The sequence below is a fragment of the Lutimaribacter saemankumensis genome (genome assembly GCF_900100005.1).
In the GTDB taxonomy this organism is placed as follows: domain Bacteria; phylum Pseudomonadota; class Alphaproteobacteria; order Rhodobacterales; family Rhodobacteraceae; genus Lutimaribacter; species Lutimaribacter saemankumensis.
Map to the genome: position 1 here is coordinate 114,883 of NZ_FNEB01000002.1, position 113,146 is coordinate 228,028.

General features: G+C 64.3%; 111 protein-coding genes (1 of these 111 cut by a window edge). 44 read left to right on the top strand and 67 right to left on the bottom strand.

The annotated features are described in order from the left end of the window. Position 1 precedes the first annotated feature (1 nt). Complete coding sequence (locus tag BLT50_RS05200; RefSeq protein ID WP_090027269.1) at positions 2-781, bottom strand: ChaN family lipoprotein; 780 nt, start codon at positions 779-781, stop codon at positions 2-4. Continuing rightward, complete coding sequence (locus BLT50_RS05205) at positions 778-1,656, bottom strand: RNA polymerase factor sigma-32 (protein WP_090027271.1); 879 nt, start codon at positions 1,654-1,656, stop codon at positions 778-780. The genes BLT50_RS05200 and BLT50_RS05205 overlap by 4 nt, the downstream gene beginning before the upstream one ends. A gap of 114 nt (positions 1,657-1,770) precedes the next feature. On the opposite strand from BLT50_RS05205, the gene cobU reads away from it, so the two are divergent. From cobU to BLT50_RS05225, 4 genes are all read left to right on the top strand, one after another. Beyond that, complete coding sequence (gene cobU, locus BLT50_RS05210) at positions 1,771-2,289, top strand: bifunctional adenosylcobinamide kinase/adenosylcobinamide-phosphate guanylyltransferase (protein WP_090027273.1); 519 nt, start codon at positions 1,771-1,773, stop codon at positions 2,287-2,289. Then, positions 2,286-2,858, top strand: coding sequence for a histidine phosphatase family protein (locus tag BLT50_RS05215; RefSeq protein ID WP_090027275.1), 573 nt, complete (start codon positions 2,286-2,288; stop codon positions 2,856-2,858). The genes cobU and BLT50_RS05215 overlap by 4 nt, the downstream gene beginning before the upstream one ends. A gap of 77 nt (positions 2,859-2,935) precedes the next feature. Then, on the top strand, positions 2,936-3,811 hold the full coding sequence (locus BLT50_RS05220) for a glutathione S-transferase (protein WP_090027277.1): 876 nt from the start codon (positions 2,936-2,938) through the stop codon (positions 3,809-3,811). 142 nt (positions 3,812-3,953) lie between these two features. After that, positions 3,954-5,453 (top strand): YifB family Mg chelatase-like AAA ATPase, encoded by a 1,500-nt coding sequence (locus BLT50_RS05225; RefSeq protein ID WP_090027279.1) that lies wholly within the window; start codon positions 3,954-3,956, stop codon positions 5,451-5,453. Here BLT50_RS05225 and BLT50_RS05230 read toward each other — a convergent pair. Genes BLT50_RS05230 through rsmI form a run of 4 tightly spaced genes read right to left on the bottom strand, consistent with a single transcriptional unit; the run spans position 5,416 to position 8,620 of the window. Further along, entirely contained in the window at positions 5,416-6,345 is a 930-nt protein-coding gene (locus tag BLT50_RS05230) for an alpha/beta hydrolase (protein ID WP_090027281.1), read from the bottom strand. The genes BLT50_RS05225 and BLT50_RS05230 overlap by 38 nt on opposite strands. After that, entirely contained in the window at positions 6,342-7,277 is a 936-nt protein-coding gene (gshB, locus tag BLT50_RS05235; protein WP_090027283.1) for a glutathione synthase, read from the bottom strand. The genes BLT50_RS05230 and gshB overlap by 4 nt, the downstream gene beginning before the upstream one ends. 57 nt (positions 7,278-7,334) lie before the next feature. Beyond that, on the bottom strand, positions 7,335-7,748 hold the full coding sequence (locus BLT50_RS05240; protein ID WP_090027284.1) for a YraN family protein: 414 nt from the start codon (positions 7,746-7,748) through the stop codon (positions 7,335-7,337). Then, entirely contained in the window at positions 7,745-8,620 is an 876-nt protein-coding gene (rsmI, locus tag BLT50_RS05245; RefSeq protein WP_090027286.1) for a 16S rRNA (cytidine(1402)-2'-O)-methyltransferase, read from the bottom strand. Before rsmI ends, BLT50_RS05240 begins: the two co-directional genes overlap by 4 nt. Before the next feature lie 75 nt (positions 8,621-8,695). Between rsmI and BLT50_RS05250 the strand changes: the two genes are divergently transcribed. From BLT50_RS05250 to BLT50_RS05265, 4 genes are all read left to right on the top strand, one after another. Continuing rightward, on the top strand, positions 8,696-9,871 hold the full coding sequence (locus BLT50_RS05250; protein ID WP_090027288.1) for a penicillin-binding protein activator: 1,176 nt from the start codon (positions 8,696-8,698) through the stop codon (positions 9,869-9,871). Continuing rightward, positions 9,831-12,656, top strand: coding sequence for a [protein-PII] uridylyltransferase (locus BLT50_RS05255; protein WP_090027290.1), 2,826 nt, complete (start codon positions 9,831-9,833; stop codon positions 12,654-12,656). Before BLT50_RS05250 ends, BLT50_RS05255 begins: the two co-directional genes overlap by 41 nt. Before the next feature lie 143 nt (positions 12,657-12,799). After that, the gene (gene murJ / locus BLT50_RS05260; RefSeq protein ID WP_090027291.1) at positions 12,800-14,344 is read left to right on the top strand and encodes a murein biosynthesis integral membrane protein MurJ; all 1,545 of its coding nucleotides are present in this window, start codon (positions 12,800-12,802) and stop codon (positions 14,342-14,344) included. 57 nt (positions 14,345-14,401) lie between these two features. Beyond that, a complete protein-coding gene (locus BLT50_RS05265; protein WP_245723300.1) occupies positions 14,402-15,913 on the top strand; it encodes a phospholipase D family protein in 1,512 nt (503 codons plus the stop codon). Positions 15,914-15,923: 10 nt separating this feature from the next. Here BLT50_RS05265 and BLT50_RS05270 read toward each other — a convergent pair whose 3' ends face one another. Further along, positions 15,924-16,628: a rhomboid family intramembrane serine protease gene (locus tag BLT50_RS05270; protein ID WP_245723301.1), complete on the bottom strand. Its 705-nt coding sequence runs from the start codon at positions 16,626-16,628 to the stop codon at positions 15,924-15,926. A 54-nt stretch (positions 16,629-16,682) separates the two neighbouring features. Here BLT50_RS05270 and trpS point away from each other — a divergent pair, with 54 nt between their 5' ends. From trpS to BLT50_RS05345, 15 genes are all read left to right on the top strand, one after another. Continuing rightward, entirely contained in the window at positions 16,683-17,729 is a 1,047-nt protein-coding gene (trpS, locus tag BLT50_RS05275) for a tryptophan--tRNA ligase (RefSeq protein ID WP_090027293.1), read from the top strand. Between the two features lie 286 nt (positions 17,730-18,015). Continuing rightward, entirely contained in the window at positions 18,016-19,272 is a 1,257-nt protein-coding gene (locus tag BLT50_RS05280; RefSeq protein WP_175491399.1) for a DUF2157 domain-containing protein, read from the top strand. Further along, complete coding sequence (locus tag BLT50_RS19220) at positions 19,269-19,826, top strand: GDYXXLXY domain-containing protein (RefSeq protein WP_175491400.1); 558 nt, start codon at positions 19,269-19,271, stop codon at positions 19,824-19,826. The genes BLT50_RS05280 and BLT50_RS19220 overlap by 4 nt, the downstream gene beginning before the upstream one ends. 51 nt (positions 19,827-19,877) lie before the next feature. After that, positions 19,878-20,741 carry a branched-chain amino acid aminotransferase gene (locus tag BLT50_RS05290; protein WP_090027297.1) on the top strand — a complete coding sequence of 288 codons (864 nt, stop codon included), beginning with the start codon at positions 19,878-19,880 and terminating at the stop codon, positions 20,739-20,741. Between the two features lie 5 nt (positions 20,742-20,746). Continuing rightward, positions 20,747-21,343 carry a 2-hydroxychromene-2-carboxylate isomerase gene (locus BLT50_RS05295; RefSeq protein WP_090027939.1) on the top strand — a complete coding sequence of 199 codons (597 nt, stop codon included), beginning with the start codon at positions 20,747-20,749 and terminating at the stop codon, positions 21,341-21,343. Between the two features lie 90 nt (positions 21,344-21,433). Then, complete coding sequence (locus tag BLT50_RS05300) at positions 21,434-21,889, top strand: universal stress protein (protein ID WP_090027299.1); 456 nt, start codon at positions 21,434-21,436, stop codon at positions 21,887-21,889. 96 nt (positions 21,890-21,985) lie between these two features. Continuing rightward, positions 21,986-22,549, top strand: a complete 564-nt coding sequence (locus BLT50_RS05305; protein WP_090027301.1) for a NifU family protein — start codon at positions 21,986-21,988, stop codon at positions 22,547-22,549. Then, positions 22,539-23,120: a tRNA (adenosine(37)-N6)-threonylcarbamoyltransferase complex dimerization subunit type 1 TsaB gene (gene tsaB / locus BLT50_RS05310; RefSeq protein ID WP_090027304.1), complete on the top strand. Its 582-nt coding sequence runs from the start codon at positions 22,539-22,541 to the stop codon at positions 23,118-23,120. Before BLT50_RS05305 ends, tsaB begins: the two co-directional genes overlap by 11 nt. Continuing rightward, positions 23,110-23,529 (top strand): GNAT family N-acetyltransferase, encoded by a 420-nt coding sequence (locus BLT50_RS05315; protein WP_090027306.1) that lies wholly within the window; start codon positions 23,110-23,112, stop codon positions 23,527-23,529. The genes tsaB and BLT50_RS05315 overlap by 11 nt, the downstream gene beginning before the upstream one ends. A gap of 156 nt (positions 23,530-23,685) precedes the next feature. Next, positions 23,686-24,684, top strand: coding sequence for a BMP family lipoprotein (locus BLT50_RS05320; RefSeq protein WP_090027308.1), 999 nt, complete (start codon positions 23,686-23,688; stop codon positions 24,682-24,684). 118 nt (positions 24,685-24,802) lie between these two features. After that, positions 24,803-26,452, top strand: coding sequence for an ABC transporter ATP-binding protein (locus BLT50_RS05325; RefSeq protein WP_090027940.1), 1,650 nt, complete (start codon positions 24,803-24,805; stop codon positions 26,450-26,452). A gap of 3 nt (positions 26,453-26,455) precedes the next feature. Further along, a complete protein-coding gene (locus BLT50_RS05330; RefSeq protein WP_090027310.1) occupies positions 26,456-27,550 on the top strand; it encodes an ABC transporter permease in 1,095 nt (364 codons plus the stop codon). Positions 27,551-27,553: 3 nt separating this feature from the next. Beyond that, positions 27,554-28,519: an ABC transporter permease gene (locus tag BLT50_RS05335; RefSeq protein WP_090027313.1), complete on the top strand. Its 966-nt coding sequence runs from the start codon at positions 27,554-27,556 to the stop codon at positions 28,517-28,519. Between the two features lie 108 nt (positions 28,520-28,627). Beyond that, positions 28,628-29,551, top strand: coding sequence for a sulfite exporter TauE/SafE family protein (locus BLT50_RS05340; RefSeq protein WP_090027315.1), 924 nt, complete (start codon positions 28,628-28,630; stop codon positions 29,549-29,551). Further along, positions 29,548-30,312, top strand: coding sequence for a TIGR02186 family protein (locus tag BLT50_RS05345; protein ID WP_090027317.1), 765 nt, complete (start codon positions 29,548-29,550; stop codon positions 30,310-30,312). Before BLT50_RS05340 ends, BLT50_RS05345 begins: the two co-directional genes overlap by 4 nt. A gap of 111 nt (positions 30,313-30,423) precedes the next feature. Here BLT50_RS05345 and BLT50_RS05350 read toward each other — a convergent pair whose 3' ends face one another. The 4 genes from BLT50_RS05350 to BLT50_RS05365 form a co-directional block, all read right to left on the bottom strand. After that, positions 30,424-31,143 carry an SDR family oxidoreductase gene (locus tag BLT50_RS05350; protein ID WP_090027319.1) on the bottom strand — a complete coding sequence of 240 codons (720 nt, stop codon included), beginning with the start codon at positions 31,141-31,143 and terminating at the stop codon, positions 30,424-30,426. After that, complete coding sequence (locus BLT50_RS05355; RefSeq protein WP_090027321.1) at positions 31,140-32,669, bottom strand: ATP-dependent DNA helicase; 1,530 nt, start codon at positions 32,667-32,669, stop codon at positions 31,140-31,142. Before BLT50_RS05355 ends, BLT50_RS05350 begins: the two co-directional genes overlap by 4 nt. A 99-nt stretch (positions 32,670-32,768) precedes the next feature. Next, the gene (gene ccrA, locus BLT50_RS05360; RefSeq protein WP_090027323.1) at positions 32,769-34,058 is read right to left on the bottom strand and encodes a crotonyl-CoA carboxylase/reductase; all 1,290 of its coding nucleotides are present in this window, start codon (positions 34,056-34,058) and stop codon (positions 32,769-32,771) included. Positions 34,059-34,192: 134 nt separating this feature from the next. Then, entirely contained in the window at positions 34,193-35,551 is a 1,359-nt protein-coding gene (locus BLT50_RS05365; RefSeq protein WP_090027325.1) for a 1-acyl-sn-glycerol-3-phosphate acyltransferase, read from the bottom strand. A 139-nt stretch (positions 35,552-35,690) separates the two neighbouring features. Between BLT50_RS05365 and BLT50_RS05370 the strand changes: the two genes are divergently transcribed. Continuing rightward, positions 35,691-37,658, top strand: a complete 1,968-nt coding sequence (locus BLT50_RS05370) for a protein meaA (protein ID WP_090027327.1) — start codon at positions 35,691-35,693, stop codon at positions 37,656-37,658. A gap of 61 nt (positions 37,659-37,719) precedes the next feature. Here BLT50_RS05370 and BLT50_RS19225 read toward each other — a convergent pair whose 3' ends face one another. Beyond that, a complete protein-coding gene (locus BLT50_RS19225; RefSeq protein WP_175491401.1) occupies positions 37,720-38,097 on the bottom strand; it encodes a DUF4168 domain-containing protein in 378 nt (125 codons plus the stop codon). A 168-nt stretch (positions 38,098-38,265) separates the two neighbouring features. Between BLT50_RS19225 and BLT50_RS05380 the strand changes: the two genes are divergently transcribed. The 3 genes from BLT50_RS05380 to BLT50_RS05390 are packed head-to-tail and all read left to right on the top strand — an operon-like array spanning position 38,266 to position 40,767. Next, positions 38,266-38,706 (top strand): GNAT family N-acetyltransferase, encoded by a 441-nt coding sequence (locus BLT50_RS05380; protein ID WP_090027942.1) that lies wholly within the window; start codon positions 38,266-38,268, stop codon positions 38,704-38,706. A gap of 28 nt (positions 38,707-38,734) precedes the next feature. After that, the gene (gene deoD / locus BLT50_RS05385) at positions 38,735-39,448 is read left to right on the top strand and encodes a purine-nucleoside phosphorylase (protein WP_090027329.1); all 714 of its coding nucleotides are present in this window, start codon (positions 38,735-38,737) and stop codon (positions 39,446-39,448) included. Beyond that, on the top strand, positions 39,445-40,767 hold the full coding sequence (locus tag BLT50_RS05390) for a serine hydroxymethyltransferase (RefSeq protein ID WP_090027331.1): 1,323 nt from the start codon (positions 39,445-39,447) through the stop codon (positions 40,765-40,767). The genes deoD and BLT50_RS05390 overlap by 4 nt, the downstream gene beginning before the upstream one ends. 11 nt (positions 40,768-40,778) lie before the next feature. On the opposite strand, the gene BLT50_RS05395 is transcribed toward BLT50_RS05390, so the two are convergent. The 16 genes from BLT50_RS05395 to BLT50_RS05465 all read right to left on the bottom strand — a co-directional run bounded on the left by BLT50_RS05395 (position 40,779) and on the right by BLT50_RS05465 (position 52,647). Beyond that, positions 40,779-41,621 (bottom strand): urea carboxylase-associated family protein, encoded by an 843-nt coding sequence (locus BLT50_RS05395; protein ID WP_090027943.1) that lies wholly within the window; start codon positions 41,619-41,621, stop codon positions 40,779-40,781. Positions 41,622-41,773: 152 nt separating this feature from the next. Then, positions 41,774-42,943 carry a type III PLP-dependent enzyme gene (locus BLT50_RS05400; protein ID WP_425433938.1) on the bottom strand — a complete coding sequence of 390 codons (1,170 nt, stop codon included), beginning with the start codon at positions 42,941-42,943 and terminating at the stop codon, positions 41,774-41,776. A 194-nt stretch (positions 42,944-43,137) separates the two neighbouring features. Next, positions 43,138-43,329: a hypothetical protein gene (locus BLT50_RS05405; RefSeq protein WP_090027335.1), complete on the bottom strand. Its 192-nt coding sequence runs from the start codon at positions 43,327-43,329 to the stop codon at positions 43,138-43,140. Continuing rightward, positions 43,329-44,966 (bottom strand): FAD-binding dehydrogenase, encoded by a 1,638-nt coding sequence (locus BLT50_RS05410; RefSeq protein WP_090027337.1) that lies wholly within the window; start codon positions 44,964-44,966, stop codon positions 43,329-43,331. Before BLT50_RS05410 ends, BLT50_RS05405 begins: the two co-directional genes overlap by 1 nt. Positions 44,967-45,056: 90 nt before the next feature. Further along, positions 45,057-45,200, bottom strand: coding sequence for a hypothetical protein (locus tag BLT50_RS19230; protein WP_175491402.1), 144 nt, complete (start codon positions 45,198-45,200; stop codon positions 45,057-45,059). A 159-nt stretch (positions 45,201-45,359) separates the two neighbouring features. Then, positions 45,360-46,139, bottom strand: a complete 780-nt coding sequence (locus BLT50_RS05415; protein ID WP_090027339.1) for a succinate dehydrogenase iron-sulfur subunit — start codon at positions 46,137-46,139, stop codon at positions 45,360-45,362. Between the two features lie 15 nt (positions 46,140-46,154). Beyond that, positions 46,155-46,424: a succinate dehydrogenase gene (locus BLT50_RS05420; protein ID WP_245723302.1), complete on the bottom strand. Its 270-nt coding sequence runs from the start codon at positions 46,422-46,424 to the stop codon at positions 46,155-46,157. A gap of 53 nt (positions 46,425-46,477) precedes the next feature. After that, positions 46,478-46,909, bottom strand: coding sequence for a hypothetical protein (locus BLT50_RS05425; RefSeq protein WP_139170476.1), 432 nt, complete (start codon positions 46,907-46,909; stop codon positions 46,478-46,480). After that, a complete protein-coding gene (sdhA, locus tag BLT50_RS05430; protein ID WP_090027346.1) occupies positions 46,909-48,714 on the bottom strand; it encodes a succinate dehydrogenase flavoprotein subunit in 1,806 nt (601 codons plus the stop codon). The genes BLT50_RS05425 and sdhA overlap by 1 nt, the downstream gene beginning before the upstream one ends. Before the next feature lie 19 nt (positions 48,715-48,733). Further along, positions 48,734-49,105, bottom strand: coding sequence for a succinate dehydrogenase, hydrophobic membrane anchor protein (gene sdhD, locus BLT50_RS05435; protein ID WP_090027349.1), 372 nt, complete (start codon positions 49,103-49,105; stop codon positions 48,734-48,736). Between the two features lie 10 nt (positions 49,106-49,115). Continuing rightward, positions 49,116-49,499, bottom strand: a complete 384-nt coding sequence (sdhC, locus tag BLT50_RS05440; RefSeq protein WP_090027351.1) for a succinate dehydrogenase, cytochrome b556 subunit — start codon at positions 49,497-49,499, stop codon at positions 49,116-49,118. Positions 49,500-49,677: 178 nt separating this feature from the next. Then, a complete protein-coding gene (locus BLT50_RS05445; RefSeq protein ID WP_090027353.1) occupies positions 49,678-49,884 on the bottom strand; it encodes an NUDIX hydrolase in 207 nt (68 codons plus the stop codon). A 110-nt stretch (positions 49,885-49,994) separates the two neighbouring features. Continuing rightward, complete coding sequence (locus BLT50_RS05450; protein WP_090027355.1) at positions 49,995-51,026, bottom strand: MaoC family dehydratase; 1,032 nt, start codon at positions 51,024-51,026, stop codon at positions 49,995-49,997. Between the two features lie 3 nt (positions 51,027-51,029). Next, positions 51,030-51,233, bottom strand: a complete 204-nt coding sequence (locus tag BLT50_RS05455) for a DUF1737 domain-containing protein (protein WP_090027357.1) — start codon at positions 51,231-51,233, stop codon at positions 51,030-51,032. 4 nt (positions 51,234-51,237) lie between these two features. After that, on the bottom strand, positions 51,238-51,783 hold the full coding sequence (locus BLT50_RS05460) for an NnrU family protein (RefSeq protein WP_090027359.1): 546 nt from the start codon (positions 51,781-51,783) through the stop codon (positions 51,238-51,240). Positions 51,784-51,795: 12 nt separating this feature from the next. Continuing rightward, a complete protein-coding gene (locus BLT50_RS05465; protein ID WP_090027360.1) occupies positions 51,796-52,647 on the bottom strand; it encodes an HpcH/HpaI aldolase/citrate lyase family protein in 852 nt (283 codons plus the stop codon). Positions 52,648-52,818: 171 nt separating this feature from the next. On the opposite strand from BLT50_RS05465, the gene BLT50_RS05470 reads away from it, so the two are divergent. Continuing rightward, positions 52,819-53,124, top strand: coding sequence for a hypothetical protein (locus BLT50_RS05470; RefSeq protein WP_090027362.1), 306 nt, complete (start codon positions 52,819-52,821; stop codon positions 53,122-53,124). Here BLT50_RS05470 and BLT50_RS05475 read toward each other — a convergent pair whose 3' ends face one another. After that, entirely contained in the window at positions 53,125-53,958 is an 834-nt protein-coding gene (locus tag BLT50_RS05475) for a sulfite exporter TauE/SafE family protein (protein ID WP_090027364.1), read from the bottom strand. It lies immediately after the preceding gene. 80 nt (positions 53,959-54,038) lie between these two features. On the opposite strand from BLT50_RS05475, the gene mdh reads away from it, so the two are divergent. The 8 genes from mdh (at position 54,039) to lpdA (ending at position 64,898) form a co-directional block, all read left to right on the top strand. Further along, positions 54,039-55,001: a malate dehydrogenase gene (gene mdh / locus BLT50_RS05480; RefSeq protein ID WP_090027373.1), complete on the top strand. Its 963-nt coding sequence runs from the start codon at positions 54,039-54,041 to the stop codon at positions 54,999-55,001. A 276-nt stretch (positions 55,002-55,277) separates the two neighbouring features. Further along, on the top strand, positions 55,278-56,471 hold the full coding sequence (gene sucC / locus BLT50_RS05485) for an ADP-forming succinate--CoA ligase subunit beta (RefSeq protein ID WP_090027375.1): 1,194 nt from the start codon (positions 55,278-55,280) through the stop codon (positions 56,469-56,471). Positions 56,472-56,475: 4 nt separating this feature from the next. Continuing rightward, a complete protein-coding gene (gene sucD / locus BLT50_RS05490; RefSeq protein ID WP_090027377.1) occupies positions 56,476-57,363 on the top strand; it encodes a succinate--CoA ligase subunit alpha in 888 nt (295 codons plus the stop codon). 140 nt (positions 57,364-57,503) lie between these two features. Beyond that, positions 57,504-60,470, top strand: coding sequence for a 2-oxoglutarate dehydrogenase E1 component (locus BLT50_RS05495; protein WP_090027379.1), 2,967 nt, complete (start codon positions 57,504-57,506; stop codon positions 60,468-60,470). A gap of 5 nt (positions 60,471-60,475) precedes the next feature. Continuing rightward, positions 60,476-62,008, top strand: coding sequence for a 2-oxoglutarate dehydrogenase complex dihydrolipoyllysine-residue succinyltransferase (odhB, locus tag BLT50_RS05500; protein WP_090027382.1), 1,533 nt, complete (start codon positions 60,476-60,478; stop codon positions 62,006-62,008). An 87-nt stretch (positions 62,009-62,095) separates the two neighbouring features. Beyond that, a complete protein-coding gene (locus BLT50_RS05505) occupies positions 62,096-63,034 on the top strand; it encodes a glycosyltransferase family 2 protein (protein ID WP_175491403.1) in 939 nt (312 codons plus the stop codon). Beyond that, positions 63,031-63,420, top strand: coding sequence for an MAPEG family protein (locus BLT50_RS05510; protein ID WP_090027386.1), 390 nt, complete (start codon positions 63,031-63,033; stop codon positions 63,418-63,420). Before BLT50_RS05505 ends, BLT50_RS05510 begins: the two co-directional genes overlap by 4 nt. A gap of 89 nt (positions 63,421-63,509) precedes the next feature. After that, on the top strand, positions 63,510-64,898 hold the full coding sequence (lpdA, locus tag BLT50_RS05515; protein WP_090027387.1) for a dihydrolipoyl dehydrogenase: 1,389 nt from the start codon (positions 63,510-63,512) through the stop codon (positions 64,896-64,898). 69 nt (positions 64,899-64,967) lie between these two features. On the opposite strand, the gene BLT50_RS05520 is transcribed toward lpdA, so the two are convergent. From BLT50_RS05520 to BLT50_RS05535, 4 genes are read right to left on the bottom strand one after another with little or no spacing between them, the layout of a single operon-like run. Continuing rightward, positions 64,968-65,570, bottom strand: coding sequence for a pyridoxamine 5'-phosphate oxidase family protein (locus BLT50_RS05520; protein ID WP_090027388.1), 603 nt, complete (start codon positions 65,568-65,570; stop codon positions 64,968-64,970). Between the two features lie 3 nt (positions 65,571-65,573). After that, positions 65,574-66,302: a lysophospholipid acyltransferase family protein gene (locus tag BLT50_RS05525; protein ID WP_090027389.1), complete on the bottom strand. Its 729-nt coding sequence runs from the start codon at positions 66,300-66,302 to the stop codon at positions 65,574-65,576. Then, positions 66,302-67,147: a cell division protein FtsX gene (locus BLT50_RS05530; protein ID WP_090027944.1), complete on the bottom strand. Its 846-nt coding sequence runs from the start codon at positions 67,145-67,147 to the stop codon at positions 66,302-66,304. Before BLT50_RS05530 ends, BLT50_RS05525 begins: the two co-directional genes overlap by 1 nt. Positions 67,148-67,206: 59 nt before the next feature. Next, a complete protein-coding gene (locus BLT50_RS05535) occupies positions 67,207-67,884 on the bottom strand; it encodes a cell division ATP-binding protein FtsE (protein ID WP_090027945.1) in 678 nt (225 codons plus the stop codon). A 162-nt stretch (positions 67,885-68,046) separates the two neighbouring features. Between BLT50_RS05535 and BLT50_RS05540 the strand changes: the two genes are divergently transcribed. After that, a complete protein-coding gene (locus tag BLT50_RS05540; protein ID WP_090027390.1) occupies positions 68,047-69,099 on the top strand; it encodes a zinc-ribbon domain-containing protein in 1,053 nt (350 codons plus the stop codon). Between the two features lie 3 nt (positions 69,100-69,102). Here the strand turns inward: BLT50_RS05540 and BLT50_RS05545 are convergent, their stop codons facing one another. From BLT50_RS05545 to mgtE, 4 genes are all read right to left on the bottom strand, one after another. Beyond that, positions 69,103-71,712, bottom strand: a complete 2,610-nt coding sequence (locus tag BLT50_RS05545; protein ID WP_090027391.1) for a TIGR02302 family protein — start codon at positions 71,710-71,712, stop codon at positions 69,103-69,105. Between the two features lie 34 nt (positions 71,713-71,746). Beyond that, positions 71,747-73,012: a diaminopimelate decarboxylase gene (gene lysA / locus BLT50_RS05550; protein ID WP_090027392.1), complete on the bottom strand. Its 1,266-nt coding sequence runs from the start codon at positions 73,010-73,012 to the stop codon at positions 71,747-71,749. 65 nt (positions 73,013-73,077) lie between these two features. Next, entirely contained in the window at positions 73,078-73,638 is a 561-nt protein-coding gene (locus tag BLT50_RS05555; RefSeq protein WP_090027393.1) for a 5-formyltetrahydrofolate cyclo-ligase, read from the bottom strand. Next, positions 73,635-75,026 carry a magnesium transporter gene (gene mgtE / locus BLT50_RS05560; protein ID WP_090027394.1) on the bottom strand — a complete coding sequence of 464 codons (1,392 nt, stop codon included), beginning with the start codon at positions 75,024-75,026 and terminating at the stop codon, positions 73,635-73,637. Before mgtE ends, BLT50_RS05555 begins: the two co-directional genes overlap by 4 nt. 120 nt (positions 75,027-75,146) lie before the next feature. Here mgtE and guaD point away from each other — a divergent pair, with 120 nt between their 5' ends. After that, on the top strand, positions 75,147-76,448 hold the full coding sequence (gene guaD, locus BLT50_RS05565) for a guanine deaminase (RefSeq protein ID WP_090027395.1): 1,302 nt from the start codon (positions 75,147-75,149) through the stop codon (positions 76,446-76,448). 279 nt (positions 76,449-76,727) lie between these two features. Here the strand turns inward: guaD and BLT50_RS05570 are convergent, their stop codons facing one another. From BLT50_RS05570 to BLT50_RS05600, 7 genes are all read right to left on the bottom strand, one after another. Continuing rightward, positions 76,728-77,579: a lysophospholipid acyltransferase family protein gene (locus tag BLT50_RS05570; RefSeq protein WP_090027946.1), complete on the bottom strand. Its 852-nt coding sequence runs from the start codon at positions 77,577-77,579 to the stop codon at positions 76,728-76,730. Positions 77,580-77,649: 70 nt separating this feature from the next. Further along, complete coding sequence (locus BLT50_RS05575) at positions 77,650-77,928, bottom strand: HPr family phosphocarrier protein (protein WP_090027396.1); 279 nt, start codon at positions 77,926-77,928, stop codon at positions 77,650-77,652. Positions 77,929-77,936: 8 nt separating this feature from the next. Next, positions 77,937-78,329: a PTS sugar transporter subunit IIA gene (locus tag BLT50_RS05580; RefSeq protein WP_090027397.1), complete on the bottom strand. Its 393-nt coding sequence runs from the start codon at positions 78,327-78,329 to the stop codon at positions 77,937-77,939. A 3-nt stretch (positions 78,330-78,332) separates the two neighbouring features. Then, positions 78,333-79,262, bottom strand: coding sequence for an RNase adapter RapZ (gene rapZ, locus BLT50_RS05585; RefSeq protein ID WP_090027398.1), 930 nt, complete (start codon positions 79,260-79,262; stop codon positions 78,333-78,335). A gap of 12 nt (positions 79,263-79,274) precedes the next feature. Further along, positions 79,275-79,745: an HPr kinase/phosphorylase gene (locus BLT50_RS05590; protein WP_245723303.1), complete on the bottom strand. Its 471-nt coding sequence runs from the start codon at positions 79,743-79,745 to the stop codon at positions 79,275-79,277. 1 nt (position 79,746) lies between these two features. Further along, the gene (locus BLT50_RS05595; RefSeq protein WP_090027401.1) at positions 79,747-81,471 is read right to left on the bottom strand and encodes a sensor histidine kinase; all 1,725 of its coding nucleotides are present in this window, start codon (positions 81,469-81,471) and stop codon (positions 79,747-79,749) included. Further along, complete coding sequence (locus tag BLT50_RS05600; protein ID WP_090027403.1) at positions 81,471-82,172, bottom strand: response regulator transcription factor; 702 nt, start codon at positions 82,170-82,172, stop codon at positions 81,471-81,473. Before BLT50_RS05600 ends, BLT50_RS05595 begins: the two co-directional genes overlap by 1 nt. A 372-nt stretch (positions 82,173-82,544) precedes the next feature. Here BLT50_RS05600 and BLT50_RS05605 point away from each other — a divergent pair, with 372 nt between their 5' ends. Then, positions 82,545-84,143, top strand: coding sequence for a phosphoenolpyruvate carboxykinase (locus tag BLT50_RS05605; protein ID WP_090027405.1), 1,599 nt, complete (start codon positions 82,545-82,547; stop codon positions 84,141-84,143). A gap of 145 nt (positions 84,144-84,288) precedes the next feature. Here BLT50_RS05605 and BLT50_RS05610 read toward each other — a convergent pair whose 3' ends face one another. Together BLT50_RS05610 and BLT50_RS05615 are read right to left on the bottom strand one after the other, a co-directional pair. Then, positions 84,289-84,996 carry a hypothetical protein gene (locus BLT50_RS05610; RefSeq protein WP_090027406.1) on the bottom strand — a complete coding sequence of 236 codons (708 nt, stop codon included), beginning with the start codon at positions 84,994-84,996 and terminating at the stop codon, positions 84,289-84,291. Between the two features lie 61 nt (positions 84,997-85,057). Continuing rightward, positions 85,058-85,972 (bottom strand): helix-turn-helix domain-containing protein, encoded by a 915-nt coding sequence (locus BLT50_RS05615; protein WP_090027407.1) that lies wholly within the window; start codon positions 85,970-85,972, stop codon positions 85,058-85,060. A gap of 209 nt (positions 85,973-86,181) precedes the next feature. On the opposite strand from BLT50_RS05615, the gene BLT50_RS05620 reads away from it, so the two are divergent. After that, entirely contained in the window at positions 86,182-86,541 is a 360-nt protein-coding gene (locus BLT50_RS05620) for a helix-turn-helix domain-containing protein (RefSeq protein WP_090027409.1), read from the top strand. Between the two features lie 27 nt (positions 86,542-86,568). Here the strand turns inward: BLT50_RS05620 and BLT50_RS05625 are convergent, their stop codons facing one another. After that, positions 86,569-87,339 carry a sulfite exporter TauE/SafE family protein gene (locus tag BLT50_RS05625; protein WP_090027411.1) on the bottom strand — a complete coding sequence of 257 codons (771 nt, stop codon included), beginning with the start codon at positions 87,337-87,339 and terminating at the stop codon, positions 86,569-86,571. A 158-nt stretch (positions 87,340-87,497) separates the two neighbouring features. Between BLT50_RS05625 and BLT50_RS05630 the strand changes: the two genes are divergently transcribed. Beyond that, a complete protein-coding gene (locus BLT50_RS05630) occupies positions 87,498-89,186 on the top strand; it encodes an acyl-CoA dehydrogenase family protein (protein ID WP_090027417.1) in 1,689 nt (562 codons plus the stop codon). Between the two features lie 179 nt (positions 89,187-89,365). Then, a complete protein-coding gene (locus BLT50_RS05635) occupies positions 89,366-90,196 on the top strand; it encodes a 3-oxoadipate:acetyl-CoA acetyltransferase (protein WP_090027419.1) in 831 nt (276 codons plus the stop codon). A 127-nt stretch (positions 90,197-90,323) separates the two neighbouring features. On the opposite strand, the gene BLT50_RS05640 is transcribed toward BLT50_RS05635, so the two are convergent. From BLT50_RS05640 to BLT50_RS05705, 14 genes are all read right to left on the bottom strand, one after another. After that, the gene (locus BLT50_RS05640; RefSeq protein ID WP_090027426.1) at positions 90,324-91,298 is read right to left on the bottom strand and encodes an SLAC1 anion channel family protein; all 975 of its coding nucleotides are present in this window, start codon (positions 91,296-91,298) and stop codon (positions 90,324-90,326) included. A 21-nt stretch (positions 91,299-91,319) separates the two neighbouring features. Next, positions 91,320-91,679, bottom strand: a complete 360-nt coding sequence (locus BLT50_RS05645) for a DUF5368 domain-containing protein (protein WP_090027428.1) — start codon at positions 91,677-91,679, stop codon at positions 91,320-91,322. A gap of 12 nt (positions 91,680-91,691) precedes the next feature. Next, positions 91,692-93,008, bottom strand: coding sequence for an NAD(P)/FAD-dependent oxidoreductase (locus tag BLT50_RS05650; RefSeq protein ID WP_090027430.1), 1,317 nt, complete (start codon positions 93,006-93,008; stop codon positions 91,692-91,694). A gap of 89 nt (positions 93,009-93,097) precedes the next feature. After that, positions 93,098-94,657 (bottom strand): acyl-CoA dehydrogenase family protein, encoded by a 1,560-nt coding sequence (locus BLT50_RS05655; protein WP_090027432.1) that lies wholly within the window; start codon positions 94,655-94,657, stop codon positions 93,098-93,100. After that, positions 94,658-95,530, bottom strand: coding sequence for an amidohydrolase family protein (locus BLT50_RS05660; protein WP_090027433.1), 873 nt, complete (start codon positions 95,528-95,530; stop codon positions 94,658-94,660). Positions 95,531-95,624: 94 nt separating this feature from the next. After that, complete coding sequence (locus BLT50_RS05665; protein WP_090027435.1) at positions 95,625-97,406, bottom strand: feruloyl-CoA synthase; 1,782 nt, start codon at positions 97,404-97,406, stop codon at positions 95,625-95,627. Positions 97,407-97,409: 3 nt separating this feature from the next. Beyond that, the gene (locus BLT50_RS05670) at positions 97,410-97,850 is read right to left on the bottom strand and encodes a MarR family winged helix-turn-helix transcriptional regulator (RefSeq protein WP_175491404.1); all 441 of its coding nucleotides are present in this window, start codon (positions 97,848-97,850) and stop codon (positions 97,410-97,412) included. A 4-nt stretch (positions 97,851-97,854) separates the two neighbouring features. Further along, entirely contained in the window at positions 97,855-98,619 is a 765-nt protein-coding gene (locus BLT50_RS05675; RefSeq protein WP_090027439.1) for a crotonase/enoyl-CoA hydratase family protein, read from the bottom strand. Between the two features lie 103 nt (positions 98,620-98,722). Then, positions 98,723-100,045: a TRAP transporter large permease gene (locus BLT50_RS05680; RefSeq protein WP_090027441.1), complete on the bottom strand. Its 1,323-nt coding sequence runs from the start codon at positions 100,043-100,045 to the stop codon at positions 98,723-98,725. After that, on the bottom strand, positions 100,042-100,626 hold the full coding sequence (locus BLT50_RS05685; RefSeq protein ID WP_090027445.1) for a TRAP transporter small permease: 585 nt from the start codon (positions 100,624-100,626) through the stop codon (positions 100,042-100,044). Before BLT50_RS05685 ends, BLT50_RS05680 begins: the two co-directional genes overlap by 4 nt. Before the next feature lie 87 nt (positions 100,627-100,713). Continuing rightward, a complete protein-coding gene (locus BLT50_RS05690; protein ID WP_090027448.1) occupies positions 100,714-101,751 on the bottom strand; it encodes a TRAP transporter substrate-binding protein in 1,038 nt (345 codons plus the stop codon). Positions 101,752-101,807: 56 nt separating this feature from the next. Then, on the bottom strand, positions 101,808-102,845 hold the full coding sequence (locus BLT50_RS05695) for a TRAP transporter substrate-binding protein (protein ID WP_090027449.1): 1,038 nt from the start codon (positions 102,843-102,845) through the stop codon (positions 101,808-101,810). Positions 102,846-102,897: 52 nt separating this feature from the next. After that, a complete protein-coding gene (locus tag BLT50_RS05700) occupies positions 102,898-103,590 on the bottom strand; it encodes a fumarylacetoacetate hydrolase family protein (RefSeq protein WP_090027452.1) in 693 nt (230 codons plus the stop codon). Beyond that, the gene (locus BLT50_RS05705) at positions 103,587-104,624 is read right to left on the bottom strand and encodes a cupin domain-containing protein (protein ID WP_090027454.1); all 1,038 of its coding nucleotides are present in this window, start codon (positions 104,622-104,624) and stop codon (positions 103,587-103,589) included. Before BLT50_RS05705 ends, BLT50_RS05700 begins: the two co-directional genes overlap by 4 nt. Positions 104,625-104,781: 157 nt before the next feature. On the opposite strand from BLT50_RS05705, the gene BLT50_RS05710 reads away from it, so the two are divergent. Next, entirely contained in the window at positions 104,782-105,210 is a 429-nt protein-coding gene (locus tag BLT50_RS05710; RefSeq protein WP_245723305.1) for a MarR family winged helix-turn-helix transcriptional regulator, read from the top strand. 53 nt (positions 105,211-105,263) lie between these two features. Here BLT50_RS05710 and BLT50_RS05715 read toward each other — a convergent pair whose 3' ends face one another. The 3 genes from BLT50_RS05715 to BLT50_RS05725 are packed head-to-tail and all read right to left on the bottom strand — an operon-like array spanning position 105,264 to position 108,678. Next, entirely contained in the window at positions 105,264-106,277 is a 1,014-nt protein-coding gene (locus BLT50_RS05715) for a TAXI family TRAP transporter solute-binding subunit (protein ID WP_090027457.1), read from the bottom strand. 20 nt (positions 106,278-106,297) lie between these two features. Next, positions 106,298-108,175 carry a TRAP transporter permease gene (locus BLT50_RS05720; protein ID WP_090027459.1) on the bottom strand — a complete coding sequence of 626 codons (1,878 nt, stop codon included), beginning with the start codon at positions 108,173-108,175 and terminating at the stop codon, positions 106,298-106,300. After that, positions 108,172-108,678 (bottom strand): MarR family winged helix-turn-helix transcriptional regulator, encoded by a 507-nt coding sequence (locus BLT50_RS05725; protein WP_175491405.1) that lies wholly within the window; start codon positions 108,676-108,678, stop codon positions 108,172-108,174. The genes BLT50_RS05720 and BLT50_RS05725 overlap by 4 nt, the downstream gene beginning before the upstream one ends. 88 nt (positions 108,679-108,766) lie before the next feature. On the opposite strand from BLT50_RS05725, the gene BLT50_RS05730 reads away from it, so the two are divergent. Further along, on the top strand, positions 108,767-110,416 hold the full coding sequence (locus BLT50_RS05730; RefSeq protein ID WP_175491406.1) for an amidohydrolase: 1,650 nt from the start codon (positions 108,767-108,769) through the stop codon (positions 110,414-110,416). A 31-nt stretch (positions 110,417-110,447) separates the two neighbouring features. On the opposite strand, the gene BLT50_RS05735 is transcribed toward BLT50_RS05730, so the two are convergent. The 3 genes in view from BLT50_RS05735 to BLT50_RS05745 are tightly spaced (at most 10 nt apart) and all read right to left on the bottom strand, a layout consistent with a single transcriptional unit that may run on beyond the window. Further along, entirely contained in the window at positions 110,448-111,704 is a 1,257-nt protein-coding gene (locus tag BLT50_RS05735) for a glycerate kinase type-2 family protein (protein WP_090027466.1), read from the bottom strand. Positions 111,705-111,714: 10 nt separating this feature from the next. Next, the gene (locus BLT50_RS05740) at positions 111,715-112,980 is read right to left on the bottom strand and encodes an ABC transporter permease (RefSeq protein WP_090027468.1); all 1,266 of its coding nucleotides are present in this window, start codon (positions 112,978-112,980) and stop codon (positions 111,715-111,717) included. Further along, on the bottom strand, positions 112,977-113,146 hold the end of the coding sequence (locus BLT50_RS05745) for an ATP-binding cassette domain-containing protein (protein WP_090027471.1). 640 nt of this gene lie beyond the right edge of the window; the window shows 170 of its 810 coding nt (coding positions 641-810); its start codon lies off the right edge, out of view — the gene reads right to left on this strand; it ends in the stop codon at positions 112,977-112,979. The genes BLT50_RS05740 and BLT50_RS05745 overlap by 4 nt, the downstream gene beginning before the upstream one ends.

Below are 113,146 nucleotides of genomic sequence, written 5' to 3' on the forward strand. Positions count from 1 at the left end.
CTCAATCCTTGGCGAAGGCGGCGCAGGGGTCTTCGCGGTCAACCGGGGCGGCATCCAGCACCTGATCGAACACACCCGACACCTGCCCGGCCTCGGACTGGCCCAGCGCGAACATGGTCAGATCGGGCCGCGCGACACCGATATAGACGGGCATGCCCCAATCCGCGCGCGCGTGACCGTTGCCCGTAATGACAACGACAGGCCCGCCGGTTTCGTCCAGCGCAGCCAGCGCCGTGCGCGCCAGCACGGCATCGCGCAGGCGCTGAAGTTCGACCATCCGGGGCAGCAGATCTTCGGGCAGCGCGTTGCAATGCGCTTCGGCCTGGAAGATAAGCCGCGCCTCCAGCTGGTCCTGCGGCAAGGGGTCGGTCAGCCCGAACCTGCCCGCATCAGGGCCGAACGCTTCGGTGATTCCGGTCTCGAACGCGGTGCGCGCGGCATCGCGGGGTACGGCGGCGCCGTAGATGGCGGCTTGGGGCGCGGCGGTAAAGATAGGGTGATACATCGCGAAATCCGGCCAGCCCGAGGCTTTCCATTCCAGAACTTCGCCCAAGGCGTTTGCGTCGCCGCGCAACTCTGGCGTCACGCGGGCCGCCTGTTCCGGCGTCAGCATTTCGAACACGATGGCTTTGGGCGCGATGCGGGCCGTCCATTCCGCCTGCACGGCATGATGGACAGGGTTGTCATGGATTTCCCCAAGAATGACGATCGGCGCATCCGGCATGTCTTGCGCCGCCAAAGGCGACGCAAGCGCAAGGAAAAGGGCGGTCAGGTACCTCATGCGAGGAAGGCATGCACCTCTTTTGACTGACCTTCCAGCTTTTTCCGCATTTTCTGGAACGCGGCTGCCTCAAGTTGGCGAACGCGTTCCTTGGAGAGGCCCAGCTCGTTGCCCAGGCTTTCGAGCGTACGCGCCTCGTCGCGCAGTTTGCGTTCGGTCACGATGAACCTTTCGCGTTCGTTCAGCGACGAAAGGGCATCGACCAGCCAGCCGCGCAAGGTCGCCGTGTCATGTTCGTTTTCCACGATCTCCGAGGCATGTTCAGCCTCGTCCTCGATGGTGTCGATCCATTCGCGGCCTTCGTCCTCGGTCGATTGGGTGGCGTTGAGCGAGAAATCGGTGCCCGAAAGGCGGCCTTCCATCATTTCGACGTCATGCAGCGGCACACCGATTTCCATCGCGATCGCCTGGCGCATCTGGTGACGGTCCAGTTCCTCGCCGCGCGCCAGGGCCTCGCGCTCGAGGCGCGCCTGAACACGGCGCATGTTGAAGAACAGCGATTTCTGGCTGGATGTCGATCCTGTGCGCACCATCGACCAGTTGCGCATCACGTAGTCCTGGATGGACGCCTTGATCCACCAGACCGCATAGGTCGAAAAGCGGACCCCGCGATCCGGGTCGAACTTGTCGGCGGCTTTCATAAGGCCCAGGCTGGCCTCTTGGATCAGATCGCCCATGGGCGCACCGTATCGGCGGAATTTCGATGCCATCGAAATCGCCAAGCGCATGTAAGCGGTAATCAATCTGTGGAGTGCTTGTTCGTCGCGACGATCCCGCCAGGCATAGGCAAGTTCGAGTTCGGTTTCGGCGTCCAGCAATTCGGCCTTCATCGCAACCCGCGACAAGGACATGTCTTGCGGTGCATCGAGTGCCATTCTTTACCCCCAGTCTGTTGAGGCGCCACCATGGCACCCTTCTTACCTTTCTTTGACTTCTGGTCGGTGTTACGAGGCATACCGTTGACCGGATCAAAAAAAGATACATCTGCGATGTTACCTTCGCTGACCCTCGTTCTTGGTGGAGCCGCTTCGGGCAAGTCCTCATACGCCGAGGAGTTGGCCGAAAGAGCTTCGCGAACCAGGCTCTATCTTGCGACCGCACACGCGGGTGATGACGAGATGGCCGCCAAGATCGCCGCACATCGCGCCCGCCGTGGTGATGGATGGGACACGGTAGAGGCGCCGCTGGACCCGGCACCGGCGCTGGCCGCCGCCAAGTCAGGCGTCGTGTTGTTCGATTGTGCCACCATGTGGCTCAGCAATCACCTGATGGCCGATCACGATATCGAGATGGAAACCGGAAACCTGCTTGCCGCTCTGTCCGCCTGCCCTGCCCCTGTCATCGTGGTAAGCAACGAGCTCGGTCTGTCTATCGTGCCGGAAAACGCCCTTGCCCGTCGATTCCGCCAGGCACAGGGCGAGCTGAACCAGTGTCTTGCGCGGCAGGCCGGGCTGGTCGTGTTCGTGGCGGCAGGCTTGCCGATGGCGATGAAAGGAGCGCTGCCGTGACGCGTTTTTTCTGGATTCGGCACGGTCCGACGCACGCAAAATCAATGGTTGGATGGTCGGACCTGCCCGCCGATCTGTCGGACCGCGCCGCGCTGGAGAGGCTGCACGATTTCCTGCCCGACACTGCGGTTGTCATATCGTCCGACCTGTCGCGCGCGGTCGATACCGCCGATGCGATTGCCCGTGACCGGCCAAGGTTGCCCCACGACCGGGATCTGCGCGAGATGAATTTCGGTGACTGGGAATTGAAACGCTTCGACGAGATCGACGATCAGGACCATATCCGCGCCTTCTGGGACGATCCGGGCGATGTGCGCCCGCCAAACGGCGAAAGCTGGCACGAGGTTTCGGCGCGCGCAGACCGCGCCGTTGCCCGCCTCATATCTGCGCATCCCGGACGCGACATCGTTGCGGTGGCACATTTCGGCGTGATCCTGACCCAGCTTCAACATGGGTTGGGTATCGGCGCTTATGACGTTTTCGCGCACAGGATCGACAACCTGTCAGTTACCGAACTGACGCTGAGGCCAGATGGATGGCAGGTCGGGCGAATAAATCACTGTCCGTGATTGCCTGCCCAACGAAACGTCGTTTCCCCACCCGCGACTTGCTGCGTATCGTAGAGCGAAACCAGTGAGGGCGCGATATGACTTATGATCTCCTGATTGGCCAACGGGGCTATTCCTCCTGGTCGCTGCGGGGCTGGCTTCCCTTCGATGCGTTCGACATCCCGTGCCGTGTGCACCGCACAGAACTCTACGGCCCGGATTTCGCCGCCGAGGTCACGGCCTTCGCCGGTGGCCGGACCGTTCCCGCCGCAAAAGCCCCGGATGGCAGCCGATTGACCGACTCGTTGGCGATCGCTTGGCACCTGGCCGACCAGTTCCCCGACCGGGGGCTGTTGCCGCCTGCGGGACCGGACCGCGCGATGGCACAGAACCTGATCTCGGAAATGCACACCGGGTTTGGTGCGCTGCGGCAAGCCTGCCCGATGAACCTGCTGACCGGCTGGGCCGGGTTTCAGCCCTCAGACTCGGTACATGCCGATCTGCAACGCATAGACTCTCTATGGGAAGCCGCGCTCGCGCGGTCCGGCGGGCCGTTTCTGTTCGGCGCCTACACACTGGCGGACGTGTTCTATGCCCCCGTGGCCGCGCGGATCGGAGGATATGCTTTGCCGGTAGGGTCAGTGGCGCGCGCCTATGTCGAGGCACATCTTGCCCATCCGCCGATGCGGCGCTGGCGCGCGATGGCGATAGCGGAAAACCGTGTGCTGGATGTCTATGACCAGCCGCTTGAAAGGATGCCCTACCCCGCGCCCACGCCGCTGCCCGCCAAGGCGGTGGATGAAGGCCCGTCGATCAACGGCACTTGCCCCTATTCGGGCAAACCGGCCACGCATTTCCTTGAACTGGATGGCCGCATCTGGGGATTCTGCAATGCGTTCTGCCGCGACAAGACGGTGGCCGACCCAGAAGCATGGCCCAAATTCATGGCGATGGTTGCAGGGGCGTCAGGCTGACACCGCGCTCTTTCCCCCGACACGCGCCTGCGCGGCGTTCGGGGGCGCAAACCCCCGGCCAAATCCCGCGTTAACCATTCCTTCACCGCTTGGCCCTTACCTCTTCATGGGGCGTTAACCTTGATGCGGAGCGGATGCGGGGATGGTGGCACGGGCCTATACGGTGGCCTTCGAAGGGGTGAGCGCGCGCACGGTCGAGGTGCAATGCGCCGTCACGCCCGGCTTGCCGGCCTTTTCGATCGTCGGCCTGCCCGACAAGGCCGTGAGCGAGGCCCGCGACCGTGTGCGGACGGCGCTCAGCTCTCTGGCGATCGCCCTCCCGTCCAAAAGGATCACGGTGAACCTGTCGCCCGCCGACCTGCCCAAGGAAGGCAGCCATTTCGACCTGCCGATCGCACTTGCGCTGCTGGCGGCGCTTGAAATCATCCCCGCCGACGCGACAGAGGGCACGACCGCGTTGGGGGAACTGTCGCTCGACGGATCGCTGTTCGCGGTCGTGGGCGCACTGCCCGCCGCAATGGCCGCGGCCGAGGAAGAGCGGGTGCTGCTTTGCCCCGCTGCATCGGGTGCCGAGGCAGCCTGGGTCGGTGCTGCGCAGGTCATCGCGGCCCCGACACTGGCCGACGTGGTGCGGCACTATACCGGCCAGTCGCCTCTGCCGCCGGCCGAACCCGGCGAGGTGGTGGATACCACCGGCACACGCTGCCTGCGCGACGTGAAGGGGCAGGAACGGGCCAAACGTGCGCTGGAAATCGCCGCTGCGGGGCGTCATCACCTGATGATGGTGGGCACTCCGGGGTCGGGCAAATCCATGCTTGCGGCCCGCATCCCGGGCATCCTGCCGCCACTGACACCGGCCGAGGCGCTGGAGACTTCGATGATCCATTCGCTTGCCGGGCTTCTGGATGCGGGCGGCATCAACCGGACGCGCCCGTTTCGCGAACCGCACCACACGGCGTCGATGGCGGCCATCGTCGGCGGCGGACGGCGTGCCGGACCGGGCGAAATCAGCCTGGCGCATAATGGCGTCCTGTTCATGGACGAATTCCCCGAATTTCCGCGCACCGTGCTGGAAACCCTGCGCCAGCCCATCGAAACCGGCGAGGTCATGGTCGCGCGCGCAAACGCCCATGTGAAATACCCCTGCCGGTTCATGCTGATCGCGGCGGCGAACCCGTGCAAGTGCGGGTATCTTTCCGATCCCGCGCGGGCCTGTTCGCGCGCACCCGTCTGCGGAGAAGATTACATGGGCCGCATCTCGGGCCCGCTGATGGACCGGTTCGACCTGCGCGTCGAGGCGCCGCCGGTCGGGTTCACCGATCTCGACCTGCCGCCATCGGGCGACAGGTCTGCCGAAGTGGCCGCCAGGGTGGCCGCCGCGCGCGCACGTCAAATCGCGCGGGGCGGGCTGAACGCCGACCTCGAGGGCAGCATGCTCGAACAGGTTGCCACGCCCGACGCCGAGGGCCGTGCACTGCTAACGCGCGTCGCCGAGCGGTTCGGCCTGTCCGCCCGCGGGTTTCACCGCGTGATGCGGGTCGCGCGGACAATCGCGGATCTCGAAGACAGCACCGATGTGCGCCAGCCGCATGTCGCCGAGGCGGTCAGTTACCGGCTGACGATGGCAGGTGACGGCGGATAAAGCCGGCCGTCTGACCGATCGCCTCGCGCGCCTCGGGAAACCAGCCGTCGAAAATCTGCCAGACATGCGGTGCACCCGGCCAGATATCCAGTCTCACCTCGGCCCCGGCCTGACGCAGTTTCTCGGCCATGCGCACCGCGTCGTCGCGCAGGATCTCGGTATCGGCAACCTGCAGGAACACAGGGGGACAGCCAGGGAAATCGGCAAAAAGCGGCGAGGCACGCGGATCGTCTGCGGGGGTGTCGCCCAGGATCATCCTGGCCAGCTCCTGCACCCTGTCGCCCGGGAAAAAATGGTCGCGCTTTGCGTTTTCGCGCACTGAACCGCCAGAAAACGTCTGATCGCAAAACGGAGACCACGCAAACACAGCCGCAGGCGCCTGATCCCGCTGACAAAGTCGGGCCAACAGGGCAAGCGCCATGCCGCCCCCGGCGCTATCCCCGCCCAGCACGATATCGTCCGGCGCGTATCCGATGGACAAAAGATGCGCATGTGCGGCCTCGGCATCCATCAATTGCGCCGGGACGGGATGCTCGGGCGCAAGCGCGTAAGCGGGCAGAAAGGCGCGCAAGCCGCTGAGTTCGCACAGCCGCGCCACCATGCGCTTGTGCGTGTGCGGGCTGCCGGCAAGATAACCGCCGCCATGCAGATACAGCAGAACCTTGCCCGGTTCGGGCCGCGCCTGCGCCGACACCCACAAGGCGCGGCGCAGCTTTCCCTGCGCGGCCATGTAGGTGACCGGCAGGTAGAGCGCGAAAGGCACGTCACGGAAGAACAGGCGCGCCGACCGGTTCAGATACCGGCGCAGCAGCGCGGGGTCCTGGGCGCGCGCGTTGACGGACCGCACCAGCGGACGCATGGCGCCTGCCAGCAGGCGCATCCGCAAGCTCATGCGCGGCGGGCCTCGATCGCCTCCCAGATCTTTTCGGCGGCATTCGTGCCGTCGAAACGCTCCAGCTCCTGAATGCCGGTGGGCGAGGTGACGTTGATTTCGGTCAGGTAGTCGCCGATCACGTCGATCCCGACGAATATCTGACCCTTTTCGCGCAGAAGCGGGCCGATGCGGTCGCAGATCTCGCGGTCGCGGTCGGACAGACCGATCTTTTCGGGGCGGCCGCCCACATGCATGTTCGACCGGGTCTCGCCCGCGGCAGGCACACGGTTGATCGCGCCCACGGGTTCACCATCGACCAGGATCACGCGCTTGTCGCCATTGCTGACCGCTGGGAGGTATTTCTGCACGATGAGCGGTTCACGCGAAAAGCCGGTGAACAGTTCATGCAGGGACGACAGGTTTCGATCGGTCTCGGTCAGGCGGAACACGCCCGCCCCGCCATTGCCGTAAAGCGGCTTTAGGATCACGTCGCCATGCTGATCCTTGAAGCGGCGGATCGTCGCCAGATCCCGTGCGATCGTGGTGGGCGGGGTCAGGTCGGGGAAATCCAGCACGAGCAGTTTTTCGGGATAGTTGCGCACCCAGAACGGATCGTTCACCACCAGCGTTTTCGGATGGATGCGCTGCAGCAAATGCGTCGTGGTGATGTAGAACATGTCAAAGGGCGGATCCTGGCGCAGCCAGACCACGTCGAATTCCGACAGGTCGACTTCGGCCTCGTCACCAAGGCTGAAGTGATCGCCGATCTTGCGGCGAACGGTCAGCGGCCAGCCTCGTGCGGTTACGCGCCCTTCCTGGTAGGCCAGGTTTTCGGGTGTGTAGTAAAACAGCTCGTGCCCGCGCTTCTGCGCCTCTTCGGCGATGCGGAATGTGCTGTCGGCATTGATGTCGATCGGACCGATCGGGTCCATCTGAAAGGCGATTTTCATGGGCCTCGCTCCGGTTGCGGCATGCCTTACATGGCGCAAGGGCGCGGCAGAGGCAAATCAGAATTCGCCGAACGCGTTTTCCAGAACCTCGACACGGCCCTGCCCGTCGACCATTGCCAGGTCGAATCGCATATCCGACAGCAGGCCATCCGGCTGGCTGCCTGAGAATTCCTGCGCGGCGGTACAGATGCGCCCAATCTGACGGGGCGACAACGCCGCAATCGCGCGGTCAAAGCTGCGCGCGGCCTTGACCTCGACGAAAACAAGGCCGGTTTCGTCGCGCAGTACCAAGTCGATCTCGCCACCCTTGCCGCGCCAGCGTTTCGCCAGCAGCCGGGCGCCGGCCTGTTCATAACGACGCGCAACGCTGTCTTCGGCGGCGGCGCCGGCAAGCCACGCGCATTTTCCCCGCCTTTGCCTGGCCGCTACAGGTGTCGCGGCCACCGTGCCGGGATCGAAATGCCGTGTCATTCCCTGTCTCTCTCCAGCTTGAGGGCCATCTGGTACAGCTTGCGTCGCGGCAGGCCCGTTTCGGCGCTGACCGCATCCGCCGCATCCCTGACAGAGTGGTCCGAAAGCGCCCGGCGCAGCAAGGTTTCTAGGTCATCGTCGTTAACAGAAGACGAATGCGCACGATCCACCAGGACCACGATTTCGCCGCGCGGGGGATCGGTTTCGCAGCTTTCGGCCAGTTCTGCGAGCGTGCCGCTGCGCACCTCTTCGAATTTCTTGGTCAGTTCCCGGCACAGCCGCGCCTGCCGCGTCGCGCCCAGACTGTCGGCGGCATCGCGCAGCATCGCGGCCACCCGTTTCGGCGATTCGTAGAAAACCAGGGTCGCCGGCACGTCCCGCAGCGCCAGGAGGGCGGATTTCCGCTGCCCCTTGCTGTTGGGAAGAAAACCTTCGAACAGGAAACGATCGGTGGGCAGCCCCGCAATGCTCAGCGCGGTGACCGCCGCCACCGGCCCCGGTGCCGCGGTCACCGGGGCACCGGCCTCGCGCGCGGCCCGCACAAGATCGAAACCGGGGTCGGCGACCAGCGGGGTTCCCGCCTCCGAGGCGTAGACGACCGAACGCCCCTCGGCCAGCCATTGCAGGATTTTCGGGCGCATCCTTGCGCCGTTATGTTCGTGATAGGCCACAAGCGGGCGTTCGCCCAGCGGCACGCCGTGAATGTCCATCAGCTTGCGCAGGCTGCGGGTGTCTTCGGCGGCCAGCGCATCGGCGGATGCCAGCAGGTCCAGCGACCTGAGCGTGATGTCACGGGCGTTGCCCAGCGGCGTCGCGATCAGGTAGAGCCCCGGTGCAAGTTCCCGCCTTTCCCAATTCTGCACTGGACCCATCCCCCTTGGCGTTTATTATCGCCCCGGCTAGACTGCGGCCTTCGTGCCGCCAAGACCCAGGGAGCTTTGTCGTTCATGTTTGCTGTTTTGACCCCCGCCCGCAAGGTGTTGTGGCGCCTCGTCGCGTTGCTGTCGATCCTGTGGCTGGCCGCCTGTCAGACCGTGACCACGGGCGGTGGCGGCCCACGCATCAATCCCGACGACGCCGTGCCGGTGGCGCTGCTGGTGCCGCGAGGCGGTGGAAACCCAGGCGATGACGTGCTCGCCCAATCCCTGGAAAACGCCGCGCGCCTGGCTATTGCCGATCTCGACGGCGTGGCCATCGACCTGCGGGTCTATGCGACGGGCGGCAATGCTGCGCAGGCGCAGCAATCCGCCAAGCAGGCCGTCAGCGACGGCGCCAAGATCATCCTGGGCCCCGTCTACGCAGAATCCGCGAACGCGGTGGCCGTGGCTGTGGCCCCGCGCAATGTCAACGTGCTGTCCTTTTCCAACAACACCACCATCGCCGGCGGCAATCTGTGGGTGTTGGGGCCGACCTTCCAGAACACGGCGGACCGCCTGGTGAACTATGCCACGGCGCAGGGCAAATCCCGCATCCTGGTCGTGCATTCCAGCGACGTGGCGGGGCAGTTGGGCAACCAGGCGATCCAGCAGGCGATTTCGACGGCCGGCGCGACGCTGGCGGGCACGGTCTCGCACGAATTCTCCCAGCAGGGCGTGGTCAACGCTGTCCCGCAAATCGTCTCGACCGCGCGCGGCAATGCGGCCGATGCCATCTTCATGACGGCGAATTCCGCCGGCGCGCTTCCCCTGCTCAGCCAGATGCTGCCCGAGGCCGGGCTTGGCCCCGACGTGGCGCAGTATATCGGCCTGTCGCGCTGGGATATCCCGGCCCAGACGCTGGACCTGCCGGGCGTGCAGAACGGCTGGTTCGCCGTTCCCGACCCGCAGAAATCCGCCGCGTTCCGCAGCCGCTACGAGGCGGCGAACGGTTCGGCGCCGCATCCGATCGGGTCGCTTGCCTATGACGGCATCGCGGCCATCGGCGCGCTGGTGAAAAATGGCCAGTCGAACGCGCTCAGCGGGGCCGCGCTGACGCAGAGCGCGGGCTTTCAGGGAACTGGCGGTATTTTCCGCCTGCTGCCCAATGGCACGAACCAGCGCGGCCTTGCCGTGGCCACGATCCGCAACAGACAGGTGGTTGTGATTGACCCAGCTCCAAGAGCATTCGGCGGCGCCGGCCTCTGAGCCGGCCTGGCCGTTTTCAATAGACGTCCTACCCGCCCCGGCGGCAGATCTGATCTGTCCGCCCGAGGCGATTTTCGACGCACCGCACGTCCTGACCGCACTTGCGGCGGCGCTTGACGGCACCTCGGCAGACGGGGTGCGCGCGGCCGTGGTGCCGGTTCTTCTGACCGCACTGAAAAACGGGCGCGATGCGATCGCCGAGGGCTTTTCCGCCCATCCGTTCGACGCAAGGCCCACGGTCAAGGCCTATGCCTGGCTGACCGATTGCATCGTGACCAGCGCGTTGCACCTGTCGCTGGACGTGCTGCACCCGCTGCCCAACCCGACACAGGGCGAACGGCTGGCACTGTTTGCGGTCGGCGGCTACGGCCGGGGTGAAATGGCCCCGCAATCCGATGTGGACCTGCTGTTTCTAACGCCGCACAAGATCACCCCCTGGGCCGAAAGCGTGATCGAAAGCATGCTCTACATCCTGTGGGATCTGCGGCTCAAGGTCGGCCATTCCAGCCGCACGATCCGCGACTGCATCCGGCTCGGCGGCGAGGATTTCACCATTCGCACCGCCTTGCTCGAACACCGCTGGCTGGGCGGCGACGACCAGTTGGCGCGCGACCTGGACAAACGCCTTTGGAAAGAACTGTTCGCGGGGTCCGCTTCGGATTTCATCGAGGCGAAGCTGACCGAACGCGACACCCGCCACAAGAAACAGGGCGCCCGCTACGTCGTCGAACCGAACGTCAAGGAAGGCAAGGGCGGGCTGCGCGATCTGCAAACGCTCTACTGGATCGCGAAGTACGTGCACCGTGTCCAGAACGTGGCCGAACTGGTCAAGCTCAAGGTCTTTCGCCCCGAGGAATTCGAAACCTTCACCCGCGCCGAGAACTTTCTATGGGCAGTGCGCTGCCACCTGCACCTGATCACCCGCCGTCCTTCCGACCAGCTGACCTTCGATCTGCAGGTCGAGGTCGCCGCGCGCATGGGATATGAGGACAAGGGCGGACGGCGCGCGGTCGAACACTTCATGCAGGACTACTTCCGCCACGCGACGGCGGTGGGCGACCTGACGCGCATCTTCCTGACCAAGCTCGAAGCGACCCACACCAAAAGCGCCCCGCTGCTGGAGCGCATCTTCCGCCGCCGCCCCCGGGTCAAGGACGGCTACGAGGTGGTGCACGGGCGGCTGGCGATCACCGACGACAAGGCGTTCCTGTCCGACAAGGTCAACATGCTGCGCCTTTTCGAGGAAGGGCTGCGCACCGGGATGCTGATCCACCCCGACGCGATGCGGCTGGTCAAGGCGAACCTGCACCTGATCGACGAAGAGATGCGCAACGACAAGGAAGCCCGGCGGATCTTCCTTGACCTGCTGCTCAAGCACGGCAACCCCGAACGGGCGCTGCGGCGCATGAACGAACTGGGTGTGCTGTCGGCGTTCCTCCCCGAGTTCGAGCCGATCGTGGCGATGATGCAATTCAACATGTATCACAGCTATACGGTGGACGAGCATACGATCCAGTGCATCCGCGTCCTCAGTCAGATCGAACACGGCGAACTGCAGGAGGAACTGCCCGTTGCAAGCGGCATCCTGAAGGCCGGGGTCAATCGACGTGTGCTGTATACCGCGCTTCTGCTTCACGACATCGGCAAGGGCCGGGACGAGGATCACTCGGTCCTCGGCGCCCAGATCGCGCGCAAGGTCGCGCCGCGACTGGGGCTGAACCGCAGCGAATGCGACACGGTGGAATGGCTGGTGCGCTATCACCTGCTGATGTCGGACATGGCGCAGAAACGCGACCTCAGCGATCCCCGAACACTGCGCGACTTTGCCAAGGCGGTGAAAACGCGCAAGCGGCTGGATCTGCTGACGGTGCTGACGGTCTGCGACATCCGCGGGGTCGGCCCCGAAACCTGGAACAACTGGAAGGCCATGCTGCTCCGCCAGCTGCACCGCGAAACCGCGCGCGCACTGGAACATGGGTTGGAAGAGGTCAACCGCGAGAACCGCGGCGCTGAAGCCCGCCGCGCACTGCGCGAGGCCCTGGGCGACTGGGACGCCACCATGCTCAAGGCCGAAACCGGCCGGCATTACCCGCCCTACTGGCAGGGGCTCGACACGGCGACTCAGGTGGTCTTCGCCAACCTGCTGCGCGACCTGCCAGACAACGAGATCGCGATCGACCTCGCCATCGACGACGACCGCGACGCCACCCGCGCCTGCTTCGCGTTGTCCGACCATCCCGGCATCTTCTCGCGGCTCGCAGGCGCGCTGGCGCTTGTGGGCGCCAACGTGGTCGATGCGCGCACCTACACGTCCAAGGACGGCTACGCCACGGCGGTGTTCTGGATCCAGGACGGCGACGGCGCGCCCTACGAGGCCGAGCGTTTGCCGCGCCTGCGTCAGATGATCCACAAGACCCTCAAGGGCGAGATCAAGACGACCGAGGCGATCAAGAGCCGCGACAAGATCAAGAAACGCGAACGCGCCTTCCGCGTGCCGACCTCGATCACCTTCGACAACGAAGGCTCGGAAATCTACACCATCATCGAGGTCGACACCCGCGACCGCCCCGGCCTGCTGTTCGATCTCACGCGGACGCTGGCGAACAACAACGTCTATATCGCCTCGGCGGTGATCGCGACCTATGGCGAACAGGTGGTCGACACCTTCTACGTCAAGGACATGTTCGGCCTGAAATTCCACGCGCCCACAAAGCAGAAAACACTGGAACGCAAACTCCGCGACGCGATCGAGGCCGGCGCCCAACGGGCGGTCTCGGGGCAGTAAAGCCGCCCCGCTTCATCTTGCCTCGGATGCTGTGGGTGGCGAGGGCCGCGCAACTGCTCCTGCGGCGGCAAAAACACCTGTTCCCGTCACTCACGATCCGCTAAGCCACACATGGGCAAGGGACGCAAAGGGGCCGCATCACCATGAAACCGATCCGCCTGATGCGCGGTTTTCTGACCGTCGGGTTCTGGACCCTCATGAGCCGCGTCCTCGGTTTCGTGCGCGAGGTGCTGATCCTTGCCTACATCGGCCCCGGCCCGGTGATGGACGCCTTCGTCGCCGCCTTCCGGCTGCCCAACATGTTCCGCCGCTTCTTTGCCGAGGGCGCGTTCAACGCCGCCTTCGTGCCGATGTTCTCCAAGAAATACGAAGGCGACGAGGACGCGCAGAAATTCGCGCGGGACGCGTTCAACGGGTTGGCATTCGTCGTGCTGATCCTGACCGGGCTTGCGATGGTCTTCATGCCCGCGCTGGTCTGGGCCACGGCCGAGGGGTTTGCCGGCGACGAACGGTTCGATCTGACCGTCGGATACGGGCGGATCGTCTTTCCCTATATCCTGTTCATGTCGCTTGCCGCGCTGTTTTCCGGTGTGCTGAACGCGACGGGCCGGTTCGCGGCGGCCGCCGCCGCGCCGGTTTTGCTGAACATCTTCGTCATCGCCGCGATGGTCGCGGGCGCGCGAATGGGCGGGGCCGTGATCGACTGGCTGCTCTGGGCCATTCCTGTGGCGGGCGTGGCGCAGTTGGTGCTCGTGTGGCAGGCCACCACACGGGCCGGCATCTCGATCGTGCCGGGCCGGCCACGCTGGACACCCGACATGAAACACATGATCGTCGTCGCGGTCCCGGCGGCGCTTGCCTCGGGCGTTTTGCAGATCAACCTGTTGGTGGGACAGTTGGTGGCGTCGAACACGCCCAATGCGCTGAGCTGGCTTTACGCCGCCGACCGGCTGTACCAGTTGCCGCTTGGTGTCGTGGGCATCGCCGTGGGGATCGTCCTTTTGCCCAGCCTGTCACGCCACCTGAAATCCGGCGATGCCGCTGCATCGCGCGCCTCGCTCAGCCGCGCGGGCGAGGTCAGCCTGGCCCTGACGCTGCCTGCTGCCGTGGCGCTGATGGTGATCCCGCTGCCGCTGGTGTCGGTTCTCTATGAACGCGGCCAGACCACCAGCGACGACAGCGCCGCCATCGCCGTCGCGGTGTCGATCTACGGCCTGGGGCTGCCCGCATTCGTTATGCAGAAAGTGCTGCAACCGCTGTTTTTCGCGCGCGAGGACACGCGCACGCCCTTCCGCTATGCCACCGTGGCGATGGTGGTGAACGCCATACTGGCGGTCGGTTTGTCCTATGTGATCGGCTGGATCGCCGCGGCCATCGCCGCGACCGGGGCCGCGTGGGTGCAGACCGCTTTGCTGTGGCGCGGCACACGGCCCATGGGGGACATCGCCCGTTTCGACGACCGGTTCCGCGACCGGCTCTGGCGCATCGTGCTGGCCAGTGCGCTGATGGGCGCGGTGCTGTGGGGCGCGACGCTCGTGCTCAGCCCGTTCCTGGGTATGGCTGGCTGGCGCTATCTTGCGCTTACGGCGCTGATCGCGGTCGGGATTTTCAGCTATTTCGCCATCGCCCAGATGATCGGCGCGCTGCAATTGTCGGATTTCCGCCGGGCGTTGCGACGGGGGGACTGACGCCGCGGGCCAGCCAAGCTATGGTGGCCCTTCGCGCAACAACCCGGATCGTTCCCCATGTCCGACCCTGACACCGTGACCCCGCTTATCACGGCGGCGCAGGCCTTTCCGAAGATGGAAGAGGTCGTGCTGGGTGCGCGCGACGAAGTGCTGGCCTCGTTTCGCATTTTCGATGCGCGCACACCGCTGCGCAGTGATGCGGCGCGTGCGGCCAGGCTTGAAACCTGGGCCGACCTGATGGCACGGAAAGTCGCCGAAGGCGTGCGTGTGCGCATCCTCATGGCGGATTTCGACCCGGTCTTTGCCGCCGACCTGCACCGCGATGCGTGGGCCAGCGCCCGTGCTCTTTGCAAGGCGCTTGGCCGTCAGGAACAGCATGACGCTCAGGTGCTGGTCGCCTGGCACGGGCAAGAGGTAGGGCCCTTCTGGAAACGCGTATTGTCCGGACAGGTCGCCACCCGGCTCAGCGCGCTCCAACAGGCGCAAGCCCCCACTGCCCCGCAGAAAGAGGCGCTTGGCGGCCGATGGACTGTGCGCCCGGTATCGCTGCACCAGAAATTCCTGGTCGCCGACGGCGAGGCGGCCGTCATCGGCGGACTGGACGTGAACCCCCGCCGCTGGGACGACCCGGACCATAAGCGCGACCCCGAAGACACCTGGCACGATATCAGCCTGCATGTGACAGGGCGTATCGCAAACGATATCCGCGCCCATTTCTGCGCCTGCTGGAACGATGCGCTGAACGTGCCAGCCCAAAGCTTTGCCGACACGCCAGCCCCGATGCCGGCCGACGCACCGCAGCGCCGCAGCACCGGTCCAAGGCTTGTGCGCACGTTGTCCCGACCCGCCGGCGGCTGGCTGCGTTTCGGCCCCGCGCCGGACATCCGCGAACACGAACAACTCCACCTCGCCGCCATCGCAAGCGCACGCGACAGCATTTACATCGAAACGCAATTCTTGCGGCACAAGCCGATTGCGCGCGCGCTGGCCCGCGCCGCCGCCCGCGCCCCGCACCTGCAACTGATCCTGGTTCTTCCAACGGAACCCGAAAGGGTGATCTTCGGCGGAGATGACGGCCCGGACGCCCGGCACGCCCAGGCGTTGCAGATTGACTGCCTCGACATGCTGCGCCAGGCCTTCGGCCAAAGGCTTGCCGTCGTGTCCCCGGTGCAGCCGCGCGTTGCGGATCCGGGCCAGAACGGCGATCCGGTCAAGGGTGCGGGCATCGTCTATCTTCATGCCAAGGTCACGCTGGTCGATGACCGGTTCGGGATCGTGGGCTCGGCCAATCTGAACGGGCGCTCGATGCTGTGGGACACCGAGGCGTCGGTCCTGTTTACCGATGCGGGCCGGATTGGCGCCTTGCGCCAGGATCTGGCGGCCAAGTGGTTGCGGGGATGGTTGCAGGATGGCGACGATCCCCGCTCGGCCGCGCTGTGGAACGGTGCCGCCCGGGAAAACGCGGCGCGCGATCCGTCGGCGCGCGAAGGCTTCGTGATGCCCTACCCCAAAGCGCGCAACCGCCGTTTCGCCCGGCGCCTGCCGTTCCTGCCGGACGCGCTGTTCTGATATAATTGCCTCAGTCGTGCCGCAGGCGCGCGCGCAACCGCGCCCATCCGCCCGGCGCCAGAACGATCGTCACCGCGAACCCGGCGAAGAACCCGGCCAGGTCCGCCAGCCAGGTCGCGTCGGCGCCGAACAGCAGCCCGAAGACCAGCTTGATCGCCATCAGGAACCCGATCAGCGCAAAGGCGCGTGCGCCGTTCGACCCTTTGCTGACCAGCCGTACATACAAAAGGTAGGTGAACGCGCCGATCAGCCCGTAAACCCCCGGAAAGCCACCGACCAGCCATGGCTGTGCCTCGATGAAGATCCCATGCGCCAGTGCCCCTGCCACGGTGCCCACGACGAAAACAGCCAGGATGGCCCATTGTGCCAGCACCTCGCCCACGAACTTGCCCATCGCCAGCAGCATGACCCCCACGAACAGCGCGTGCGTGAACGTGCCGTGGACAAAGGCATATGTCAGGAACCGCATCATGTGTTCGGGCGGGTAGCGGCCGTTTTCCAGCATCCAGCGGAACACGTCGGACGAAAACCCGTAATCCTGAATCGCGGCCACACGCCATCCCACCGCCTGCGCGCCACCGGCCAGCCCGTAGGCCCCAAGCGAAAACACCGCCTCGATCCCCATGATCGCAAGGAACAGGGCGGTTACCACCGGCGGCAGGGGGTTCACCGGGCTGATATTGGGGTTCTGCATCGCGGGCCTCTGCTTGACCATGCTTCGGGGCATGGGTAAGCCACCCGCAGCCATAAATCCAGACGGAGACCGACAATGTCGGATGCAACCCAAGCGCAGCAAGCAGCGAACGCGAAATTCAAACCGCGGGTGTTTTCCGGCATCCAGCCCTCTGGCGGGTTGACGCTGGGCAATTACCTCGGTGCGATCAAACGCTTCGTGGACATGCAAGAGCAGGGGATCGAAACGCTCTATTGCGTCGTCGACATGCACGCGATCACCGTCTGGCAGGATCCCGACGCGCTGCGCCGGCAGACGCGGGAACTGGCCGCGGGCTACCTTGCGGCGGGGCTCGATCCGTCGAAATCCATTCTTTTCAACCAGTCACAGGTCGCCGAACACGCGCAGCTTGGCTGGATCTTCAACTGCGTTGCGCGGATGGGCTGGATGAACCGCATGACCCAGTGGAAGGACAAGGCCGGCAAGAACGCCGAAAAGGCGTCGCTGGGGCTGTTCGCCTACCCGTCGCTGATGGCGGCCGACATCCTGCTTTACCACGCCACCCATGTGCCGGTGGGCGAGGATCAGAAACAGCATGTGGAACTGACGCGCGACATCGCCGCCAAGTTCAACAACGATTACGGCGTCGATTTCTTCCCGCTGACCGAACCTGTGATCGAAGGCGCCGCCACGCGGGTCATGAGCCTGCGCGACGGGTCCAAGAAGATGTCGAAATCCGACCCCTCGGACATGAGCCGCATCAACATGACCGATGACGCCGACACGATCGCCAAGAAAATCCGCAAGGCGAAAACCGACCCCGAGCCTTTGCCCGAAACCGTGGACGGGCTGGATGACCGGCCCGAAGCGCGCAACCTCGTTCGGATCTACGCCGCGCTGGCCGAAACCACGCCCCAAGCCGTGCTGACCGAATTGGGCGGCAAGCAGTTTTCCGAGTTCAAGCCCGCGCTGGTCGATCTCGCCGTGGACAAGCTTGCGCCGATCTCGCAGGAAATGGGCCGCCTGATGCAGGATCCCGCCGAGATCGACCGCATTCTCGGGCAAGGGGCTGCACGCGCCCGCGCCATCGCGGCGCCGATCCTGCAGGACACCTATGACATCGTCGGCATGATCCGCGGCTGACGCGGGTTTCATAAACTCGTTACAGGGGCGTCACGGAATCGATTCGTGGCGCCCCTAACGTTTCGGCGTGGCTGCAAAGCTGTCCGCCGGCCGGCGCCTGTCCCCACTATCCCGCCCGGCTGCAAAACATTGGTGTGGGCGCGGTGGCGCCTTCGCAAATTTAATTTTTCAGTAGTGTCGCCCCCGGTGCAGCCCCTGTACCGGGGGCTTTTCATCCATGCGCGGGCTTGTTCTTCGCGCATTCCGGGTGTTTTGTGGAACCTGTCGCCGCATTGGAACAGTTCAAATGCATTGGAAAAGCCGCAAATCCCTTTTGACCGAGGCCGTCGAAGACTGGGCCACCCGAGGATTGTTGCGCCCTGACGATGCGCGCAGGCTGCAGACGGATATAGCGGCACAAGGCAGCGGCCTGGATTTCCGCGCACTTGTCATCGCTTTCGGGGTGATCTGTCTCGTGCTTGCCGCGCTTACCTTTGTCGCCGCCAACTGGGATGCCATTCCGCGCCCTGGCAAGCTGGGGCTGATCGGAGGCGTGGTCTGGCTGGCCTGGTCCGGCGCGGTCGCGGCGGGATGGCGCGGCGCGCACTGGTGGTACGAAGGGCTGACGCTTCTGGCCTGCGGACTTTATGGCGCGGCCATCATGCTGGTCGCGCAGATCTATCACATCCAGGGCGAACCGGCGGATGCCGTCTGGCTCTGGGCGCTTGGGACGCTGATCGCGGCGGCGCTGATGCGCGCGGCGATGCCGCTTGCCCTGGCTACGGGGCTATTCTTCCTGTGGTTCGCCATGTCGCTGGAACGCGACTTTGCGACGGTCAACCTGGCCTATCTGGGATGGTGGACGTGCGGCGCCGTTCTGGCGGCGCTGTTGCCCAGCCGGTTCTGCGGCCATGTCTCGGCGCTGGCGCTTGTGGCCTGGGTGTTCGTGTCGCTGGGCCAGGAAGATTTCGACAGGCTGGCGGCGATGCTCGCCGTGGGCGGCGCGCTGGTCGTTGTGTCGCTCATGCTGATCTCGGCCGCGTCCGGCCGCTGGCTGCGCGGGTTCGAGGGCGCGGCGCTGTTCTATACCCTCGGCCTTGCACTCGCCCTGACAGTGCTCCTGCACCTGTCCGGCACCGATTTCCTTTATCGGACGGGCAGCGCGCCGGTCGGGGCCCCGGTTCTTTTCGCCGCGCCCGTGGCCTGCCTTGTCGCGGCGTTGTGGGGTTACATGCAGGGTGTCGACACGCGCTACGACCTTTGGGTAACGACACTGGCCGCAGCCCTGTTTTCGGCCATATTCACCGGACAGTGGAGCCAATGGCTCACCGCCGCTTTCGCCCTGGGACTGGCGCTGTGGATCACGCGCATGGGCTGGCGGCTGTCTCTCCGCCGCTTGCGTTGGCTCGGGATCGCAGGCTTCGCCGTGATCCTGCTGATCGTCTATGCCGAAACGCTGGGCAGCCTTATGGGTACGGCGGGCTTCTACCTCGGGGCAGGCATCCTGCTTTTGGTCGGGGCGCTCATCCTGCCACGCGTCCTGCGCAAGAGGGCAGCCCCATGATCCGGTTGTCCCGAAAGCTGATCCTGCCCGCCGCACTGCTGGCAGCGCTGATCCAGAGCGCGGCCGTCGGCAAGATGGTGATCGACCGCAACACCCTGATGCGCAACGGCCAGGAGGTTCGGCTTGAAACCGGTTTCGTCGATCCGCGCGACATCTTTCGCGGCCATTACGTGACCCTGCGGCTGGAAATATCGCAATTCCCCCAAGACAGCGTGGAAACGCTCGGGGATCCATTGATCCGCGACCCTGTATGGATCGAGCTGTCCGAAGGCGACGACGGTTTCTGGCAACCCGTCCGTCTTTATACCGCCCCGCCCGACGCGCCCGCAGGCCCGCTGCTGCGCGGAGAGCTTCTGGGCATGTACAACGACGCCTACACGATACGGTATCCGGTCGACCGCTATTTCGCGCCGGAGCTGCGCGCAAAGGAACTCGAACAGTTCCGCCGCGACGACAAGCTGGGCGTGATCCTGGCATTGTCGCCGGACGGTCAGGCCGCGATCAAGGGGCTGACCGTGGCCGGCGAAACCGTCTACGTGGAACCGCTTTACTAGCCCGGTCTGCCTGATACAGTCCGCGCGACGACACACGAGGGGAACACGACGATGGCCGCCGGCACCAATATCCGCACCTATTTCGAAGGCACCTGGCACGATGGCGACGCGATGATCATTCGCGCGGCCGATCACGGTGCGTGGCTGGGGTCGGGCGTGTTCGACGGGGCGCGATACGTGAACGGGCTGGCCCCCGATCTCGACGCGCATTGCGCCCGCGTAAACCGGTCGGCCCGCGCGCTGGGACTTAACCCCACGGTTTCGACCGAAGACATGGTGCAGATCGTCTGGGACGGGCTGGCGGCCTACCCCAAGGACACCGCTGTTTATATCCGGCCGATGTACTGGGGTATCGACGGCGACGTCACCGCGATCGTGCCCGGCGAGGACAAGACAGGCTTCGCCGTCTGTCTCGAGGAAATCCCGATGGCGCCGGACACCGCCACCACGACGCTGGGCCGCACGCAATTCCGCCGCCCCGTTTTGGAAAGCTCGGTCGTCAACGCCAAGGCGGGCTGCCTTTATCCCAACAATGCCCGGATGCTGCGCGAAGTCCGCGCGCGCGGCTTCGGCAACGCGCTGGTGGCCGACGCCATGGGCAATGTCGCCGAAAGCGCCACCGCCAACGTTTTCATGGTGCGCGATGGCGAGGTGTTCACCCCGATCGCGAACGGCACCTTCCTGGCCGGCATCACCCGCGCCCGGCACATGGTGAACATGCGCGGTGACGGCATGAAGGTGCACGAAACCGTGCTGACCTTCGACGATTTCCTGGCGGCGGACGAGGTGTTCCTGTCTGGAAACATGAACAAGGTCACGCCCGTAACCGCCTTCGAGGACACCCAGTACCAGGCCGGCCCCGTCGCCCGCCGCGTGCGCGAGATGTATTGGGACTGGGCGCACAGCACCGCGTGACCGTGATGGCCCGCCCGCTTGAATTCTGGTTCGAATTCGCCAGCACCTATTCCTATCTGGCGGCCATGCGGGTGCAGGACGCCTGCGCCGCGCGCGGCGTGCCGCTGGTCTGGCGTCCGTTCCTGCTGGGGCCGGTCTTTGCGGCGCAGGGGCTGACGGACAGCCCGTTCAACCTGTTCCCGGCCAAGGGTGCCTATATGTGGCGCGATCTTGAACGGGAATGCGCCCGGCTGGGCCTGCCCCTACGCCGCCCGTCACGCTTTCCGCGTGGCAGCCTGCTGGCGGCGCGCATCGCCTGCGCGCATGCGGATGCCCCCTGGATCGGCGCCTTCGTCCGCGCGACTTATGCCGCAAATTTCGCCGAAGACCGCGATATCGACACAGACGATGTGATTGCCAGCCTTTTGGGCAACATCGGGCAAGACCCTGCGCCGATCCTTGCTTTGGCCGCCACGCCCGCCGCGAAATCCGCACTCCGCGCCCAGACCGAGACGGCACGGGCGCGCGGGATCTTCGGCGCTCCCAGCTTCATTGTCGGGAACGAGCTGTTCTGGGGGCATGACCGCATGTCACAGGCCATCGACTGGGCGGCAGGCGCCTGACCCCGTCCAATCCGCGCCGGGCATCACGCCCTGTTGCCACGCGCGTGGCCCTGCGCCATGATCGCCCAAGCTCAGGGGAGGGCCGTCAAGATGCGCAAGTTCATGGTCGTTCTGGACGACAGCCGCGAATGTCTCAACGCGATGCGCTTTGCGGCGATGCGCGCAGCCAAGTCGGGTGGCGGCGTCGAAATTCTGTCGGTCATACCCCCCGAAGAGTTCAACCACTGGATCGGTGTGGGCGACATCATGCGCGAAGAGGCCCGGGAACGGATTCACGCGCATTTCGAGGTATTCGCCAAGTGGATGCGCGACAAGCAGGGTGTGGATCCGCATCTCGTGATCCGCGAGGGCGAGCCGGTGAACGAAATCCTGGCGCAGATCAGGGAAGACCCGGAAATCGGGGTTCTGGTGCTGGGCGCTGGCACCGACAAGAAAGGCCCCGGCCCGCTGGTCAGCCAACTCAGCCGAAATGCCGGTTCCCTTCCCGTGCCGATCACCATCGTGCCCGGCGACCTGTCCAAGGAACGGCTTGAATCGATCACCTGAGCGGTGGCGCGGCTGAACTTAGAATGGTTCCAAACCTTGACTCTGCGCAATGCCGGGCGCATGTAAGGGGCAACCCCGGAAAAAGGTGCAAATCGCATGTTCATTCAAACCGAATCCACCCCGAACCCCGCGACGCTGAAATTCCTGCCCGGTCAAAGCGTGCTGGAAACCGGCACCGCCGATTTCCCCAGCGCCGAAGCGGCAGGCGCATCGCCGCTGGCACAGCGCATCTTCGCGGTGTCCGGCGTGACCGGCGTCTTCTTCGGCACCGATTTCGTGACCGTCACCAAGGGTGACGCGGTCGAGTGGGACCATATCAAACCCGCGCTCCTTGGCGCGATCATGGAACACTACCAGTCCGGCGACCCGGTGATGGCCGGTGAGGCGCAGGCCGCTTCGGGCCATGCCGATCACGACGGCCCGGACTCCGAGGTGGTGGGCCAGATCAAGGAACTTCTCGACACCCGTGTGCGCCCCGCCGTGGCGCAGGACGGTGGCGACATCACGTTCCACGGGTTCGACCGTGGCGTTGTCTACCTGCACATGCAGGGCGCCTGCGCGGGCTGCCCGTCCTCGACCCTGACGCTGAAGATGGGGATCGAGAACCTGCTGCGCCATTACATCCCCGAGGTGACCGAGGTCCGGCCCGTTGCCGTCTGACCGGCCAATCCTCGGATTCGACACATCGGCGGCGCATTGCGCCGCCGCTTTGCTGTCCGGCGGCCGGATCGTCGCGCAGACAACCGAAGAGATGGGCCGGGGGCAAGCCGAACGGCTGTTTCCCTTGCTCGAAGAGTTGCTTGCCGGCGCCGGTATCGGCTGGGCCGATCTCGACCGGATCGGGGTCGGCATCGGGCCGGGCAACTTCACCGGTATCCGCATTTCCGTTGCTGCTGCGCGCGGGCTGGCGCTGTCGCTGGATATTCCCGCGATCGGGATCAGCACCTTCGACGCGATCCGGCTGGACGACCCGCAGGCCCGTGCCGCCGTGCCGGCCCCGCGCGACCACGTCTACCTGCAGGCGCCGGGAACCGCGCCGGTTCTGCTGCCGCTGACCGAGGCGGGCGCGCCCCTTGTCCTTCCGCCGGCACCGGACGTGCTGGCCGCGCAGATCGCGCGCGCCGCCGCCACCGCACCGGCCGATGGCCCGCCCCCCGCGCCCCTCTATATCCGGGCGGCCGATGCCGCGCCGTCCCGCGACGCGCCGCCGGTGATCCTCGATGACGCCTGAGGCGCTGGCGCGCCTGCATGTGCGCGCTTTCACACATCCCCGCCCCTGGAGCGCGCAGGAATTCACCCAGCTGCTCGACAGCCCGCATGTCTTCGTCGTGGCGCAATCACATGCCTTCGCCCTTGGCCGCGTGATCGCGGGCGAGGCCGAATTGTTGACGATCGCCACCGACCCCGACCGCCGCCGGCAGGGCCTTGGCGCCGCAACACTTGCGGGTTTTCACGAAACCGCGGCGGCCCGCGGCGCGGCGACCGCCTTTCTCGAAGTCGCGGCAGACAACACCGGCGCGCGGGCGCTTTACGGGTCAGCAGGCTACGACCAGACCGGCCTGCGCGCAGGGTATTACAAGCGGGCCGATGGCACCGCCATCGACGCGCTGATCCTGTCGCGCGCCCTGCCCTTGGGATAGCCGGCCCGCCGCACGCTGACCCAAGGTCAGCCGCCCATGCCCGAAACGTGACCCAGATTCCTGTTGACCCCTGCCGCCCGTCACGGCCTTAATCGGGACCGGAACTGCTTGACCGGGCGCGCCCCTCGCGCCCTCTCAACCAACTGGGAGATTCAAATGACAATGATGAAAACCATTCTCGGCGCTGCCGCATCCGTCGCGCTGACCGCAGGTGCGGCGCTGGCCGATCCGGCTCTGATTTTCGACCTTGGCGGGAAGTTCGACAAAAGCTTCAACGAAGCCGCGTTCAACGGCGCGCAACGCTGGGCCGAGGAAACCGGCGGCAGCTTCAACGAAATCGAACTGCAATCCGAGGCACAGCGCGAACAGGCGCTGCGCCGCTTTGCCGAGGCCGGGTTCAACCCGGTGATCACCATGGGCTTTGCCATGGCGGACCCGCTCAGCACCGTGGCGCCCGACTATCCCGACACCAAGTTCGCCGTGGTCGACGTGACCTGGCTGGACGCGCCCAACGTGCGCCAGATCGGTTTTGCCGAACACGAAGGCTCGTACCTGGTGGGCATGATGGCGGCGATGGCGTCGAAAACCGGCACCGTCGGCTTTATTGGCGGTATGGACGTGCCGCTGATCCGTCATTTCGGCTGCGGCTATGCGCAGGGCGCCAAGGCCGTTAACCCCGATATCAACATCGTGGCCAACATGACCGGCACGACGCCCGCCGCCTGGAACGACCCGGTCAAGGGGTCGGAACTGACCAAGGCGCAGATCAGCCAGGGCGCTGACGTGGTCTATGCCGCGGCAGGCGGCACCGGCGTGGGCGTTCTGCAGACAGCCGCCGACGAAGGCATCCTGTCGATCGGCGTGGACAGCAACCAGAACCACCTGCATCCCGGCAAGGTTCTGACCTCGATGCTCAAGCGCGTCGATGTCGCCGTGTACGAGGCGATGAAGGCCGGCGAAGACCTGGAAACCGGCGTTGTCACGCTGGGCCTGTCCGAAAACGGCGTGGGCTATGCGCTGGACGAAAACAACGCCGCGCTTGTGTCGGACGAAATGAAAGCCGCCGTTGACGAGGCCCGCCAGAAGATCATCGACGGTGAGATCAACGTGGTCAGCTACTACGAAAACGACAGCTGCCCGGCACTGACCTTCTAAGCCAGTGGCGGGCCGGTTTACCGGCCCGCCTTCACGCTCATGGGCCCCCTTGCGGGGCCTTTTCGCGAAGACAAGCCCGGCCACGGGCTTGATGAGCGCCACCGGCAGGGAGCACTCGATGACCACCGCACCGGCAATCGAACTCAGGGGCATCTCCAAGGCATTCGGCCCCGTTCAGGCCAACAAGGACATCTCGATCCGTGTCGAACGCGGCACGATCCACGGCATCATCGGCGAAAACGGCGCGGGAAAATCCACGCTGATGTCGATCCTCTACGGGTTCTACAAGGCAGATGCCGGCGAGATCTTCATCGGTGGCAGCAAAACCGAAATCCCCGACAGCCAGGCCGCCATCGCCGCCGGTATCGGCATGGTGTTCCAGCATTTCAAACTGGTCGAAAACTTCACGGTTCTGGAAAACGTGGTCCTGGGTGCCGAGGATGGCCGCCTTCTGAAAACCAGCCTCTCCAAGGCACGGTCCGAACTCAAAGCGCTGGCCAGCGACTATGGCTTGAACGTCGATCCCGACGCGGTGATCGAAACCATCGGGGTGGGCCAGCAGCAGCGTGTCGAAATCCTCAAGGCGCTTTATCGCCAGGCCGACATCCTGATCCTGGACGAACCCACCGGTGTGCTGACCCCGGCCGAGGCCGACCAGCTTTTCCGCATCCTCGGGCGGCTGAAATCCGAGGGCAAGACGATCATCCTGATCACCCACAAGCTGCGCGAGATCATGGAGATCACCGACACCGTTTCGGTGATGCGGCGCGGCGAGATGACGGCCACGGTCAAGACGGCGGAAACCACGCCGACGGAACTGGCCGAATTGATGGTGGGCCGCAAGGTGCTGCTGCGCGTCGACAAGGCCCCGGCGCAGCCCGGTGCCCCGGTCCTGCAGATCGACGGCCTGTCCGTCACCGACAGCGCTGGGGTGCAGCGGCTCAAAGACGTGTCGCTGAACGTGCGCGCAGGCGAAATCCTCGGGATCGCGGGGGTGGCAGGCAACGGACAATCCGAACTGCTCGAGGTTCTGGGCGGCATGCGCACCGCCACCGGCCGCATCACCATGAACGGCCAGCCGATCGACCTGACGGGCAAGCAGTCCGACGGGCAATCGCGCCGCGCGCGGGGCATCGGACACGTCCCCGAAGACCGCCAGCGCGAGGGCCTGATCATGGCCTATTCCGCGTGGGAAAACAGCGTCTTCGGCTATCACCGCGACCCGCGCTGGCAAAAGGGCGCGCTGATGGACAATGCCGGGATCGAATCCGCCGCGCAGGAACAGATGGACCGCTTCGACGTGCGTCCGCCGAACCCGCGCCTTGCCGCGCGCAATTTCTCGGGCGGGAACCAGCAAAAGATCGTCGTCGCCCGCGAAATCGACCGAAACCCTGACCTTCTTCTGATCGGCCAGCCCACGCGCGGCGTCGATATCGGCGCGATCGAATTCATTCACAAGCAGATCATCGCCCTGCGGGACGAAGGCAAGGCGATCCTGCTTGTTTCGGTCGAACTGGACGAAATCCTGTCGCTCTCGGACCGGGTGGCGGTGATGTTCGACGGTCAGATCATGGGCGAAGGCCCCGCCGAAACCGCCACGCAGGTTGGTCTTGGCTGCCTCATGGCAGGGCTTGGCGGCGATGACACGCGCGACATGACCGGCTGGCGGATCACCGACGCCGCCACCATCGAAGAGGGCACGCCCGACGTCGCCCGGATCGAGGCGCAGCTGGCGGACCGCCACGCCGACGCCAGCAAGGAGGTCTGAGCCATGGACAGAATGCCCCCCTGGGCCGACGCGCTGCTGGTGCCCCTGATCTCGCTGGTGCTGGCCGCGATCTTGTCTGCGCTGGTGATCATCGGCATCGGCGAGGACCCCGTCGCCGCCGTCACGCTGATGGTCAAGGGCGCGCTCGGGTCGACCTATGGCTGGGGCTATACCCTGTATTACGCGACGAATTTCATCTTTACCGGGCTTGCCGTGGCGGTCGCCTTTCATGCCCGCATGTTCAATATCGGCGGCGAAGGCCAGGCAATGCTGGGCGGGCTCGGCGTGGCGCTGGTGTGCCTTTACCTGCCCCTGCCGCACTGGACGGTCGCGCTGGTCGCCGCAGCGCTGGGGGCGGCGGCGTTCGGCGCGGCCTGGGCCTATGTTCCCGCGGTGCTTCAGGCGCGGCGCGGCAGCCATATCGTGATCACGACGATCATGTTCAACTTCATCGCCGCGGCCTTGCTGAACTACGTCCTCGTCAACCTGCTGCGCCCCAAGGGCGCGATGGACCCGGCAACCGCGAAATTCCCCGAAGGCACGCATCTGCCCACGCTTCACGACATGCTGGCCCCCGTCGGGATCGAGTTTTCCAAGGCCGCGCCCGCCAACGTGACGCTTTTGATTGCGCTGCTGGCGTGCCTCGCGGTCTGGCTGCTGATCTGGCGCACGCGCCTCGGGTACGAAATCCGCGCCTTCGGCCATTCGGAAACCGCCGCGCGCTATGCCGGGATCAGCCCTGTGCGCATCACCGTCGTGGCGATGCTGATATCCGGAGGGCTGGCCGGGCTGATGGCGCTCAACACAACCATGGGCGAGGCGGAACGCCTCGTGCTGAACTCGGTCGAGGGCGCGGGCTTTATCGGGATCGCCGTGGCCCTGATGGGGCGCAGCCACCCGCTGGGCGTGCTGATGGCGGCGATCCTGTTCGGGTTCCTGTACCAGGGCGGGGCCGAACTGGCGCTCTGGACGAATATCCCGCGCGAACTGATCGTGGTGATCCAGGCGCTGGTGATCCTGTTCACCGGCGCGCTCGACAACATGGTGCGGATGCCGCTGGAACGGCTGTTCCTGGCCCGCCGCAAGAAAGAGGGCTGAGCCATGGATTTCATCACCGCCCTCCAGGTCCTCGATTCCACGGTGCGCCTGTCCACGCCACTGCTGCTGGCCTGCCTCGCGGGGCTGTTTTCCGAACGCGCCGGCATCTTCGACATCGGGCTCGAAGGCAAGATGCTGATGGCCGCGTTCTTTTCCGCCGCCGTGGCTTTTGTCACCGGGTCGGTCTGGCTCGGAATGCTGGCGGGCATCGCCTCGTCGATGCTGCTTTCGGCGCTCCACGGGCTGGCCTCGATCACCTTTCGCGGCAACCAGCTTATTTCCGGCGTGGCGATCAATTTCCTGGCGGCAGGGATGACGGTTCTCATCGCACAGGATTGGTTTTCCCAGGGCGGGCGCACGCCGTCGCTGATCGGGCAGGCCAGGTTCGAACCGCTGACGCTGCCCTTCGCCGAAGCGCTGCAAGGCGTGCCGATCCTCGGCCCCTTGTATTACGAGCTGATCTCGGGCCACACGCTGCCTGTCTATTTCGCGTTCCTCTGCGTGCCGGCGACTTGGTGGATTCTCTATCGCACGCGGTTCGGCCTGCGCCTGCGCGCGGTGGGTGAAAACCCAGCCGCCGTGGACACGGCCGGCATTTCGGTGATCGGCCTGCGCTATGCCGCGGTCGCGATCTGCGGGCTGCTCTGCGGCATTGCGGGCGCCTACCTGGCAACCGCCCTTCAGGCCGGGTTCATCAAGGACATGACCGCCGGGCGCGGCTACATCGCGCTGGCCGCGCTGATCTTTGCAAAGTGGCGGCCATGGTATGCGCTGATGTCCTGCCTGCTGTTCGGCTTTCTGCAGGCCATCGCCCTGCGGTATCAGAATATCGACATCGGCCCGATCACCCTTCCGGTGCAGTTCATGGACGCCCTGCCCTATATCCTGACCGTTGTGATCCTTGCCGGGTTCGTCGGCCGCGCCATCCCGCCCCACGCTGGTGGCGAGCCTTATGTCAAGGAACGCTAGACCCGTCGGTCCAATTCCCGCCCCCGCATAAGGCCAGACACCGATTTTACCCGGCATCCGGCGCATGCCGCGCTTGCAAAGCGCGGCAACCCGGCGCTAGGAACAGTTATGCAGATCTACCTCCCCATAGCCGAGGTTTCGGTCAACGCCTTCCTCCTCCTGGGGCTGGGCGGGCTTGTGGGGGTTCTTTCGGGCATGTTCGGCGTCGGAGGCGGGTTTCTTTCCACGCCGCTTTTGTTTTTCATCGGCATCCCCCCGGCCGTGGCCGTGGCGACGCAGGCGACCCAGATCGTGGCCTCGTCGATATCGGGTGTGCTGGCGCATCTTCGACGAAAGACGGTCGATCTCCGAATGGGCACGGTATTGCTGGCAGGCGGCCTTGTCGGGGCCGGGCTTGGCGTTTTCGTCTTCAACTACCTTAAGTCGCTGGGCCAGGTCGATCTGCTCGTGCGGCTTTGCTACGTGCTGTTCCTGGGCGTGGTCGGCGCACTGATGTTCTTCGAAAGCCTGCGCGCGATCCGCCGCAGCCGCGCGGCGGGCGGTGTGCCCGCCCCGAAACGGCGGCAACGCAACTGGGTCCATGTGCTGCCGTTCAAGATGCGGTTCCGTACATCGGGGCTTTATATCTCGGTGATACCGCCGCTGCTGGTCGGGCTGGCCGTCGGTGTGCTGTCCGCGATCATGGGGGTCGGGGGCGGTTTCATCATGGTGCCTGCGATGATCTACATCCTCGGGATGCCGACCAAGGTGGTCGTGGGCACCTCGCTGTTTCAGATCATTTTCGTCAGCGGGTTCACCACGCTCTTGCACGCCACGACGAACTTTACGGTCGATTTGGCGCTGGCTGTCCTGTTGCTGATCGGTGGCGTGATCGGCGCGCAGATCGGAACGGGTATCGGGCTGCGGATGAAAGCCGAACAATTGCGGATTCTGCTGGCGATGATGGTGCTTGTGGTCTGCGGCAAGATCGCTCTCGATCTGTTGTTGCAACCGGGCGAGCTTTATTCCATCGATATCGTGGTGGGGGCATGATGCGCGTCATTCTTGCCCTTTTCGCCCTGATGCTCGCATCAGCCCCGCTGCGCGCCGAAGAGGTCGTGATGGGCCTCAGCCAGAACCGCGTGTCGATCACGGCGAATTTCGATGGCTCGGAAATCCTGATCTTCGGTGCGGTCAAACGCGAAAAACCCCTGATGGCCGATCCGCTCGAGGTGGTGATCGCCGTGGCCGGACCATCCGAACCCGTCACCGTGCGCCGCAAGGACCGCCGCGCCGGCATCTGGGTGAACAATGCCGCCGTCGAAATCGACGCGGCGCCGTCCTTCTACGCGGTGGCCAGTTCCGGCCCGTTGGCGCAGGTGCTGCGCGACACCGAAGATCTGCGCCACAAGATCACGATCCCCCGCGCCATCCGTTCGGTCGGCGCCCCGGCCGAGGTGGGCGATTCACAAAAGTTCACCGAGGCACTGATCCGCATCCGCGAAAAAGCGGCGCTCTATCAGACGCTCGAAGGCGCGGTCGAGTTCCGCGAACAGACCCTGTTCAACACCTCCATCGCACTGCCCGCCAACCTGACCGAAGGCGCCTACGCCACCCGGATTTTCCTGACCCGCGGCGGCGAGGTCGTGGCGCAATACGAAACTGCGATCGAAGTGGACAAAGTCGGGCTTGAAAGGTTCCTCTACACCCTCTCGCGCGAACAGCCGCTGGTCTACGGATTGATGTCGCTCGCCATCGCGATCTTTGCCGGGTGGGGTGCGTCGGCGGGCTTCACGCTGCTGCGGCAAAGCTGATCCGGCGGACTTTCGAAACCGTTTACCTTTACCCGTTCTTAACCTCGAAAACCGCGCGGTTTCGGCCTGAAAGCGCGCGGTTTCTGCATATTTTTAGCATCTGAAAATATATCAGCCCCGCCCGATATAGGGCATTTTCGTCGCCATGATCGTCATGAACTGCACGTTCGCCTCGGGGCCCAGCTCGGCCATTTGGCGCACCGCGCGCGACACGTCGGCCACATCCATCGTCGGAGGCGGATTGTCGGGATTGCGGTCGATCAGATCCTGCAAAAGCTGGGTCCGGGCATTGCCGATATCGATCTGGCCGCAGGCGATGTCAAAGGCGCGCCCGTCCAGCGACAGGGTTTTCGTCAACCCGGCAATCGCGTGTTTTGTCGTTGTATAACAAACCGATAGTTCACGCGGGGTATAGGCGCTGATTGACCCGTTGTTGATGATCCGCCCGCCCTGCGGGGACTGCGCGCGCATCTGCCGGAACGCGGCGCGGGCGCACAGGAACATGCCGTGCAGGTTCACGTCCACCACCTGCCGCCACTCGTCATACTCCAACTCGTCGATCGTCGCGGGGCGGCCGAACATGCCGGCATTGTTGAACAGAACGTCCAGTCGCCCGGCCCGCTGGGCAAAGGCGTCGAACGCTGCATCGACCGCCGCCGGGTCGGTCACATCGCACGGAAAAACATGTGCGTTTTCATGGCCTTGCGCGACCGCCTCCAGCTTGTCGGCACGGCGCGCCAGCAGACCGACGCGCCAGCCTGCCTCCAGGAACTCACGCGCGCAATCGGCGCCGATACCGGCACTGGCTCCGGTGATGATGATGGATTTCATGTCTCGGCCTCCAGGGCAAAGGGCGCGGGTTTCACCGCCGCGCGCAGGTCGTCGATTTCCAACGGATGTGTGGGCTTTTTCAATCGGTTACGCACGACCCAGAACAGCCGCTCCTGCGCCCGCGTCACCGCGACATAGGCGAGGCGCTTCCACAGCGGCTGGCCTGCTTCGGACCGGCCCATGCGCGCAGCGGCCCACAGGTCGGGCGCAAAAACCTGCACGTTTTCCCACTGGCTGCCCTGCGCCTTGTGAATAGTGACCGCCGCCCCATGCAGGAAAGTCGCGCCCATATTGGCGGCAAAGGGGATAAACGGTTCTTCTTCGTCGGGTTTTTCGATCTTCACAATACTGGCCGCGCTGACCTGGGGTTCTTCCGCGCCGATGACGTGCAGGCGCGAAAACCCCGGCTTTCGCCCCGGCCCCAGATAGATCACCTGCGCGCCCTTGATCAGCCCGCACGCCTCGAGGTCGAGCCGTTTCTTGCGGTGCTTGAGCGGCAATTCGATCCCGTCGCAGATCAACGGCTCACCGGGCAAGAGCGCATCTTCGGGTGCGCCATGCACGGCACGAAACGCATTGATCAGGCGAATGCGGGTCGCGTTGCGCCACACAAGGACGGGGCTGCGCGCCATCAGGTCGACCTCGACCCGTTCGGCCCAGACGACGCGGTCGTCCTCGCGCGATTTCTGTTGGATCAGCGCCTCGAAATCCTCGAACCCAAGCTCGGGATCGCCCAACGCATGGGCAAGGTCGAGGATCGGGTTGTCGGCCTCCTGACGGTGGATGCGGTGCAGTTCCAGCTTGGCCGGCGCGGGCAGTTGCTCGAACACCATACCCCCCGGCGCGTTGACCGGGGCAAGCTGCGCCGGATCACCGAAAAGGACGAGCGTCGGGAAAATCTCTTTCAGATCGTCAAATTGGCGTTCATCCAGCATCGAGGATTCGTCGATGAACCCGATATCCAGCGGCTCTTCGCGGCGTTTCCAGCCTGTGATGAAATCGCTGCCACGCAAACCGGCGGCCGCCAGCGCGCCCGGCACCGATTTCTGCGCCTGGTAGAAATTCCAGGCCCGCTCCAGCGCCTGCTCGGTCAGACCTTCGATTTCGGGCTTTTCGCCGTTTCCCGTCAGCCATTCGGCGATGCGTTCGTATTCGGGATCGTAAACCGGCGTATAGAGAATGCGGTGGATCGTCGTGGCGGGCACCCCGCGCATCCGCAGGACGCTTGCGGCCTTGTTGGTGGGGGCGAGGATGGCCAGCGTGCGGCGGTCCTTGCGGCGGCGGCCTTCGTAGTCGCCGGAGATGGTGTCGACCCCTGCCGCCTCGAGCGCCTTGACCAACTCGGCCAGCAGCAGCGTCTTGCCTGATCCGGCCTTGCCAAGAACGGCCATGACGCGGGTCTTGCCCTCGGCGCGGGGCGTCAGGCTTGCGTCTTCCAGATCGACGCCAACACCGCGCAGCGCTTCGGCGATGGTGTCGAAGGCTTCGGCCTGATCGTCAGAAAAAGTGATGGCGGGCAAGCTCATGGCGCGACCCTATACCGGGCAATCCGCAAGGGCCATCCCGCAAAGAAAAACCCGCGCCCCGTTTTCAGGGCGCGGGCCTGTCATGTTGCGGCAAGCGTGTTATTTCTTGCCGGCTTCCAGCACATCCTCGACCGTGCGCAGGCCGGTCTTGGGCGCCTGCACCAGAACGGCCATGTTGCCGGGCTTGTGCTCGTTGTTCAGCATCTTGGTATGCGCCGCCGGGATTTCGTTCCAGGGGAAAACCTCGGACATGCAGGGATCAAGACGGCGCTCGATCATCAGTCGGTTGGCCGATGCAGCCTGCTTGAGGTTGGCAAAGTGCGATCCCTGAAGACGCTTCTGGTGCATCCACATGTACCGCACGTCGAAGGTGCAGTTGAACCCGCTGGTGCCGGCGCAGATCACGACGATGCCGCCCTTTTTCACCACCAGGGTCGACACCGGAAAGGTCGCCTCGCCGGGATGTTCGAACACCATGTCGACATTCACGCCCTTGCCGGTAATGTCCCAGATCGCCTTGCCGAACTTGCGGGCTTCTTTCAGCCAATCGTTATATTCGGGCGAATTGACCTTGGGCAGCTGCCCCCAGCAATTGAACTCTTTGCGGTTGATGACACCCTTTGCGCCCTGGTCCATCACGAACTGGCGCTTGCTTTCGTCCGAGATCACGCCGATCGCATTGGCGCCCACGGTGTTGGCAAGCTGGATCGCATACGACCCGAGGCCGCCGGACGCGCCCCAGACCAGCACGTTCTGGCCGGGCTTGAGCTCATGCGGATGGTGGCCGAACAGCATCCGGTAGGCGGTGGCCAGCGTCAGCGTATAGCAGGCGCTTTCTTCCCAGGTCAGGTGCTTGGGACGCGGCATGAGCTGCTGCGCCTGCACGCGGGTGAACTGCGAGAACGAGCCATCGGGCGTTTCATAGCCCCAGATGCGCTGGGTCGGGCTGAACATCGGGTCGCCACCGTTACATTCCTCGTCGTCGCCGTCATCCTGGTTGCAGTGGATCACGACCTCGTCGCCCACTTTCCAAGTCTTGACCTTGTCGCCGACCTTCCAAACGATGCCAGACGCGTCGGACCCGGCAATGTGATAGGGCTGCTTGTGGCCGTCGAACGGGCTGATCGGCTGGCCGAGCCCCGCCCAGACGCCATTGTAGTTGACGCCCGCGGCCATCACCAGAACCAGCACCTCGTGGCTGTCGATTTCCCAGGTGTCCACCACCTCGACCTGGAAGGATTTTTCCGGCTCGCCATGGCGTTCACGGCGAATGGCCCAGGCGTACATCTTCTTGGGGACATAGCCCAACGGGGGCATTTCACCGATTTCGTACAATTCCTTTTCCGGTGCGTCGTAGGGGGCGATCCCTGTTTCCGTATCCAGCGCCATTTCAAGCCTCCAAAAACTGTATTGCCGCATCGCAGAATCGCGGCGTCTGACCCAATGGGATAAAGACGGCTGCGCAACAATGCAATCACGTTATGGCGCATTTTGAAATTTTATAACCTCGCGGATGCAGAAAATCATGCTGCATCCGCGTCATCAGCGAGCAAGAGATGCCGGATCGAAGCCGCGTAATAGGCAATCGTCGCGGCTTCGGCCTCGGGCACGACGATCACGCCACCGTCCATTTGCACGATGTGCCGCAGGGCCAACTCACCCAGCCCGTTGCGCGCCGTTTCCACCGGGTCTTCGGTCGGGCGGTGACTGTCTGGAAGGGTATCGACAAGCTCCGTGACCGCGGCTGGCAAAGCGCTGCTTTCCAGCCTTCCACCGGACCGCTGCAGGGCCAGGGCGACAAGCGGAACGGGAAGAACGGGCATTTCGCCCGCGATGCGATCCATAAGCTGTGCGGCCAGGTCTTCGACGTCGCCGGAAAAGCTGTTCAGCGATAACGGCGGGCCAAACCGAACCCCGGCCTGCCCGAAACGGCGGAACCGGCCACGAAGGCGCAGCCAGAACATGCGCAGGGCGAACCCGATCACCACCGTGATGCGCGCTCGGAACTGGCGACGCCCCTCTTTCGCGGCGGCGATCAGCACGCGGTCTTCGAGAACGCGATCATAGTTCAGGGCAACCGGCACGAACACGACGTCGCGCGCATCGGCGGGCCGGTCGGCGGCCAGGTATTTCAGGATGCCGTGACGCGGCGGGGCCAGCGCGCCATCCAGGCTCAGCCCGCCTTCGGGGAACACCGCCTGCGCCACCCCGCCGTCGGTGGCCAGCCGCACATAACGCGCAAGAACCTTGCGATACAGCTCCCCCCGGCTTTTGCGGCGGATGAAATAGGCGCCCATTGCCCGGATCAGCCGCGACAAGGGCCAGATCCTGGCCCATTCGCCCACGGCATAGGCCAGGGCCGACCGGTTGGCCGCAAGATAGGTGACCAGGACGTAGTCCATGTTCGAACGGTGGTTCATCACGTAGACCACGGTGGCCTGAGGATCGATCCCGGTCAGCGCGCCTTCGTCGCGGTGATCGAGGCGCACGTCATAAAGCGCGTTCGACAGCCAACGCGCCAGCCGCGTCGCCACCCCGAAATAAAGAGAGGCCGAGAACCCGGGCACGATTTCGCGGGCATACCGCCGCGCGGTTTCGAAGGCCACGTTTTCGGGAATGCCTTCTTCGCGGGCATGGGCGACGATCGCGCGGTTCACCTCGGGGTCGTAGATCAGGCGCTGGATCATGTCGTGGCGGCGTGCCAGTTTGAACGGCTGGATCGGCCGCTCGAGGCGCTTGTTCAGTTCGGCGACGGCGCGCTCCAACCGGCGGCGAAAGAACCAGCGCACGGACGGGAACAGGAAATGCGATGCAAAGGTGACGGCAGCAAAGCCCACCAGCAGCACCAGCGCCCAGACGGGCATTTCCACCGTTTGCAACATAGCCGCAGAATGACCGGGATGCGACGCCGCGTAAATGCGGTCATGCCGCAATGCAGCGAATTGACCTTGGCACAAAATTCCGGTCTATTGCGCGCTGACGCAATATTATTGCCCAACCGATTCATTGCCGGAGGCCCAGATGACCGAGACGCAAAAAGACCGCCCGTGGCTTATTCGCACTTATGCCGGCCATTCCACGGCCAAGGCGTCGAACGCGCTGTATCGCAGCAACCTGTCCAGGGGGCAGACCGGGCTTTCGGTGGCTTTCGACTTGCCGACGCAGACCGGATACGACAGCGATCATGTCCTGGCGCGCGGCGAGGTGGGCAAGGTCGGCGTTCCCGTCTGCCATCTTGGGGACATGCGCACGCTCTTTGACGAGATTCCGCTGGAGCAGATGAACACCTCGATGACGATCAACGCGACAGCGCCGTGGCTGCTGGCGCTTTACATCGCGGTGGCCGAGGAACAGGGCGCCGATATCTCGAAACTGCAGGGAACGGTTCAGAACGACCTGATCAAGGAATACCTGTCGCGCGGCACCTATATCTGCCCGCCCAAGCCGTCACTGCGCCTGATCGGGGACGTTGCAGAATATTGCTACGTCAACGTGCCGAAATGGAACCCGATGAACGTGTGTTCCTATCACCTGCAAGAGGCGGGCGCGACGCCCGAACAGGAACTTGCCTTCGCGCTGGCCACGGCCACCGCCGTTCTGGATGAGCTGAAACCCCGCGTCCCCGCCGAGGATTTCCCCGCGCTGGCCGGGCGCATCAGCTTTTTCGTCAATGCCGGCATCCGCTTCGTCACCGAGATGTGCAAGATGCGCGCCTTCGTCGATCTGTGGGACGAATTGCTGGAAACCCGCTATGGCGTGGACAATCCGAAATTCCGCCGCTTCCGCTATGGCGTGCAGGTAAACTCTCTTGGCCTGACCGAACAGCAGCCGGAAAACAACGTCTACCGCATCCTGATCGAGATGCTGGCTGTCACGCTGTCGAAAAAGGCGCGCGCCCGCGCCGTGCAGTTGCCCGCATGGAACGAGGCGCTTGGCCTGCCCCGCCCCTGGGACCAGCAATGGTCGATGCGGATGCAGCAGATCCTGGCCTATGAAACCGACCTGTTGGAGTTCGAAGACCTGTTCGACGGCAACCCGGCGGTCGATGCCAAGGTCGAAGCCTTGAAAGAAGGCGCGCGCCACGAGCTGGCCAATATCGACGGCATGGGCGGCGCGGTCGATGCGATCGAATACATGAAGGCGCGACTGGTCGACAGCAACGCCGACCGCCTGAACCGCATCGAAGCGGGCGAAACCGTGGTCGTGGGCGTCAACAAGTTCACCGAGGGCGAACCCAGCCCGCTGATGTCCGAGGATGGCGGCATCATGGTGGTCGACCCAGCGGTCGAGCAAGATCAGATCGACCGCCTGAATACGTGGCGGTCCGAACGTGACGCCGGGGCGGTCAAGGCCGCGCTGGCCGATCTTCGCGCCGCTGCCGCCGAAGGGCGCAACGTGATGCCCGCCTCGATCGCCTGTGCCAAGGCCGGCGTGACGACCGGCGAATGGGCGGCGCAGATGCGCGCCGTGCATGGCGAATACCGCGGTCCCACCGGGGTGTCGAAATCCGTCAGCAACAAGACCGAGGGACTGGACGATATCCGCGATGCGGTGAACGCCGTCAGCGACCGGTTGGGCCGCAGGCTCAAGTTCCTGGTGGGCAAGCCGGGGCTCGACGGTCATTCGAACGGCGCCGAACAGATCGCGTTCCGGGCGCGCGACTGCGGGATGGATATCGACTATGAAGGCATCCGCCTGACACCCGAACAGATCGTGAGCGCCGCGCAGGACACGCAGGCGCATGTCGTCGGCCTGTCGATCCTGTCGGGCAGCCATATCCCGCTGGTCGAAGACCTGATGGAACGGATGCGCGCGGCCGGCATGGGCCATGTCCCGGTGATCGTCGGCGGCATCATCCCGGAGGAAGACGCCAGGCGCCTGCGCGCGATGGGCGTGGCAAAGGTCTATACGCCCAAGGATTTCAACCTGAACGCCATCATGATGGATATCGTCACGCTGGCCGATCCAAAGGAAATCGCGGCCGAATAAGGACCGCGGTCGAAAGAAAAAAGGGCAGGCCCGGCGGCCTGCCCTTTTGCACATCTGCGTCCTACCGCCCGGTCATCGAGCGATATTCGACCATGATCCGCGAATTCAGCGTCTCGTCGCCACGCGCGGCGCGGCCGATGGCCAGGTATTCGGCGGGTGTCACGCCCTGCACATCGACGACGGCCTGCATCGCTTCGGTGTTGGCCTGGTCCATCAACTCCTTGCGGGACGCGTCATCCTGCGCTGCCTCGATCTGCGGATCGTAGATGCCGCGCACCTCTTCGACCGCGATAGCCGCTTTGACAAAGGCATCCACCTGCGCGTCGGTCACGTCATCTGCGGCGATGTTCGGCACTTGCGTCTGTTGCGCCACGACCGGCGTTGCAAGGCCCAGCGCGATGGCTGTCAGGGTTGCGGTCAACTTGGGTGTAAAGGTCAATTCGATCCTCCGTTTTGTCGTTTGCGATCGGGTTTCATACGATCCCGTCAGACGTGGCCATCCCGGCGCGCGTGTGCAAAACCACCGGCAAGAAAATGCTGATCCCGGGGCATGGACCCCGCGCCCATTTACGCGCAGACTGCGCCCAGCTTTGCACGGGAAGACACCATGACACTGACCATCCGCCGATTGGAAAAAACGGACGAGGCCGAATGGCGCCGTCTTTGGACCGCCTATCTGAACTTCTACGAATCCAGCGTGACCGAAGAGGTTTATGCCACGACATTCGCCCGTCTTCTGGATGACGCACGCCCGCAGCAGAACGGGCTGATCGCCCTGCAGGACGGACGCGCGGTCGGGTTGGTTCATTACATCTTTCACCCGCATAACTGGCGCGTCGAAGACGTATGTTACCTCCAGGATCTCTATGCCGACCCGGATGTCCGCGGGACAGGCATCGGCCGCGCACTGATCGAAGCGGTCTATGATGCCGCGGACGCGAACGGCACGCCGTCGGTCTACTGGCTGACCCAGGAATTCAACAAGACCGCGCGTCACCTTTATGATCGCATCGCGCAGGTCACACCCTTCATCAAGTATCAGCGCTAGGCCGCGCAAACCCAAGCCGGAGCTTTCCATGACCATCCATATCGGGGCCAAACCGGGCGAGATCGCCGAAACAGTTCTCATGCCGGGCGACCCCCTGCGGGCGAAATGGGCCGCCGAAACCTTTCTGGAAGACGCCAGATGCGTGAACGAAGTGCGCGGGATGCTGGGATTCACCGGCACATGGCGCGGCCACCGGGTGACGATCCACGGTTCGGGCATGGGCATGCCGTCGCTGTCGATCTATGCCAACGAACTGATCCGCGATTACGGCGCGCAGACGTTGATCCGCATCGGATCCTGCGGGGCGATGCAGCGCCATGTTCGGGTGCGCAACCTCATCCTGGCGATGACGGCCAGCTCGGTCTCGACCCCCTCGACCGGCATTTTCCGCGAGCTGAACTTTGCCCCCTGCGCCGATTGGGGCCTGCTGCGCGCTGCCGTCGAAGCGGCCGAGGCGCGCGGGCTGTCGCCGCATGTGGGCGGGATATATTCGGCGGACGTGTTCTATGACGAACGCCCCGACCTGAACGAGATGATGACGCGCCACGGCATCCTTGGCGTCGAAATGGAGGCGGCCGAGCTTTACAACCTTGCTGCCCGCCACAACGTGCGCGCCCTTGCGGTTCTGACGGTCAGCGATCATCTGCTCACGCATGAGGCGCTGCCTGCCGAGGACCGCGAACGCAGCTTTGGCGACATGGTGGAAATCGCGCTGGCCGCGGCATTTCCGGGCGAGGTATGACAATGCTGGAAAAACGCGGCTGGGTGCCCGAAACCGTCGAAAGCTATGTGCAGGATATCGCCTCGAACACCGCGCAGGCGGCGAGCGCCGATATCGCCAACCGGATCGAGGCGCTTGCAGACGAAAACCGCCAGATACACGAACGGGCGTGTTTCAACCTCAACCCGGCCACCAACGTGATGAACCCGCGCGCCGAGGCGCTGCTGGCATCGGGCATCGGCACGCGGCCTTCGCTGGGCTATCCCGGCGACAAGTACGAGATGGGGCTCGAGGCGGTCGAACAGATCGAGGTCATCGCCGCCGAACTCGCCGCCGAGACCTTTGGCGCGAAATACGCCGAAATCCGCGTGCCATCGGGCGCGATCGCCAATCTTTACGGGTTCATGGCGCTGACGAAACCGGGCGATGCGATCATCGCACCGCCCGCGTCGGTCGGTGGCCATGTGACCCATCACCAAGCGGGCTGCGCCGGGCTTTACGGGCTGGACATCCACCCCGCACCCGTCGATGCCGATGGGTATTCCGTCGACCTGAACGCGCTGGTCAAACTGGCCGAAGAGGTGCGTCCAAAACTGATTACCATCGGCGGGTCGTTGAACCTGTTTCCGCACCCCGTGGCCGAAATCCGCGCCATTGCCGACCGGGTGGGCGCGCATGTCCTGTTCGACGCGGCGCATCAATGCGGGATCATCGCGGGCCATGCCTGGCCCAACCCGCTGGATCACGGCGCGCACCTGATGACGATGAGCACCTACAAATCGCTGGGCGGGCCGCCTTCGGGGCTGATGGTGACGAACGACGCCGAAATTGCCGAACGGCTGGACGGCATCGCCTTTCCCGGCATGACGGCCAATTTCGACGCGGCGAAATCCGCCTCGCTGGCGATGGCGCTGCTGGACTGGCGCGATTTCGGCAAGGCTTATGCGGCGGAAATGGTGCGCATGGCGCGCGCGCTGGCGCAGGCGCTGACCGACGAAGGGCTGCCCGTTTTCGCGGCCGGACGGGGCGCCACCACAAGCCACCAGTTCGCCGTGCTGGCCGAAGGTTTCGGCGGCGGTCAGGCGGCATCGAAGACCCTGCGCAAGGCCGGCTTTCTGGCCTGCGGGATCGGGCTGCCCGCGCCCGAGGTGCCGGGCGACATGAACGGGCTGCGGATCGGGACGCCCGAGCTGGTGCGCTGGGGCATGACGGCCGAGGACGCCCCGCGCCTGGCCGGGCTGATCGCCGCGGCGTTGCGTTCGAACGATCCCGCAGCACTCGCCCCCGAGGTGGCCGAGTGGCGCCGCAGCTTTGACAAGCTGCATTTCCTACACGGCTGAGCGGCGGGCGATCAGCGTCCGTGGCTGCGGTCGTATCCGTTGACCGGAGGCGGCGCCCAACCATCCAGCGCGCCATCGGCGGGTGCGAAGGTTTCGACCAGCAACGGGAAACAGGCCGCCGTGTCCGAGGAATGCTCGGACGAGCAATCGCCGCCGGGACAGGCGCTGAGTGCGCCCAACAGGTCGATCTCGGCGAAGAACTCGATATGGTCGCCGGGGCGAACGGGGCTGGCCTTCATGAAATATTGCCCTGTGTCGCGCGTGAACCCGGTGCACATGAAGACGTTGAGCACGTCATGCACATGGGGTTCAGCCTCGGCCAGGGACAGTCCGGTTTCGTCGGCCAGCGCACGGATCAGGTTGGAATGGCAGCAATGGTGATACTGCGAGCCGGACAACAGGTTGCCGGTATAGGGATCGCACCGCGTGCCGATCACGTCATGAACCGAGCCGCCATATTCGTCCTTTCCATACCAGCCCAACGTATCATGCGTGACCGTCGCCATGGGCCGCAGCGTGGGAAAGGACGACCACATGCGATGGCCCGTCGTCAGATGCGTGCCGTGCAGCGCGCGTGTCTTGCCCGAATAAAAACGTTCGGACAGGTCATGCGCATTCCACAGGTTCAGGTCGCCCACCTGCGGGCCATCGATGCTGGAGATGCGAAAGAAATGCCCGGCGGGAACCCGGAAGGTGGCTGCCTCGCGCGGTGGGGCGATGACCTCGCCCGTCTTCACGGCGGTTTGGCGCGCGCTTTGATACAGCGAAATGTCGGGCTGGGGCAGCGTGTCGGTTGGATAGCAGATCACGGGCGCTATGGCGCGGCGCGCGGCGGCATCGGCAGGTTCGGTCATGGCGGGCATCCTTGTCGTTCGGGCCGAGCGTGGCCCGGATCGAGGCGATGCGCAAGCCGCCGGGTGGAACGAAAACCGCGCGGTTCCGGTGGGAAACCGCGCGGTTCTTTCCATGTCCGCTGATCGGGCCATGCGGCCCCGTCGAGCGCTGTTCAGATCACGACCACGTCCAGCGGCGGGAAGCCGTTGAAGCCGACCGAAGCATAGGTCGAGGTATAGGCCCCGCAGTTGCGGATCACGATGCGGTCGCCGGCGGCCAGCCCGACGGGCAGGTCCACCGGACGCTTTTCGTATAGCACGTCGGCACTGTCGCAGGACGGGCCGGCCAGGATGCAGGGCGCGGTCGGCTCTCCGTCATGCGGGGTGAGGAAGTTGTAGCGGATCGCCTCGCCCTCGGTTTCGGCCAGGCCCGAGAAACGGCCGATATCGAGATAGACCCAGCGGTTCAGGTCCAGGTCGGACTTGCGCGACACCAGCAGCACCTCGGCCGCGATTGCGCCGGCCTCGGCGACAAGCCCACGGCCCGGTTCTGCCATCACGTGCGGCACATCGCCGAAACGCTCGGACACGAGGTGCATCACGCGCGCGGCATAGAGCTCGGGTGCATCGACGGCTTCGCCGTAGAATGCAGGGAAACCGCCGCCGATGTTCAGCAGGCTGAGGTCATGGCCATCATCGCGCGCTGCGTGCCAGACGGCGGCCACCTGGTCCAGAACCGGCGCCCACATGTCGGCGCGGCGGGTTTGCGAGCCGACATGGAACGACAGGCCGACGGGGCGCAGGCCCAGACGGGTGGCCAGCGCCATCAGGTCAAGCGCCTTGTCAGGGGCGCAACCGAATTTCCGGGACAGCGGCCAGTCGGCCTGGCTGTTGAGAACGAGCATGCGGATGTAGACGCGGGCACGCGGGGCGTGGCGGGCGATCTTTTCCAGCTCTTCCTCGGCATCGGCGGCGAAGAGGGTGATGCCGGTTTCATGCGCCCAGGCGATGTCGGCGGCGCGTTTGATGGTATTGCCAAAGCTGATGCGGTCGGGCGTGGCGCCTGCGGCCAGGCACATCTCGATCTCGGCGCGGCTGGCGGCATCAAAGCCCGACCCGGCCTCGGCCAGACCTTCTAGCAGTTCGGGCGCCGGGTTGGCCTTGACGGCATAGTGGATATGCGCACGTCCCAGACCCTGCGACAGCGCGGCGTAGCGGCGCACGACGGCGTCGCGGTCGATCACCAGCGTCGGGCGATCGAAACGGTGGGTCAGGATATGCGCCTCGGCGCGGGACAGGGATGCGTCAAGGACGGGCACGGGCCCGGTTACAAAAGCGTTCATGGTCATCTCCGTTCAGACCGGTGGCCGGTAAGGCCAAGTTCCAAGGGAGACGTTACCGTCGCTGCTGTAACCGTAGGGGTATTACCCCTTTCGACAGAGGCGCGTGCGTTGGCGTCTTGAGCGCGCATATGGGGCAGAAGCGCGAGTCGATCAAGAAGGAATTTTTGCGTGGAATTATTTTTTTCGCGGGGGACTCAACCGTGGTGCCGCAGACACGTTTTCGGCGGTTTGCCGTTTGACGTTTCGGTTTCGGCCCCGCAGGCCGCGCAGCGCCACAGGCTGCGGCCATCGCGCCGGTATTCGCGCCAACGGCATTCGCGCGTCGCACGGTTCGACAGGATCGCGACACCGACCAGCGCGAGTATGATCAGGATCGGATAGAGCATCAGACCGCAAGGCCCGCGGCCCGGCCGGAAAAGATGCACCCGCCCAGGAACGTCCCTTCGAGCGCGTTGTACCCGTGATAGCCACCGCCGCCGAAACCGGCGACCTCGCCCGCGGCGAACAGTCCGTCAAAGGGCGTGCCATCGGGGCGCAGCACCCGCGATGCCAGATCGGTGTGCAGCCCGCCCAGCGACTTGCGCGTCAGGATGTTCAGCCGCACGGCGATCAGGGGGCCATTGGCCGGGTCGAGTATCTTGTGCGGCTTTGCGGTGCGGATCAGGCGGTCACCGCGGTAGGCACGGGCCTGGCGGATCGCGATCACCTGCGCATCCTTGGCAAAGGGATTGTCGATCTGGGCGTCGCGTGCGGCAATCTGGGCACGGATATGCGCCGGATCGAGCGGCGCATGCGGGGTCAGCGCGTTCATGCCCTGCACAAGACTGTCCAGATCGGTGGCTACGACGAAATCCTCGCCCTTGGCCTTGAACGCCTCGACCGCCGCGGTCGCGCCCTTGCCAAGCCGTTCTTTCAGCACCGTCGACCAGCGCCCCGAGACGAGATCGGGGTTCTGTTCGCTGCCGGACAGCGCGAATTCCTTTTCGATGATCTTTTGCGTCAGCACGAACCAGCTATGGTCGTGACCCGCCGACAGGATGCGCCTGAGCGTCGCCAGCGTGTCGAACCCGGGCATGCAGGGCGGTTCCATCCGGTCGCCATTGCCATCGAACCAGATCGAGGACGGGCCGGGCAGCACCCTGATACCATGGTTGGGCCAGATCGGATCCCAGTTCCTGAGCCCCTCGCAATAATGCCACATGCGGTCTTCGTTGATCGCCGCCGCCCCGGCGGATTTCGCGGCGCGCGCCATCTGACCGTCGACATAATCGGGTACGCCCGACACCATCGTGGCGGGGGCAGGCCCAAGGCGATCAACGGGCCAGTGCGCGCGCACCTGGGCATGATCGCCACCGATCCCGCCCGTTGTCAGGATGACCGCGTCGGCCTGCAGACTGAACTGGCCCGTGACGCTGCGGCTGGTCGAGGCGCCACGGCGGGCGTCATCCTGGACCAGGGTATCGCCGGTGATGCCGGCAACGCGCCCGTTCGTCACCTCAAGCCCCGTGACCTTGTGCCGGAAACGGAATTCCAGTTGCCCGTCGTCCTCGGCCTGTAGGGCCAGTCGGACATAGGGCGCGACGATCCCTTCGCCCGCACCCCAGGTGATATGAAAGCGCGGGACCGAGTTGCCGTGCCCGTCGGCCAGTGCACCGCCGCGTTCGGCCCAGCCGACGACCGGGAACCAGCGCATGCCGATTTCGGCCAGTTCCGCGCGCATCGGCCCGGCGGCAAAGTCGATATACGCCTGGGCCCAGGCGCGGGGATTGGCGTCTTCGGCCCGGTCGAAACCCGCGCTGCCCATCCAGTCCTGCATTGCGAGGGCATGGCTGTCGCGGATGCCCATGCGGCGCTGTTCGGGCGTGTCGACCATGAACAGGCCACCCAGCGACCAGAACGCCTGCCCACCCAGCGATTGCCGGCCTTCCTGGTCGACGATGATAACGCGGCGCCCGCGCCGGATTGCCTGATGCGCGGCGGCAAGCCCCGCCAGTCCGGCCCCCACGATGATGACATCGGCCATGTTCGCGCCTCCCCCTGTTCAGGGGATGCTAGGGCCGAAAACCACGTTGGTGCAACGCCGCTTTACCCACGACGTCGGGGAAAGCGGCGGTCAGGCCGCTTTCACGTCTTCGAAATAGGTGTCTTCGTGAACCGGTGTCACCGGTGCCGGTTTCGGCGCATCGTCGTAATAGGCAAAAGCCTGTTCCAGCGCTGCGAGTGCGGATTTACGGTCGGTTTTCGTTTGCGTGCTCATGGGGTTGCCCTGTGCGTTGAGACATCCCCTCCCTGCCGCGCAAAATGGCACCGCGGGCGGGCGATGACATCGCACAATCGCAAATGCCCGCCATGCACCGCGTGCAAAGCAAAAGACCGGCCCCGAGGGGACCGGCCTTTTTTTCGGGTGCCGTTGGTATCAGACGGCGCGTTCGACCATCATCTTCTTGATCTCTGCAATCGCCTTGGCCGGGTTCAGACCCTTGGGGCAAGTCTTGGTGCAGTTCATGATCGTGTGGCAGCGATAGAGCTTGAAGGGGTCTTCAAGCTGATCGAGCCGCTCGCCTGTCGCCTCGTCGCGGCTGTCGATGATCCAGCGGTAAGCGTGCAGCAGCGCGGCCGGGCCGAGGTAACGGTCGCCGTTCCACCAGTAGCTGGGGCACGAGGTCGAGCACGAAGCGCACATGACGCATTCATACAGACCGTCGAGTTTCTTGCGGTCTTCGATCGACTGCTTCCACTCTTTCGCGGGGCGGTTCGTCTTGGTTTCCAGCCAGGGCATGATGCTGGCGTGCTGGGCATAGAAATGCGTGAGGTCCGGGATCAGATCCTTGACCACAGGCATGTGCGGCAGCGGATAGATCTTCACGTCGCCCTTGATCTCGTCCAGACCGTAGATGCAGGCCAGCGTGTTGATCCCATCGATATTCATCGCACAGGAGCCACAGATGCCTTCGCGGCAGGACCGGCGGAAGGTCAGCGTCGGGTCGATCTCGTTCTTGATCTTGATCAGCGCATCCAGAACCATCGGGCCGCACTTGTCCATATCCAGGAAATAGGTGTCGACCCGCGGGTTTTCGCCATCATCTGGCGACCAGCGGTAAATGCTGAACTTGCGCACGTTCTTGGCGCCTTCGGGCTTGGGCCATGTCTTGCCCACGCGGATGCGCGAGTTCTTGGGGAGTGTGAGTTGAACCATTTTCGTCTCCTCCGATCAGCCAGCCAAAACAGTCAGGCTGTTTTCGGCAATACATTGGACGGATTGCGGGCGCTGGCCGATTTCCAGCACCTCGTTGACCGTGGATTGGGTGACGCCGGTAACGGATGCACCGGCGATGCGCAGGATTTCATTGGCCGAGGCCGCGTCGATCACGCAGTCGGTGATTGGCGCCGCGTTCACGCCGGGAAAGCGATCGGTGACGATGCCGTTCACCACGCCTTTTGCCTGATCGCGGGCAATGGTGTCAGCGGCCTGATTGGCCATCTGGCACCCCGCGAGCGTTGCCGAAACACCGCATATGGCAAACACCTTCTGCATCATTGATGCGTGCCCACGCAGTATTGCTTGCCGCCGACCATGACCGAAGACCGAGGCGGGCAACCCGAAGTCGGTGCCGTCCCGTAATACATCTGGTTCAATTCGGCCTCGGCACGGGCGCGGGCGGTGTTGGGGTCGGGATAGGCCACCGCACCCGATGCGATGCGTTCAGCGGCGCAGGCGTTGATCGCCCCGGCATCGGCTGCGCTGATCGCGCCGCCGGGCAACACGCGCACGGTATACTTTCCGTTGCGCAGCGTGGTGTCCAGCCGCACCTGGCTGCCTTGAGGCAGGGTGCCTTTGATCGTGCCGATGCACGCAGATATGGCATCACGTTGCTCCACGAAGGATCGCGTATGTTCGCCACCAGTCAGTACACAACCCGACAGCACACCTGAGGCCAGTGCTGCGAATACAATAGAACGGCGCATCAGAACGTCCTCGCCTTGGGGGCGATTTTCTTCAGCTCGATCCCGCCTTCCTTTTCGGTGGTCAGCGGGTCGGTGATGACATCACGGTAGGTCAGCTTGACCTTGTTGCCCTCGACATGCGCGATGGAATGGACGCGCCATTTCTTGTCGTCGCGTTCGGGGTGATCCTCGTGCGCGTGGGCGCCGCGGGATTCCTTTCGCGCCTCGGCGCCGACGATTGTGGCCAGAGCGTTGGGCATCAGGTTGGTCAGTTCCAGCGTTTCCATTAGGTCGCTGTTCCAGATCAGGCTGCGGTCCGTGACCTTGAGATCATCCAGCTTTGCCGCGATTTCCGTCATCCTGTCGACGCCCTGCTTGAGGGTATCCGAGGTGCGGAACACGGCGGCGTCTTCCTGCATGGTCCGCTGCATTTCCAGGCGCAGTTCTGCGGTGGGGGTGCCACCATCGGCGTGGCGCAGGCCATCGAAGCGGTCGAACGCGGCGTCGATCGACGCCTGGTTCAGTACCGGGTTGGGCGCGTCGCGGTCGACGACCTTGCCAGCGCGGATCGCGGCGGCGCGGCCGAACACCACGAGGTCGATCAGGCTGTTCGAACCAAGGCGGTTCGCACCGTGGACCGAGGCACAGCCCGCCTCGCCCACGGCCATCAGGCCGGGCACGATGGCGTTATGGTCGTCCTTGGTCGGGTTGATCACCTCGCCCCAGTAGTTCGTGGGGATGCCGCCCATGTTGTAGTGAACGGTCGGCAGAACCGGGATCGGTTCCTTCGTCACGTCGACACCGGCGAAAATCTTGGCGGATTCCGAAATGCCCGGCAGACGCTCGGCCAGCGCCTCTTTCGGCAGGTGGCTGAGGTTCAGGTGTATATGGTCGCCGTTTTCACCCACGCCGCGGCCTTCGCGGATTTCCATCGTCATGCAGCGGCTGACATAGTCGCGCGGTGCAAGATCCTTGTAGTGGGGGGCATAGCGTTCCATGAACCGCTCGCCTTCGGAGTTCGTCAGGTATCCGCCCTCGCCCCGCGCGCCTTCGGTGATCAGGCAGCCGGAACCGTAGATGCCGGTGGGGTGGAACTGAACGAATTCCATGTCCTGCAGGGCCAGGCCCGCGCGCGCCACCATGCCGCCACCGTCGCCGGTGCAGGTATGGGCGCTGGTCGCGCTGAAATAGGCGCGGCCGTAACCGCCGGTGGCCAGCACGACCATCTTGGCGTTGAACACATGGAAGGTGCCGTCATCGAGCTTCCAGCAGACGACGCCCTGGCACTGCCCGTCATCGGACATGATCAGGTCGATCGCGAAATACTCGATATAGAACTCGGCGTTGTTCTTGAGGCTCTGGCCATACAGCGTGTGCAGGATGGCGTGACCGGTGCGGTCCGCGGCGGCGCAGGTACGCTGCACGGGCGGGCCTTCGCCGAACTCGGTCGTGTGGCCGCCGAACGGGCGCTGATAAATCTTGCCTTCTTCGGTGCGGCTGAAGGGAACGCCGTAGTGTTCAAGCTCGTAAACCGCCTTGGGCGCCTCGCGGGCGAGGTACTCCATCGCGTCGGTATCGCCCAGCCAGTCCGAGCCCTTGACGGTGTCGTACATGTGCCACTGCCAATGGTCGGGGCCCATGTTCGACAGCGACGCCGCGATGCCGCCCTGCGCGGCAACGGTGTGCGAACGGGTCGGGAAAACCTTGGTCACGCAAGCGGTGCGCAGCCCCTGTTCGGCCATGCCCAGCGTCGCGCGCAGACCGGCACCGCCGGCACCGACGACCACGACGTCATATTCATGCGTCTCGTATTCGTAAGAAGCCATGTTCTTTCAGTCTCCGGTCTTAAAGCGCGATTTTGGCAATGGCGAAAAGGCCCGTCGCCATCGCGGCATAGGACAGGCAGGTCACCAGGATCAGGGCCAGTTTCTGGCTGGCGCCATGAACGTAGTCTTCGATCAGAACCTGCGCGCCGTCGTTGAAGTGCTTCCACCCGACGATAAAGGTCAGCGCGGCAACCAGCGCCGGGAAGGGCCGGGCGAAATAGGCGGTGACCTCTTCATAGGTGCCGCCCAGCGCGGGGCCGAATGTAAAGACGAACAGCGGCACCAGGATCAGGAGCGCCACGGACGACACCTTCATCGCCCAGAAATGGTGAACGCCGGACTTGGCCGAGCCAAGCCCAATGGCGCGTTTGCGGTCGGTCAGGTAACGCATCTTGGCCTCCTTACACGATCAGCAGCGTCAGCACGGTCAGCACGACCGACCCGATGATGCAGCCCCAGCCCAGCTTTTCGGCCAGTTCCAGCTCGAGCATCATCGCGTTGTCCCAGATCAGGTGCCGGATGCCGGCCAGCGTGTGATACCAAAGGCCCAGCACCGAAAGCGCCAGGACCAGATCGCCGAACCAGCTTGTGACAAAGCCGTTTGCGATGGCGAAATATTCCGGCCCGCTGGAGGCGGCCAGGAACCACCATACGATCATGAGCCCGCCCACGACGAGCGCATTGCCCGTGATCCGCGTCAGGATCGAACTGATCGAGGTGATCTGGGGGCGGTAAATGGAAAGGTGAGGTGAAAGCGGGCGATTGCCCCTGTTTACATCAGCCATTGGTCATCCCTTGGTGCATGCACGGGTATACCCGGTGTCGCGCTGTGTTGTGCAACGTTTTAGCGTTCATGTCACGCGCGCACAGGCCTGATAACGCGATAAATCCGGGCATTTTGCCGCAAAGGTCGAATTTTGTGATCACATGATCATCCGCTGTGATCACAAGCCGGCCCAAAACTCAGGTCTGAACGAATCCCAGCATCTCCAGCGCCCTGCGCGCGGCATCTTTCTGTGCGGTTTCGCCGCTCAGAAGGTGGGTGTTCAGGTCATGCACAAGGGGGCTGAGCCGCCTGCTCCGGCGCAGATCGGCGACCATCGGCGCCAATGCGTCTTTCGGTGCATTCAAAATGTCGTCCAGCGACGGAATCGGAACCGACTGGTCCATGGTGCAGCCTCCACGCGTGATTCCCGAACTCTCCCCAACGGAAGTGTAAGGATTTCGTGAAGGCTGGCACAAGGACTCATTGTGTGCGCCGCCCGGCGGGACGGTGCCGGTCAGACCGGCATAAGCGCCCAATAGTCGAGATCGAGCATAACCTCGGGCAGGTATTTGCCGTCATCGCCCTTCAGGCGGAAAGGCGCACCGCCACGCGTCGCCACCAGCCGCAACCGGACCGCGCCAACGCCCGGAACGGATGTTTCCGCCTTGTCCAGAACCTCGGACCACGCCTTGACGGTCAGGCCGCTGAAACACGGGTTGGCATGCGCGCCGCCATTCAGACCGACGATCATCTGGGCATTGGCCAGACCGTTGAAGGACAGCGCGCGCGCCATCGAAATCACGTGCCCGCCATAGATCAGCCGCTGGCCGTCGGGGCGGAATGTCGCGTCGAAATGCACCTTGGCTGTGTTCTGCCACAGACGCGTGGCCATCATGTGCTCGGCCTCTTCGATCGTCACACCATCGACATGATCGATCTGCTCGCCCACCTCGTAGTCGCCCCAGCGGTGCGGCTCACCGGCCAGCGTGAAATCATAGTTCGAGAAATCCAGCCCATCGGGGATCACGAGGTCATCGACCGACAGAACCCGTTTCAGTTCAGGCACCACGGTTTCGGGCGCGGGCGCGTCCACGTCGTTCTTGCGGACCATGACCCAACGCACGTACTCCATCACGGTTTCACCCGCCTGGTTCATGCCGCGCGTGCGGACATAGACGACGCCGGTCTTGCCGTTCGAATTCTGTTTCAGCCCGATCACCTCGGAGCTGGCGCGCAGCGTATCGCCTGGATAGACCGGCTTAAGCCAGCGCCCCTCGGCGTAACCCAGATTGGCAACCGCGTTCAGCGATACGTCCGGCACCGTCTTTCCGAACACAACGTGAAAGGCCGCCAGATCGTCCAGCGGGCTTTGCGGCAAACCGCAGCCGCGCGCGAATTCATCCGAGGAATAAAGCGCATGACGCGCCGGATAGAGCGCATGATAGAGAGCGCGCTCGCCCTGCCCCACGGTGCGCGGCACCGCGTGGTCGATCACCTGACCGATGGCGTAATCCTCGAAAAAGCGGCCCGGGTTTGTCTTGGCCATGTCTTACTGCTCTCCAAGCTTCATGTCGGGGGAATAGGTGCCGGGCGCCTCTTTGACCACGGCCTGGCCGCAGCGCATCACACCGTTGGCCGCATCGAACGCATAGGTGGGCGAGCCATAAAGCTCCCACCCTTTGTTCAACGCATCCGTCACCTTGTGGCAAAAGGCCGACGTGTCATCGGCCGTCAACAAACGATAGAGTTTCATCGGCTTACCCCGGGAAGGGCGAAACGCCCAGCCAGTAATGGATCGCGGCAATGACGACAAAGCCCACGACCGTTGCAACGACAAGGATCACATCCCGCTTGGGATCACCCGGCTGGGGCGCGACCCAGGGTTCGGAGCGGTTGATCAGGATCACCTCGAGCACGGCCCAGACCAACAGCCCGCCGAACAGGATGATCGAGGCCAGGTCGCCATTCACCAGCAGGTGAGCCACCGCCCAGATCTTGACCGAGGCAAGCATCGGATGGCGGAACCGCGCCTTGAGCCGCCCCTTGGAATGCGACATCGCGAAAAAGAACACCGCGAACAGCATCAGAAGATTGTTCAGATGTACCGTCCAGCTTGGCGGATACCAGACATTGACGAACTCGGCCTGGCGATAGCCCAGAACCATCAACACAAGGCCCGCAAGAATCGCCACGGCGGCGACACCCTTGCCGGCATTGCCCATGGTTTCGCGCGCGCCCGGCGCCACGCGTTTGAAAAGATGCGCCGCAATCCACAGGATCAGGCCGATAATCAGTAGGGTCATGTCACGCTCCGCTTAGAGAGAGGCGATGGAGGATGCCATCGCCAGAATCTTCTTGGCGGTCTCAACATGCAGGTTTTCGACGATTTTGCCATCCACGACGGCAACGCCCTGACCCGTGCGCTCGACCTCTTCGAAGGCTTCGATCTGGCGGCGGGCCAGGTCGATTTCCGCCTCGGACGGCGAGAAACACTCGTTCGTCACATCCACCTGCGCGGGATGGATCAGGGTCTTGCCGTCAAAGCCGAGGTCGCGGCCCTGTTCGCATTCGGCGCGCAGGCCGTCCTCGTCCTTGAACTGATTGTAGACACCGTCGATGGCAATCACGCCGTAGGCGCGCGCGGCCAGCAGCATCTGCTGCAGCGCCGTCATCATCGGCAGGCGGTCGGCCCGGAAACGGCAGTTCAGCTCTTTCGCAAGGTCGTTGGTTCCGGCGACAAACCCGCTGAGCTGCGGATGCGCGGCGATTTCCAGCGCGTTCAGCACGCCAAGCGGCGTTTCGATCATCGCCCAGATCGGCTTGCCGTTGCCCAGCAGGTCGGCCAGCGCCTGGACGTCGGCGGCAGAATTCACCTTTGGCAGCAGGAAGGCATCGCAATCGGCGTCTTTCAGTGCCTCGACATCGCCCTTGCCCCACTCTGTGTCCATGCCGTTGATGCGGATGATGCGGGCGCGGGCGCCGTATCCGCCCTGGGCCAGCGCATCGCGCAACGTGTCGCGGGCCTCGATCTTGGCGTCGGGGGTGACCGCATCTTCGAGGTCGAAGATGATCGCATCGACAGGCAAGCCACGGGCCTTGTCCAGCGCGCGCTCTTTCGAGCCGGGGATATAGAGAACCGAGCGATAAGGGCGAACGGTGCTGTCCATGAGTCTCTCCCGTAACAAAGTTGCGCGGGACTTGGCATTTTTTTTCACAAATGTTCAAGCAGTTTCTCGCCGCGATGCAGCAAGGCGGTGCGGGACGCAGCGTTAACCCTTCGTTCACCCGATGAGCGGCAGGTTTGTTCCGTTCCCGAACAGCGCGGAAAGTCAGCTTCCATGATCGCTCGCCTTGCACTGACACTTACGATGATGGGCATGTTTGGCACGGCTTCGCAGGCGCAGGTTTCGACCTGCGCGCCGCGCGACACGGTGATTGCCCGCCTCGCAGAACACTATGGCGAAACCCGGCGCGCGGTGGGGTTGGGCACGGATAATTCTGTGATCGAGGTGTTTGCCGCCGATGACACGGGCACCTGGACGATCACCGTCACCTCGCCCACGGGCCTGACCTGCCTTGTCGCCAGCGGACAGGCGTTCGAGGCGATGGCCGACAGCCTGCCCGCACCTGGCGACGATGCCTGATCAGGTCAGCCCGTCCCAGATCAGCTTTGTTCCCGTAACCACCAGCAGCACATAGGTCAGCGCGAAAAAGGCGCGCTCGGGCACCAGCCAATGCGCCCGCACCCCCAGCCATGCGCCCAGCACCGCGAAGGGGGCCAGCAACAGATCGGCCAGGAATGTCTGCGCGGTGAAAATACCAAGAAAGGCATAGGGCACGAATTTCACGATGTTGATGATCCAGAACAGGATCACCGTGGTCGCCTGGAATGTCGTCTTGTCCAGACGCCGCGACAGCAGCCATACCGCTGCGGGTGGCCCGCCCGCATGGCTGACGAAACTGGTAAAGCCCGCCACCGCGCCGACCAGCCCGCCCACCCAGAGGGGCAACCCGGAGGATGGCGCCGGAATCATCCGGGCCCGCTGCGCCAGCTGCCACGCGACGAACCCGACCGAGATCGCCCCGATCAAGACCCGGAACACATCCGCATCCGCCACCTGATAGAGCCATGCGCCCAGCATCACGCCCGGCACACCGCCCGCGATCAGCAGTTTCGCATCCGGCCAGCTCCAGCGTTTCCAGTAGGGTCGCAAGGTGCTGATATCGATCAGCATCAACAGCGGCAGCATGATGCCCAGCGCTTGTCCCGGCTCAAGCACGAGCGCCAGAATCGACGCGCTGGCAAAGGCCGCGCCCGACCCGAAACCGCCCTTGGAAATGCCGGCAAACGTCACGGCAGGCGCGGCAATCGCGAAAAATGACCAGCCCAGTTCCAGCGTGCGCCCCTGCGTTAAGCCCCTTGTTACGCCGATCTTTACGGGCTTTTTCGCGACGCGAACAGCCCCGGCATCTGGCATGCCGCATCGCGGCAGCCTTGCGCGCGCGGCAATTAGGGACTACGCCATGCGCGAAATTCAACACGGACCGGAGACTAATCATGGCCAGACCCAAGATCGCCCTTATCGGCGCGGGACAGATCGGTGGCACGCTTGCCCATCTCGCCGCAATGAAGGAACTGGGCGACGTCGTCCTTTTCGACATCGCCGAGGGCACACCGGAAGGCAAGGCGCTCGACATCGCTGAATCGGGCCCGTCGGAAGGCTTCGACGCCAAGCTGAAGGGCACGCAGGACTACGCCGATATCGCAGGCGCGGATGTGTGCATCGTCACCGCCGGCGTCCCCCGCAAGCCCGGCATGAGCCGCGACGACCTGCTGGGCATCAACCTGAAAGTCATGAAATCGGTGGGCGAAGGCATCGCCGCCAACGCACCCGACGCCTTCGTGATCTGCATCACCAACCCGCTCGATGCGATGGTGTGGGCACTGCGCGAGTTCTCGGGCCTGCCCCACGAAAAGGTCTGCGGCATGGCCGGCGTTCTGGACAGCGCCCGTTTCCGCCACTTCCTGAGCCTGGAATTCGACGTATCCATGAAGGACGTGACCGCCTTCGTTCTGGGCGGCCATGGCGACACCATGGTTCCGCTGACCCGTTATTCGACCGTCGGCGGCGTGCCGCTGCCCGACCTGGTCGAGATGGGCTGGACCACGCAGGACAAGCTGGACGCCATCGTGCAGCGCACCCGTGACGGCGGCGCCGAAATCGTCGGCCTGCTGAAAACCGGCTCTGCCTTCTACGCGCCGGCCACCAGCGCCATCGAAATGGCCGAAGCCTACCTGAAAGACCAAAAGCGCCTGCTGCCCTGCGCGGCCTATGTCGATGGTGCGCTTGGCCTCAAGGGGATGTATGTGGGCGTGCCCACGATCATCGGCGCCGGCGGCATCGAACGCATCGTGGACATCAAGCTCAACAAGGAAGAACAGGCGATGTTCGACAAGTCGGTCGAGGCCGTGAATGGCCTGGTCGAGGCATGCAAGGGCATCGACGAAAGCCTGGCCTGAACCTGATCCGAGGGACAGACGAAAGGCCCCGCGGACACACCGCGGGGCCTTTTTCTTTGCCATCACCGCATTGAGCGAATTATGCATACCATGGCATACATTTAGCGCGATTCTTTCCGGCGCCTTTCAGCGCTTTTGTGATCACACGATTTCTGGCTGTGATCACAAAAAGCGGAAAATCCGCCGGTTTTCCCGTCCGGCGATAGAAATCAGTTAAACATGGCGCATACTTGTGCCACTACGACTGCCAATCGCAAGCCAAGACGGGACAGTTTCATGAATATCCATGAATATCAGGCGAAGGCGCTTCTTCGCTCTTATGGCGCCCCGGTTTCCGACGGTCGCGCCGTCATGAAAGCCGAAGACGCCAAAACCGCAGCCGGTGAACTTGACGGGCCCCTTTGGGTGGTCAAGGCGCAAATCCACGCCGGCGGCCGCGGCAAGGGCCACTTCAAAGAGGCGGAAGCCGGTGAAAAGGGCGGTGTGCGTCTGGCCAAGTCGGTCGAGGAAGCCGCCGAAGAAGCGAAAAAGATGCTGGGCAAGACCCTGGTCACGCACCAGACCGGCCCGGCCGGCAAGCAGGTCAACCGCATCTACATCGAAGACGGCTCGGACATCGAGCGCGAGCTGTATCTGGCGCTGCTGGTCGACCGCCAATCGAGCCGCATTTCGTTTGTCTGCTCGACCGAAGGCGGCATGGACATCGAAGAAGTCGCCGCCGAAACACCCGAGAAGATCCTGTCGTTCAGCGTCGATCCGGCCACCGGCTACCAGCCGTTCCACGGCCGCCGCATCGCCTTTGCGCTGGGCCTCGAAGGCGCACAGGTCAAGCAGTGCGTCAAGCTGATGGGCATTCTCTATACCGCCTTCGTCGAGAAGGACATGGAGATGCTGGAAATCAACCCGCTGATCGTCATGACGAACGGCGAGCTCAAGGTGCTGGACGCCAAGCTGGGCTTTGACGGCAACGCGCTTTACCGCCAGCCCGACGTGGCCAACCTGCGCGACGAAACCGAAGAAGACCCCAAGGAGCTTCAGGCCAGCAAGTACGACCTGAACTACATCGCGCTCGACGGTGAAATCGGCTGCATGGTGAACGGCGCGGGTCTTGCCATGGCGACGATGGACATCATCAAGCTTTACGGCGCCGAGCCGGCGAACTTCCTCGACGTGGGTGGCGGCGCCACCAAGGAAAAGGTGACCGAGGCGTTCAAGATCATCACCTCTGACCCGAACGTCAAAGGCATCCTGGTGAACATCTTCGGCGGCATCATGCGCTGCGACGTGATCGCCGAGGGCGTCGTGGCTGCCGTGAAAGAAGTTGGCCTGAAGGTGCCGCTGGTCGTCCGCCTGGAAGGCACGAATGTCGAAAAGGGCAAGGACATCATCAACAATTCCGGCCTCGACGTGATCGCGGCGGACGATCTGAAGGACGGTGCGCAAAAGATCGTCAAAGCGGTGAAGGGATAAGAAAATGGCAGTCCTCGTTGACGAAAACACAAAAGTCATCTGTCAGGGCTTCACCGGAAGCCAGGGCACATTCCACTCCGAACAGGCCATCGCCTATGGCACCAAGATGGTCGGCGGCGTGACGCCGGGCAAAGGCGGCCAGACCCATCTGGACCTGCCTGTCTTCAACTCGGTGCACGAGGCCAAGCACGTGACCGAGGCGAACGCCACGGTGATCTACGTGCCCCCGCCCTTCGCCGCGGATTCCATCCTCGAGGCGATCGACGCCGAGATGGAGCTGATCGTCTGCATCACCGAAGGCATCCCCGTGCTCGACATGATGAAGGTCAAGCGCGCGCTGGAAGGGTCGAAATCCACGCTGATCGGCCCGAACTGCCCCGGTGTCATCACGCCCGACGCCTGCAAGATCGGCATCATGCCCGGCCACATCCACAAGCGCGGCAAGGTCGGCGTCGTGTCCCGTTCGGGCACGCTGACATACGAGGCGGTCAAGCAGACCACCGATGTGGGCCTGGGCCAGTCGACCTGCGTCGGCATCGGCGGCGACCCGATCAAGGGAACCGAGCATATCGACGTGCTGGAGTGGTTCCTGGCCGACGACGAAACCGAAAGCATCATCATGATCGGTGAAATCGGCGGCAGCGCCGAGGAAGAGGCTGCAGCCTTCCTCGCATCCGAAAAGAAAAAGGGCCGCTGGAAACCCACCGCGGGCTTCATCGCCGGGCGCACCGCACCTCCGGGCCGCCGCATGGGCCACGCGGGCGCGATCGTCGCCGGCGGCAAGGGCGGCGCCGAGGACAAGATCGAGGCGATGAAATCCGCCGGTATCGTCGTCGCCGACAGCCCCGCCACGCTGGGCGAGGCTGTGCTGGACGCGATCAAGAAAGGCTGAGGCCCGGGCCTCGGTCGGAAACGAATGGAACAGGCCGGGCACCATGCCCGGCCCGTCCCGCAAGAAAAGAGCATCGCGACGGATACCCGCAAACGGATATCTCTCCTGCTGCTCAGGATCGGTCAGAAAGGACGCGCAACATGACGGATCAAAGCCCGAACGACGCCTTCCATGCCTCAAGCTTCATGCAGGGGCACAACGCGGAATACCTCGAACAGATGTATGCCCGCTATGCCAACGACCCGGCCTCGGTCGACGAAAGCTGGGCCGATTTCTTCCGCCAGCTTGGCGACACCGACATGGACGTCAAGAAAGAGGCCGCAGGCCCCAGCTGGGCTCGCGCCGACTGGCCGCCCAGCCCCGCCGACGACCTGACCGGCGCACTGACGGGCGAATGGCCCGCAGCGGCGGCCGAAATGAAAGGCGCCGGCGACAAGATCAAGGCGAAGGCGCAGGAAAAGGGCGTCGAAATCACCGATGACGCGGTCAAGCGTGCGGTGCTCGACTCGGTCCGCGCACTGATGCTGATCCGCGCCTACCGGATCCGTGGACACCTTGCGGCCGATCTCGATCCGTTGGGGATGCACAACGCGACCAACCACCCCGAGCTCGATCCGAAATCCTACGGCTTCACCGATGCCGACATGGATCGCCCGATCTTCCTCGACAACGTGCTGGGCCTGCAGATCGCGCCGATGCGGCAGATCGTGGACATCGTAAAGCGCACCTATTGCGGCACTTTCGCGCTGCAATACATGCATATCTCGGACCCGGAACAGGCCGGCTGGCTCAAGGAACGGATCGAAGGGTTCGGCAAGGAAATCCAGTTTACCCGCGAAGGCCGCAAGGCCATCCTGAACAAGCTGGTCGAGGCCGAAGGCTTCGAAAAGTTCCTGCATGTCAAATACATGGGCACCAAGCGTTTCGGTCTTGACGGCGGCGAGGCGCTGATCCCCGCGATGGAACAGATCATCAAGCGCGGCGGGAACCTGGGCGTCAAGGAAATCGTCATCGGGATGCCGCACCGTGGCCGCCTGAACATCCTTGCCAACGTGATGGGCAAACCCTATCGCGCGATCTTCAACGAATTCCAGGGCGGCAGCTTCAAGCCCGAGGACGTGGACGGATCGGGCGACGTGAAATATCACCTCGGCGCCTCCAGCGACCGTGAATTCGACGGCAACAACGTGCACCTGTCGCTGACCGCGAACCCCAGCCACCTCGAGGCGGTGAACCCCGTGGTTCTGGGCAAGGCGCGCGCCAAGCAGGACCAGCTGAACGATCCCAAGCGCATGGCAGTGCTGCCGGTGCTTCTGCATGGCGACGCGGCTTTTGCCGGTCAGGGCGTCGTGGCCGAATGCTTTGGCCTTTCGGGCCTGCGCGGGCACCGCACCGGCGGGACGATCCACATCGTCGTGAACAACCAGATCGGCTTTACCACCGCGCCGCATTTCAGCCGCTCGTCGCCTTACCCGACGGATATCGCGCTGATGGTCGAGGCGCCGATCTTCCACGTCAACGGCGACGACCCCGAGGCCGTGGTCCACGCCGCCAAGGTGGCGACCGAATTCCGCCAGAAATTCCACAAGGACGTGGTCATCGACATGTTCTGCTACCGTCGCTTCGGTCATAACGAAGGCGACGAGCCGATGTTCACCAACCCGTTGATGTACAAGAACATCAAGGGTCACAAGACCACGCTTGCCCTTTATACCGACCGCCTCGTCAAGGACGGGCTGATCCCCGAGGGCGAGATCGAGGACATGAAGGCCGCTTTCCAGGCGCACCTGAACGAAGAGTTCGAATCCGGCAAGGATTACAAGCCTAACAAGGCCGACTGGCTGGATGGCCGCTGGAGCCACCTGGACCGTCAGAAACAGGGCAAGTACCAGCGCGGCAAGACCGCGATCAAACCGGAAACCATGGCGGAAATCGGCCGCGCGCTGACGATCCCGCCCGAAGGGTTCGCCGTGCACAAGACGGTGCAGCGCCTGCTGGAAACCCGCAAGCAGATGTTCGACACCGGCGAAGGGTTCGATTGGGCCACGGGCGAGGCGCTCGCCTTTGGCAGCCTTCTGACCGAAGGCTACCCCGTGCGCCTGGCCGGTCAGGACAGTACGCGAGGCACCTTCAGCCAGCGGCACTCCGGCCTGATCAACCAGGACACCGAGGAACGGTATTACCCGCTCAACCACATCCGCGAGGGCCAGGCGCATTACGAGGTCATCGACTCGATGCTGTCGGAATACGCGGTTCTCGGGTTCGAATACGGCTATTCGCTGGCCGAACCCAACGCCTTGACCCTGTGGGAAGCGCAGTTCGGCGATTTCGCCAACGGTGCGCAGATCATGTTCGACCAGTTCGTCAGCTCGGGCGAAAGCAAGTGGCTGCGCATGTCGGGCCTCGTCTGCCTGCTGCCGCACGGTTACGAAGGCCAGGGGCCGGAACACAGCTCGGCCCGGTTGGAACGTTTCCTGCAGATGTGCGGACAGGACAACTGGATCGTGGCGAACTGCACGACGCCCGCGAACTATTTCCACATCCTGCGGCGGCAGCTTCACCGCAGCTTCCGCAAGCCGCTGATCCTGATGACGCCGAAATCGCTGCTGCGTCACAAGCTGGCGGTATCGCGGGCCGAGGAATTCACCACCGGGTCGTCCTTCCACCGTGTTCTGTGGGACGATGCGCAATACGGCAATTCCGACACCAAGCTGGTCGCCGATGAAAAGATCAAGCGCGTGGTCATGTGCTCGGGCAAGGTCTATTTCGACCTGCTGGAAGAGCGTGACGCCCGCGGCATCGACGATGTCTATATCCTGCGGATCGAACAGTTCTATCCCTTCCCCGCGCAATCGCTGGTCAAGGAACTGGAACGCTTCAAGGAGGCCGAGATGGTCTGGTGCCAGGAAGAGCCCAAGAACCAGGGCGCCTGGACCTTCATCGAACCGAACATCGAATGGGTGCTGGGCCGCATCAAGGCCAAGCATGGGCGTCCGGTCTATGCCGGCCGTGCCGCCAGCGCCTCGCCCGCGACGGGTCTGGCCCGCGCGCACAAGGAACAACAACAGGCGCTCGTGGACGAGGCGCTGACCATCAAAGGGAAATGATCAGAATGACGACAGAAGTCCGCGTTCCCACACTTGGCGAATCCGTGACCGAAGCAACGGTCGCAACGTGGTTCAAGAAACCCGGTGACAGCGTCGCCGCCGACGAAATGCTGTGCGAGCTGGAAACCGACAAGGTGACCGTCGAGGTGCCCAGCCCCGCCGCTGGCACCCTTGGCGAAATCGTCGCCAAGGAAGGCGAAACCGTCGGTGTCGACGCGCTGCTGGCCACGATCACCGAAGGCGCGGCCGCCGCCCCGAAAAAGGAAGCCCCGGCCGCGAAATCCGCGCAGGCCACCAGCGCCCCGGCCAAGTCCGGCGGTGACGAGGTCAAGGTCATGGTCCCCTCGCTGGGCGAATCCGTGACCGAGGCGACCGTCAGCACGTGGTTCAAGAAAGAAGGCGACAGCGTCGCGCAGGACGAAATGCTGTGCGAACTGGAAACCGACAAGGTCTCGATCGAGGTTCCGGCCCCGGCGTCCGGCACGCTGACGAAGATCATCGCGGGCGAAGGCACCACCGTGGATGCCAGCGCCCAACTGGCGGTGATCTCGGGCGGTGACGCCCCTGCTGCCGCGCCCAAGGCGGAACAGGAAGGCGCCCATGGCGAAGCCTACCAGACGCCGGCAGCCGGCAATGGCAGCCGCGATGTCGAAGACGCGCCCAGCGCCAAAAAGGCGATGGCCGAGGCCGGCATCAGCCGCGACCAGGTGCAGGGTTCGGGCCGCGATGGCCGCGTGATGAAGGAAGACGTGGCCAAGGCCGTGTCCGCCGGAAGCTCTGCACCGCAGCCCGCGGCCCCCGCGCAGGCGCCCCGCGCCCCTGTTGCCGCCGAAGATGCCGCGCGCGAGGAACGGGTCAAGATGACCCGCCTGCGCCAGACCATCGCCCGCCGCCTCAAGGACGCGCAGAACACCGCCGCGATCCTGACCACCTATAACGAGGTCGACATGACCGAGGTCATGGCGCTGCGCAACGAGTACAAGGATCTGTTCGAAAAGAAACACGGCGCGCGCCTGGGCTTCATGTCCTTCTTCACCAAGGCCTGCTGCCATGCCCTGAAAGAGGTGCCCGAGGTCAACGCCGAAATCGACGGCACCGACATCGTGTACAAGAACTTCGTGCACATGGGCATCGCCGCTGGCACGCCGCAAGGCCTTGTTGTGCCGGTGATCCGTGACGCCGACCAGAAATCCTTTGCCGATCTCGAAAAGGAAATCGCCGAAAAGGGCCGCCGCGCCCGCGACGGCAAGCTCAGCATGGCGGAAATGCAGGGCGGCACCTTCACCATCTCGAACGGTGGCGTCTACGGCTCGCTCATGTCCTCGCCGATCCTGAACCCACCGCAATCGGGTATCCTCGGCATGCACAAGATCCAGGACCGCCCGATGGTCATCAACGGCGAAATCAAGATCCGCCCGATGATGTACCTCGCGCTCAGCTACGATCACCGCATCGTCGACGGCAAGGGCGCGGTCACTTTCCTCGTGCGGGTGAAAGAAGCGCTCGAGGATCCGCGCCGCCTGCTGATGGATCTCTGATCTGAACCGCGGGCCGGGCCTTGTGTCCGGCCTGCTTCAACCCCGGCCGATTGCATGACCCCTCCCCGCACAGCCCTCGCCGCCTGCATGCGCAACGAAGGCATCTTCGTGCTGGAATGGCTTGCCTGGCACGCGGCGCTGGGGTTCGACCGCATATTCGTCGTCAGCAACGAGTGCACCGATGGGTCGGACGACCTGCTCGACCGCCTGGCCGCGCACGGCATTCTGACCCATATCCGCCAAAAGGTGCCGGCCGGTGCCGCCCCGCAGGACGCGGGCATGGATCACGTCCTGGCCGCCTGCCGCGATGCGGGCATCAGCCATGTTCTGCATATCGACAGCGACGAGTTCCTCGTGCTTGACGGCACGCTTGCCGATCTGCACGCGTGCACGGCCGACGCAGATGTGGTGCCGATCCCGTGGCGCAATTTCGGTGACAGCGGCGTGACCGAATGGCAGCCCGGCGATCTGGTGACGCAACGCAACACCCTGGCCGAACCCGCGCCCGAGCCCGGCGTGACCAAGTTCAAGTGCCTGTTTCGCGTTGCCAGCTTTGCCCGCGCCACCGATCACAACCCGCTCGATCCCCAAGTGGATGACCCGCAGGTGCGCACGCCGGATGGCGCGACGCTGTCGAACAGCTCGCTCTACCAGAAGAAATCCAGCCGTTTCCGCCCGCATGACGTGGCCTGCGCCGCCCGCTCGGCGCGGATCAACCACTACGCCATCCGGTCGCAGGACGTGTTCCTGCTCAAGAACGACCGCGGCGACGGGCAGGGCAAGCAGGACGAAACGAAATATCACCTCGGTTCGAACTGGCACCGTGCCGCCAACCGCAACGACGTGCCCGACAGCAGCGCCGCACCGCGCCTGCCCGCCCTGCGCGCGCAATTGGCCGATTGGCGCGCGGACCCCGAAACAGCCCGCGCCGAACGCATCTGCCAGGACTGGTTCATCGCCCGCCGCGCAGCCGTCCTGACACCGGAAAACCGCGCGCGCTGGACGCGCCGAAAGGGGGCCGCATGACCGCCGAGCTGACCGCACTTTCCCTGGCCGCCCTTCTGCAGGCGCTGCAATTCGCGGCCTACTCCATCACCGCCAACCGCCAGGTCGGGCCGCGCTACGCGATGTCGCCACGCGACGAGCCGCGACAGCTCACCGGGGCGGCCGGCCGGTTGCAGCGTGCGCTCACCAACCATTTCGAAGGGCTGATCCTGTTCACCATCGCCGTGGTCGTCGTGACACTCTCGGACCGCTCGAACGCGATCACGCAAATGGCGGCCTGGGTCTATCTGGGCGCGCGCGTCCTTTACGTGCCGGCCTATGTCTTCGGGCTCAGCCCGTGGCGCTCGCTGATCTGGTTCGTGGGGTTTCTCGCCACGCTCGCCATGCTGGTGATGCCGCTCATGTAACTTCATCTTGCCTCAAATACCTCCGGGGGGCCGGCCAGGGGCCGGCGGGGGCAGCGCCCCCTCCCCGCTCAAACAAAAGGATCTGACACATGGCATCTTATGACGTGATCGTAATCGGCTCGGGCCCCGGCGGCTATGTCGCGGCCATCCGCTGCGCGCAGTTGGGCCTGAAAACCGCCTGCGTCGAAGGGCGCGATACGCTGGGCGGCACCTGCCTCAACGTGGGCTGCATCCCGTCCAAGGCGCTTTTGCACGCCTCCCATCAACTGCACGAGGCCGAACACAACTTTGCCGCCATGGGCCTCAAGGGCAAGGCGCCCAGCGTCGACTGGAAACAGATGCTCACCTACAAGGACGACGTGATCGGCCAGAACACCAAGGGGATCGAGTTCCTGTTCAAGAAGAACAAGATCGACTGGATCAAGGGCTGGGGTTCGATCCCCGAAGCCGGCAAGGTCAAGGTCGGCGACGAGGTTCACGACGCCAAGAACATCATCGTCGCCTCTGGTTCGGAACCCAGCAGCATCCCCAATGTCGAGATCGACGAAAAGGTGGTCGTGTCCTCGACCGGCGCGCTCGAGCTGTCCAAGGTGCCGAAAAAACTGGTGGTGATCGGCGCCGGCGTCATCGGGCTGGAACTCGGCTCGGTCTATGCGCGCCTCGGCTCGCAGGTCGAGGTGATCGAATTCCTCGACAAGATCACGCCGACGATGGACGGCGAGGTTTCCAAGGGCTTCCAGCGCCTGCTCAAGAAACAGGGGCTGAATTTCACCCTGGGCGCCGCCGTTCAGGGCGTCGAGGCGACCAAGACAAAGGCCAAGGTCACCTACAAGCTGCGCAAGGATGACAGCGAACACACCGTCGATGCCGATGTCGTGCTGGTCGCGACGGGGCGCAAGGCCTATACCGACGGGCTGGGCCTGCAGGCGCTCGGCGTCGAAATGACCGATCGCGGCGTGATCCGCACCGACAAGCAGTGGGCGACGAACGTCCCCGGTATCTATGCCATCGGCGACGCCATCGAGGGCCCGATGCTGGCCCACAAGGCCGAAGACGAAGGCATGGCCGTGGCCGAGGTCATCGCCGGCAAGGCGGGGCATGTGAACTACAACGTGATCCCCAGCGTGATCTACACCCATCCCGAGGTGGCCAGCGTCGGCCAGACCGAGGAACAGCTGAAAGAGGCAGGCCGCGCCTACAAGGTGGGCAAATTCTCGTTCATGGGCAACGGCCGCGCCAAGGCGGTCTTTGCCGGCGATGGGTTCGTCAAGATCCTGGCCGACAAGGAAACCGACCGCATCCTGGGCGCACATATCATCGGCCCGGCGGCGGGTGACCTGATCCACGAGGTCTGCGTCGCGATGGAATTCGGTGCCAGCGCCGAGGATCTGGCGCTGACCTGCCACGCGCACCCGACCTTCTCCGAGGCGGTGCGCGAAGCGGCCCTGGCCTGCGGCGACGGCCCGATCCACGCCTGATATGTCAGGGCGCTCATCAAGCCCTCGCGGGCTTTCTTCGCGAAAAGGCCCCAAGGGGTTGATGAGCGCCTACCACAAGGTCTGCAAGGCACGCGCGGGATAGGTCTTGTCCCAATCCCGCGCGTCGATATCGCCCCCGGTCATTTCCGCCAGGATATCGCCCAGGCTAGGCACGGAGGCGCCATCGTCGCGCGACCAGAGGCCGGACCGGATCATCGATTTGGGGCATTGCGAATAGATTTCCGCGATCTCGATCACGATCACGCAGGCGGGCTGACGGCCTTTCTGCTCGAACCGAGCGCGCAATTCCGCATCGTCCGTCAGCACCGCGCGCCCGTTCACGCGCACCACAGTCGCCTCGCCCGGCACCATGAACATCAGCGCCACGCGCCCGTCGCGCACGATGTTGCGCAACGAATCCAATCGGTTGTTCCCGCGCCAGTCCGGCATCGCCAGCGTGCCCGGGTCCAGTTCGGCCACCACGGGGCCATCATCGCCGCGCGGGCTGGCATCGGTGCCTTCGGGGCCGACGGTCGCCAGCACGCAGAACCGCGACGCCGCGATCCAGCGGCGGTAGGCCGGGGTCATCCGGCGCGCCACCTTGCGCAGCGCGGCATCGCCGGGGGTGCCGTAAAGCGCCTCCAGCGTTTCGACATCGTCGATTGTCTGCATCGGTCACTCCCCGGGCTCGAAGCCCGCTTCGCGCATCAGCTTGTCCGAATGCGCCTCTACCTCGCGCTCGAGATGCGCCATGAACGCGCCGCGCGCCATGCCCGGCTCGATCCGGGGCAGGAATTCGACCACCGCGAGGCCCGGCTTGCGCAGGATGCCCTTGCGCGGCCACAGAACGCCGGCATTCGTCGCCGCCGGCACGCAGGGCTGGCCGAGTTGTTCGTACAGAACCGCCGTGCCCACCTTGTAGGGCGCGCGCACGCCGGGTTTCACCCGCGTGCCTTGCGAATAGATGATCAACTGTCCGGGCTGGGCGCGGCCCTTTTCAACATCCTCGATCATCTTGGCGATCGCCGCGCCGCGCTTGCCGCGATCGACCGGCACGCAGCCCAGTCGCCAGGCGTAAAGACCGATCACCGGCGTCCACAGCAACTCGCGCTTCATGATGAACTTCGCCACCGGCGCGTAGTAGAAGATGATCAGGATATCCAGGAAACTCTGGTGTTTCGCGGCGATAAGCACCTCGTCGGTGGGCACGTCCCCGCGCACTTCGTGGCGCAGGCCCAGCATCCAGCGCGCGCTCCACAGGGCGTAGCCCGCATAGGTCTGGCAGGCCGCCCGCGCGCCGCGCGGGCTCAGCGCGGCCCAGGGCAGGAACACGATGCCCAGCACGCCCATCGCGATGTACACCTGCACCACATAGACCAGCGACTTGATCCATTGCCAGGACATCACGGCAAATCCCTCAGGGTGCGGGCGGCGGCCATGTGTGTCGCCACGAAGGCCACCAATGCAGCAAGCGGCGGGATCACCAGCGGCAACAGCCATCCCGCACCGCCAAAGCCCAGACCGGTCAGGAAACCGCCCGCCGTCTGCGCCGACGGCAGCAACAGGATCGCCGCAATCCCCACGGCCACCCCGACAGCCGCCCCGCCCAGTGTCCGCAGCGTGTAGCGGCGGACAAACGCCTTGGCGATATAGCTGTCGCGCGCGCCGACCAGCCGCAGCACCGCGATCACCTGCGCGTTCGCGGCAAGCGCCGCATTGGCGGCTAGCGTGATCATCGCCGCCATGGTTCCGAAAATCAGCAGGATCGACACCCATCCCAGCAGCCGCAGCCGCGATGCCGCATCGACCAGGGGACGCCGCCAGCGTGTGTGATCATCCAGGACCGCGCCGGGCACCTCGGCCGACAGGCGCAACCGCAGGCCCTGCGCATCGTAGCCGTCCGGGGTCTCGGTCACCTCGATCAGCTGCGGAATGGGCAGGGTTTCCACTGGCAGGTCGGGCCCGAACCATGGCTCCAGCAGGGCGCGCTGCTCTTCGTCGCTCAGCGCGCGGGCGCTGGCCACGCCGGGCGTCTGCTCCAGCACGCGCAGCGCGGCCTGCGTCTGCGCGTCGATCTGGTCGGCCGGTGCCGAGATGCGCAGCGTCGACGACCGCGCCAGCTCATCGCCCCACCGGTCGGCCATGCGGCCGGTGGCCACCGACAGCGCCAACGCGAACACCGCCAGAAACGCCATCGCCGCCGCGCTCAGCAGCGTCAGCCGTGCCGTGATGCCAGTGGGCGGCACCATTCGGTCGGCCTGCACGTCGCCCACGATGAATTCGGCAATCTGGGTCAGGTCGGGGCGGGTCACAGGTCTGCCCCCGCCAGTTGCAGCCGCCGTCCGGCGATGCGCAGCACACGGGCCTGCACCTGGCCCTTGGCCGCACGAATGAGGTTCAGGTCGTGGGTCGCGATCATGATCGTCTTGCCCATGCGGTTCAGCTCGACCAGCAACTGCAGCAGACGTTGCGACATTTCCCAGTCGATATTGCCCGTTGGCTCATCCGCCAGGATCACGTCGGGCGACATGATGACCGCGCGGGCCAGCGCAGCGCGCTGGCGCTCACCGCCGGACAATTCGGGGGGCAGGGCATCGGCGCGCGCCTTCAGCCCGACCCAGGACAGCAATTCGCGCAGGTTGACCGACTCGTCCAGCGTATCGCGCCCCGAAACCGTCAACGGCAAGGCCACGTTGTCGGCGACCGGCAGGTGATCGAGAAACTGCACATCCTGGTGCACGACGCCGATCCGGCGGCGTGCCAATGCGATGTCGTCGCGGTCCATCGTGCGTACATCCGTGCCGAACAGACGAACCTGTCCCGCCGTGGGCATCAGCGCGGCATAACACAGCTTGAGAAATGTCGTCTTGCCCGCCCCGGAGGGTCCGGTCAGGAAATGGAACGACCCCGGCGCAAGCTGCAGAGAGATCTCACTCAGCAACTCACCACCGCCATAACTCATGGCAACGTTATCCAGCTCGATCACCGCGCCAGCCCCCTTTTGGCCTGTTCTGCACGACACCGGCCACAGTTGCAATCGGGATGCAGGCGCGCGCAAGTCTCTGTTTACACTTTTCGGATGCCGCAATGCCACATATAGTGGCCGCAGACGGCAGAAAGCCAACCCAAGGGGGCAAGAGGGGGCAGGATGCGACTGGTTTGCCCGAACTGCGGCGCACAATACGAAGTACCGGATGACGTGATCCCTCAGGGCGGTCGCGACGTTCAATGTTCCAATTGCGGTCATACCTGGTTCCAGGTGCATCCCGATCAGGATCCCGGCCTGGCCGAAGACCTCGAAGAGGCCCCGGCACAGGACGACTTCGACGACACGATGGACGAGCCAGCGGCACCGCCCGACACGCGCCCGATATGGGACGAGGCGGACGACGACCTGCCGCTGTCAGATGACCTGCGCCCCGAAGCCAACGACACTTGGGACGAAGACGAAGAAGGCGAAGTCACGCCGCCTTGGGAAACACAGGACGTGACCCCGGCCCAGGACGTACCGGCCCCGCCCGTGGAAGACTACGAAGACGATTACGAAAGCTGGGACGAAGAGGCCCCCGCCGCGACCGAACCGCGCCGCAACCTCGACCCCAATGTCGCCGACCTTCTGCGCGAAGAGGCCGAGCGCGAGGCCCGCCAGCGCGCCGCCGAACGTGGCGGTCTGGAAACCCAGCCCGAGCTTGGCCTGACCCAGTCGGACGAGGACGAATTCACCCGCCGCCAGCGCGAGGCACAGGAACGCATGGCGCGGCTCCGTGGCGAACCGGCACCAGCCGACGCCGATACCCGCCAGGAGGCCGAGGCCGCCGCGATGAGCGCGGCCGCGGCGGAAGCCGCCGCATCGCGCCGCGATCTTCTGCCCGACATCGACGAAATCAACTCGACCCTGCGGTCCACCTCGGACCGGCGCCCCGCCTCTGCCGCCGGCGATCACGAGACACCGGGCCCCGCGCCCGCCGCAGCGCCGGAAACCCGCCCCGGCGGGTTCCGCCGCGGGTTTTCTATCGTGGTTCTGCTGATGGTGCTGGCGATCGCGCTCTATGTCCTGGCGCCGCGTCTGGCCGAGATGGTGCCCGCCCTGCGCGGTCCGCTCGCCGCCTATGTCGAGGTCATGAACGGCCTGCGTCTGTGGATCGACGAACAGTTGCGCGGGGTGCTTGGCTGGCTCGACAGCATGTCGGACCAGGGTTGAACGTCAGAACCGCTCCAGCAGACGCTTGAGGTAGTCACGCTCTTCCTCGGACCGTTCGGTATCGCCTGAACGGCGGCGGATTTCATCCAGCAGTTCGCGCGCGCGGCGATAGACGTCCTCGCCCTGCAGCATTTCGTCCCCGGTATCCAGGCTTTGCCCGCGCGATCCGGGGTTCCGCCCCAGCGGGTCGCGCTGCGCGCCCTGCGCATCGCTCATCTGGGTGTTGTCGCCGCCCTGTTGCTGGCGCTGTTCCTCGGCCAGCGCCTCGCCGAGGTTGCGGATACCGTCGCGCAGCGCGTCCATAGCCTCGGCCTGGCGGTCGATCGCCTCGGGCAAGTCGTCGTCGCGCAGCGCGTCTTCGGCCCCGTCCATCGCGCGGCCGGCACGGTCCAGCGCCTCACGCGCGGCTTCGCCCGCCTCGCCGCCGACGCCCGGCAATTGCCCGCGCTGCCGGTCCAGTTCCTGACGCAGGGCGCGCTGACGGTCGGCCAGCGATTGCTCCAACCCCTGACCTTCGCCTTGCCCTTGTCCGGGTTGTGCCTGTTGCTGGCCCTGACCCTCCTGACCCTGGCCTTGCTGGCCCTGTTGACCCTGCTGCTGGCCGGGCTGCCCCTGACCGGGCTGTCCGGGCTGCTGGCCTTGCTGCTGGCCCTGGTTGGCACCGGGGTTGAACTGTTCCTGCAGGTCGCGGAACGCCTGATCCGACAGGCCCTGCTGATCGCGCAGGGTTTCGGCAAGCCCTTCCATGGCCTGCTGGCCGGGCGATTGCTGCCCCTGCCCCTGGCCTTGGGTGACCTGCATGTTCTCGAGCATGCGCTGCAGTTCCTCCAAGGCCTGCTGCGCCTCTGCCATCCGGCCCTGCTCCATCAGCTCCTGAATGCGGTCCATCATGCGCTGCAGGTCGTCCTGCGTCATGGTCATGCTGTCGTTGGGCATCGGGTCGCCATTCTGCTGCGCCTGCTCGTTCTCGCGCTGCGACTGCTGGGCAAGCTGGCGCATGTAATCGCGGGTCGCATCGCGCAATTCCTGCATCAGGCGGGCGATCTCCTCGTCGCTGGCGCCATTCTTCATGGCCTGCTGCAACCTTTCCTGGGCCTGGCGCAGACGCTCCAGTGCGTCTTCAAGATCGCCGTCCTCCAGTTCGACGGCCAGATCCCAAAGCGCCTGTGCGATCTCGTCCTGCTTTTCGACACTCAGCCCGTGCACAAGGTTCGCCTCGAGCGACCGGATGATCGTGCGCAGCCGCAGGTAATCGGTTTCGCGCTTGAAAACGCCCTCTTCCGGGCGATGGCTCAGCGTGCGCAGGATTTGCGCCACGCGCCGACCATTGTCGCGCGTCCACAACAGGTCGCGCCGCTGTTCGACGATCGCCGCGGCCATCGGGTCGAAAAACCGCCGCGCCGGCAGGTTCATCAGCTTGGGCTGCGCCTGCCCGGTCAACCCCGAGGCATCCTCGACCGTCACGCTCAACCGCACGGGCAGATGCGCCCAGGGATGCTGCGAGAAATTGTCGACCAGACGTTCCTCGAACTCGGCGCGGTTGCCCGTGATCGGCAGCGGCACAGGAATTTCGATCGCGGGGCGCGTTTCAGGCTCGGCGCTCAGGCCGTGACGGCGGTCGACCGCCGCAAGATCCAGTTCGATCGTCGCGGTGCCGCCGATCACGCCGTAATCGTCGCGCGCGGTGAACGGCAGGGTCATCTGCCCGTCCACCGATGTTTCCGGCTCGCCCGTGATCTCGATTGAGGGCGCGCCATCGGGGCGCATCGCGATCTGCCATTCCCGCCCGCCGGGGCCGTTGACGGCCAGCGTGCCGGATTGCGAGATAGTGAATTCCTGTTCGGGTTCTGACGCGGGCGGCACCTCTCCGGTGCGGCCCGACACGGTTTCGGCCAACGTCAATTCGCCGACCTTGCCGTAAAACCGCAGGATCACGCGCGCATCTTGCGGCACCTCGATCCGGTTGGCGTCGATATCGGCCATGTAAAGCGTGGGCAGCCCGGTATAGGCGGGCGGTTCGATCCAGCCTTCCCAGGCGGGGCCGGTCGCCAGCGCCTGGCCCGTTCCCGGGGTCATCTGCGTGACGGTGCCGACCCGCAGGATCGACCCGAACAGAACGGCCACGGCCAAACCCAGAACCGCGACATAGCGCAGGGCGAACGGGTCTTTGCGCGACACCCGCAGATCGGGTTCGACGGCGCGCGCCTTACGCGCCACGGCAGCCGCGCGCGCCTGGTGCGCCCGCCACAGCGCGACCGAGGCAGGATCGTCCGCGCCGATTGCGGGCTTGTCCAGCAAGGCACTGATGGGACGGCCCGGCAGGCGCGCGTCCATGCGCGCCAGCGCCTCCATCCGGCGCGGGATGCGGAAGGCCCGGATGCCACGGTACAGGTACCACGCCAAGGCCGCGCCGGCGGCAACGATTGCCGCCCAGACCGCTTCGACAGGGGCGCTGTCATGCAGGCCCAGCATCAGGGCGGCGATGCAAACGAACAGTACGGTCCAGACCGGCCAGAACGCGTGCGTAATGCGCTCAGCCCAGAGGCCGGCCCATGTCAGCGCCAAAGAGCGGCGGAGTTTCGTCCAGTTGCCTTGCTGTCCGGTGTCGGTCATGCGCCCTTTCCCGGGCCGTGACACGCCAATCACGTCACAGCCATTCAGGAATGGTATCGCGGTTTATCATTTCGTCAAAGGTCGGACGTCGGCGGATAACCGCGAATTGATCGCCCTTCACCAGAACCTCGGGGATCAGCGGGCGGGTGTTGTACTCGCTCGACATGACCGCGCCGTAGGCACCCGCGCTGCGGAACGCCACGAGGTCTCCCTCGGCCATCGGCGGCAGGGCGCGCCGCTTGGCGAAGGTATCGCCGCTTTCGCAGACCGGGCCCACCACGTCGTAAAGCTCCGGCTCGGTCGCGGCGGCGGGCTCGATCACCGGGATGATGTCGTGATGCGCGTCATACATCGCAGGGCGGATCAGGTCGTTCATCGCCCCGTCGAGAATCAGGAAATCGCGGTCCTGGCCCGATTTCACATAGATCACGCGACTGACCATGATGCCCGCGTTGCCCGCGATCAGGCGGCCCGGCTCGATCTCGATCTCGCAGCCCAGATGCGCCAGCTCTTCCTTGACCATCTGGCCGTATTCCACCGGCAGCGGCGGCGCGGTGTTGTCGCGGGTATAGGGAATGCCCAAGCCGCCGCCCAGGTCCAGCCGGGTGATCTCGTGCCCGTCGGCGCGCAGCGCCTCGGTCAGCTCGGCAACCTTGCGATAGGCCGCGCGATAGGGTTCGAGGTCGGTCAGCTGGCTGCCGATATGCACGTCGATGCCCACCACCTTGATGCCCGGCAGGCTGGCGGCATGGGCATAGACCGCCCGCGCGCGGCTGATCGGGATGCCGAACTTGTTCTCGGCCTTTCCGGTGGAAATCTTTTCATGGGTCTTCGCGTCCACATCAGGGTTCACCCGCACGGTGATCGGCGCCACCACGCCCAGCGACAGCGCGACCTCGCTCAACGCCTGCAATTCGGGCTCGGATTCGACATTGAACTGGCGAATCCCGCCTTCCAGCGCCATGCGCATCTCGTCGCGGGTCTTGCCGACGCCGGAAAAGACGATCTTTTCGCCCGGAACGCCCGCCGCGCGCGCGCGGGCATATTCGCCGCCCGACACCACGTCCATTCCCGCGCCCAGATCGGCAAGGGTGCGCAGGATCGCCTGGTTGCTGGCGGCCTTCATGGCATAGCACACAAGGTGGTCCGTGCCTTCCAGCGCCTCGTCGAACAGCCGGAAATGGCGCGACAGCGTGGCTGTGGAATAGCAATAGAACGGCGTGCCCACGGCGGCGGCGATCTCGGCCACCGGCACGTCTTCGGCGTACAGCGCGCCGTCGCGATACAGGAAATGGTCCATGCGCTTGCGTCCCCTTCGGTCCGCCCGCGTCATAAGGCCTTACGGACCGCAACGAAACAGGAATCTCAGCCCGGCGTGATGATCCCGCGTTCGGTCACGATCAGGTCCAGCGGCTGGTCGGTCGGCTCCAGCGGCAACTCTGCGTCCTCCTGCGCGGAGTAGGCAAAGCCGATGGCGAAGGTCGCATGATGCGCGCGCAACCGCTCCAGCGTGCGGTCGTAGAACCCGCCACCATAACCCAGCCTTCCGCCAGCGCGCGAAAACGCGACCAGCGGCACGATCAGGATTTCGGGCTCGATCCACTCATCGGCCTGCGGCACCTTCGCGCCGAAAGGCCCGTCGCGCAGCGCGCAGCCCGGCTCCCAGCGCGAGAACCGCAGCGGCAGCCCCTTGCCCTGTATCACCGGCACCCCCACCACGCCATGTGCCGCGGCCTCTTCCATCGCGGGAAGCGGATCTATCTCGGTGCGCATCGCCATGTAGCCGGCCAGCGGCACACCGCGATACCCGGCAAGAACCTCGCTCAGATAGCCACAGGCATCGCCCCGCGCAGCGTCATGCGCGGCCTTGCGCCGGGCGAACGCCGCGTTGCGCGCGGCGGCTTTGGCTTCTTCCAGCGCGCTCATAGCAGCCACAGCACGGCAAGCCCGAGGAAGGCGAAAAAGCCGACCACATCGGTCACCGTCGTCACGAATGCCCCCGAGGCCAGCGCCGGATCGACCCCCAGCCGGTCCAGCAGCACCGGAATCACCGTTCCCGCCAAACCTGCCACCACAAGGTTGATGACCATCGCCGCCGCGATGACATAGCCCAGCGTGGGCGATCCGAACCAGACCAGCCCGACGATCCCCATAACCACGGCGAACACCACGCCATTGACCAGCCCCACCAGCACCTCTCGCCGGATGACCCGCCAAACGTTCGATCCGGTCAAGTCCTTGGTGGCCAGCGCACGCACCGCCACCGTCAGCGACTGTGTGCCCGCATTGCCGCCCATCGACGCCACGATGGGCATCAGAACCGCCAGCGCCACCACCTGCGCGATCGCATCCTCGAACTGCGCGATCACAAGCGAGGCCAGGACCGCCGTCACCAGGTTCACCGCCAGCCACGGAAACCGGCCCTTCGTCGTTTCGATCACCCGGTCGGTCAGGCTGCCCTCCCCCACACCGGCGAGGCGCAGGATGTCTTCCTCGTGTTCCTCGTCCAGAACCGCCATCGCGTCGTCGATGGTGATCTGGCCCACCAGCCGTCCGTTTTCGTCCACCACCGGCGCCGAGATCAGGTGATACTGGTTGAACGCATAGGCCACGTCGCCTTCGTACTGGTCGACCGGGATCACCTTGAAGATATCCTCGGTGATGTCGGCCAGCTTCACGTCCCGCCGCGACCGCATGATCTTGCCCAGTGTCACGTTGCCCACCGGGTGCATCCGCGGATCGACCAGCACCACGTGATAGAACTGGTCGGGCAGGTCTTCGTGGCTGCGCAGGAAATCGATCGCATCGCCCACCGTCCAATGCTCGGGCGCGGCGACGACCTCGCGCTGCATCAGGCGCCCGGCGGAATATTCGGGGTAGCTCAGCGCCTGGGTGACGGCGGCTCGCTCAGGCTCTTCCAGCGCGCCCAGAATCGCCTCTTGCTGCGGCTCGTCCAGATCCTCCAGCAAGTCGACCACGTCGTCGCTGTCCAGTTCGCGCACGGCGTCGGCCAGAACCGCGGGGTTCAGGATCGCGATCACTTCCTCGCGGATCGATTCATCGAGTTCCGACAGGATGTCGCCGTCGAATTCCTTGCCGTAAAGTTCGATCAGGCGCCGGCGGTCATAGGTGTTGATCTGTTCCAGAAGGTCGGCGATGTCAGCCGCGTGCAACGGCTCCATCAGCTCGGTCAGCGCGGCCGCATCCCCCACGTCGACCGCATACAGAATCGCCGCGACCGTCTTCTTGTCGAGAAGATAGGCTTCTTCCTCGGCCTCGGGGCGCTCTTCGATTTCTGTATCCTGCTCGGTCATGCGCGCCCCCGTTCCGACTTGCCCCCTCATATCCGATTGCACCGGCGCAAAACAATGGCCAGCGGCAATTTACGGCCCCTTTGCGGCACAGTAGGATCGCGCGGGCACAAGGGGACGGCAATGAGCGAAAAGACACTACTCCTGGGGCAGACCCTCGCGTTTGCCGGCGATCCGATGACCGAATGTCCGCAAGCCGCGCGGCACAGCACGCATGGCGGCGTCCTGATCGAAAACGGGCGGATCGCAGCCGTCGGCGACGGTGCCGATCTGCGCAAAGCGCACCCCGGGGCACGCGTGATCGACCACGGGCAGGCGCTGATTTCCGCCGGCTTCGTCGATGCCCACGCGCATTACCCGCAGACCGCGATCATCGCCAGTTGGGGCAAGCGGCTGATCGACTGGCTCAACACCTATACCTTCCCCGAAGAATCGCGGTTCGGCGATTCCGGCTATGCCGCAGATATCGCCGGGCGCTATCTCGACCTGATCCTTGCGAATGGCACCACCACCGTCGCCAGCTATTGCACCATCCACCCCGCCAGCGTCGATGCGCTCTTCGATGCGGCGCAGGCCCGCGGGATGCGCATCGCGGCGGGCAAGACCTGCATGGACCGCAACGCGCCCGACACCCTGCGCGACACCGCGCAATCGGCCTATGACGACAGCAAGGCGCTGCTCGAAAAATGGCACGGGCAGGGGCGGCTGTCCTATGTCATCACGCCGCGCTTTTCGCCCACCTCGACGCCCGAACAGCTTTCGGCGCTCGGCGCGCTCTGGGCCGAACATCCCGACTGCCTGATGCAGACCCACCTGTCCGAGCAGCTTGACGAGATCGCCTGGGTGAAATCGCTCTACCCGCAGGCGCGCGACTATCTCGACACCTACGAGGCGCATGGCCTGCTGGGTCCGGGCGGGCTCTATGGCCACGCCATCCACCTGGAGCCGCGCGAACGTGCCCGGCTGGCCGAAACCGGCGCCGCGCTGATCCATTGCCCGACATCCAACACCTTCATCGGATCAGGGCTTTTCGACATGGCCGGGCTGACCTCCGAGGGTCAACGCATCGGGCTGGCCACCGATACCGGCGGCGGCAGCAGCTTTTCCATGCTGCGCACAATGGCCGCCGCCTACGAGATCGCCCAGCTGCGCGGCCACGCGCTGCACCCGGCACAGCTGTGGTGGCTGGCGACCGCCGGCTCCGCCCGCGCGCTGCGGATGCAGGACCGCATCGGCAACCTCGCGCCGGGGATGGAGGCCGACCTCGCGGTAATCGATCTCGCCTCGACGCCGGCCATCGCCCAACGCACGGCCCGGGCGGACGACCTGTGGGAGGCGCTCTTTCCCACCATTATGATGGGCGACGACCGCGCCATCGCGGCGACCTACCTGGCCGGTCAGGCGGTCGCCCGCGCAAAAGGTTAACACCGCGCGGTTTCAGGGCAAGACCGCGCGGTCACGGCGGATTCCGCGTCAAATCGCGCGTCGTGGCCGTAAATTGCCCTATATCGCGTTAACCCTTTGTCAGGAACCGCGCGGCACAGGCACGAAACCGCGCGAAATGGCGTAACCTTTCGTCAGGAATCGCGCGGTTTCAGCCCCGAACCGCGCGATTAACCTTCATCTTGCCTCAAATACTCTGGGGGGTTTGGGGGGCAACGCCCCCCAACCGGTCGGATCGGCGCAGCCGATCCGAAACCGGCCTCAGTCGCGCAAGCTCAGGGTATGCTCGCGCAGCCACGCCATGAAGGCCCGCGGGTCGCGCCCACGCTCGGCGCATTCCTCGGGGCTGATCGGATGACCGATCACCGGCGCTTGCGGCTTGTCGAAACTGTGCACGACCTCATGCAACAAAAGCCCCTGCCGCAGGATCGGCGAAATGCGGTTCGCCATGTGGTACCAGCGGGAATTCGCACCGGGAAAGAAACACGGCACGACCGTCGCGCCCGACCGCCGGATCATCTTGGCGGTAAAGACGTTCCACTCGGCCTCGATCACAGGGCCGAACATGGTTTTCGACGTCGCCACCACCCCTGACGGAAACAGCGCCACCAGCCCGCCCTGCGCCAGGTGATCCATCGCGCGGGCGCGCATTTCGATCATCTTTTCCTGGGCATCCGGCTGATGCGGGAACGGCACCGGAATCATGTAGGACGCGGCGCTTTCGTCGATTCCGGTCAGCAACGACCGCGTCAGGATGCGGTAGTCGTTGCGGCGCCGGCCGATCAGGTCGGCAAGGATCATCCCGTCGACCAGCCCATGCGGATGGTTCGCGACGAAAATCACCGGCCCGGTTTCGGGGATACGATCCAACTGGTCGTCCGGCGTCTGCAGGTCGATCCCCATGACATCCATCGTCGCCGGCCAGAAAGCCTGCCCCGTCGGCGCGCCACGGCGCTCGAATTCGCGGATACGGCGCAGGATGGTGATCTTGCCCGTCATCCATTCCATCGCGCGAATGATGGTGGCCGTCAGCGGGCTGTCGAAACTGTTGGCATAGGTCAGGCTGCGACGGTCATACGTGTTATAGACCACGTCGCCGGTCTCGTGCGGCATCGCCCGGTTTTGTATGCTGTCCACCACTTGGCCTGCGCCACCCTCGCCTGCGCCCCCGGGCATGCGGGGGCTACATGTCTTCGCCGAACCGGTCTTTTACCAAGGCTTCCAGCGCATCGGCAAGCGCCTCGGCATCCGGGCCGGATGTGCGCACGTCAATAGTGCTTCCCTTCGACGCTGCCAACATCAAAAGCCCCATGATGCTGTCGCCGCTGGCGGACATGCCGTCGCGGCTGACTTCTGCGGTCGCATCGAACCCTTCGACGACCTCGACCAGTTTCGCCGAAGCGCGCGCATGCAGGCCTTTTTCGTTCACGATTTCCAGAGTGCGTTCAACACTGTCCGACATGGGCGCCCCTAGTCTTTTGATATGTTCTGGCTGTCGATGTACTTGCGTCCCGCTTCGGTCGCAGCGCGCACGGCATCCCCCAGCGGCAGATGGCGGCTTTTCGCCAACTTGATCAGCATCGGCAGGTTCGCCCCGTAAAGTATCCGCCGCCCCGACGCTTCGCAGGCGGGAAGGCTCAGATTCGACGGCGAGCCGCCGAACATGTCGGTCACCACCACAACGCCATCGCCGCGATCCACCTCGTCAGCGGCCTGGGCGATCTCGGTTTTCTTGGCATCACGGTCGTGGTTTGCCTCAATCGCGATGGCGCGCATGCCGGGCTGTTCGCCCACGACATGTTCCACGGCTGCAAGATATTCCCGCGCCAATCCACCATGCGCGACAATGACGATCCCGATCACGCGTTACTTGTCCTTGTCAGCCGGGCCGCCTGCGCCATCCCCTTGCGCCGGCTGCCGCCGTTCCAGTTCCCGGTGCCTTATTGACACCTGCCAGCCCTCTTCCGCAAGGGCCTTGCCGAGCATTTCCGCCAGAGCAACCGACCGGTGTTGCCCGCCCGAGCAGCCAAAGCCGATCGCGAAATGCGCCTTGCCCTCTTCCAGATAGGCCGGCAGCAGCAACAAGGCCAGTTCCCGCACCTGTTCAAAGAACGGCGCAAAGCGCGGGTCGCCCTGGATGTATTCGGCCACGGCGCTGTCGCGACCGTCGCCCGAGCGCAAGCCGGGCACCCAATACGGGTTCCGCAGAAACCGGCCGTCGAACACCATGTCGACGCCGCGCGGAAGCCCGCGCTTGTAGGAAAACGAATTGATCGTCACCGCCATATGCGCACCGGTGCGGGGGTTCAGCAGCCCGTGCAGTTCGTCGCGCAACTGGTGCGGCGTCAATCCCGTGGTATCGATGAGGATGTCGGCGCGCGCCCGGATCGGACCCAGCAGATCCTTTTCCAGCGCGATGCCCACATCCGGGCTGTCGGCGGGCGCCATCGGGTGACGGCGGCGCGTGGCCGAAAAGCGGTGGTGCAATTCTTCATCCGTGCAGTCGAGATACAGCAGGTCGGCGGCAATCCCCGGCCATTCTTCGAGCCGGTCGATCGTTTCGATCAGGGCATTTGTGGAAAAATCGCGATTGCGCGTATCCAGACCAAGCGCCAGCGGACGCGCGCCCGGCGGGCCGTCGAGCAGGCGGGGCAGCAACGAAAGCGGGAGGTTGTCGATCGCCTCGAATCCCATGTCCTCGAGAACGTTGATCGCCGTCGACCGCCCGGCCCCCGACGGCCCGGTGACCAGGATCACGCGGTGGCCGGTGCGGATATCATCGGGGGTCTGGGTCAAGGTCGCGGTCTTTCATGCATATCTGCCATGGCGAAGATATTGCACGATCGCCGCCGGAAAACAGCCCGTGCCGGGATTGTGAAGGAGAGGCAGGTCGCAGCCCAGCGCCGTCCACTTGCGGTTGGGCGGCAGGCGCTCGGATTCTTGCGCATCCAGATCGACCCACAGCGCAAGTGGCGCGGGCCCACACGAGGCGGCATTCAGGATTCCGACGCCCCGCGCCTCGATCCGGTTGCGGATCGTGTCGGGGACATCGGCGAAGATATGATCGCCGTGGCGCCACAGGCAGGTGATGTCGTCCGCAACAAGCGCCGCCCCCAGCGCCATGAGTTCCAACGCGAGGGCCGATTTGCCCGAACCGGCCCGCCCCGTAATCAGCACCGCCCGGCCATCGAGCGCCACTGTCGATGCATGAACGCGGACCGGCATCTGCGCATCGCTTCCCGGATCTCCGGCTGCGGGTGCGCTTGCGGGGATTTCCATGTCAGACAGGCAGGCCCACGACAAAGCGTGCGCCAAGCGGTTCCGACGCGATGTCGGCATCGGTGGGGCGGATGTTCTCGGCCCAGATCACGCCGCCATGCGCTTCGACGATCTGCTTGGAGATCGCCAGGCCCAGGCCGGAGTTGTTGCCGAACTGCTTTTCGGGACGTTCCGAATAGAACCGCTTGAAGATCTTGGTCAGCGCCTGTTCGGGAATGCCGGGGCCGGTGTCCTCGACCACGACAAGCACGCGGTTCTCGCGCTGGCGTGCCCAGACACGGATCGCATCGCCTTCTTCGCAGAACGAGATCGCGTTGGTGATCAGGTTGACGAACACCTGCGCAAGACGCGCCTCGAGCCCCTGGATGATGATGGGTTGCGACGGAAGATCGGTGATGAAATCGATGCCTTCCTCTTGGGCCTGCTGACCGAGATATTCGCCGAGGTTCGACATCATCTTGATGAGGTCGAAGGATTCTTCCTCTTCCTTCACCAGTTCGCTGTCGAGCCGCGATGCGTTCGAGATGTCGCTGACCAGCCGGTCTAGGCGGCGCACATCGTGGTCGATCACGTCGAGCAGCTTGTCGCGGTGTTCTTCCTTCTTGACCATGCGCAGCGAACCGACGGCAGAGCGCAAGCTGGCAAGCGGGTTCTTGATCTCGTGCGCCACGTCGGCGGCGAACTGTTCGTTGCTGTCGATACGGTCGTAAAGCGCGGCGACCATGCCGCGCAGGGCGCCCGACAGCCGGCCGATTTCATCGGGACGCGCGGTCAGATCAGGGATGCGGATGCGCCCGCCGGCACCGTTCTTGCGCTTGTCGCGGTCGCGGCCCAGTTCGGCCGCTTCGGCAAGGTCGGAAATCGGGTTGGCGATGGTCGATGCCAGAACAAGGCTGAGCCCGATCGACACAAGCGTCGCGATGATGAACATACGCAGCACCCGTTCGCGTTCGATGCGAACGGCCAGGTCGATTTCGTTCGAGCTGTTGGCCAGCGCCACGACCCCGACGGGCAGACCGTTGTGAATGATCGGCGTCGCGACGGCGAACAAGGTGCCGCCATCGCCGCTTTTGCCGGTCATGATGCGGGTGTTGCCTTCCATCGCGGCGGGCACGATGTCGTTGGCCTGCATTTCAGCTGTTGTAAGCTCTTCTTCGGGCGCCGAAGGGAATATCGACGACACGCCCGACCAGAGGCGCGTCAGGAAATCGACGATGATCGTGCGCTCGTCGTCGCTGGCGCTGGCATCGCGCGCCCGTGTCACGCCCAGGCCTTCGAAGCGCCCGACAAGCGCGCCGCTGCCGTCATAGATATACGCTTCGACACCGCGGCGCAGGTCAAGCGCCTCGAGCGTGCCTGTCACGTCTATGCCGTCGCCCGTCGCAAGGCTGACCGGTGCGCCATCGGGCATCCGGGCCTCGAACACGTCGGCGATCAGCTCGGCCTCGCTGACAAGCGTGTTGGCGCGCTGAACCGCTAGCGAGTCGCGCGAGGAATTGAGAAACAGGATGCCCGCGACCAGCACGTTGAGTGCGATCAGGTTGAACGTGATGATCTTGCGCGTCAGCGGCGAGCGGTTCAACGTGAACAGCCCGCGCCGCGCGCGTTTCACACGCAGCTCTTTTTCCACGGTGCTGTCGGGGGCGACGTAGTCGTCGCCCAACACAACATCCCCGTCACGAGATGGCGTGACGTCGCGCACATTCATCCTTTCGGCAAGGGCCATCACTCTTCGTTGTAACGGTAACCGATACCATACAGTGTCTCAATCGCCGAGAATTCGGGATCGACACTCCGCATCTTCTTGCGAAGGCGCTTGATATGGCTGTCGATCGTGCGGTCGTCGACATAGACCTGATCGTCATAGGCCACGTCCATCAGTTGATCGCGGCTTTTGACGAAACCGGGGCGTTGCGCAAGTGCCTGCAGCAGCAGGAACTCTGTGACGGTCAGCGACACGTCCTTGCCCTTCCAGGTCACGGCGTGGCGCAGAGGGTCCATGCGCAGTTCGCCGCGTTCCATCACCTTGGTTTCTTCGGTGTCGCCGACGATGTCGCCTGCGACGGCCTCTTGCCGGCGAAGCAGCGCGCGGATGCGTTCGACCAGCAGGCGCTGGCTGAAGGGCTTTTTGACATAATCGTCCGCGCCCATGCGCAGGCCCAGAACCTCGTCGATCTCATCGTCCTTCGAGGTCAGGAAGATCACCGGCATCGAGGTTTTCTGCCGCAGGCGCTGCAACAGGTCCATCCCGTCCATCCGGGGCATCTTGATATCGAGAACCGCCATATCCGGCAGCTTCTTGTTGAAGGCATCAAGCGCCGACTGGCCATCGTTATAGGTCTCAACTTCGAAGCCTTCGGCCTCGAGGGTCATGGCAACGGACGTCAGAATATTCCGATCGTCGTCCACAAGGGCGATCTTAGACATAGGGGTTGTCCTTGTACTGCTCTCACGTTTTATGTTTTTCGCCACTATTCCTGAATTTAAGCTTGTCAGGCAACGATAAACTGCGAATCAACCGGCCAGAGGCCCGTTTTTCCATGAAAAATTGCGAAGTAATTGCCGAATTGACGCAGATCGGCCACACCCCGAGCCGTGGCCACGGGCGAAATCGCGCGCGTTTGCGCTAACCTGCGACTGGTTGCGCTAACTGTGCGAAAGCGTCCTGTTCCTTCATGGAAACGTCATGTTAAGAGGCGCCCATCGGGCCACTCCGGCCCGGTCAGGGGCAGGCGGATGTGCGCGCCCCCGGTTTCGGACTGAACCGCCGCCGACTGCGCGGCTACAGGAGCTTGGCATATGGCATTTGGACGGGTGAACCCGCAATTCCGCCTTGAGGATCAGGGGATCGAAGGGCTGGGCAATGTCTATTACAATCTTATGGAGCCCGCGCTGATCGAAGCCGCGCTCAAGAAAGGCGAAGGCACTCTGGGCCGCGGCGGCGCGTTCCTCGTGACCACCGGCAAATTCACCGGCCGGTCGCCCAAGGACAAGCACGTCGTCAAGACCGACAGCGTGGCCGACAAGATCTGGTGGGAAAACAACGCCGCCATGAGCCCCGAAGGTTTTGACGCGCTTTATGCCGACATGCTCGCGCATATGAAGGACAAGGACTATTACGTTCAGGATCTTGTCGGCGGCGCGGACCCCCAGTTGTCCATCAACGTGCGCATGGTGACCGAACTGGCCTGGCATGGCCTGTTCATCCGCCACCTGCTGCGCCGTCCCGAGCGTGAGGCGCTGGACAATTTCGTGGCCGACTTCACCGTCATCAACTGCCCCAGCTTCCAGGCCGATCCGGCCAAGCACGATTGCCGCAGCGAAACGGTGATCGCGATGAACTTCGACCGCAAGATGATCCTGATCGGCGGCACCGAATACGCGGGCGAGAACAAGAAATCTGTCTTCACCCTGCTGAATTACCTGCTGCCCGAAAAAGGCGTGATGCCGATGCACTGCTCGGCCAACCACGCCGATGGCAACCCGGTGGACACGGCGGTTTTCTTCGGCCTGTCGGGCACCGGCAAGACCACGCTGTCGGCCGATCCCGAACGCACGCTGATCGGCGATGACGAACACGGCTGGTCGGATCGCGGCACCTTCAACTTCGAAGGCGGCTGCTATGCCAAGACGATCAACCTCAACCCCGAGGCCGAGCCGGAAATCTACGCCACGACGACGAAATTCGGGACCGTGATCGAAAACATGGTCTTCGATCCCGAAACGTTCGAGCTGGATTTCGATGACGACAGCCTTACGGCCAACATGCGCTGTGCCTATCCGCTGGAATACATCTCGAACGCCAGCGAGACCGCGATGGGCGGGCACCCCAAGAACGTCATCATGCTGACATGCGATGCGTTCGGTGTGCTGCCTCCGATCTCGCGGCTGACGCCGGCACAGGCGATGTATCACTTCCTGTCCGGGTTCACCTCGAAGGTGGCCGGCACCGAGCGCGGCGTGACCGAGCCCGAGCCCACGTTCTCGACCTGCTTCGGCGCGCCGTTCATGCCGCGCCGCCCCGAGGAATACGGCAAGCTGCTGCAGGAAAAGATCGCCAAGCACGGCGCGACCTGCTGGCTGGTGAACACCGGCTGGACCGGCGGCGCCTATGGTGTTGGCAGCCGGATGCCGATCAAGGCGACGCGCACGTTGCTGACCGCCGCCCTCGAAGGCAGCCTGAACGATGCCGAATTCCGCAAGGACGACAATTTCGGCTTTGACGTGCCGGTTTCGGTTCCTGGCGTGGCCGAAGTGCTTCTCGATCCGCGCCGCACCTGGGAAGACCAGGACGCGTACGATGCGCAGGCGGCCAAGCTTGTGCAGATGTTCGCCGACAATTTCGAACAGTACCTGCCCTATATCGACGACGATGTGAAAGCCGCCGCGATCGGCTGATCGCTGGCAATTCCCGATACGGAAAGCCCCGGCCAAGCGGCCGGGGCTTTTTCATTCGTGACCGGTCGGCGTGATGGAACAGCACTGAAAGCGCCGCCCTCCTTTCGGGGACGGCACGCCGCCATGCGGCAGCATACGCCCGGGATCAGGCGACGAGTTCGTGCAGCGGCATCGACATCAGGTAACGAATGTCGTCACGCGCCATGTAGACCATGAACCCTTCGAGAGGCAGATCGGAATCCCTGCGATACCAGCGCAGGACACCCGGCTCGGCATGCATGTAGCCCTGTCGCTCGGCAAAGCCTTTCCAGGCCACACCCTTGGGCATGAAGCCGAACACCCAGTCCGGCGACCAGCGCAGCATGGCCGTCATGAAGGCGAATCGCCCGAGAACGCTACTGACGCCGCTCCCGCGATACTGTCCTGTCGATCCGTCCAGCCAGACCTCGCCGTGATAGCAGACCCGCCCACGTATCTGGCGCGCGCCCGGACCGGCACGATAACGCGAGCGTTCGAAGTCGATATCCAGCGAAGAGGGCGGATACTCGATGAAATGCTCACGCATGTGATCGCTCAGCGCGACGTCACCCAGTTCGAACATGCGCATGGCCTGTGTATGCACGACCTTTCCCATTGGATCACGGCCGACGATCCAGAAGGAATTGGATGCCGTCATGGTCTGCAGGTTGGGGTCGAACGGTGCCCCAAGCGGCTGATCAGGGCGCCACTCGGCCAACGTTTCGCGGTACTCTTCGAAATCCTCGCCGACCGTGATGCTGATCTTGTGTCGCGTAAGGATATCCATGCTCGCAGCGATCAACTGCGCGCCATCGTATATGTCGTGAATCGACATAGGCTCCCTCCAGTGCTGTAGTCACGTGGGGGAGTTTAGCGCAAAAATTGCGTCAAGCGCATCAAAAAGGCATTGACTGTAGTCTCGGCGGTTCCTCTTCGACGGTCATGATGAGATCAGCGGCCATGGTCCTGACCTTCTCGTCAGGGAGTCCAGCGATCTCGATATTGTATGTTCGTTCGATGTAAGCCCCCAGGGCGAAGGAGCCATCGGCAAAGGCGCATCCCATCATCAGCCGCTGAAAGCTGATCGGGTGCAGGCCCTCTTCGTGCTCGGGTCCGCGGGGTATCTGCGTGTGTACATGGTCCAGCCGCAAGCCGTGCGTGCTTGAGACATCCTTGAAAGGATGCGCCAACAGGCTGGCGAACGAATCCCCGCCGGGCAGCCGTTCCAGCGCCCTGCCGACACTCGATCGCGCCGCGGCCCAGCCGAACCAGGAGGCAAAGGAACTTTCCATCCCGATATCGGCGCAGTACCAGAAATCATCCATTTCGCCGTGCCGGTAAATCAGAAGGTGCGGCCGAACCCGTGTCATCGCGGGATGTTCGATCTGCCCTCCTGCCTCGGCCCAAGAGGCGACGATCTCCTGCATGCGGGCCGATCCGCTGCGCCAGATGTCGCTGATTGGGTGCTGCTGAAGATAGTAATCGAACTCGGCCTTCTCGGTGTACTTCGCGGTGAAGAGGCCGTTTTCATGGGCGCTTTGGTTCAGCATCCACGCCGTTGCGCGCGCCAGCAGGTCTTCGGCTTCGGGCAAGGCACGCTGCCCCGCTTCGGTAAGGCGGTATTGCCGGTCAACGAGTTCGAACAGCTCCTCTCCCCGCATGGATTCGAGCTGGTCGACATGGCGTCGGACGGTTTGGCGCGTGCTGTTCAGCTCTTTCACGGCGTGAGACAGGTTCAATGTCCTTGCCAGTGTCGTGAAAGAACGAAGCGCCTCAAAGAGCACTGAATGAGAAGGCGTGGTTGCCGTCATGACAGATTCAACTCGTTTTGAAAATCGCAGCTTTACCTACTGCCAGCTCGCGTGTTTTTCGGCACGATAACGGTAAGTCGATAATACATCAAAGGTAAATTTATCACCCATCAATGAGCAATACTCGCAACGTAAACGTGCATATTTCACAAATTGAATGAATTTGGCGATTCGTCATTCTCGTCACAGTAGCAAAGTGAGGGAGTGATATGTCGCATCCAGTCGATATTCATGTTGGGAAAAAGCTGAAACAACTGCGCGTTCTTCGCGGAATGACGCAAACCGAAGTGGCACAGGGCCTGAACATTTCGTTTCAACAGGTTCAAAAGTACGAGTTGGGACGCAATCGTATTTCTGCCAGCAAACTGTTCGAGATTTCTCAGATTCTTGGGGTTGCCCCGTCATATTTCTTTGAAGGCCTGGATGAGACCGCCTCGTCCAACGAGATGCTGGACGACGAAGCCACCAAGATCGCTTCGATGCTGACACGCATCAAGGACGAGCGTCTTCGCGGTCAGATTCGCACGTTCATATCTGAGCTGGCCTCGACCGGAGCTCCGGCGAGGTGATGCCCGACCCCGCGGCACATCGCGGGGTCACATCATCAGGCCACGCCGCAACAGGTTGAGCGCGGCCACCAGAAGCACCGCAAGCGTTGCACGTCGGAACGTCGCCTGATCGAACCGGTCGGACAGCGCGAAACCCAGCCGGATACCGGCCAGGGCAGGCACCACAAGGCAAACGGAAAACGCGGCCGTCGCAAGGTTCAGGATACCTGAGCCCACATGCGCCACCGCCAGCGCAACCGCACCCAGGCCGTAGACCACGCCCTGCACCCGCATCTGCGCGGCCTTTGGCGTGTCCAGCGCTGTAAGCAGCATCACGGTGGGCGGCCCCCAGATACCGGACATCCCGCCGACGAAACCGGCCAGCACCCCGGTGCCCGCCTCGATGGCGACACGATGCCGTGGCGCCGGCCGCGGCCGCCATCCGGCAAGTTGAAGAAGCGCGAAGAAAAGGATGCTGCCGCCGATCGCCAGCAGCAACGTGCGCGCCTCGAGCAGCGCGACCATCTGCGCACCGATCAACAGCGCGACGACCCCAACCCCCAGAAAGACACGAAACTCGCGCACTGCGCGACCGGCGGCCGACGGCCCTTCGCGCAACGCCTGGACACCGTTCGTCGCCAGCGTGGGCAGCATCAGCCCCGCAAGCGCAAGTTCCGGCGAAAGGAAGCTGCTCAGCAGCGATATCATCACCATCGGCATGGCAAAGCCGACGATCCCCTTGACGATGCCCGCAAGGAATGCGGCGCCGCACGCGAGGGCAAGCGCCCACAGGGTGATATCCGGGGGTAGAAATGACATGGCCGTGCCTTACTATCGAAACAGAGCGACCGCCAGACCGGCAGGCGCAATAATCCACGCGCAACAATAGAATATGCCGCAGGGTATCTTGGGTATTTTTGTTGCGCTGCACCTGCGAAATGGCTAGGACGAGGTCCAACAAAAAGAGGATGTGATTCATGGCCCATGACGGACAGGATCTGGCTGTCGAACAGCCGGTTGTTTTCCCCGACCTTCTGGATCTGACGGCGGCTGCCGTCCCCCCTGCCGAACGTATCCTGGGCAAGGCGCGCGCGTCCGTGCTGGGGATGGTCTCCGAAGGTGACCGCGTGTCAGGCACCCTGATCGAGGCGCACCAGACCGCGGCCCACGGGCTGGCCTGGCTGGCCACCTATGTCGAATCGCTGCGCCAGATGCAGAAATGGGCCGAGGCGCTGAAATCCGACGGAAAGTTCGGAGAGATCGAACAGCTGATCCACCAGATCGCGTTCGGTGAATACCTCTGGCAGATTTACGGCGGCATCCAGATGAACCAGGGCGAAATCGTCCGCCTGCAGGATCTGGGCCTGACGCAGGACGACATGCGCGACCTGATGGAACCGGCCGTGATGACTCTGACCCAATCGGGCAACACCCAGGCCGCGCGCAGCCGCCTTGTCGTGCTGATGCAGGAACAGGCGGGCGCCACCATGTTCGGTGCCTCGGGGCTAGACGAAGAACTGGAAATGATCCGCGACCAGTTCCGCCGCTATGCCCTGGACCGTGTGCAGCCCAATGCGCATGAATGGCACCTCAAGGACGAATTGATCCCGATGGACATCATCGAGGAACTGGCCGAAATGGGTGTGTTCGGCCTGACCATCCCCGAGGAATACGGCGGGTTCGGCCTGTCCAAGGCGTCGATGTGCGTCGTGTCCGAAGAACTCAGCCGCGGCTATATCGGCGTGGGCTCTCTGGGCACGCGCTCGGAAATCGCGGCCGAACTGATCATCGCCGGCGGCACGGAAGAGCAGAAACAGAACTGGCTGCCGAAACTCGCCAGCGCGGAAATCCTGCCGACCGCCGTGTTCACCGAACCCAACACCGGTTCCGACCTTGGCAGCCTGCGCACCCGCGCCGTCAAGGATGAAAACGGCGATTGGAAGATCACCGGCAACAAAACCTGGATCACCCACGCCGCGCGCACCCATGTGATGACCCTGCTGGCGCGCACCGATCCCGACACCACCGATCACCGCGGCCTGTCGATGTTCCTGGCCGAAAAGACGCCGGGCACCGACGAAACCCCCTTCCCGACCGAAGGCATGACCGGCGGCGAGATCGAGGTGCTGGGCTACCGCGGCATGAAGGAATACGAGCTCGGTTTCGACAACTTCCATGTGAAGGGCGAAAACCTCCTGGGCGGTGAGGAAGGCCGCGGCTTCAAGCAGCTCATGCAGACCTTCGAATCCGCCCGCATCCAGACTGCCGCGCGCGCCATCGGCGTGGCGCAGGCCGCGCTGGACGTGGCGATGCAATACGCCCAGGACCGCAAGCAGTTCGGCAAGGCCCTGATCGCCTTCCCGCGCGTTGCCAACAAGCTGGCGATGATGGCCGTGGAAATCATGATCGCGCGGCAGCTCACCTATTTCTCGGCCTTCGAAAAGGACAATGACCGCCGCTGCGACCTCGAGGCCGGCATGGCCAAGCTGCTGGGCGCGCGCGTGGCGTGGGCGGCAGCCGATAACGGGCTGCAGATCCACGGCGGCAACGGTTTTGCGCTGGAATACGAAATCAGCCGCCTGCTGTGCGATGCGCGCATCCTCAACATCTTCGAAGGTGCCGCGGAAATCCAGGCACAGGTGATCGCGCGCCGCCTTCTGGGCTAAGACGCCTTTTGCCTGACGATCTTACAGGGCCAGCCCGGCAGAAAAACGGGCTGGCCTTTTTTCGCGCGTCGGCGCGCGGCCTTGCCTTGACCGGAAATCATGTGGCATTGTCAATTACCGCGTGAACGCTGCGCCGGGATGCCCGGCACCGGCCCATTGCTGAAGAAACCGGACAACACATGACCAAACCCTGCATCATCTGCGTCGCCATCACCGGATCGGTGCCGCAGAAATCCGACAACCCCGCCGTTCCGATCACTGTCGAGGAACAGATCGAATCCACGCATGAGGCTTTCGAAGCCGGCGCAAGCATCTGCCACGCGCATGTGCGCAACGACGACGGCTCGCCCTCGTCCGACCCCGAGAAATTCGCGCGCCTCAAGGAAGGGCTGGAACAGCACTGCCCCGGCATGATCATCCAGTTCTCGACCGGCGGCCGCTCGGGCGCGGGTCAGGCACGGGGCGGCATGCTGCCGCTGCGCCCCGACATGGCCTCGCTGTCTGTGGGGTCGAACAACTTTCCCACGCGCGTCTATGAGAATCCGCCGGATCTCGTGGATTGGCTTGCGGGCGAGATGCGCACCTACGACATCAAGCCCGAGATCGAATGCTTCGATCTTTCCCACATCCACCAGGCCGCCAGGATGAACAAGGATGGCCGCATTCCCGGCCAGCTCTACGTGCAATTCGTCATGGGCGTGAAGAACGCGATGCCGGTCGACCGCCCGACCTTCGATTTCTACATCGAAACCGTCAAACGCATCATGCCCGACGCGGAATGGTGCGCGGCGGGGATCGGTGCGGGCCAGTTGGTGATCAACGAATGGTCGGTCGCGGCGGGCGGGCACGCGCGCGCCGGGCTCGAAGACAACGTGCGCCTCGACAAATCCACGCTGGCGCCCTCGAATGCCGCGCTGATCAAGCGGGTGACCGACCTGTGCGAGAAATATGAACGCCCCGTCGCGACCGCCGCACAAGCCCGCGACATGCTCGGCCTGCGCCCCGCCTGATCGAGGCCCGGCACTTCATCTTGCCAGAAATACCTCCGGGGTGAATTGCCCGGAACGGGCAAGAGGGGCAGCGCCCCTTTCGCCGCCCCGCAAGGGGCGGCCCCGGTCGCGCCCAAGGGGCGCGACATCACTCCGGTACGCAGATCTGCCCGGCGGCAATCGCCTTCAGCGTCCGCACGATCAGCGCCGCGATCACCACCACCAGAACCGCCAGCGTCACCAGCCCGAAAACCTCGTGCGCGCCGCTTCCGGTCTTTTCGGCAAAGCGGAAGCTCGCGATTGTCACCGCCGCGAAAGGAAAGCTCAGCGCCCAGAACGACAGCGCAAAGGGCAGCTTGACGATCCGCGGCAGGTTCACCGCGACGATCAGCGTGAACAGGTAGGCCATGTTGATCAGCAGCCGGGCAAAGGCGTCGATCTCGCCGGTCAGCCGCATCCAGCTCAGGAACGCCACCGCCGGCGGCGCGATCAGGATCACCAGTGTCGGCTGCAGCTTGCCCGGCATCGGGTCGTGAAAGATCAGCCGGTTCATCACCAGCGTCAGCAGCAAGATCCAGAACAGCAGCCCCACCGCCATGAAGTACCAGCTTATCTCGACATAGCCGAGCGGCACGCCGACGATCGGCACCAGCACGTTGCCCACGGCCGGAATGAACCACGCGGGCGTCAGGTGCCCGGTCTGAAAGGCACGCGCCGAAATCCAGCCCGATACCACCGCGATAGTCAGCACCCCCTGCAGCGCCATACCCAGCAGCCACAAACCATGCGCCACGGCCGGTGACAGGCTGTAGCTTGCGGTCGCCAGCAGCAGCATCGAGATCGAGATCGCCGGAAAGAACGCCATGCGCACCGGGTGATGCCATTCATGTGCCACGGCTTGCGGATAGCGCAGCGCCTTGAGCGCATAAAGCCCGGCAATCGCCACCGCCGCGGCAACAGTCACCCAGAAGACGACGGTCGAGGCGCCCAGGTGCAGCCCCGTCACCGTTTCCGCCGCATGCAGCGCCAGCGTCAGGCCCGACAGGCCCATCACGACGGCAAAGAACGGAACCGGGAAATGTTCCAGCCGGTTTCCGGCCTCGGCATGTGTCGCATCGGTCATCGCGCGCTCCTTTCGTTTCGGTCAGCCATCCTGGGCCTCAGGGCCCTTGATCAGCGCCTGCGCGGTATAGACAAGGATCGCGATGCCGACCGCGCCCGCCGCGGCCACGCCCAGCAACACGATCACGTCCACGGGCCCGCCAATATCGGCAAAGCCCGAATTCGTCATCTTCTGCACAAACAATACCGCCGCGATGGCCCCCAGCGGCATTGACAACTGCGCCAGCAGGAATTTCCGCATCGACATCGACCGGTCGCGGATCAGCACATAGAGATAGGCCACCGTGATCAGCGCCGCGACGACCACCATAGCCCAGAACAGGCCGCGGCCGAACATTTCCTCCCAGACGGCGATCAGGGTTTCGAATGTCAGTTCCTTCATCGTGTCCCCTCCTCAGGCCTTGCCGCGCAGCATGGCGTTGTAGGTGGCTTTCAGCGCCACCTCCTTCATCAGCCAGCTGATCCACAGCTCTTCCAGCGGGGCGATCACGCCCGGAAAGCTGGGGGTCAGGTTGTTGTCATAATCGAACTCGATCAGCATCGCGCGGCCCACGCGCGTGATCAGCGGGCACGAGGTATAGCCGTTATAAGCGGTGTCGGTCGTGTCGCCCGCGATCTGGGCGACAAGATGATCCTCGACCACGGGCACCTGCCACTTGACGCTGGCCGCGGTCTTGCCCTTGGGCACGCCGGCCACGTCGCCAACGGCAAAAACGTTGGGATAGCGGTTGTGGCGCAAGGTGTACTTGTCGACCTCGACCCAGCCCTGGTCGGTCCATTTGTCGGCCCAGCTCAGGCCAGACTGGCGGATCACCTCGGGCGCGCGCATCGGCGGGATGACGTTGGTGAAATCGTAATCGGTTTCATGCTCGATCCCGTCGGCATCCTCGAAGGTCAGCACCTTCTTGTCCGGGTCGATGCGTTTCAGCACCATCTTCATCTGCGTGCCGATGCCCCGGTCCCCGAACAGCATCCGCACCTTTTCCGCCACGATCGGCACGCCGAACAGGGCGCCTGACGGATTCCAGTATTCGATCTCGATCTTGTCGCGGTTGCCTTTGCGGCGGGCGTAGTCGTCGGTCAGGAAGGTGTATTTCAGGGGCGCGCCCGCGCATTTCATCTCGGTCGCGGGGCGAAAGAACACGCCCTTGCCCCCGTCCGAGGTAAAGCGGTCCATTGCGGCCCACGTCTTGGCGGCATAGTCCGGCCCCGCATAAACCGCGCCGATGCCGTTCTGCCCGACCATGGCGAGGTCGAACCCTTCCACCGCATCCCAATCGAGGCTCAGCCCCGGCGCGGTGACAAGGTAATCATATGGCAGTTTCGTGCCGCCTGCCGTGGTCAGCATGTTGGCCTCGGGGTCGATTTCGGCCGCGTATTCCGCCACCAGCGTCACGCCCCTGGGCAGCCAGTCGGCTGTCCGGCTGACCGAGTAATCCGACGGTTTCAACCCCGCCGCGATCAGCGTGAACCCGGGCTGGTACCAATGCTGCGCCCGGCCATCGACGATGGTGATCTCGGCCCCGTCCAGACGGTCGACCAGGCGGTTGGCCAGCGCGGTCCCCGCAGCCCCCGCCCCAAGGATGACGATCCGTGCCTTGGTCGCGATCTTCTCTGCCCGTGCGGGGCCGACATTCGCCGCCAGCAAGGCCGCGCCTCCCGCAAGCCCCAGAAAACCGCGGCGCGTCGACAAAAACTGGTCCGATGTCATGCGCTTTCTCCGTTCAACACATCATCATTTCTGCATGTGTTGAACGGAAAGCGCTTTGACGCAGATCAATTGATGCGCGCGAAATGCAGCTATTGGCCGCGACGCGCCATCCTTGCGGCGATCAGGCCGGCCATGCCGGCCCGGTCCTCCAGGTAGGATGCGATGGCGGCCTGCCCTTCGTGCCCCTCAAAGCGGCTGGCCAAAGATCGGCACAGGGCCAGTGTGCTCAGCTCCATGAAGTCGCGCGCCAGCGGCGCCGGATCGGCCGTGTTGCGCAGAACGGCACAGGCCGCGTCCCATGCCGCGCGGGTACCGCTGCAGGTCAGGTTCCTGTCGAGAAACGCGGCGAAGCGGTCCACCGCGGGCCCGCGCATCAGCCGCCCGGCAAGCGTCAGGGCGTGTATGCCGTTCGCGCCCTCGTAGATGCGGCAGATGCGGGCATCGCGCCAGATCTGCTCGATTCCGTATTCGCTCAGGTATCCGTAGCCGCCAAGGCACTGGATGCCCAGGTCGGCGGCCTCGGTCCCGATTTCCGAGCCGAAATGCTTGGCGATCGGCGTCAGGAATTCGACAAGATCGGGATCGTCGCCGCGCTCCAGCGTGATGATGGCCGTATGGGCGATGGCACGCCCCAGCAGGGCGCGCGCCTGCATGCCGTCCAGCATGTGACGGACGTCGGAGTGCTGGTCCAGCGTCACGGGCGCACCGTCGGCGCCCCTTCCCTGCACCCGTTCCGCGCAATAGCTTGCGGCGATGGCATGCGCGCGGGCGGCATGCGCCACCCCCTGCAATGCCACGTCGATGCGCGCGTGATTCATCATGGTGAACATCGCGCGCAAGCCCTGCCCCTCGGCACCGATCAACTGCGCCTCGGCCCCGTCGAAAACCATCTGGCACGTGGGCGCGGCATGCAGGCCCATCTTTTCCTCGATCCGGGTGACGGTCACGGAATTGCGCGTGCCATCTGCGCGGTCGGACAGGCAGGCAAACAGCGACAGGCCCTTGACCCCGCTATCCGCATCCCCGGTGCGGGCAAGGACCAGATGGAAAATGCCCTCGCTCAGATCCTGGTCGCCGCCCGAGATGAATATCTTTTCGCCGCTGATGCGCCAGCCATCGCCATCGCGTTCCGCCCGGCAGCGGATGCGCGCCAGGTCAGACCCGGCGCCCGGCTCGGTCAGGCACATGGTCGAAATCCAGCGCCCCTCGGCCAGCGGCGGGATCAACGCGGCGCATTGCGCTTCGGTGCCGAATTCCATCAGTACGCGGATCGCGCCGGGCACCAGCCCGGTCACCATCTGCAGGGAATGGTTCGCGCCGCTGAAAATCTCGGACGTCACGGCCAGCGCGACTGCGCCCAGACCCTGCCCGCCATGGGTCTCGGGTGCGGTCAGGCCCGTCCAGCCATCCGCGCGATATCGGTCGAAAACCGCGCGAAATCCATCGGGCATGCGCACCCGCCCATTTTCCAGACGCGCGCCCTGGGTGTCGCCGCTGGCGTTGATCGGGGCGATCTCGGCCTCGGCAAACGCGGCAAAGCTTTCGGCGATCTGGGCCACCAGCTCCGCATCCCAATCGGGCAGCGTGTCGGCCCCGCAGGCATCGAGCGTATAGAGAATATCGCCAACGGGCGCGCGAAACCCGCTCATTTACATCAGGCCCAGCAGCCGTGCTGCGTTGTTCTTGATGATATCGGGGCGGATTTCTTCCTTGATGTCGATCTTTTCGAAATCGGCCAGCCAGCGTTCGGGCGTGATCATCGGCCAGTCGGACCCGAACAGAACCTTTTTTCTGAGGATCGAATTGCAGTAACGCACAAGGATCGGCGGAAAATACTTCGGCGACCAGCCCGACAGGTCGATATAGACGTTGGGCTTGTGCTGGGCCACGGCCAGCGCCTCTTCCTGCCAGGGGAAGGACGGATGCGCCATGATGATCTTCATGTCGGGGAAATCGACCGCCACGTCATCCAGATACATCGGGTTGGAAAACTTCAGCCGCATGCCGTTGCCGCCGCGCATGCCCGACCCGACCCCGGTCTGGCCGGTATGGAACAGGCCGATGCAGCCATGTTCGGCCAGCAACTCGTAGAACGGATAAGCCATCCGGTCGTTGGGGTAGAACCCCTGGAATGTCGGGTGGAACTTGAACCCCTTGATGCCGTGTTCCTCGATCAGGCGGCGCGCCTCGCGCACGGCCATCTTGCCCTTCCACGGGTCGATCGAGGCAAAGGGGATCAGCACGTCGCTGTTTTCCCTGACCAGTTCGATCACCTCGTCGTTGGAGTAGCGCCGATAGCCGGTTTCACGTTCGGCATCGACCGGAAAGATCACCGCCGCGATGTTCTGGGCGCGAAAATGCGCTGCGGTTTCCGGGATCGTCGGCGGATGCTGCCAGGGCGCGCCAAAGTAACGCGCCATGGTCGATTGCAGGTCGTCATACCCATCGTCGGAATGACAGCCACAGGGTTCTTCGGCGTGGGTGTGGATGTCGATGGCACGGATTTTATCCAGGTCGATCATGTCCTGTCCTTTCGGGCGTTGCGCTGATGTCGGGGACGGGGGCGAGGGGGCCAGCCCCCTCGCGCTCCCCCGGAGTATTTCGGGCAAGATGAAGTCATGGGCGTATCACCGCCGGATCGGCGTCGTCGTAAAGACGGCCGACCAGATCGGCGCGGCGGTCCAGCACCTTGCGGGTATTGAGATTACCCTTGGCCGTCATTTCCTGCGTTTCCAGGCTGGGCGGTTCGGTCAGGATCAGGGCGCGGCCAACGCGCGTGGACGATCCCGTGGCGGCAGCGGCAAGCGGGGCAAGGCGGGCGCGCACCTGTTCCATCCAGGCGGGATCGGTGCAGGCACCATCGCCGGACACGGAGCTGGCCGGAAAGATCAGAACGCCCAGTTCGGCCCGGTCATGGCCGGTTACGACGACATCCGCCGCCAGCCCGTCAAGCGCGGTCATCAAAGCGCCGCGCAGGGCCGCCACGCGCACCCAGGTGCCCGAGGTCAGTTTGAAATCCTCGGATATGCGACCGTCGAAGCGCAGGCCGCGGTCGGGATCGTCCTCGGTCACGAACCGCACGGCATCGCCGGTGATCAGGAACCCTTCGCCGTCGAAGGCGGCCGCCGTCTTTTCGGGGTCTTCGAAATAGCCGGGCATGACGTTGGGGCCCTTGACGCGCAGCTCGTAGCGGCCTTCGTCTTCGGGAAGCAGCTTGACCTCGGTGCCGGCAAGCGGCGCGCCGACGATGCCGGACCGGGTGATGCGCTCATGCGTCAAAAGCACCGCCGGTGCGGTTTCGGTCATCCCCCAACTGCTGACCATCAAAGGCACATCGCCCGTCACCTCGCGCGCCATGTCGCCCAGGGCGTCCCAGGTTTCCTGCGGCAGCGAGGCACCGGCATAGAAGGTAAAGTGCAGCCCCGTGAAAAAACGCCTGCGCAGATCGGCATCGGCGCGCAGGGCCGCGACCTGGCGGGCATAGCCCACGGGCACGTTGAAGGACAGCGTGCCGACATGCATCTGCATGTTTTCCAGTGTGCGGGGAAACAGCGCATCGGTCGGCTTGCCGTCGTCGATATAGAGCGCGCCGCCATGGGCCAGCATCATGTTGAAATTGTGCGACCCGCCGAAAACGTGGTTCCAGGGCAGCCAATCCAGGATCTTGGGCGGCTCGGCCCGCAGCACCGGAAAGGCGTCGGCGATCTGGGTCTGGTTCACGCACATCATGCGGTGTGTCGTCAGCACACCCTTGGGGTGCGACGTCGACCCCGAGGTAAACAGGATCTTGCCCACCGTGTCGGGCGTGACCAGGTCATGCGCGGCGGCGACATCGCCACGCCCGGCCTTGAGCGCCTCGGCCATCGGCGTCACCGGGCGTGGCGCACCTTCGGGCAGGCTGGCCACGACGGGGATATCCGCCAGTTGCGGCAAGGCCAGCGCCTCGGCATAGCGGATGGCGTTGTCGACGTAGATCAGCGACGGGCGCACCTTTTCGACCACATAGATCAGGCGGTCATGGGCACCGGGGATCAGTGAATACTGTTCGGCCACAGGAACGTTCGCGCGGCCGATATACTGCGCAGCCAGGGCCAACAGCCCGTGATCGACCGAATTGCCCGAGATCATCATCACCGGACCCTGTTCCGGCTGGTCCAGCAGCCAGGCTGCCAGGGCGCGCACCTGCTGCAGCGCCTCGGCATAGTTCACTTCGCGCCAGCCCGGACCGGAACGTTCGGCCAGGAAAACCGCGTCCGGCGTCCTGGCGGCCCAGTCGTGCAGCCAGTCGCCCGTGGTGTCGGCTACTGGCCCCAGAGCGTGGCGCGAGGTCAGGATGACGGCGCCGTCTGCACGCACCGAACGCGCAACGGATTGAGGGACAACGCGGGTGTCGGTCATGGCTCAGGCCCTGATCTTGGAGAGAAGTTTCACGAGGTCGCGGCGTTCGATCGGGGACAGGTCGGCGAACATCCGATCCTCGTGCGTCAGCAGGGCAAGACGGGCCTGTTTCTGTCGCATGATGCCCGCGGTTGTCGGATGCAACGCGATGGCGCGCCGGTCCTGCGCGCTGCGTTCGCGCGTGATCCAGTGGGATTTTTCCAGCGTGTCGATCACCGCCACGCTGTTCGACCGTTCCATGCCCAGTGCCGCGGCCAGTTCGGTCTGGCGGACGCCAGGTGCGTTGCAGATCACCGTCAGCGCGGAAAAGGTCGTGATCCGCAGGCCCATCGGCTCAAGCACGCGGGCGGCGTCGGCGGTGACCATCGTGGTCGCGCGTTTCATCGAGTAGCCGATCAGCTCGCGCAGGCCGTCATCGAGGGCGATATCGGTCGTGTCGGTCATGGCGTCACCGGAATTGCGGCTGGCGCTTTTCAAGGAAAGCGCGCAACCCTTCTTCGGCATCCGGGCTGGTCTGGGTCAGCGCGGCGCAAAGGCTTTCGGTGAACAGGCCATCCGCCTTCGGCATGTCCTCGATCCGGCTGAGCGCATGGATCATGACGTAGTTCGACAGCGACGCGTTCTGCGCAATCTTGCCCGCCAGTTCCATCGCAAGCGGCAGGGCCGCGCCCTCGCCCACGGAATAATGGCACAGGCCCAGGCGTTCGCCCTGTTCGGCGTTGTACCTGCGCCCGGTCAGCATCATCTCGATCATCCGGTCGGCGCCAAGGATGCGGCCCACACGCACCGAGGCCCCACCGCCGACATAGATGCCGCGCCGTCCCTCGGGCAATTGGAAGATGGTCGAGGGTTCGGCGATGCGCACATGCGTGGCGGTCGCCAGTTCCAGCCCGCCGCCGATCACCGCGCCGAACATGGCCGACACCACAGGAAGGCCGGAAAACTGGATCTTGTCCATGACACCGTGCCAGCCCCGCGAATGGCGCATCGTGCCTTCGGCATCGCGCTGCACCTGTTCCGACAGGTCGAGCCCCGAACAGTAGTGCCCCGCGGTTCCGGTCAGCACGACGACCTTCACGCCTTCGGGCGGGTTCGAGAAAAACGCGTCCAACTCGGCCAGCAACTGATCGTTCATCGCGTTGCACTTGTCGGGGCGGTTCATCGTCAGAACAGCGATCGGGCCGTCGATCCGGGTTTGAAGAATCTCGGACATGTCTCTCCCTCGTGATATTTGTTATATTGTATAACTATTATTGCACACAGTATCCAGCACGAATTTGTCCCCGGCGATGCCGTGCGGCGCGCCGGGGACAGGATTAGTGAAGGACGCGCAGCAGCCCCAGCGTGATGACCGGGAAAGCGACCAGGATCACAACGCGGATGATGTCGGAGGCCACGAAATACATCACCGCCTTGTAGGTCTCGAGCATCGGCGTCTTGCGATCCATCGAATTGATGACGAACAGGTTCATGCCCACGGGTGGCGTGATCAGCCCCACCTCGACCACGATCAGAACGATGATGCCGAACCAGATCGCGGTTTCCTCGGCGCTCAGCCCGAAATCGAGGGCCGAGATGATCGGGAAGAAGATCGGTATCGTCAAAAGGATCATCGACAGGCTGTCCATGATGCAGCCGAAGACAAGGTAGAGCACAAGGATCAGCGACAGGATCAGCCAGGGGGAATATCCCAGTTGACCCACCCAGGTCGCCAGTTCCTGCGGCACCTGCGTCAGCGCAAGAAAGCCATTGTAGAACCCCGCACCCAGCACAATGAAAAAGATCATCGCGGTCGAACGGGCGGTGGACAGGAAACTGTCGGACAGGCTGACGCGGGTCAGCCCGCCGTTGAAGAACGCGATGATCCCGGTGCCCAGTGCCCCCACGGCCGCGCCTTCGGTGGGTGTGAACCAGCCAAGGTAGATGCCCAGCACCACCAGCAGGAACACCAGCAGAACCGGCCAGACGTTGAACAGCGCGCGGAACCGGTCGCGATAGGGGATCGGTTCACGGATGCCGGCGCTGTCGGGGTTCATCCGCACATAGATCGAGATCGTGATCATGTAGCCGATGGCGGCAAGGATGCCGGGGATGAAAGCCGCCAGGAACAGCTTGGCGATGTTCTGTTCGGTCAGGATGGCATAGATCACCAGGATAACCGACGGCGGGATCAGGATGCCCAGCGTACCGCCGGCGGCCAGTGTCGCCGTGGAGAATCCGCCCGAATAGCCATAGCGCCGCAGTTCCGGCAGGGCCACCTGCCCCATCGTGGCCGCGGTGGCCAGCGACGACCCGCAGATCGCGCCAAAGCCCGCGCAGGCGCCCACGGCGGACATTGCCACGCCGCCGCGCCTGTGGCCCAGCCAGGCCTCGGCCGCCTTGAACAGGGCGGTGGACATCCCGCCCAGCGTGGCGAACTGGCCCATCAGCAGGAACATCGGCACGATCGACAGCGAATAGCTGGAAAAGGTCGAATAGGTTTCGGATTTCAGCTTGGCCAGCGCGACGGTCCAGCCGCCAGTGACAAAGTACAACCCGCCAAGGCCTACGATGAACATCGAAAGCCCGATGGGCACCCGCAGAAAGATCATCAGCAGGAGAACCGGAAACGAGGTCAGCCCGATTTCAAGGTTGCTCAATTGTCCGCCCCCCCTGCCGGCGCGATGATGACGCGGCCGGTAAAGAACTCGACCGTGCGCACGACGGCCATGTAGACACCCACCGCCGACGCGACCACCGCCGCGACAAGCGATGCGGCATAGGCCCACCAGATCGGAAACTGGATCAGGAACGTGGTCTCGTTATAGCGCATCTTGGACAGCATCCCGTCATAGAGCCGCCATGCGATCAGGATCAGCACCAGGGCGAACACGATTTCGACGACCATCTGGATGAACTTGTTGGCGGTCACGCCCAACCGCGAGGTGAAGATATCCACCGTCGCGTGGCCATTGGTGATCTGGCAAAACGGCAGGAAGGCGAAGATGGCAAAGGCGATGCCGGCCTCGACCAGTTCGAAATCGCCGAGGATCGGGCCGACACCGGTATCGAGCAGCGTCTTGGTCGCACCACCGAGCAGCGCCTCGCCTAAACCGCTGTGAAGGAAGGTGTTGATACCGCGCCCCAGAACCGAAACGCAGGTCAGCAAGATCAGCGCCGTCAGCACGAGGCCGCCCAGAAGCGCCATGTAGCGGGCCAGTCCGTTCATGAAACGGTGCATGGGTGCCGTTCCCCTGTTGGTATTTTCTGTGAAGCGGGCCGCGCGGCGCCTGACCGCGCGGCCCCTCTTTGCCCGGATCGAGCCGGATTACTGCGAGTACTTGGCGATCAGGGCCTGAGCCTCGTCCACCAGCGCCTGGCCGTCGAAGCCCGCCTTGTTCATGTCTTCGACCCAGGCCGCGACAGTGCCCTTGGCGGCCTCTTTCCACTCGGCGACCTGATCGGGGCTGAGCGTGATGATGTTGTTGCCGGCGGCGGCCGCGGCTTCGCGCTCGGGGGCGTCGTAAGATGCCATCATCTTGCCCATCCACGCAGACATGTCCGCACCGGAATTGGCGTCGATCACGGCCTTCAGATCGTCGGGCAGCGCGTCGTACTTGTCTTTGTTCATCGCAAAGATGAAGGCGGTGGTGTACAGCGCATCATCGCCGAACTCGGTGTGGTTCTTGACCAGTTCAGGCACTTTCAGCGCGCCGGTCACTTCCCACGGGATCACGGTGGCGTCGATAACGCCTTTGGACAGGGCCTCGGGAACGGCCGGAACGGGCATGCCCACGGGCGTCGCGCCCAGAGCCGAGAACATCATGTTCGTCGTACGCGTCGGTGCGCGCAGCTTGACGCCGTTCAGGTCAGAAACGCTGGTGATCGGCTCCTTGGAGTGGATCAGACCCGGACCATGCACCCAAAGCGCGATTACCTTGAAATCCTTGTAATCCGCGTCGAGCATGTTCTTTTCGGCAAAGTCCCAATAGGCGCGGCTGGTGGCCTCGGCATTGGTCATGGTGAAGGGCAGTTCGAACACTTCGGCCTGCGGGAAGCGGCCGGGGGTATACCCCGCCACGGTCCAGACGATATCGGCCACGCCGTCGATCGCCTGGTCGATCAGTTCGGGCGGCTTGCCGCCAAGCTGCATCGACGGATAGTGGTCGATCTTGATGCGGCCCTGGGATTCCTCTTCGATCTTCTGGGCCCACGGCACCAGCATCTTGGCGGGCACGTTGGCCTGCGCCGGCAGGAACTGGTGCAGTTTCAATGTGACTTCCTGCGCCATTGCGGCACCGGTGCCCAGGGTCAGCGCCAGCGCGGTGCCGGCGGCAAGGCCCAGGAATTTACGACGTTCGGTCATTCGATCTCTCCCTATGATCGGTTGGTCGGCCCGCCTTTGCCGGCGGACCATTTTTCTTATTTGGACTGGTATTCAGACATCAGTTGATTGGCTTCGTCAATCATTGCCTGCCCATCAATGCCCTTTCCAGCCACGTCCGCGATCCAGTTTTCATAAACAGGGCGGGCCAGCTCCTCCCATGTCTTGGCGTCTTCGGCGGAAATCGTGATGATATTGTTACCGCGATCGACCGCCACCTGACGTGCAGGCCCGTCCGAATCCTGCATAACACCGCCCGCGAAGACAGAGAACTCCAAACCGGAATTGGCGTCGATCACAGCCTTGAGATCGTCCGGCAGACTGTCGTATTTCGCCTTGTTCATCGCCATGACGAAGGTCAGGTTGTAGATCGCCGGGCCGTCGAATTCGGTGTGGTTCTCCACCAGCTCGGAAACCTTGAGCGCGGTGGTGACTTCCCACGGGATGGTCGTGCCGTCGATCACGCCCTTGGACAGCGCCTCGGGGATGGCAGTGACAGGCAGGCCCACCGGCGTTGCGCCCAACAGTTCGAGCAGTTGGTTGACCATGCGCGAACCGCCACGGATCTTCATCCCGTTCAGGTCGCCCGGTTCGGAAACCGGTTTCTTGGTGTGCAACATGCCGGGTCCGTGCACGAAGGTCGCCAGGATTTTCACGTCACGGAAATCGGTGTCGGCCATGTGGCTTTCGAACATCTTCCAATAGGCATAGGACGCGGCGCGCGCATCCGTGACCATGAAGGGCAGTTCGAACACCTCGGTGCGCGGGAAGCGGCCGGGCGTGAACCCGTTCACCGACCAGACGATATCGGCCACGCCGTCGATGGCCTGATCGATCAGTTCGGGCGGTTTGCCGCCCAGCGCCATGGCGTGATAGCGCTCGATCTTGATGCGGTTGCCGCTGTCGGCCTCGACCTTGTCGGCCCAGACATCCAGGACCAGCTTCGGCACATTCGCTTGCGGCGGCAGGAACTGGTGCAGGCGCAGCGTAACTTCCTGCGCCAGAGCCCCGCCCGCGGTGACCGCCAGCAGCGCAAGCGCAGCCGCGCCACCGCGAATGGTTTTAGTGAAAGACATGGTTTCTCCTCCCATGGGAAAACCGGGGCCTCCCCGCCCCGGCCAGGTGTGCTTATTCGGCCGCCCCCAGCGTCAGGGTGACGGGGGCCAGACCGTCGATTGTTCCTTCGATCACGTCACCGGCCACGACGGGGCCGACACCTGCCGGCGTTCCGGTATAGATCAGATCGCCCGGCTGCAGGTGATAGAAGCGCGACAGGTGCGCGATGATTTCCGGCACAGACCAGATCAGGTCGGTCAAATGTGCGTCCTGCTTGACCTCGCCATTCACGCTGAGTGCGATGCGCTGGTCGGCGATGGCGAAGTCGGCCGCCGGACTGATTGGCGCGATGACCGCAGAATCCTCGACATCCTTGCCCAAGTCCCAGGGGCGCTGCTTGGCGCGGGCGGCAAGCTGGAGGTCGCGGCGCGTCATGTCCAGGCCACAGGCATATCCGAACACCGCGTCCATCGCATTGTCGATGCTGACGCGGAACGCGGGCTTGCCGATCGCCACCACGAATTCCATTTCGTAATGGTAGTTCTCGGTTTCCAGGGGATAGGGGATCGTGCTGCCGGTGTGACAGATCGCCCAGGGCGTCTTGGTGAAGTAGAACGGCGCTTCGCGGTCCACCTCGACACCCATCTCGGCGGCATGGGCGGCATAGTTGCGGCCAACGCAGAAAACGCGCCGGACGGGAAAAGTGTTGTCGCTGCCCGCAACCGGCACCTGCGGCAGGGGCGGAAGGTCGAAAAAGCTGCTCATCTTGCGCGTTCCTCGTAGTAACCCAGTTTTTCCTGAAGCGGACGGTCGTGCACCCGCACCAGGAATGCCGGTTCGTCACCGGTGTTCGTATGATCGATCTCGGCAAAGACCGGCGCGGTAAAGGTGTCCCGCTCGGCCCAGTCAAAGCTGGCGCCGTCGATCACCGACGTGCCCGTGCCGCCGATTACGTGGAACACCGCGCTTTCCGACGACAACGGCGGGCGCAGGGTTTCGCCCGGACGCAGCATCATCGCGGTAAAGCCCATCGTCGGCAGAACATCCTGCCCGGTTTCCGGGTTCACATAGTCCAGTTCGACCGCGCCTTCGGTGTATTTCGCCATCTCGCGCAGCGCGGCTTCGGTCCGGTCCCAGGGAAAGCGCATCATCGGATAGCGGCGGGCACTCGCGCCGCGCTTCGACGGCTTCAGCCCCGAGGCCAGGTATTCCACCATCGAGGCATCGGGCCGGTTGCGCTGTGCCTGCAGCGGCGCCTCTTCGGCATAAGATCCTTCAAGGTAGACGAACAGCGGCAGGTCCAGCGCGTCCAGCCAGACAACGGGTTCGTCGCCTTCGTGGCCGTGATCGTGCCATTCGCCGCCCGGCGTCAAAACCACGTCGCCACGGTTCATCGGCAGCTTTTCCCCATCGACGACAGTATAGCCACCCTTGCCTTCGACGATGATACGCGCGGCCGAGGGCGTGTGCTTGTGCGCCGGCGCAACCTCGCCCGGAAGCAAAAGCTGCAACCCGATATAGATCGAGCTGGTGGCCTGCATCGCGCCCGTGCCCCGGCCCTGATCCGACATCACCAGAACCCGGCGTTCGGCCTTTTCTACCGGGGTCAGGTCGCCGGCGCGCAGCAATAGCGGCCGAAGATCGCCGTAGTTCCAGTAGCTGGGTTTCGTCGTGGGCTGCGGGCGTCCGTGCGGCAAAACCTTGCGCATCATCGGCCATAGCGGCGCTACGCCCGCTTCGGTCATCGCGTCGCGGTAATCCTGTGGCAGCTCTTCGAGCGTTCCGAGTTGCTCGGCCATTCGTGTTCCTCCCTGGCGGTTGGCGATTGCATCCGGTTAATTAGGATGCATACTTATTATATCGCCCGCTGACAATAGTAAGCATGCTTATCTATTTTCGCTCCGCACATATTAGTTATGCACTATAACTAAATTCTGGCAAGGAAAAGATCGCAGCATGTCCGATTTTCTGACGATGCCCGGCTACCTGATCCGCCGCGCCCACCAGGCCGCAACCGCGCGCTTTGCCGAGGAAATGTCGAAGGCCGGGCTGACACTTACGCCATTTCAGTATGCCGCGCTGTCGGCCATAGCAGCGCAACCCGGCCTGGACCAGGCCCGAGTGGCGCAAATGGCCGATTGCGATCGCGCGACGATGGGCGGCGTGCTCGACCGCCTCGTCGAACGCGGATTGGTCGAACGCGGCGTTTCCCGCAAGGACCGGCGCGCGCGGGTGCTGCATCTGACCGAATCGGGGCTGGCCCTTCTGGACGCCGCCCGCCCCGTGGCCGAAGCGGTTCAACGCAGCCTGACCGAGGGGATGACCGACGCGGAACGTGCAATCCTGACCGATCTTTTAAGCCGCATCGCCGGGCGCCGCGCATGAAAAACGGGGCGCGGTTAACCGCGCCCCGCCGCTTCGCTCCGTGAGTGTTCGGATCAGTTGCCGGGGGTGAAGACGACCGCTTCGGGAATGGTCCAACCCTGTTCGCGGTAATACCGCTCGGCACCCGGATGCAGGCGGCCGGCGATCAGCTCCAACCCCTGCTCAGGCGTGATCGTGTTCGGCATCCAGACGGCGGTTTCGTGAATCTCACCGAGGTTTTCCCAGATCGCCTTGGTGACTTCGTAGACCACGTCCTCGGGCACATGCATGCCGGCGCTGAAATTCACCAGCGCGCCATGTGTGCGGGCGTCGCCGCCCTTTTGGTTGTCGCCATAGACGCCGGCGGGGATCACGTTCGTTGTGCCGCCGGTCGCCGGGTTGATCGACAGCTTTTCGACCGGCACGTCCAGGATGCGGATTTCCTTGGTCAGGGCGAATTGCTGGATCGCCGGGCTGGGCACGTTTGTCGGCAGGACGATCACGTCGATCTTGTCGTCCTGGAATGCCTGGATCGCCGCGTCAAAACCAAAGGTCTGCACCTCGATGTCGTCCGCGGTCAGGCCGGTCGCGGCCTTGAGATTGGTCAGCACGACACGGGTCGCCGCGCCACCCGGCGGGCCGACAAAGACCTTTTTCCCCTTCAGGTCTTCGAGCGTTTCGATACCGGAATCGGCGCGCGTCACATAGTGATACGGCCCGATCTGGTAGGACAGGATCATGCCGACCTTCTGTTCCAGCTCGGGCGCGGCATCCATATCCTTGTAGGGGCCGAACTTGTTCACCATCAGCCAGTTGATCGTGGGAGAGCCGAACAGGAAATCGACCTTGCCCATGGCCGCGTCGACCATGTGCTTGGTCGCGGCACCGGTCGCGCGGACCTGGAATTCGACCCCGTCGACATGGGTGTTCACGACCTTGGCGATGGCGGTGTTGACCACGAAAGGCGACATGCCCGGCGCAATCGACGTGACCTTGTAAAGCTCGGCCACCGCCGCACCGGCCAGCAGCCCCGCGGCCGCAACACCGGCCACTGCGGCCCTGCGGGTTCTTTTCAGAAAGTGTTTCATTGCATCCTCCCTTGGATAACTCAGATCGTTTGTTGCTTTGGTTTGGGGCTGAACAGCCCGATTGCGAGCGCCGCCAGGCAGGCTGGCGCCCAGAAAGACAAGACGGGGATCATCGCCGCCGCGCCGATGGCGAAGCGCAGCGAACGCTGCCCCAGCCCCAGCCGCGCAAGCCGCGGATCGGCCCCGCCCAGCGATGTCGCGAACATCCAGACCGCGGCGAGCAGGCGCAGGATCGTATAGATCAGTTCGGACCAGCTGAATTCACCCGCCACCAGCAGAAGCGAGGGCGAAAAGACAAAGACGTAAGGCACAAGCAGTCCGACGATCGAGATGCGAAGCGCGACGAAGGCGGTTTGCAGCGGATTGCCCCCCGCAATTGGCGCGGCGACGTAGCAGCCATAGGCAATCGGCGGCACGATCGACGAATAGACCGCGAAATACAGAACGAACATGTGCGCGGCCAGCGGCAGCACGCCCGCCTTGATGATCGCCGGGGCGATCATGATCGCGATGATCAGGTAGGCGGGCAGCGTGGGCAGCCCCATACCCAGGATCAGCGCGCCGCACATGGCCAGCACCAGTGCCAGGATCAGGTTGCTGTCGCCCACACTGGCGATCGAGGTCGCAAAGCGGATCGCGACCCCGGTTTCGTTCACAACGGCCAGAACGATGCCGATCACGCCCACCGCCAACATGATCTGCGCCGCGGAAATGCCGCCTTCGGTCAGCGCGGTCAGGATACGGCCGGGATCGCGGCGGAAATCGGGGTTCAGGATCAGGCCCGTCACGATCGCGGTCAGAACGCCCACGAGGCCGGCCATCGCCGGGCTCTTGCCGCTGATAAAGGTCGCCATCAGCGCCGCGATGGGCAGAAAGACAAGCGCCGAATTCAGCCAGTCGCGCGCCGTCAATTGCGGGATCTGATCACGCGGAAGGGTCTTGATATCTAGGCGGACCGCCTCGGCGTAAACCTGCGCGAAGAGGCCGATATACTTGAACAGCGCGGGCAGGGCCGCCGCCACGATCACCAGCGCGAAGGGCATACCCACCAGATCGGCCATGACAAACACCGCCGCTGCCATGATCGGCGGGGTCAACTGCCCGCCGGACGATGCGGCGGTTTCCACCGCACCCGCGAAATTGGCGGAAAAGCCCTGCCGCTTGATCATGGGGATGGTGAACACACCGGTGCCCGCGATATTCGCCGCGACCGAACCGCTCATCATGCCGAAGACGGCGCTGGCCACGATCGCGGCATGCGCCGCGCCGCCACGGATACGCGCCGTCAGCGCGGTGGATATGTGGATCAGGCTTTCGCCCGCGCCGGTGCGTTCGAGCACTGCGCCGAAGATCAGAAAGATCAGCACGTTGTCGGCCACCAACCCCGTGGTGCGCCCGAACACGCCGTCAAAGGAATACCATGCGATCTGCATGAAATCCCCTATCTCCATCCCGAAATGTTCCAGCAACCCCGGCAGGCTGGGCCCGGCGAACCCGAAGGCGATGAAGACCAGCGCCATGATGACCAGGGACAGCCCCCAGGCGCGCGCGGTCAGCAGGATCAGCGCGACCATCCCCGCGATTCCTGCGGCGACGTTGGACGGATTGGGCATGTAGAACCCGGTGAATAATTGCTGTTTCACCGCAAAGAACCAGAAGCCCGCATAGGCGAAGGCGGCGATCAGCGCCCCGTCGATCAGCCATCCGGCCCGGCCCCAGCGCCCGTGCGCCAACGGCTGCGTCAAGGTGACGATGACGACGCTCAATGCCAGAACGCCGAACCGGGCGTTGGCCTCGTCCAGCACGAAAAAGGCGATGACGACGATGATGGCAAGCGCGAAAAGCAGGGCCAGGCCGCGGCCCAGGCACTCGGTCGGGCTGAAAGCCGGGGCGGTCATTTGCCTTCCTTCTGCGCGAGCAGTTGTTCGTTGTGCCGGATCAGGCGATCCAGCATGTCATGCAACTGCCGGCATTCGGCGGCGCTGAGCACCGAAACCATCGAGTCATTGCGTTCTGCTGTAAAACCGATTGCACGGTCATGCAGTGCGCGGCCATCGGCGGTCAGCGCCAGCGTGATCTGGCGCGCATCGGTTTCCGACGGACGGCTTTCCAGCAGGCCCCTGTCGACAAGCGTGCGCACGACCCGGCTGAGCTGTCCCTTGTCGATCAAGAGCTGATCGCGAATGTCGGAAAAAGCGGCTGTGCCGCTGGCAGCGACCAGCCCCAACACACGCCATTCATTCAGGCGCAGGCCCAGCTCGGTCTGGAAATAGATGCCCCCCGCGCGTTCGTTGATCGCTGCCATCCGGGCGATCCTGAAACTCAGCGCATCGCGAATCGAGCGGATCGGCGGGTGAACCCCGTCTGAAATCCCTGTGTCCTTGTCACGCATTCCGGGCATGGCGCCCCTCCCTATTGAGATCAGGCTACGATATTTGTTGACGAAATCAACAAATTTTTTCACCCTGTCCCGGAAAAGGGAGAACTCCATGACCCATGCCGCGACGATTCATGACGGGGGCACGATCCTGACGATGCAGCCCGGCGCCCTGCAGGCCGAAGCCATCGCGGTCGATGGGGACGGGCGTGTTATGGCGGTGGGGCCGTCGCACGAAATCGCGGCGCTGGCAGGCCCCGGCACGCGGCGCGAATCGCTCGGGGGCGCCTTCGTGATGCCGGGGCTAGTCGAAAGCCACACCCACGCGCTGTGGGGTGCATGCCGCGACCTGTTCGAGGTCTATGTGGGCTATGCAGCAAGCACCGAAGGGTTGGCGCAGGCGGTACAGACTCGTGCGGCAGCGCTGCCCGCGGGGACATGGATTACCGGCGGGCCCTGGCGGCTGGACATGCGCGACGGCCTGGGCATGACCCCGCGCGACTGGCTGGACAGGATCGCACCCGCGCATCCCGTGGCGCTTTCGGACACGACCCAGCATGCGATGTGGGCCAACAGCGCGGCGCTTGCCGCGGCCGGGATCGACGCGCACAGCCCCGACATCCCCGGCGGCGTGATCGAGCGGGATGCGACGGGCGTGCCCACCGGCTTTCTGGCCGAGGCGGGCTGCGCCCCCTTGCGCAGGTTGACCGCCTGGACACCGGACCAGCTTTCACAGGCTTGCGACTATGCCACGCGATACCTCAATTCGCTGGGCTATACCGCCTTCAAGGAGCCGATGGCGGACGAAGCGACCCTGGCGGCCTATGCGGATGCCGTCGATACCGGACGGATGAGCCTGCATGTCGCGGCCCACATCACCGCGTATTCGCCCCTGACCGAGGCCGTGGTTCCGCCGGACGAAATCGCGCGGTTGCGGGCCAGGTACGCGCGCCCCGGATTGCGGCTGGACTATGCCAAGCTGTTTCTCGATGGCGTCGCGCCGGCCTATACCGCGTCTTTCCTGGCCCCCTACCTGCCAAAGCCCGGCTATGACCCGGCAACCCATGACCCGGACGCCACGCTGTTGCTGCCCCCCGAGGTTCTGAACGCAACCGTCACTGCGCTGGATGCGTTGGGATTCTGCGTCAAGATGCACGCGGTGGGCGACAATGCCGTGCGCAAGGGGCTGGACGCGATCGCCGCGGCGCGGGCGGCAAACGGATCGGGCGGACCGAGACACGAGATCGCGCATAGCACGTTCGTCGACGACGCCGACCTGCCGCGCTTCGCAGACCTCGATGCCGTGGCCGAGGTGTCGCCCAAACTGTGGATGCCGAACGCGGGCACGGCAGCGCAGCGCGCCGTTCTGGGCGCGGCGCGGCTGGATCAGGTGCATCGAATCCGGTCGCTGCTTGACGCCGGGGCCGAGGTGATTTTCGGCACCGACTGGCCCGCATCGGCCCCGGATGCCAACCCCTGGACAGGGCTGGCCGGCATGATCAGCCGCACCGACCCGACCGGGCGCTATCCGGGCGCGGTTGCGCCCGCGCAGGCGATACCGCTGGACGACGCGTTGCCGCTTTTCACGGTCAATGGGGCAAAGGCGATGGGAATGACCGGGCAGACAGGCGTGCTGGCAACCGGGGCATGGGCCGATTTCATCGTGCTGGATCGCGACATCCGCACGTCGACAGCAGAAGAGATCGGCGCGGTCACCGTGCGGCGCACGGTTCACAAGGGCCAGACGGTATACGAAGCCTGAAAGGTTCTGGCCACGGAAGACCGCAAACGGCTCAGCGGACCACGATCGCCCGGAAATCGTTGACGTTGGTACCGGTGGGGCCAGGCGTGAAAAGCGCGCCGATGGCCTGGAACGCGCTATAGGCGTCGTTGTCGGCAAGCGCGGCCGCGGGGTCGATGCCCGCGGCGCGCATACGCGCCGCGGTGGTGCCGTCCGCAAAGGCGCCTGCGTTATCTTCGGAGCCGTCGATGCCATCGGTATCGGCGGCAAGCGCCGCGATGCCGTCGAAACCGTCGATGGCCAGTGCGAACGACAGCAGGAATTCGGAATTGCGGCCGCCCCGGCCCTTTCCGCGCAACGTCACGGTGGTTTCGCCGCCCGACAGGATCAGCGCGGGTTTGGCGAAGGGGCGGTCGTTGCGGGCGATCTCGCGGGCCATCGCGGCATGCATCCGCGCGATTTCACGGGCTTCGCCCTCGATCGCGTCGGACAGGATATGCGCCGCGATCCCCTGCCCCCGCGCCAGGTCGGCGGCGGCTTCGAGCGAGCGGGCCGCCGATGCGATGACTGTCACGCTGTCGCGGGCAAAGCCCGGATCGTCCGGGTGCGGCGCGTCCTCTGCCGCGTCTTCGAGGAAGCGGGCGATGCGGTCGGGCAGACCGATGCCATAATCGCGTATCGCCGCCCGTGCTGCGGCGCGGTCCGTGCGGTCGGCCACCGTGGGCCCACTGGCCACCTGCGCGGGATCGTCGCCCGGCACGTCCGAAACGATCAGGCTGACCACGCGGGCCGGATGGGCGGCGGCGGCAAGCCGGCCACCCTTGATGCGGCTGACCTGTTTTCGGATCGCGTTCATCGCGCCGATCGGCGCGCCGCTGCGCAAAAGCGCGTCGTTCAGCGCCTGTTCGTCCGACAGCTCCAACCCCGGTGGCGGCGAAGGCAGAAGAGCCGAGCCACCGCCGCAGACCAGCGCCACGACAAGATCGTCCGGGCCGAGCCCCGCCACCGCGTCGAACAGCGCAGCGGTGGCCGCCATCCCCGCGTCGTCGGGCACGGGGTGTGCGGCTTCGATCACCCGGATGTGGCGGATCGGGCAGGCATAGCCATAGCGCGTGACGACCACGCCTTCGCAGGGGCCCCAGAGCGTTTCGAAGGCGGCGGCCATCTGCGCCGCGCCCTTGCCCGCGCCGACCACGACGGTGCGCCCTTTCGGCCGCTCCGGCAGATGCGGGGCCATCGCGGTGGCTGGATCGGCGGCCTTGACCGCCGCCTCGAACAGCGCGGAAAGGAAATCAGTGTCGTTTGTCATGGGCCGCAGACTAGCTGCGTCCTTTCCAGGGCACCAGCCAGCGTTCGGCGATACGGAACAGGATGTCAATGCCATAGCCGATCACGCCGATCAGGATGATCCCCATGATGACGATATCGGTCAGCTGGAACCGGCTGGCCACCATGATCATCATGCCCGCGCCCTTTTCGGCGGCGACCAGTTCGGCGGCCACCACCGTGCCCCAGCAGACCCCCATCGCCACGCGGGCACCGGTGAATATCTCGGGCAGAGAGTTGGGGATGATGACGTGGCGCAAGATCTGCCACCGGCTTGCACCCAGGCTGTAGGCGGCATGGACCTTGGTGATGTTCACGCCCGACACGCCCGCACGGGCGGCGATGGTCATGATCCAGAGTGCGGCCAGAAACAGCAGGATGATCTTGCCGCTTTCGCCGATTCCCGCCCAGATGATCACCAGCGGGATCAGCGCCAGCGGCGGCACCGGGCGCATGAATTCGACAATCGGGTCGAACCAGCCGCGGAACCAATCGGACAGGCCCATCGCATATCCCAGCGGGATGCCGACTGCCGCGCCGAGGATGAAACCCAGCACAACGCGGTATAGCGACCAGCCCAGATGCTCCCACAGGGTGAAGTTCTGATAGCCTTCGCTGGCGATTTCCGCCACGCGGGCGACGACGGCCTCGGGCGGGGGCAGCCAGATCGGCTCCATCTGCATGCCCTTGGGCGGTTCGTAATTGAGCGACCCCTTGGAGGTCACGGCGACGCGCCCCGCATCGGTGATGACCTCGCCGCCCGGCTCGACCGGTTGACCGTCGATCGCCACGATGCGGGCGCCGTCCTTGCGGGTGATCTCGTCGTTCTGGTCGAACAGCAGCAGCTTCGAGCGCCACGCACCCACTGTGATCACGTCGTTTTTTGCAAAACCGTCGCCCGGGTCGATCTCGGGCTCGGTCACGTCTGCGCCGACTTCGAAGACGCGGATGAACACGGTCGCGTCGTCGCGCGCGCCATCGGGCGCCTCGGCGGTATAGGTGAACTGCGTGTCGCCGATGAACGGCCCGGGCGCATGTACAGGCACCCATTTCGACCCGGTGAACGCCCCCCACAACAGGAAGATGGTGACAATCGAGATGACACTGGCCCAGCGATCGGGGCGCACGGCGCTTTCGTCGCCGAAGGTGACCGTCTTGAGCGAGGTGAAATCATGCCGTTCGGTCATCTTGCGCGCGCCAAGCCGCACGATGAAAAAGGCAGCGACGAAGATTGCGACGTACAGAAGCAGAGGGATCATGCGCCCGCCTCCTCTGCACGGCCCATGATTTCCTCTTCCATGTCCCAGATCATGCCAAGGATTTCCTCGCGCTTCTGCCCGAAATCGGGGTGCTTCTTGACCTCGCGCAGATCCTGGCCGACGCCCATATCTGCAAATGGCAGGCGGTATTCCGTGTGGATGCGGC

Bases quoted from the DNA above. Each gene is read 5' to 3' on its own strand.
- BLT50_RS05615 (WP_090027407.1), bottom strand. From the start codon at position 85,972: ATGACGGCAACCACGCCTTCTCATTCAGTGCTCTTTGAGGCGCTTCGT.
- BLT50_RS05740 (WP_090027468.1), bottom strand. From the start codon at position 112,980: ATGATCCCTCTGCTTCTGTACGTCGCAATCTTCGTCGCTGCCTTTTTC.
- mdh (WP_090027373.1), top strand. From the start codon at position 54,039: ATGGCCAGACCCAAGATCGCCCTTATCGGCGCGGGACAGATCGGTGGC.
- BLT50_RS05725 (WP_175491405.1), bottom strand. From the start codon at position 108,678: ATGCCCGGAATGCGTGACAAGGACACAGGGATTTCAGACGGGGTTCAC.
- BLT50_RS05675 (WP_090027439.1), bottom strand. From the start codon at position 98,619: ATGTCCGAGATTCTTCAAACCCGGATCGACGGCCCGATCGCTGTTCTG.
- BLT50_RS05530 (WP_090027944.1), bottom strand. From the start codon at position 67,147: ATGGTGCCGCCCACTGGCATCACGGCACGGCTGACGCTGCTGAGCGCG.
- BLT50_RS05470 (WP_090027362.1), top strand. From the start codon at position 52,819: ATGATCGCTCGCCTTGCACTGACACTTACGATGATGGGCATGTTTGGC.
- BLT50_RS05715 (WP_090027457.1), bottom strand. From the start codon at position 106,277: ATGAAACACTTTCTGAAAAGAACCCGCAGGGCCGCAGTGGCCGGTGTT.
- cobU (WP_090027273.1), top strand. From the start codon at position 1,771: ATGTTACCTTCGCTGACCCTCGTTCTTGGTGGAGCCGCTTCGGGCAAG.
- BLT50_RS05495 (WP_090027379.1), top strand. From the start codon at position 57,504: ATGACGGATCAAAGCCCGAACGACGCCTTCCATGCCTCAAGCTTCATG.
- BLT50_RS05655 (WP_090027432.1), bottom strand. From the start codon at position 94,657: ATGAGCGGGTTTCGCGCGCCCGTTGGCGATATTCTCTATACGCTCGAT.
- BLT50_RS05205 (WP_090027271.1), bottom strand. From the start codon at position 1,656: ATGGCACTCGATGCACCGCAAGACATGTCCTTGTCGCGGGTTGCGATG.
- BLT50_RS05295 (WP_090027939.1), top strand. From the start codon at position 20,747: ATGGCCCGCCCGCTTGAATTCTGGTTCGAATTCGCCAGCACCTATTCC.
- BLT50_RS05735 (WP_090027466.1), bottom strand. From the start codon at position 111,704: ATGACAAACGACACTGATTTCCTTTCCGCGCTGTTCGAGGCGGCGGTC.
- BLT50_RS05265 (WP_245723300.1), top strand. From the start codon at position 14,402: ATGTCCGACCCTGACACCGTGACCCCGCTTATCACGGCGGCGCAGGCC.
- BLT50_RS05390 (WP_090027331.1), top strand. From the start codon at position 39,445: ATGACAATGCTGGAAAAACGCGGCTGGGTGCCCGAAACCGTCGAAAGC.
- BLT50_RS05690 (WP_090027448.1), bottom strand. From the start codon at position 101,751: ATGACCGAACGTCGTAAATTCCTGGGCCTTGCCGCCGGCACCGCGCTG.
- BLT50_RS05555 (WP_090027393.1), bottom strand. From the start codon at position 73,638: ATGAGCGCGCTGGAAGAAGCCAAAGCCGCCGCGCGCAACGCGGCGTTC.
- sucD (WP_090027377.1), top strand. From the start codon at position 56,476: ATGGCAGTCCTCGTTGACGAAAACACAAAAGTCATCTGTCAGGGCTTC.
- BLT50_RS05230 (WP_090027281.1), bottom strand. From the start codon at position 6,345: ATGAGCTTGCGGATGCGCCTGCTGGCAGGCGCCATGCGTCCGCTGGTG.
- BLT50_RS05445 (WP_090027353.1), bottom strand. From the start codon at position 49,884: ATGGACCAGTCGGTTCCGATTCCGTCGCTGGACGACATTTTGAATGCA.
- BLT50_RS05410 (WP_090027337.1), bottom strand. From the start codon at position 44,966: ATGGCCGATGTCATCATCGTGGGGGCCGGACTGGCGGGGCTTGCCGCC.
- BLT50_RS05420 (WP_245723302.1), bottom strand. From the start codon at position 46,424: ATGGCCAATCAGGCCGCTGACACCATTGCCCGCGATCAGGCAAAAGGC.
- BLT50_RS05370 (WP_090027327.1), top strand. From the start codon at position 35,691: ATGACCGAGACGCAAAAAGACCGCCCGTGGCTTATTCGCACTTATGCC.
- BLT50_RS05225 (WP_090027279.1), top strand. From the start codon at position 3,954: ATGGTGGCACGGGCCTATACGGTGGCCTTCGAAGGGGTGAGCGCGCGC.
- BLT50_RS05340 (WP_090027315.1), top strand. From the start codon at position 28,628: ATGCAGATCTACCTCCCCATAGCCGAGGTTTCGGTCAACGCCTTCCTC.
- BLT50_RS05730 (WP_175491406.1), top strand. From the start codon at position 108,767: ATGACCCATGCCGCGACGATTCATGACGGGGGCACGATCCTGACGATG.
- rsmI (WP_090027286.1), bottom strand. From the start codon at position 8,620: ATGGGTCCAGTGCAGAATTGGGAAAGGCGGGAACTTGCACCGGGGCTC.
- sucC (WP_090027375.1), top strand. From the start codon at position 55,278: ATGAATATCCATGAATATCAGGCGAAGGCGCTTCTTCGCTCTTATGGC.
- BLT50_RS05540 (WP_090027390.1), top strand. From the start codon at position 68,047: ATGCGACTGGTTTGCCCGAACTGCGGCGCACAATACGAAGTACCGGAT.
- BLT50_RS05695 (WP_090027449.1), bottom strand. From the start codon at position 102,845: ATGTCTTTCACTAAAACCATTCGCGGTGGCGCGGCTGCGCTTGCGCTG.
- BLT50_RS05325 (WP_090027940.1), top strand. From the start codon at position 24,803: ATGACCACCGCACCGGCAATCGAACTCAGGGGCATCTCCAAGGCATTC.
- BLT50_RS05455 (WP_090027357.1), bottom strand. From the start codon at position 51,233: ATGAAACTCTATCGTTTGTTGACGGCCGATGACACGTCGGCCTTTTGC.
- BLT50_RS05240 (WP_090027284.1), bottom strand. From the start codon at position 7,748: ATGACACGGCATTTCGATCCCGGCACGGTGGCCGCGACACCTGTAGCG.
- BLT50_RS05635 (WP_090027419.1), top strand. From the start codon at position 89,366: ATGACCAAACCCTGCATCATCTGCGTCGCCATCACCGGATCGGTGCCG.
- BLT50_RS05685 (WP_090027445.1), bottom strand. From the start codon at position 100,626: ATGCACCGTTTCATGAACGGACTGGCCCGCTACATGGCGCTTCTGGGC.
- odhB (WP_090027382.1), top strand. From the start codon at position 60,476: ATGACGACAGAAGTCCGCGTTCCCACACTTGGCGAATCCGTGACCGAA.
- BLT50_RS05630 (WP_090027417.1), top strand. From the start codon at position 87,498: ATGGCCCATGACGGACAGGATCTGGCTGTCGAACAGCCGGTTGTTTTC.
- BLT50_RS05335 (WP_090027313.1), top strand. From the start codon at position 27,554: ATGGATTTCATCACCGCCCTCCAGGTCCTCGATTCCACGGTGCGCCTG.
- BLT50_RS05450 (WP_090027355.1), bottom strand. From the start codon at position 51,026: ATGGCCAAGACAAACCCGGGCCGCTTTTTCGAGGATTACGCCATCGGT.
- BLT50_RS05270 (WP_245723301.1), bottom strand. From the start codon at position 16,628: ATGGTCAAGCAGAGGCCCGCGATGCAGAACCCCAATATCAGCCCGGTG.
- BLT50_RS05720 (WP_090027459.1), bottom strand. From the start codon at position 108,175: ATGACCGCCCCGGCTTTCAGCCCGACCGAGTGCCTGGGCCGCGGCCTG.
- BLT50_RS05250 (WP_090027288.1), top strand. From the start codon at position 8,696: ATGTTTGCTGTTTTGACCCCCGCCCGCAAGGTGTTGTGGCGCCTCGTC.
- lysA (WP_090027392.1), bottom strand. From the start codon at position 73,012: ATGGACCATTTCCTGTATCGCGACGGCGCGCTGTACGCCGAAGACGTG.
- BLT50_RS05590 (WP_245723303.1), bottom strand. From the start codon at position 79,745: ATGGAAATCCCCGCAAGCGCACCCGCAGCCGGAGATCCGGGAAGCGAT.
- sdhD (WP_090027349.1), bottom strand. From the start codon at position 49,105: ATGCGTTACCTGACCGACCGCAAACGCGCCATTGGGCTTGGCTCGGCC.
- ccrA (WP_090027323.1), bottom strand. From the start codon at position 34,058: ATGGCGCTGGATACGGAAACAGGGATCGCCCCCTACGACGCACCGGAA.
- BLT50_RS05465 (WP_090027360.1), bottom strand. From the start codon at position 52,647: ATGGACAGCACCGTTCGCCCTTATCGCTCGGTTCTCTATATCCCCGGC.
- BLT50_RS05280 (WP_175491399.1), top strand. From the start codon at position 18,016: ATGCATTGGAAAAGCCGCAAATCCCTTTTGACCGAGGCCGTCGAAGAC.
- BLT50_RS05320 (WP_090027308.1), top strand. From the start codon at position 23,686: ATGACAATGATGAAAACCATTCTCGGCGCTGCCGCATCCGTCGCGCTG.
- BLT50_RS05570 (WP_090027946.1), bottom strand. From the start codon at position 77,579: ATGCCGCACGAGACCGGCGACGTGGTCTATAACACGTATGACCGTCGC.
- BLT50_RS05525 (WP_090027389.1), bottom strand. From the start codon at position 66,302: ATGTCCTGGCAATGGATCAAGTCGCTGGTCTATGTGGTGCAGGTGTAC.
- BLT50_RS05365 (WP_090027325.1), bottom strand. From the start codon at position 35,551: ATGTTGCAAACGGTGGAAATGCCCGTCTGGGCGCTGGTGCTGCTGGTG.
- mgtE (WP_090027394.1), bottom strand. From the start codon at position 75,026: ATGACCGAGCAGGATACAGAAATCGAAGAGCGCCCCGAGGCCGAGGAA.
- BLT50_RS05460 (WP_090027359.1), bottom strand. From the start codon at position 51,783: ATGACCCTACTGATTATCGGCCTGATCCTGTGGATTGCGGCGCATCTT.
- BLT50_RS05640 (WP_090027426.1), bottom strand. From the start codon at position 91,298: ATGACCGATGCGACACATGCCGAGGCCGGAAACCGGCTGGAACATTTC.
- BLT50_RS05520 (WP_090027388.1), bottom strand. From the start codon at position 65,570: ATGCAGACAATCGACGATGTCGAAACGCTGGAGGCGCTTTACGGCACC.
- BLT50_RS05660 (WP_090027433.1), bottom strand. From the start codon at position 95,530: ATGATCGACCTGGATAAAATCCGTGCCATCGACATCCACACCCACGCC.
- murJ (WP_090027291.1), top strand. From the start codon at position 12,800: ATGAAACCGATCCGCCTGATGCGCGGTTTTCTGACCGTCGGGTTCTGG.
- BLT50_RS05475 (WP_090027364.1), bottom strand. From the start codon at position 53,958: ATGCCAGATGCCGGGGCTGTTCGCGTCGCGAAAAAGCCCGTAAAGATC.
- BLT50_RS05700 (WP_090027452.1), bottom strand. From the start codon at position 103,590: ATGAGCAGCTTTTTCGACCTTCCGCCCCTGCCGCAGGTGCCGGTTGCG.
- BLT50_RS05400 (WP_425433938.1), bottom strand. From the start codon at position 42,943: ATGAACGCTTTTGTAACCGGGCCCGTGCCCGTCCTTGACGCATCCCTG.
- BLT50_RS05545 (WP_090027391.1), bottom strand. From the start codon at position 71,712: ATGACCGACACCGGACAGCAAGGCAACTGGACGAAACTCCGCCGCTCT.
- gshB (WP_090027283.1), bottom strand. From the start codon at position 7,277: ATGAAAATCGCCTTTCAGATGGACCCGATCGGTCCGATCGACATCAAT.
- BLT50_RS05220 (WP_090027277.1), top strand. From the start codon at position 2,936: ATGACTTATGATCTCCTGATTGGCCAACGGGGCTATTCCTCCTGGTCG.
- BLT50_RS05605 (WP_090027405.1), top strand. From the start codon at position 82,545: ATGGCATTTGGACGGGTGAACCCGCAATTCCGCCTTGAGGATCAGGGG.
- BLT50_RS05625 (WP_090027411.1), bottom strand. From the start codon at position 87,339: ATGTCATTTCTACCCCCGGATATCACCCTGTGGGCGCTTGCCCTCGCG.
- BLT50_RS05355 (WP_090027321.1), bottom strand. From the start codon at position 32,669: ATGAGCTTGCCCGCCATCACTTTTTCTGACGATCAGGCCGAAGCCTTC.
- BLT50_RS05405 (WP_090027335.1), bottom strand. From the start codon at position 43,329: ATGCTCTATCCGATCCTGATCATACTCGCGCTGGTCGGTGTCGCGATC.
- lpdA (WP_090027387.1), top strand. From the start codon at position 63,510: ATGGCATCTTATGACGTGATCGTAATCGGCTCGGGCCCCGGCGGCTAT.
- BLT50_RS05290 (WP_090027297.1), top strand. From the start codon at position 19,878: ATGGCCGCCGGCACCAATATCCGCACCTATTTCGAAGGCACCTGGCAC.
- BLT50_RS05710 (WP_245723305.1), top strand. From the start codon at position 104,782: ATGTCCGATTTTCTGACGATGCCCGGCTACCTGATCCGCCGCGCCCAC.
- BLT50_RS05315 (WP_090027306.1), top strand. From the start codon at position 23,110: ATGACGCCTGAGGCGCTGGCGCGCCTGCATGTGCGCGCTTTCACACAT.
- BLT50_RS05505 (WP_175491403.1), top strand. From the start codon at position 62,096: ATGCGCAACGAAGGCATCTTCGTGCTGGAATGGCTTGCCTGGCACGCG.
- BLT50_RS05345 (WP_090027317.1), top strand. From the start codon at position 29,548: ATGATGCGCGTCATTCTTGCCCTTTTCGCCCTGATGCTCGCATCAGCC.
- BLT50_RS05600 (WP_090027403.1), bottom strand. From the start codon at position 82,172: ATGTCTAAGATCGCCCTTGTGGACGACGATCGGAATATTCTGACGTCC.
- trpS (WP_090027293.1), top strand. From the start codon at position 16,683: ATGTCGGATGCAACCCAAGCGCAGCAAGCAGCGAACGCGAAATTCAAA.
- BLT50_RS05395 (WP_090027943.1), bottom strand. From the start codon at position 41,621: ATGACCGAACCTGCCGATGCCGCCGCGCGCCGCGCCATAGCGCCCGTG.
- sdhC (WP_090027351.1), bottom strand. From the start codon at position 49,499: ATGGCTGATGTAAACAGGGGCAATCGCCCGCTTTCACCTCACCTTTCC.
- BLT50_RS05330 (WP_090027310.1), top strand. From the start codon at position 26,456: ATGGACAGAATGCCCCCCTGGGCCGACGCGCTGCTGGTGCCCCTGATC.
- BLT50_RS05650 (WP_090027430.1), bottom strand. From the start codon at position 93,008: ATGACATCGGACCAGTTTTTGTCGACGCGCCGCGGTTTTCTGGGGCTT.
- BLT50_RS05595 (WP_090027401.1), bottom strand. From the start codon at position 81,471: ATGGCCCTTGCCGAAAGGATGAATGTGCGCGACGTCACGCCATCTCGT.
- BLT50_RS05645 (WP_090027428.1), bottom strand. From the start codon at position 91,679: ATGAAGGAACTGACATTCGAAACCCTGATCGCCGTCTGGGAGGAAATG.
- BLT50_RS19220 (WP_175491400.1), top strand. From the start codon at position 19,269: ATGATCCGGTTGTCCCGAAAGCTGATCCTGCCCGCCGCACTGCTGGCA.
- BLT50_RS05415 (WP_090027339.1), bottom strand. From the start codon at position 46,139: ATGGTTCAACTCACACTCCCCAAGAACTCGCGCATCCGCGTGGGCAAG.
- BLT50_RS05425 (WP_139170476.1), bottom strand. From the start codon at position 46,909: ATGCGCCGTTCTATTGTATTCGCAGCACTGGCCTCAGGTGTGCTGTCG.
- BLT50_RS05610 (WP_090027406.1), bottom strand. From the start codon at position 84,996: ATGTCGATTCACGACATATACGATGGCGCGCAGTTGATCGCTGCGAGC.
- BLT50_RS05705 (WP_090027454.1), bottom strand. From the start codon at position 104,624: ATGGCCGAGCAACTCGGAACGCTCGAAGAGCTGCCACAGGATTACCGC.
- BLT50_RS05575 (WP_090027396.1), bottom strand. From the start codon at position 77,928: ATGTCGGACAGTGTTGAACGCACTCTGGAAATCGTGAACGAAAAAGGC.
- BLT50_RS19230 (WP_175491402.1), bottom strand. From the start codon at position 45,200: ATGAGCACGCAAACGAAAACCGACCGTAAATCCGCACTCGCAGCGCTG.
- BLT50_RS05665 (WP_090027435.1), bottom strand. From the start codon at position 97,406: ATGACCGACACCCGCGTTGTCCCTCAATCCGTTGCGCGTTCGGTGCGT.
- BLT50_RS05350 (WP_090027319.1), bottom strand. From the start codon at position 31,143: ATGAAATCCATCATCATCACCGGAGCCAGTGCCGGTATCGGCGCCGAT.
- BLT50_RS05510 (WP_090027386.1), top strand. From the start codon at position 63,031: ATGACCGCCGAGCTGACCGCACTTTCCCTGGCCGCCCTTCTGCAGGCG.
- BLT50_RS05305 (WP_090027301.1), top strand. From the start codon at position 21,986: ATGTTCATTCAAACCGAATCCACCCCGAACCCCGCGACGCTGAAATTC.
- guaD (WP_090027395.1), top strand. From the start codon at position 75,147: ATGAGCGAAAAGACACTACTCCTGGGGCAGACCCTCGCGTTTGCCGGC.
- sdhA (WP_090027346.1), bottom strand. From the start codon at position 48,714: ATGGCTTCTTACGAATACGAGACGCATGAATATGACGTCGTGGTCGTC.
- BLT50_RS05300 (WP_090027299.1), top strand. From the start codon at position 21,434: ATGCGCAAGTTCATGGTCGTTCTGGACGACAGCCGCGAATGTCTCAAC.
- BLT50_RS05200 (WP_090027269.1), bottom strand. From the start codon at position 781: ATGAGGTACCTGACCGCCCTTTTCCTTGCGCTTGCGTCGCCTTTGGCG.
- BLT50_RS05380 (WP_090027942.1), top strand. From the start codon at position 38,266: ATGACACTGACCATCCGCCGATTGGAAAAAACGGACGAGGCCGAATGG.
- deoD (WP_090027329.1), top strand. From the start codon at position 38,735: ATGACCATCCATATCGGGGCCAAACCGGGCGAGATCGCCGAAACAGTT.
- BLT50_RS05670 (WP_175491404.1), bottom strand. From the start codon at position 97,850: ATGACCGACACGACCGATATCGCCCTCGATGACGGCCTGCGCGAGCTG.
- BLT50_RS05620 (WP_090027409.1), top strand. From the start codon at position 86,182: ATGTCGCATCCAGTCGATATTCATGTTGGGAAAAAGCTGAAACAACTG.